114 protein-coding genes and 2 riboswitches (2 of these 116 running past the window's edge) are annotated in these 113,829 nt (G+C 62.9%); of the genes, 51 read left to right on the top strand and 63 right to left on the bottom strand.

Annotation, left to right across the window (positions count from 1 at the left end; translation table 11 throughout):
• Window positions 1-176 carry the end of an ABC transporter substrate-binding protein gene (locus PCS43_RS16055; protein ID WP_209909689.1) on the top strand. It extends 1,423 nt beyond the left edge of the window, so the window shows 176 of its 1,599 coding nt (coding positions 1,424-1,599); its start codon lies off the left edge, out of view; the stop codon is at window positions 174-176.
• 58 nt (window positions 177-234) lie between these two features.
• Here PCS43_RS16055 and metE read toward each other — a convergent pair whose 3' ends face one another.
• The 7 genes from metE to PCS43_RS16020 form a co-directional block, all read right to left on the bottom strand.
• Window positions 235-2,499 (bottom strand): 5-methyltetrahydropteroyltriglutamate--homocysteine S-methyltransferase, encoded by a 2,265-nt coding sequence (gene metE / locus PCS43_RS16050; RefSeq protein WP_039973353.1) that lies wholly within the window; start codon window positions 2,497-2,499, stop codon window positions 235-237.
• A gap of 159 nt (window positions 2,500-2,658) precedes the next feature.
• A riboswitch (cobalamin riboswitch) is annotated at window positions 2,659-2,883 on the bottom strand.
• A gap of 81 nt (window positions 2,884-2,964) precedes the next feature.
• Window positions 2,965-3,402: a helix-turn-helix domain-containing protein gene (locus tag PCS43_RS16045; protein WP_003940179.1), complete on the bottom strand. Its 438-nt coding sequence runs from the start codon at window positions 3,400-3,402 to the stop codon at window positions 2,965-2,967.
• Between the two features lie 219 nt (window positions 3,403-3,621).
• Complete coding sequence (locus PCS43_RS16040; protein WP_003940330.1) at window positions 3,622-4,251, bottom strand: response regulator transcription factor; 630 nt, start codon at window positions 4,249-4,251, stop codon at window positions 3,622-3,624.
• Entirely contained in the window at window positions 4,248-5,372 is a 1,125-nt protein-coding gene (locus PCS43_RS16035; RefSeq protein WP_042451298.1) for a sensor histidine kinase, read from the bottom strand. The genes PCS43_RS16040 and PCS43_RS16035 overlap by 4 nt, the downstream gene beginning before the upstream one ends.
• On the bottom strand, window positions 5,373-6,167 hold the full coding sequence (locus tag PCS43_RS16030; protein WP_019745005.1) for an ABC transporter permease: 795 nt from the start codon (window positions 6,165-6,167) through the stop codon (window positions 5,373-5,375). It lies immediately after the preceding gene.
• Entirely contained in the window at window positions 6,167-7,123 is a 957-nt protein-coding gene (locus tag PCS43_RS16025; RefSeq protein ID WP_161120121.1) for an ABC transporter ATP-binding protein, read from the bottom strand. Before PCS43_RS16025 ends, PCS43_RS16030 begins: the two co-directional genes overlap by 1 nt.
• A gap of 45 nt (window positions 7,124-7,168) precedes the next feature.
• Window positions 7,169-8,116 (bottom strand): EamA family transporter, encoded by a 948-nt coding sequence (locus PCS43_RS16020; protein ID WP_209909687.1) that lies wholly within the window; start codon window positions 8,114-8,116, stop codon window positions 7,169-7,171.
• A gap of 68 nt (window positions 8,117-8,184) precedes the next feature.
• On the opposite strand from PCS43_RS16020, the gene PCS43_RS16015 reads away from it, so the two are divergent.
• On the top strand, window positions 8,185-8,730 hold the full coding sequence (locus PCS43_RS16015; protein ID WP_003939872.1) for a CGNR zinc finger domain-containing protein: 546 nt from the start codon (window positions 8,185-8,187) through the stop codon (window positions 8,728-8,730).
• Window positions 8,731-8,843: 113 nt separating this feature from the next.
• Window positions 8,844-10,142: an NtaA/DmoA family FMN-dependent monooxygenase gene (locus PCS43_RS16010; RefSeq protein WP_058226146.1), complete on the top strand. Its 1,299-nt coding sequence runs from the start codon at window positions 8,844-8,846 to the stop codon at window positions 10,140-10,142.
• Here PCS43_RS16010 and PCS43_RS16005 read toward each other — a convergent pair.
• The gene (locus tag PCS43_RS16005) at window positions 10,139-11,104 is read right to left on the bottom strand and encodes a proline dehydrogenase family protein (RefSeq protein WP_209909683.1); all 966 of its coding nucleotides are present in this window, start codon (window positions 11,102-11,104) and stop codon (window positions 10,139-10,141) included. The genes PCS43_RS16010 and PCS43_RS16005 overlap by 4 nt on opposite strands.
• The gene (gene pruA, locus PCS43_RS16000; RefSeq protein ID WP_209909680.1) at window positions 11,104-12,765 is read right to left on the bottom strand and encodes an L-glutamate gamma-semialdehyde dehydrogenase; all 1,662 of its coding nucleotides are present in this window, start codon (window positions 12,763-12,765) and stop codon (window positions 11,104-11,106) included. Before pruA ends, PCS43_RS16005 begins: the two co-directional genes overlap by 1 nt.
• Window positions 12,766-12,960: 195 nt before the next feature.
• Between pruA and PCS43_RS15995 the strand changes: the two genes are divergently transcribed.
• From PCS43_RS15995 to PCS43_RS15985, 3 genes are read left to right on the top strand one after another with little or no spacing between them, the layout of a single operon-like run.
• Window positions 12,961-14,631 (top strand): PucR family transcriptional regulator, encoded by a 1,671-nt coding sequence (locus tag PCS43_RS15995; protein ID WP_054188898.1) that lies wholly within the window; start codon window positions 12,961-12,963, stop codon window positions 14,629-14,631.
• A complete protein-coding gene (locus PCS43_RS15990; RefSeq protein WP_007733586.1) occupies window positions 14,628-14,945 on the top strand; it encodes a nuclear transport factor 2 family protein in 318 nt (105 codons plus the stop codon). Before PCS43_RS15995 ends, PCS43_RS15990 begins: the two co-directional genes overlap by 4 nt.
• Window positions 14,945-16,045 carry a DNA alkylation repair protein gene (locus PCS43_RS15985; protein WP_073512790.1) on the top strand — a complete coding sequence of 367 codons (1,101 nt, stop codon included), beginning with the start codon at window positions 14,945-14,947 and terminating at the stop codon, window positions 16,043-16,045. Before PCS43_RS15990 ends, PCS43_RS15985 begins: the two co-directional genes overlap by 1 nt.
• An 11-nt stretch (window positions 16,046-16,056) precedes the next feature.
• Here PCS43_RS15985 and PCS43_RS15980 read toward each other — a convergent pair whose 3' ends face one another.
• The 3 genes from PCS43_RS15980 to PCS43_RS15970 all read right to left on the bottom strand — a co-directional run bounded on the left by PCS43_RS15980 (window position 16,057) and on the right by PCS43_RS15970 (window position 18,060).
• Window positions 16,057-16,503, bottom strand: coding sequence for a DUF2752 domain-containing protein (locus PCS43_RS15980; protein WP_209909677.1), 447 nt, complete (start codon window positions 16,501-16,503; stop codon window positions 16,057-16,059).
• Between the two features lie 50 nt (window positions 16,504-16,553).
• A complete protein-coding gene (locus PCS43_RS15975; RefSeq protein ID WP_209909674.1) occupies window positions 16,554-16,844 on the bottom strand; it encodes a CD225/dispanin family protein in 291 nt (96 codons plus the stop codon).
• A gap of 166 nt (window positions 16,845-17,010) precedes the next feature.
• Window positions 17,011-18,060: an ABC transporter substrate-binding protein gene (locus tag PCS43_RS15970; RefSeq protein ID WP_065352758.1), complete on the bottom strand. Its 1,050-nt coding sequence runs from the start codon at window positions 18,058-18,060 to the stop codon at window positions 17,011-17,013.
• A 373-nt stretch (window positions 18,061-18,433) separates the two neighbouring features.
• Here PCS43_RS15970 and PCS43_RS15965 point away from each other — a divergent pair, with 373 nt between their 5' ends.
• Entirely contained in the window at window positions 18,434-19,522 is a 1,089-nt protein-coding gene (locus PCS43_RS15965; protein ID WP_063315883.1) for a 3-deoxy-7-phosphoheptulonate synthase, read from the top strand.
• Between the two features lie 54 nt (window positions 19,523-19,576).
• Here PCS43_RS15965 and PCS43_RS15960 read toward each other — a convergent pair whose 3' ends face one another.
• The 8 genes from PCS43_RS15960 to PCS43_RS15925 form a co-directional block, all read right to left on the bottom strand.
• Complete coding sequence (locus PCS43_RS15960; RefSeq protein WP_030535320.1) at window positions 19,577-20,380, bottom strand: sugar phosphate isomerase/epimerase family protein; 804 nt, start codon at window positions 20,378-20,380, stop codon at window positions 19,577-19,579.
• Window positions 20,377-22,104, bottom strand: coding sequence for an FAD-dependent oxidoreductase (locus tag PCS43_RS15955; RefSeq protein WP_007733576.1), 1,728 nt, complete (start codon window positions 22,102-22,104; stop codon window positions 20,377-20,379). Before PCS43_RS15955 ends, PCS43_RS15960 begins: the two co-directional genes overlap by 4 nt.
• The gene (locus PCS43_RS15950; RefSeq protein ID WP_007733574.1) at window positions 22,101-23,195 is read right to left on the bottom strand and encodes a Gfo/Idh/MocA family protein; all 1,095 of its coding nucleotides are present in this window, start codon (window positions 23,193-23,195) and stop codon (window positions 22,101-22,103) included. Before PCS43_RS15950 ends, PCS43_RS15955 begins: the two co-directional genes overlap by 4 nt.
• On the bottom strand, window positions 23,195-24,019 hold the full coding sequence (locus tag PCS43_RS15945; RefSeq protein ID WP_064443835.1) for an aldo/keto reductase: 825 nt from the start codon (window positions 24,017-24,019) through the stop codon (window positions 23,195-23,197). The genes PCS43_RS15950 and PCS43_RS15945 overlap by 1 nt, the downstream gene beginning before the upstream one ends.
• Complete coding sequence (locus PCS43_RS15940) at window positions 24,016-25,968, bottom strand: oxidoreductase (protein ID WP_209911685.1); 1,953 nt, start codon at window positions 25,966-25,968, stop codon at window positions 24,016-24,018. Before PCS43_RS15940 ends, PCS43_RS15945 begins: the two co-directional genes overlap by 4 nt.
• Before the next feature lie 44 nt (window positions 25,969-26,012).
• Window positions 26,013-26,894: a shikimate dehydrogenase gene (locus PCS43_RS15935; protein WP_007733571.1), complete on the bottom strand. Its 882-nt coding sequence runs from the start codon at window positions 26,892-26,894 to the stop codon at window positions 26,013-26,015.
• 63 nt (window positions 26,895-26,957) lie between these two features.
• The gene (locus PCS43_RS15930; RefSeq protein WP_007733570.1) at window positions 26,958-28,334 is read right to left on the bottom strand and encodes an MFS transporter; all 1,377 of its coding nucleotides are present in this window, start codon (window positions 28,332-28,334) and stop codon (window positions 26,958-26,960) included.
• Window positions 28,335-28,473: 139 nt separating this feature from the next.
• On the bottom strand, window positions 28,474-29,391 hold the full coding sequence (locus tag PCS43_RS15925; protein ID WP_039973351.1) for a LysR family transcriptional regulator: 918 nt from the start codon (window positions 29,389-29,391) through the stop codon (window positions 28,474-28,476).
• A 134-nt stretch (window positions 29,392-29,525) separates the two neighbouring features.
• Here PCS43_RS15925 and PCS43_RS15920 point away from each other — a divergent pair, with 134 nt between their 5' ends.
• On the top strand, window positions 29,526-30,218 hold the full coding sequence (locus tag PCS43_RS15920; RefSeq protein ID WP_064444223.1) for an SDR family NAD(P)-dependent oxidoreductase: 693 nt from the start codon (window positions 29,526-29,528) through the stop codon (window positions 30,216-30,218).
• A gap of 22 nt (window positions 30,219-30,240) precedes the next feature.
• Here the strand turns inward: PCS43_RS15920 and PCS43_RS15915 are convergent, their stop codons facing one another.
• Window positions 30,241-31,014, bottom strand: a complete 774-nt coding sequence (locus PCS43_RS15915; protein ID WP_064443837.1) for a hypothetical protein — start codon at window positions 31,012-31,014, stop codon at window positions 30,241-30,243.
• A 105-nt stretch (window positions 31,015-31,119) separates the two neighbouring features.
• Between PCS43_RS15915 and PCS43_RS15910 the strand changes: the two genes are divergently transcribed.
• Both PCS43_RS15910 and PCS43_RS15905 read left to right on the top strand, forming a co-directional pair.
• Window positions 31,120-31,947, top strand: coding sequence for a crotonase/enoyl-CoA hydratase family protein (locus tag PCS43_RS15910; protein ID WP_003939849.1), 828 nt, complete (start codon window positions 31,120-31,122; stop codon window positions 31,945-31,947).
• Window positions 31,944-33,482, top strand: coding sequence for an AMP-binding protein (locus PCS43_RS15905; RefSeq protein ID WP_058037803.1), 1,539 nt, complete (start codon window positions 31,944-31,946; stop codon window positions 33,480-33,482). Before PCS43_RS15910 ends, PCS43_RS15905 begins: the two co-directional genes overlap by 4 nt.
• Here PCS43_RS15905 and PCS43_RS15900 read toward each other — a convergent pair.
• Complete coding sequence (locus tag PCS43_RS15900; protein WP_007733562.1) at window positions 33,475-34,107, bottom strand: alpha-ketoglutarate-dependent dioxygenase AlkB; 633 nt, start codon at window positions 34,105-34,107, stop codon at window positions 33,475-33,477. The genes PCS43_RS15905 and PCS43_RS15900 overlap by 8 nt on opposite strands.
• 147 nt (window positions 34,108-34,254) lie before the next feature.
• Between PCS43_RS15900 and PCS43_RS15895 the strand changes: the two genes are divergently transcribed.
• Window positions 34,255-34,671: a DUF7144 family membrane protein gene (locus PCS43_RS15895; RefSeq protein WP_007733561.1), complete on the top strand. Its 417-nt coding sequence runs from the start codon at window positions 34,255-34,257 to the stop codon at window positions 34,669-34,671.
• A 94-nt stretch (window positions 34,672-34,765) separates the two neighbouring features.
• Here the strand turns inward: PCS43_RS15895 and PCS43_RS15890 are convergent, their stop codons facing one another.
• Complete coding sequence (locus PCS43_RS15890; RefSeq protein WP_020970523.1) at window positions 34,766-34,993, bottom strand: hypothetical protein; 228 nt, start codon at window positions 34,991-34,993, stop codon at window positions 34,766-34,768.
• 248 nt (window positions 34,994-35,241) lie between these two features.
• On the opposite strand from PCS43_RS15890, the gene PCS43_RS15885 reads away from it, so the two are divergent.
• Window positions 35,242-36,033 (top strand): MerR family transcriptional regulator, encoded by a 792-nt coding sequence (locus PCS43_RS15885; protein ID WP_073512651.1) that lies wholly within the window; start codon window positions 35,242-35,244, stop codon window positions 36,031-36,033.
• Between the two features lie 383 nt (window positions 36,034-36,416).
• Here the strand turns inward: PCS43_RS15885 and PCS43_RS15880 are convergent, their stop codons facing one another.
• Window positions 36,417-37,319 carry a DedA family protein gene (locus PCS43_RS15880; protein ID WP_073512653.1) on the bottom strand — a complete coding sequence of 301 codons (903 nt, stop codon included), beginning with the start codon at window positions 37,317-37,319 and terminating at the stop codon, window positions 36,417-36,419.
• Entirely contained in the window at window positions 37,316-38,023 is a 708-nt protein-coding gene (locus PCS43_RS15875; protein WP_073512689.1) for a class I SAM-dependent methyltransferase, read from the bottom strand. The genes PCS43_RS15880 and PCS43_RS15875 overlap by 4 nt, the downstream gene beginning before the upstream one ends.
• Window positions 38,024-38,155: 132 nt before the next feature.
• Here PCS43_RS15875 and PCS43_RS15870 point away from each other — a divergent pair, with 132 nt between their 5' ends.
• Both PCS43_RS15870 and PCS43_RS15865 read left to right on the top strand, forming a co-directional pair.
• On the top strand, window positions 38,156-39,292 hold the full coding sequence (locus PCS43_RS15870; RefSeq protein ID WP_073512654.1) for a sensor histidine kinase: 1,137 nt from the start codon (window positions 38,156-38,158) through the stop codon (window positions 39,290-39,292).
• Window positions 39,289-39,933: a response regulator gene (locus tag PCS43_RS15865; protein ID WP_073512655.1), complete on the top strand. Its 645-nt coding sequence runs from the start codon at window positions 39,289-39,291 to the stop codon at window positions 39,931-39,933. Before PCS43_RS15870 ends, PCS43_RS15865 begins: the two co-directional genes overlap by 4 nt.
• Before the next feature lie 37 nt (window positions 39,934-39,970).
• On the opposite strand, the gene PCS43_RS15860 is transcribed toward PCS43_RS15865, so the two are convergent.
• From PCS43_RS15860 to PCS43_RS15845, 4 genes are all read right to left on the bottom strand, one after another.
• Window positions 39,971-40,345: a hypothetical protein gene (locus PCS43_RS15860; RefSeq protein ID WP_073512656.1), complete on the bottom strand. Its 375-nt coding sequence runs from the start codon at window positions 40,343-40,345 to the stop codon at window positions 39,971-39,973.
• Window positions 40,346-40,472: 127 nt separating this feature from the next.
• Window positions 40,473-41,606: a HoxN/HupN/NixA family nickel/cobalt transporter gene (locus PCS43_RS15855; RefSeq protein WP_081377534.1), complete on the bottom strand. Its 1,134-nt coding sequence runs from the start codon at window positions 41,604-41,606 to the stop codon at window positions 40,473-40,475.
• A 140-nt stretch (window positions 41,607-41,746) separates the two neighbouring features.
• Window positions 41,747-42,076, bottom strand: a complete 330-nt coding sequence (locus PCS43_RS15850; RefSeq protein WP_003940007.1) for a branched-chain amino acid transporter permease — start codon at window positions 42,074-42,076, stop codon at window positions 41,747-41,749.
• The gene (locus PCS43_RS15845) at window positions 42,069-42,806 is read right to left on the bottom strand and encodes an AzlC family ABC transporter permease (RefSeq protein WP_003940360.1); all 738 of its coding nucleotides are present in this window, start codon (window positions 42,804-42,806) and stop codon (window positions 42,069-42,071) included. The genes PCS43_RS15850 and PCS43_RS15845 overlap by 8 nt, the downstream gene beginning before the upstream one ends.
• 79 nt (window positions 42,807-42,885) lie before the next feature.
• On the opposite strand from PCS43_RS15845, the gene PCS43_RS15840 reads away from it, so the two are divergent.
• Window positions 42,886-43,326: an Lrp/AsnC family transcriptional regulator gene (locus PCS43_RS15840; RefSeq protein ID WP_020970517.1), complete on the top strand. Its 441-nt coding sequence runs from the start codon at window positions 42,886-42,888 to the stop codon at window positions 43,324-43,326.
• A gap of 57 nt (window positions 43,327-43,383) precedes the next feature.
• The gene (locus PCS43_RS15835; RefSeq protein WP_003940409.1) at window positions 43,384-43,809 is read left to right on the top strand and encodes a VOC family protein; all 426 of its coding nucleotides are present in this window, start codon (window positions 43,384-43,386) and stop codon (window positions 43,807-43,809) included.
• On the opposite strand, the gene PCS43_RS15830 is transcribed toward PCS43_RS15835, so the two are convergent.
• Window positions 43,806-44,816 (bottom strand): AraC family transcriptional regulator, encoded by a 1,011-nt coding sequence (locus PCS43_RS15830; protein WP_073512657.1) that lies wholly within the window; start codon window positions 44,814-44,816, stop codon window positions 43,806-43,808. The genes PCS43_RS15835 and PCS43_RS15830 overlap by 4 nt on opposite strands.
• The gene (locus PCS43_RS15825; RefSeq protein WP_003939670.1) at window positions 44,813-46,003 is read right to left on the bottom strand and encodes a pyridoxal phosphate-dependent aminotransferase; all 1,191 of its coding nucleotides are present in this window, start codon (window positions 46,001-46,003) and stop codon (window positions 44,813-44,815) included. Before PCS43_RS15825 ends, PCS43_RS15830 begins: the two co-directional genes overlap by 4 nt.
• Window positions 46,004-46,138: 135 nt before the next feature.
• Between PCS43_RS15825 and PCS43_RS15820 the strand changes: the two genes are divergently transcribed.
• The 5 genes from PCS43_RS15820 (at window position 46,139) to PCS43_RS15800 (ending at window position 49,961) form a co-directional block, all read left to right on the top strand.
• A complete protein-coding gene (locus PCS43_RS15820) occupies window positions 46,139-46,717 on the top strand; it encodes a carboxymuconolactone decarboxylase family protein (protein WP_007733549.1) in 579 nt (192 codons plus the stop codon).
• Between the two features lie 125 nt (window positions 46,718-46,842).
• Window positions 46,843-47,238, top strand: a complete 396-nt coding sequence (locus PCS43_RS15815) for a TOBE domain-containing protein (protein WP_003940157.1) — start codon at window positions 46,843-46,845, stop codon at window positions 47,236-47,238.
• A gap of 25 nt (window positions 47,239-47,263) precedes the next feature.
• A complete protein-coding gene (gene modA, locus PCS43_RS15810; protein WP_209909671.1) occupies window positions 47,264-48,073 on the top strand; it encodes a molybdate ABC transporter substrate-binding protein in 810 nt (269 codons plus the stop codon).
• Window positions 48,070-48,879, top strand: a complete 810-nt coding sequence (locus tag PCS43_RS15805; RefSeq protein ID WP_020970514.1) for an ABC transporter permease — start codon at window positions 48,070-48,072, stop codon at window positions 48,877-48,879. Before modA ends, PCS43_RS15805 begins: the two co-directional genes overlap by 4 nt.
• A complete protein-coding gene (locus PCS43_RS15800; RefSeq protein WP_042921720.1) occupies window positions 48,876-49,961 on the top strand; it encodes a sulfate/molybdate ABC transporter ATP-binding protein in 1,086 nt (361 codons plus the stop codon). The genes PCS43_RS15805 and PCS43_RS15800 overlap by 4 nt, the downstream gene beginning before the upstream one ends.
• Here PCS43_RS15800 and fadD11 read toward each other — a convergent pair.
• The 7 genes from fadD11 to PCS43_RS15765 are packed head-to-tail and all read right to left on the bottom strand — an operon-like array spanning window position 49,937 to window position 58,206.
• Entirely contained in the window at window positions 49,937-51,739 is a 1,803-nt protein-coding gene (gene fadD11 / locus PCS43_RS15795; RefSeq protein ID WP_063315895.1) for a fatty acid--CoA ligase FadD11, read from the bottom strand. The two genes, PCS43_RS15800 and fadD11, sit on opposite strands and share 25 nt — an antisense overlap.
• Window positions 51,736-52,698 (bottom strand): SDR family oxidoreductase, encoded by a 963-nt coding sequence (locus PCS43_RS15790; protein ID WP_209909668.1) that lies wholly within the window; start codon window positions 52,696-52,698, stop codon window positions 51,736-51,738. The genes fadD11 and PCS43_RS15790 overlap by 4 nt, the downstream gene beginning before the upstream one ends.
• A 4-nt stretch (window positions 52,699-52,702) precedes the next feature.
• Window positions 52,703-54,136, bottom strand: coding sequence for an aldehyde dehydrogenase family protein (locus PCS43_RS15785; RefSeq protein WP_209909665.1), 1,434 nt, complete (start codon window positions 54,134-54,136; stop codon window positions 52,703-52,705).
• Window positions 54,133-54,633, bottom strand: coding sequence for an SRPBCC family protein (locus PCS43_RS15780; protein ID WP_007733538.1), 501 nt, complete (start codon window positions 54,631-54,633; stop codon window positions 54,133-54,135). The genes PCS43_RS15785 and PCS43_RS15780 overlap by 4 nt, the downstream gene beginning before the upstream one ends.
• Window positions 54,630-55,721, bottom strand: coding sequence for a PDR/VanB family oxidoreductase (locus PCS43_RS15775; RefSeq protein WP_007733536.1), 1,092 nt, complete (start codon window positions 55,719-55,721; stop codon window positions 54,630-54,632). Before PCS43_RS15775 ends, PCS43_RS15780 begins: the two co-directional genes overlap by 4 nt.
• Window positions 55,718-56,650, bottom strand: a complete 933-nt coding sequence (locus tag PCS43_RS15770) for a metal-dependent hydrolase (RefSeq protein WP_003940129.1) — start codon at window positions 56,648-56,650, stop codon at window positions 55,718-55,720. Before PCS43_RS15770 ends, PCS43_RS15775 begins: the two co-directional genes overlap by 4 nt.
• Window positions 56,650-58,206: a flavin-containing monooxygenase gene (locus PCS43_RS15765; RefSeq protein WP_209909662.1), complete on the bottom strand. Its 1,557-nt coding sequence runs from the start codon at window positions 58,204-58,206 to the stop codon at window positions 56,650-56,652. Before PCS43_RS15765 ends, PCS43_RS15770 begins: the two co-directional genes overlap by 1 nt.
• A 183-nt stretch (window positions 58,207-58,389) precedes the next feature.
• Between PCS43_RS15765 and PCS43_RS15760 the strand changes: the two genes are divergently transcribed.
• Window positions 58,390-59,046, top strand: a complete 657-nt coding sequence (locus tag PCS43_RS15760; RefSeq protein ID WP_007733534.1) for a TetR/AcrR family transcriptional regulator — start codon at window positions 58,390-58,392, stop codon at window positions 59,044-59,046.
• Window positions 59,043-59,669 (top strand): TetR/AcrR family transcriptional regulator, encoded by a 627-nt coding sequence (locus PCS43_RS15755; RefSeq protein WP_030535343.1) that lies wholly within the window; start codon window positions 59,043-59,045, stop codon window positions 59,667-59,669. The genes PCS43_RS15760 and PCS43_RS15755 overlap by 4 nt, the downstream gene beginning before the upstream one ends.
• Before the next feature lie 4 nt (window positions 59,670-59,673).
• Here PCS43_RS15755 and PCS43_RS15750 read toward each other — a convergent pair whose 3' ends face one another.
• Window positions 59,674-60,852, bottom strand: coding sequence for an acyl-CoA dehydrogenase family protein (locus tag PCS43_RS15750; protein ID WP_047271188.1), 1,179 nt, complete (start codon window positions 60,850-60,852; stop codon window positions 59,674-59,676).
• Window positions 60,853-61,039: 187 nt separating this feature from the next.
• On the opposite strand from PCS43_RS15750, the gene PCS43_RS15745 reads away from it, so the two are divergent.
• The gene (locus tag PCS43_RS15745; protein WP_064074069.1) at window positions 61,040-62,761 is read left to right on the top strand and encodes an FUSC family protein; all 1,722 of its coding nucleotides are present in this window, start codon (window positions 61,040-61,042) and stop codon (window positions 62,759-62,761) included.
• On the opposite strand, the gene PCS43_RS15740 is transcribed toward PCS43_RS15745, so the two are convergent.
• Complete coding sequence (locus PCS43_RS15740; protein ID WP_030535346.1) at window positions 62,737-63,699, bottom strand: sigma-70 family RNA polymerase sigma factor; 963 nt, start codon at window positions 63,697-63,699, stop codon at window positions 62,737-62,739. The genes PCS43_RS15745 and PCS43_RS15740 overlap by 25 nt on opposite strands.
• A gap of 276 nt (window positions 63,700-63,975) precedes the next feature.
• Here PCS43_RS15740 and PCS43_RS15735 point away from each other — a divergent pair, with 276 nt between their 5' ends.
• Genes PCS43_RS15735 through PCS43_RS15710 form a run of 6 tightly spaced genes read left to right on the top strand, consistent with a single transcriptional unit; the run spans window position 63,976 to window position 70,345 of the window.
• Window positions 63,976-65,055, top strand: a complete 1,080-nt coding sequence (locus PCS43_RS15735; protein WP_050654732.1) for an ABC transporter substrate-binding protein — start codon at window positions 63,976-63,978, stop codon at window positions 65,053-65,055.
• Window positions 65,052-65,873 carry an ABC transporter ATP-binding protein gene (locus PCS43_RS15730; protein ID WP_003940477.1) on the top strand — a complete coding sequence of 274 codons (822 nt, stop codon included), beginning with the start codon at window positions 65,052-65,054 and terminating at the stop codon, window positions 65,871-65,873. Before PCS43_RS15735 ends, PCS43_RS15730 begins: the two co-directional genes overlap by 4 nt.
• Window positions 65,866-66,738 carry an ABC transporter permease gene (locus tag PCS43_RS15725; protein WP_050654731.1) on the top strand — a complete coding sequence of 291 codons (873 nt, stop codon included), beginning with the start codon at window positions 65,866-65,868 and terminating at the stop codon, window positions 66,736-66,738. The genes PCS43_RS15730 and PCS43_RS15725 overlap by 8 nt, the downstream gene beginning before the upstream one ends.
• A 31-nt stretch (window positions 66,739-66,769) precedes the next feature.
• Window positions 66,770-68,116 (top strand): LLM class flavin-dependent oxidoreductase, encoded by a 1,347-nt coding sequence (locus PCS43_RS15720; protein WP_270923066.1) that lies wholly within the window; start codon window positions 66,770-66,772, stop codon window positions 68,114-68,116.
• Window positions 68,113-69,345 carry an MFS transporter gene (locus PCS43_RS15715; protein ID WP_042451237.1) on the top strand — a complete coding sequence of 411 codons (1,233 nt, stop codon included), beginning with the start codon at window positions 68,113-68,115 and terminating at the stop codon, window positions 69,343-69,345. Before PCS43_RS15720 ends, PCS43_RS15715 begins: the two co-directional genes overlap by 4 nt.
• A 13-nt stretch (window positions 69,346-69,358) precedes the next feature.
• Window positions 69,359-70,345 carry an LLM class F420-dependent oxidoreductase gene (locus tag PCS43_RS15710; protein WP_063315901.1) on the top strand — a complete coding sequence of 329 codons (987 nt, stop codon included), beginning with the start codon at window positions 69,359-69,361 and terminating at the stop codon, window positions 70,343-70,345.
• A 9-nt stretch (window positions 70,346-70,354) separates the two neighbouring features.
• On the opposite strand, the gene PCS43_RS15705 is transcribed toward PCS43_RS15710, so the two are convergent.
• The 5 genes from PCS43_RS15705 to PCS43_RS15685 all read right to left on the bottom strand — a co-directional run bounded on the left by PCS43_RS15705 (window position 70,355) and on the right by PCS43_RS15685 (window position 77,378).
• On the bottom strand, window positions 70,355-71,017 hold the full coding sequence (locus PCS43_RS15705; RefSeq protein ID WP_007733514.1) for a DUF3239 domain-containing protein: 663 nt from the start codon (window positions 71,015-71,017) through the stop codon (window positions 70,355-70,357).
• Window positions 71,018-71,091: 74 nt separating this feature from the next.
• Complete coding sequence (locus tag PCS43_RS15700) at window positions 71,092-73,170, bottom strand: peptidase (protein WP_209909659.1); 2,079 nt, start codon at window positions 73,168-73,170, stop codon at window positions 71,092-71,094.
• A 102-nt stretch (window positions 73,171-73,272) separates the two neighbouring features.
• Window positions 73,273-74,931: a DNA repair helicase XPB gene (locus tag PCS43_RS15695; protein WP_003940219.1), complete on the bottom strand. Its 1,659-nt coding sequence runs from the start codon at window positions 74,929-74,931 to the stop codon at window positions 73,273-73,275.
• A 180-nt stretch (window positions 74,932-75,111) separates the two neighbouring features.
• A complete protein-coding gene (locus tag PCS43_RS15690) occupies window positions 75,112-76,188 on the bottom strand; it encodes an alcohol dehydrogenase catalytic domain-containing protein (protein ID WP_081558298.1) in 1,077 nt (358 codons plus the stop codon).
• The gene (locus PCS43_RS15685; protein ID WP_064074070.1) at window positions 76,185-77,378 is read right to left on the bottom strand and encodes an LLM class flavin-dependent oxidoreductase; all 1,194 of its coding nucleotides are present in this window, start codon (window positions 77,376-77,378) and stop codon (window positions 76,185-76,187) included. The genes PCS43_RS15690 and PCS43_RS15685 overlap by 4 nt, the downstream gene beginning before the upstream one ends.
• Window positions 77,379-77,593: 215 nt before the next feature.
• Here PCS43_RS15685 and PCS43_RS15680 point away from each other — a divergent pair, with 215 nt between their 5' ends.
• The gene (locus tag PCS43_RS15680) at window positions 77,594-77,905 is read left to right on the top strand and encodes a hypothetical protein (protein ID WP_064073975.1); all 312 of its coding nucleotides are present in this window, start codon (window positions 77,594-77,596) and stop codon (window positions 77,903-77,905) included.
• Window positions 77,906-77,959: 54 nt separating this feature from the next.
• Entirely contained in the window at window positions 77,960-78,610 is a 651-nt protein-coding gene (locus PCS43_RS15675) for a TetR/AcrR family transcriptional regulator (protein WP_003940633.1), read from the top strand.
• Window positions 78,611-79,034: 424 nt separating this feature from the next.
• On the opposite strand, the gene PCS43_RS15670 is transcribed toward PCS43_RS15675, so the two are convergent.
• Complete coding sequence (locus tag PCS43_RS15670; protein ID WP_007733507.1) at window positions 79,035-79,160, bottom strand: hypothetical protein; 126 nt, start codon at window positions 79,158-79,160, stop codon at window positions 79,035-79,037.
• Window positions 79,161-79,247: 87 nt separating this feature from the next.
• Window positions 79,248-81,572, bottom strand: a complete 2,325-nt coding sequence (locus PCS43_RS15665; protein WP_209909656.1) for a helicase-associated domain-containing protein — start codon at window positions 81,570-81,572, stop codon at window positions 79,248-79,250.
• 60 nt (window positions 81,573-81,632) lie between these two features.
• Between PCS43_RS15665 and PCS43_RS15660 the strand changes: the two genes are divergently transcribed.
• Entirely contained in the window at window positions 81,633-81,821 is a 189-nt protein-coding gene (locus PCS43_RS15660) for a hypothetical protein (RefSeq protein WP_019744939.1), read from the top strand.
• A gap of 83 nt (window positions 81,822-81,904) precedes the next feature.
• Here PCS43_RS15660 and PCS43_RS15655 read toward each other — a convergent pair whose 3' ends face one another.
• Window positions 81,905-82,468 (bottom strand): transglycosylase family protein, encoded by a 564-nt coding sequence (locus tag PCS43_RS15655; protein ID WP_003939675.1) that lies wholly within the window; start codon window positions 82,466-82,468, stop codon window positions 81,905-81,907.
• Window positions 82,469-82,476: 8 nt separating this feature from the next.
• Window positions 82,477-82,686, bottom strand: a riboswitch (cyclic di-AMP (ydaO/yuaA leader).
• Window positions 82,687-83,081: 395 nt separating this feature from the next.
• On the opposite strand from PCS43_RS15655, the gene PCS43_RS15650 reads away from it, so the two are divergent.
• The gene (locus PCS43_RS15650; RefSeq protein ID WP_209909654.1) at window positions 83,082-84,479 is read left to right on the top strand and encodes a YncE family protein; all 1,398 of its coding nucleotides are present in this window, start codon (window positions 83,082-83,084) and stop codon (window positions 84,477-84,479) included.
• Window positions 84,480-84,573: 94 nt separating this feature from the next.
• On the opposite strand, the gene PCS43_RS15645 is transcribed toward PCS43_RS15650, so the two are convergent.
• The gene (locus PCS43_RS15645) at window positions 84,574-84,963 is read right to left on the bottom strand and encodes a YccF domain-containing protein (RefSeq protein WP_003939919.1); all 390 of its coding nucleotides are present in this window, start codon (window positions 84,961-84,963) and stop codon (window positions 84,574-84,576) included.
• A gap of 33 nt (window positions 84,964-84,996) precedes the next feature.
• Window positions 84,997-85,224, bottom strand: coding sequence for a hypothetical protein (locus PCS43_RS15640; RefSeq protein WP_003940194.1), 228 nt, complete (start codon window positions 85,222-85,224; stop codon window positions 84,997-84,999).
• Window positions 85,225-85,439: 215 nt separating this feature from the next.
• Here PCS43_RS15640 and PCS43_RS15635 point away from each other — a divergent pair, with 215 nt between their 5' ends.
• Window positions 85,440-85,853 carry a cold-shock protein gene (locus tag PCS43_RS15635; RefSeq protein ID WP_007733502.1) on the top strand — a complete coding sequence of 138 codons (414 nt, stop codon included), beginning with the start codon at window positions 85,440-85,442 and terminating at the stop codon, window positions 85,851-85,853.
• Window positions 85,854-85,941: 88 nt separating this feature from the next.
• Here PCS43_RS15635 and PCS43_RS15630 read toward each other — a convergent pair whose 3' ends face one another.
• From PCS43_RS15630 to PCS43_RS15620, 3 genes are all read right to left on the bottom strand, one after another.
• Window positions 85,942-86,409, bottom strand: coding sequence for a DUF2771 domain-containing protein (locus tag PCS43_RS15630; RefSeq protein WP_223304425.1), 468 nt, complete (start codon window positions 86,407-86,409; stop codon window positions 85,942-85,944).
• A 26-nt stretch (window positions 86,410-86,435) separates the two neighbouring features.
• The gene (locus PCS43_RS15625) at window positions 86,436-88,130 is read right to left on the bottom strand and encodes an MFS transporter (RefSeq protein ID WP_223304424.1); all 1,695 of its coding nucleotides are present in this window, start codon (window positions 88,128-88,130) and stop codon (window positions 86,436-86,438) included.
• Between the two features lie 69 nt (window positions 88,131-88,199).
• Window positions 88,200-89,030 (bottom strand): glutaminyl-peptide cyclotransferase, encoded by an 831-nt coding sequence (locus PCS43_RS15620; RefSeq protein WP_073512664.1) that lies wholly within the window; start codon window positions 89,028-89,030, stop codon window positions 88,200-88,202.
• Between the two features lie 38 nt (window positions 89,031-89,068).
• On the opposite strand from PCS43_RS15620, the gene PCS43_RS15615 reads away from it, so the two are divergent.
• From PCS43_RS15615 to PCS43_RS15605, 3 genes are all read left to right on the top strand, one after another.
• Window positions 89,069-89,890: a DUF3027 domain-containing protein gene (locus PCS43_RS15615; protein ID WP_030535360.1), complete on the top strand. Its 822-nt coding sequence runs from the start codon at window positions 89,069-89,071 to the stop codon at window positions 89,888-89,890.
• A 68-nt stretch (window positions 89,891-89,958) separates the two neighbouring features.
• Complete coding sequence (locus PCS43_RS15610) at window positions 89,959-92,631, top strand: sacsin N-terminal ATP-binding-like domain-containing protein (protein ID WP_209911679.1); 2,673 nt, start codon at window positions 89,959-89,961, stop codon at window positions 92,629-92,631.
• Window positions 92,632-92,637: 6 nt separating this feature from the next.
• Entirely contained in the window at window positions 92,638-93,189 is a 552-nt protein-coding gene (locus PCS43_RS15605; RefSeq protein ID WP_030535362.1) for a phosphatase PAP2 family protein, read from the top strand.
• Here PCS43_RS15605 and PCS43_RS15600 read toward each other — a convergent pair.
• Window positions 93,179-94,219 carry an iron-siderophore ABC transporter substrate-binding protein gene (locus PCS43_RS15600; protein WP_058037819.1) on the bottom strand — a complete coding sequence of 347 codons (1,041 nt, stop codon included), beginning with the start codon at window positions 94,217-94,219 and terminating at the stop codon, window positions 93,179-93,181. The two genes, PCS43_RS15605 and PCS43_RS15600, sit on opposite strands and share 11 nt — an antisense overlap.
• Before the next feature lie 90 nt (window positions 94,220-94,309).
• Complete coding sequence (locus PCS43_RS15595; RefSeq protein WP_007733492.1) at window positions 94,310-94,567, bottom strand: DUF2530 domain-containing protein; 258 nt, start codon at window positions 94,565-94,567, stop codon at window positions 94,310-94,312.
• Between the two features lie 102 nt (window positions 94,568-94,669).
• On the opposite strand from PCS43_RS15595, the gene PCS43_RS15590 reads away from it, so the two are divergent.
• The 3 genes from PCS43_RS15590 (at window position 94,670) to PCS43_RS15580 (ending at window position 98,033) form a co-directional block, all read left to right on the top strand.
• Window positions 94,670-96,124, top strand: coding sequence for an NCS2 family permease (locus PCS43_RS15590; RefSeq protein ID WP_003940242.1), 1,455 nt, complete (start codon window positions 94,670-94,672; stop codon window positions 96,122-96,124).
• A 65-nt stretch (window positions 96,125-96,189) separates the two neighbouring features.
• The gene (locus PCS43_RS15585) at window positions 96,190-96,621 is read left to right on the top strand and encodes a MarR family winged helix-turn-helix transcriptional regulator (protein WP_003939901.1); all 432 of its coding nucleotides are present in this window, start codon (window positions 96,190-96,192) and stop codon (window positions 96,619-96,621) included.
• A gap of 104 nt (window positions 96,622-96,725) precedes the next feature.
• Complete coding sequence (locus PCS43_RS15580; RefSeq protein WP_007733487.1) at window positions 96,726-98,033, top strand: MFS transporter; 1,308 nt, start codon at window positions 96,726-96,728, stop codon at window positions 98,031-98,033.
• Here PCS43_RS15580 and PCS43_RS15575 read toward each other — a convergent pair.
• Window positions 98,017-98,565 (bottom strand): hypothetical protein, encoded by a 549-nt coding sequence (locus PCS43_RS15575; RefSeq protein WP_003940103.1) that lies wholly within the window; start codon window positions 98,563-98,565, stop codon window positions 98,017-98,019. The genes PCS43_RS15580 and PCS43_RS15575 overlap by 17 nt on opposite strands.
• A 70-nt stretch (window positions 98,566-98,635) precedes the next feature.
• Between PCS43_RS15575 and PCS43_RS15570 the strand changes: the two genes are divergently transcribed.
• From PCS43_RS15570 to PCS43_RS15560, 3 genes are read left to right on the top strand one after another with little or no spacing between them, the layout of a single operon-like run.
• Window positions 98,636-99,226: a TetR/AcrR family transcriptional regulator gene (locus PCS43_RS15570; protein ID WP_037128521.1), complete on the top strand. Its 591-nt coding sequence runs from the start codon at window positions 98,636-98,638 to the stop codon at window positions 99,224-99,226.
• Window positions 99,227-99,275: 49 nt separating this feature from the next.
• Window positions 99,276-100,082, top strand: a complete 807-nt coding sequence (locus PCS43_RS15565) for a TrmH family RNA methyltransferase (RefSeq protein WP_003939731.1) — start codon at window positions 99,276-99,278, stop codon at window positions 100,080-100,082.
• The gene (locus tag PCS43_RS15560; RefSeq protein WP_003940569.1) at window positions 100,079-100,339 is read left to right on the top strand and encodes a DUF2537 domain-containing protein; all 261 of its coding nucleotides are present in this window, start codon (window positions 100,079-100,081) and stop codon (window positions 100,337-100,339) included. Before PCS43_RS15565 ends, PCS43_RS15560 begins: the two co-directional genes overlap by 4 nt.
• A gap of 20 nt (window positions 100,340-100,359) precedes the next feature.
• Here the strand turns inward: PCS43_RS15560 and PCS43_RS15555 are convergent, their stop codons facing one another.
• From PCS43_RS15555 to PCS43_RS15540, 4 genes are all read right to left on the bottom strand, one after another.
• The gene (locus PCS43_RS15555; RefSeq protein WP_042451221.1) at window positions 100,360-101,145 is read right to left on the bottom strand and encodes a DUF6928 family protein; all 786 of its coding nucleotides are present in this window, start codon (window positions 101,143-101,145) and stop codon (window positions 100,360-100,362) included.
• Between the two features lie 52 nt (window positions 101,146-101,197).
• Window positions 101,198-102,121, bottom strand: a complete 924-nt coding sequence (gene sepH, locus PCS43_RS15550) for a septation protein SepH (protein WP_116057982.1) — start codon at window positions 102,119-102,121, stop codon at window positions 101,198-101,200.
• A 200-nt stretch (window positions 102,122-102,321) separates the two neighbouring features.
• Window positions 102,322-103,443: a phosphoserine transaminase gene (serC, locus tag PCS43_RS15545; RefSeq protein ID WP_007733484.1), complete on the bottom strand. Its 1,122-nt coding sequence runs from the start codon at window positions 103,441-103,443 to the stop codon at window positions 102,322-102,324.
• Window positions 103,444-103,506: 63 nt separating this feature from the next.
• Window positions 103,507-104,634, bottom strand: coding sequence for a citrate synthase 2 (locus tag PCS43_RS15540; RefSeq protein WP_270923065.1), 1,128 nt, complete (start codon window positions 104,632-104,634; stop codon window positions 103,507-103,509).
• A gap of 245 nt (window positions 104,635-104,879) precedes the next feature.
• On the opposite strand from PCS43_RS15540, the gene pdxH reads away from it, so the two are divergent.
• The 5 genes from pdxH to PCS43_RS15515 all read left to right on the top strand — a co-directional run bounded on the left by pdxH (window position 104,880) and on the right by PCS43_RS15515 (window position 109,934).
• Window positions 104,880-105,593 (top strand): pyridoxamine 5'-phosphate oxidase, encoded by a 714-nt coding sequence (gene pdxH / locus PCS43_RS15535; protein ID WP_042921683.1) that lies wholly within the window; start codon window positions 104,880-104,882, stop codon window positions 105,591-105,593.
• On the top strand, window positions 105,590-106,855 hold the full coding sequence (locus PCS43_RS15530) for an MFS transporter (protein ID WP_021332219.1): 1,266 nt from the start codon (window positions 105,590-105,592) through the stop codon (window positions 106,853-106,855). The genes pdxH and PCS43_RS15530 overlap by 4 nt, the downstream gene beginning before the upstream one ends.
• Window positions 106,856-106,896: 41 nt before the next feature.
• On the top strand, window positions 106,897-107,844 hold the full coding sequence (locus PCS43_RS15525) for an aldose 1-epimerase family protein (protein WP_003939677.1): 948 nt from the start codon (window positions 106,897-106,899) through the stop codon (window positions 107,842-107,844).
• A 358-nt stretch (window positions 107,845-108,202) separates the two neighbouring features.
• Window positions 108,203-109,501, top strand: coding sequence for a citrate synthase (locus tag PCS43_RS15520; RefSeq protein WP_003940509.1), 1,299 nt, complete (start codon window positions 108,203-108,205; stop codon window positions 109,499-109,501).
• Between the two features lie 70 nt (window positions 109,502-109,571).
• Complete coding sequence (locus PCS43_RS15515) at window positions 109,572-109,934, top strand: FKBP-type peptidyl-prolyl cis-trans isomerase (protein ID WP_003940440.1); 363 nt, start codon at window positions 109,572-109,574, stop codon at window positions 109,932-109,934.
• 92 nt (window positions 109,935-110,026) lie between these two features.
• On the opposite strand, the gene PCS43_RS15510 is transcribed toward PCS43_RS15515, so the two are convergent.
• A complete protein-coding gene (locus tag PCS43_RS15510; protein ID WP_209909651.1) occupies window positions 110,027-110,788 on the bottom strand; it encodes an ABC transporter permease in 762 nt (253 codons plus the stop codon).
• Entirely contained in the window at window positions 110,785-111,738 is a 954-nt protein-coding gene (locus PCS43_RS15505; RefSeq protein ID WP_007733477.1) for an ATP-binding cassette domain-containing protein, read from the bottom strand. The genes PCS43_RS15510 and PCS43_RS15505 overlap by 4 nt, the downstream gene beginning before the upstream one ends.
• A gap of 93 nt (window positions 111,739-111,831) precedes the next feature.
• On the opposite strand from PCS43_RS15505, the gene PCS43_RS15500 reads away from it, so the two are divergent.
• Window positions 111,832-112,635, top strand: a complete 804-nt coding sequence (locus PCS43_RS15500; RefSeq protein ID WP_007733476.1) for a TetR/AcrR family transcriptional regulator — start codon at window positions 111,832-111,834, stop codon at window positions 112,633-112,635.
• On the opposite strand, the gene PCS43_RS15495 is transcribed toward PCS43_RS15500, so the two are convergent.
• Window positions 112,570-113,553 (bottom strand): sugar-binding transcriptional regulator, encoded by a 984-nt coding sequence (locus PCS43_RS15495; RefSeq protein ID WP_007733475.1) that lies wholly within the window; start codon window positions 113,551-113,553, stop codon window positions 112,570-112,572. The two genes, PCS43_RS15500 and PCS43_RS15495, sit on opposite strands and share 66 nt — an antisense overlap.
• Window positions 113,554-113,792: 239 nt before the next feature.
• Between PCS43_RS15495 and PCS43_RS15490 the strand changes: the two genes are divergently transcribed.
• A protein-coding gene (locus PCS43_RS15490; protein ID WP_003940085.1) for an MIP/aquaporin family protein crosses the window boundary here: on the top strand, window positions 113,793-113,829 show its 5' portion. The gene runs 791 nt beyond the window's last position; the window shows 37 of its 828 coding nt (coding positions 1-37); it begins with the start codon at window positions 113,793-113,795; its stop codon lies off the right edge, out of view.

Here is a 113,829-nt window from a genome sequence, read left to right as displayed (position 1 = left end):
CGGGCGAGGATGAGCGGCGAGCCGTCATCGACGATATTCAGACCGTGGTCAACGAGACGGCGCCGATGGCCGTGGTCAACTCCGGCAAGGTCTTCATTCCGTGGCGCGAGAACGTGCACGGAGTGACCCCGAGTGCGGACGGGATTCTGCTCTTCGGCAATACGTGGTTGAGCTGACCCCCGTGCGCCTTTTTGGTAGTGCCCACTACCAAAAAGGCGCACAGGGGCTTTGCCCCTATAGCTCCGCTCGTACCAACTTCGCGGCTTCGACGAGGTTACGCAGTGACGCCTCGACCTCGACGGAACCGCGGGTCTTCAAACCGCAGTCCGGGTTGACCCACAACCGCTCGACAGGAACAGCTTTGAGTGCCTCACGCAGGGATTCGGCAATCTCGTCGACGCTCGGCACCCGCGGCGAGTGGATGTCGTAGACACCCGGGCCGACGCCGAGGTCGAACCCGACCGAACTGAGATCGTCGAGGACCTCCATGTGTGAGCGCGCCGCCTCGATGGACGTGACGTCCGCGTCGAGGCCGGCGATGGCGCCGATCACCGCTCCGAACTCGGAGTAGCACAGGTGCGTGTGGATCGCGGTGGAATCCGCGACGCCCGAGGTAGCCAACCGGAAGGCGCCGACCGACCAGTCCAGGTAGGCACGCTGATCCTCGGCGCGCAGTGGGAGTAGTTCTCGTAGAGCCGGTTCGTCAACCTGGATGATTCCGATTCCGGCGGCCTGCAGGTCGACGGTCTCGTCTCGAATGGCCAGTGCGACTTGATTTGCCGAGTCGACGAGGGGTTGGTCGTCGCGGACGAACGACCAGGCCAGAATGGTGACGGGTCCGGTGAGCATGCCCTTGACCGGCTTGTCGGTCAGGGACTGCGCGTACGTGATCCAGTCGACGGTCATCTGTTTCGGGCGGGAGACGTCGCCGTACAGAATCGGCGGACGCACGCAGCGGGTGCCGTACGACTGGACCCAACCGTTGGCGGTGGCGAAGAATCCGTCCAACTGCTCCGCGAAGTACTGGACCATGTCGTTGCGTTCCGGCTCACCGTGAACAAGAACGTCCAGGTCCAGCTTTTCCTGGAGCGCAACAACTTCGGAAATTTCGGCGCGCATACGGTTGACGTACTCGGCTTCGTCGATCTCGCCCTTGCGCAGTGCTGCTCGAGCGATGCGGATCTTCGAGGTTTGCGGGTACGAACCGATTGTCGTCGTGGGCAGCGGCGGCAGAGAAAGCAGTTCGTCCTGGGCAGCGCGACGTTCGGCGGCGGGCGCGCGACCGGTCGCCGAGTTCAGCACGGCGGCCAGGCGTCCCCGAACACTCGCATCATTGAGTCTGCGATCGTCCTTGCGGGTCGACGCGGCCGCTCGTGCCAGAGCGAACTCGTCTTCCACCGACTCCCGGCCCTGTGTGAGAGCGGTTGCGAGAGTTACTACTTCCTTGACCTTCTCGGTGCCGAACGCGAGCCACGAGCGCAGGGCCTTGTCGACATCGGCTTCTGCGTCGAGAGTGTACGGAACGTGCAGCAGGGAGCACGATGTGGAGACGGCAAGATTATCCACGCTGCCCAACAGAGCACCCAACGTGCTCAGTGCCGAATCCAGATCCGACCGCCAGATGTTTCGTCCGTCGACCACGCCGGCGACGACCAGTTTGCGGGCGAGTTCGGGGACGGAGCCGATCGAATCCTGACCGGCCACCAGGTCGACGGCAAATCCTTCGACGCCGGTGGACGCAAGCGCGGGCAGCGCCTCACGCAGCGAACCGAAGTACGACGCCAACAGGATCGACGGCCGCTCGGACAGCGCTGAAAGCTGTTCGTACGCAGCGCGTGCCGCTTCGATTTCCTCGTCGGTGCGATCGCCCACGAGGGCCGGTTCGTCGAGCTGAACCCAGCTCGCACCGGCCTTCGCGAGCCGACCGAGTAGATCCGCGTAGAGGGGGAGTAGTTCTTCGAGTCGCGAGAGCAGCGGCTCGTCGGTGCCGACAGCCTTCGAGAGCAGCAGGAAGGTGACCGGTCCGATGACGACCGGGCGGGCTGCAATGCCGTCGGAAAGTGCTTCTGCCAGTTCGGACAAGACCTTGGACGGGTCGAGTGCGAACGTGGTGGACGGCGAGATCTCCGGCACCAGGTAGTGGTAGTTGGTGTCGAACCACTTCGTCATTTCGAGCGGCGCGATGGTGTCCGTCCCACGGGCAGCGGCAAAGTAGCGGTCCAACGGATCGGCGACCGACGCGACGCGGTCGGGCAGCGCGCCGAGAAGAACTGCGGTGTCGAGCATCTGGTCGTAGAAGGAGAAGGTATTGACCGGGACGGAGTCGAGGCCCAGGTCACGGAGGTCGGCCAAGCCCTGCCGACGGAGGTCACGGGCGACAGCCTGCAGGGCGTCGGCGTCGATGCGCCCTGCCCAGTAGCTTTCGGTTGCCCGCTTGAGTTCTCGATGAGGACCGATGCGCGGTGAGCCCAGCACGGTCGAAGTGAATGTTGTTGTCACGGAGTTTCTCCAGATTGCCAATGCACTGATGGCCACTGCCGGCAGACGGGTACACCTCACGAGACCCCGAGTTTCAGCGGGCAGCACTGCCCGCACCGCACACGAGGTCCGATGGAGATCTACACGCCCATTCCACGAGGCGGTGGACCGTCGGGCACGGCGTGCCCGACACAGTCGGCAGGTCTTCGGACTCGCGGGCACTCGATCGAGTTGGATCGAACCTACTGGCCGTCGCTTCCCAGGCGGATGCCCAGTGCACATGAACGGCGGTCGTTCCTGCTTACCGCTGCGGGACAGTCCCGGATTTTCACCGGGTTCCCTCTCACCCCGACAGCTTGCGCTGACGGAGCTTCGACGCCGGGACCGGTCTTCGGGGCTCCTCATGACCGTGCCGGGCGAACCAGCTGCATCGACCAGCATAAGGCCAACCCTCCCTGAGCAGTCAAGGAGAGTCGGCGAAGGGCGCTATGCGCGTGACATGTAGGAATTCGAGTCCGGTGGTACGCGCGGAAGATTTTCGGAGGAACGTAGATTCTCCGCCATTTCGACAAGCAGATCCTGTGAAGACGGTGAGAGGTCGACGACACGGGAGGTGAGGTTCCGCAGGCGCACGTTGTGCAGCTGTTCGAGGAGGGAGAGGTCTGCCTCGCCACCTGAGATCGCGGGCGGAGTGTGATCGGACGGGGCGTAGAAGTAGTCCGGATGGACCTTGAAGAAGTGGGCGAGGGCGGCAACCACTTCGGGTGACGGATTGGTTCGGACGCCGGTGCGCAGTTGCGACAGGTACGGCGTCGAGATGCGGCAGCCGAACTCGGTCATGCCGCGAACGACCATCGCGTTGGTGACGTGAAAGTCGGCAGTCTCGAACAGCGAGTTCAAGCGATCGTTGAACTGGTTCGACATGAGACGTCCCTTCCCCCGCTACGCACAGGCTCCGTCGGTTCAATTAACTGCATCATAGCCAGGTATCGAACGATTAGCTGTTTCGGATTCTCGCGAAGCGGTCGTTTGCAGGGAAAATCCCTAGGGTAGAAGGTCCCTACTTTGAGTGATCTGGACAAATCGCCATCACGAATCGAACGGCGAACTATTTGCCGGGGAAGGCGATTCCAGACGCGCGGATCAGAGCCAGCCGTTCGACTCGGCGATTCTGACGGCTTCCGCGCGCGTCGACGCACCCGTCTTACCCATCGCGGATGACAGATGATTTCGAACTGTCCCTGCGGACAAGAAGAGCGCCCCTGCGATGGCTGCCACGGGTGCGCCGTCGTGAGCGGCGCGCAGTACTTGGGTCTCACGCTCCGTCAGGGGCGACTCGCCGCTGACGAGGCTGTCGGCCGCAAGGGTGGGATCGACGACGCGCAGTCCGGCGTGGACACGCCTGACCGCGTCGGCAAGCTGCCTGGCGGGGGTGTCCTTGACGACGAACCCGCCGGCCCCGGCGTGCAGGGCTTTACGAAGAAATCCGGGACGGCCGAACGTGGTGACGATCAGAACCCGGGTGTCGGGTGCTGCCTCGCGGAGGGCCGCCGTCGCGGCGATTCCGTCCATGCCGGGCATCTCGACGTCCAGAAGCGCGACGTCCGGGCGGTGTTCGAGAACGGCGGACACCACCTCGTCGCCGCGACCGACCTCGGCCACCACGGACAGGTCGGATTCCAGATCGAGCAGCGCGGCCAAAGCTCCTCGCACGAGCGCCTGATCGTCCGCCAAGAGCAGCCGTATGGTTGCTCGATCGCCCTGGCTGTTCACTCTGTCTCCTGTTCGACTACCTGAAGTGCAAACCCCTGCGGCTGGGGATGAGTGATGATCACTCGTGCGCCCGACGCTCCGGCGCGCTCGCGCAATCCGATCAGACCGTTTCCGGAAGACGTCGACTCGGCCCCTCGTCCGTCGTCGACGACCGACGCACTATTTTCGTCGACCGTGATCCGGCAGTGGGTCGCACCGCTGTGTCGAACGACGTTGGTGACGCCCTCACGGATCGTCCATGCAAAGAGTTCCCGAAGACGCGTGGGAACCATGTCGGTGCTGCTCGGCACGTCGTCTTCGATACCAGCCGCACGCAATGCCTCTCGCGCTCGGGCTATCTCGACGGGAAGAGAAATCCCACGAAATCCTTCGACGGCCGAGCGCACGTCCGCCAGCGCGTCTCGAGAGAGCCTTTCGAGGTCGTCGAGTTCGTTGCGCGCACGTTCGATATCGACATCGAGTAGGCGATTGGCCAGTTCGGCTTTGATCGTGATGACGGTCAGCGAGTGCCCGAGGATGTCGTGCAGATCCCGCGCCATCCTCGTTCGCTCCTCCATGATTGCCCGCTGCTCCTGCTCTTCGCGTTCGTGGAGTATGGCGAAGTTGCGGCTGATCAGGGACATGATTCCCCAGGTCGCGAACGCGGCCGCGCAGACTCCGAGTGAGAGTCCGGAGTAGTTCCCCCATCCGGACGAGAGGCTGACTATCTCCACGGAGGCCGCGAACACCAAGGCGAGAATGCCGCCGGCGACGGTCGGCAACAGTGTCACCGCTGTCACCGCGAGGTACGGTGCTGCTGCCAAACCTGTCGGCCCGACGCTCACGATCATCACGGCGGCCAACGCGGTCAAGGCGGCCAAAGCCAGTGCAGCTTCGCGAATCGTCGGCCGAGTCATTGTCATTCGACGCCGCTGCTGCGTTGTGGCGAACGTGTAGAGATAGAGCGCACTGAAGGCGACCGTCGCGAGAATCCCTGTCCAGCCGCGCAGTTCGTCGCGCAGATTCCATCCCTCGATCAGCGGCCCGCCGAGAAATACCATCCAGACCGCCGCGAAGAGAACGCCGAAACGATTCCGCCGCGGGAGCGCGACGGAATCTTCTCGGTCAGTCGTTTGCGACAACTACACACGCTCCGTATCTCGTTGGAACCGCCAGATCGCTCCGCCGGCGAAGATGGCGAACCACACCAGGATATTGACGATCCAGGTCCAGTGAATGCTATTGCCCGTCAACGGTGCGTGGGCGAGGGCGTTGATGCCGAACATCGGGGTGAACTGTGCGATGGTCGCCCATACGGAACCGTCGGTGAGTGGTACGAAGAGTCCGCCGCCGAATGCGAGCAGAGCCAGTCCCGGTCCGAGCAACTGCATGACGTTCTCACTGGGGAGTAGGTACCCCATGAACAGGCCGAAGGCCGCGAAGATCGACGATCCCAGCCAGGCGATCAATGCCGTTGTGAACCAGAGTGATCCGTCCATCTGCGCCGAGGTGAACGCGCCGACGACGTAGACCACGAGAATCGAGACGAGACCGAGCAGCATCGCCATGATCAGTTTGACGGCGATGTAGGCGACCGGGGTCAGGGGAGTCAGCCGAAGTTGTCGGCTCCACCCGGACGCTCGTTCGATCGAGACCATCGCGCCGCCGCTGGTGGTGGCCAGCATCGCGCCGTACAGGGCCATGCTGATCATGATGTACGCGGCGACATTGCCGTGCCCGATCCCGTGGTCGTCGTCGCCTTGACCGAGACCGAAGACGAGGAAGAAGACAACCGGCATGACGAGCGTGAAGATCATCGTGCGCCGGTTGCGAGTCAGGCGACGAAATTCCAGTCGCAGTAGCGTCGTGTTGAATCCGCCGAGAGGTACGACGGTTCGCTCGGCTCCGTAGGTATTCGCTTCGGTTGCAGTGGTCATCACTTCTGTCCTTCGGAGTTGTTCGACGTGAGTGCGATGAATGCGTCTTCGAGGCCACGCGAGACGATTTCGAGATCGCGAGCCTGCGTATTGGTCAACAGGAACCGTGCAACGGCATCGGTGTCGCCCGAGTGCACGAGCAGCGACTCACCGCGCACCTCGACGGCGTCGGAGTTCGGTATGGCTCGCAGGAGTTCGTCGGTGATGCCTGGAACAGTCGCGCGCAGGGTGCGCCCGGACGCCATCGCCTTGACCTCGGCGGTGGTCCCGTCTGCGACCACGGTGCCTTGCCTGACCAGGATGATGCGGTCGGCGTAGACATCGGCCTCTTCGAGGTAGTGCGTCGCAAAAAGCACAGTGCGACCGTGATCTGCGTCGGCGCGGATGGCGGACCAAAAGTCCCGACGCCCTTCGACGTCCATGCCGGTGGTGGGCTCGTCGAGAATGAGCAATTGCGGGTTCGACAGCAACGCCATCGCAAATCGCAACCGCTGTTGTTGTCCGCCTGAGCATTTGCTGACCAGGCGATCGGAGATGTCGAGGATTCCGGCTCTCCCCAGCACTTCGTCGACCGGACGGGATTGGGAGTACAGGCTGGCGGTCAGCTGCACAGTCTCGGCAACCGTCAGCTCTTTCAGTAGTCCGCCGGTCTGCATGACTGCCGAGACGAGTCCGCGGGCAATCGCCGATCGAGGTGACATTCCGAAGACGCTCACCTCGCCTGACGTCGGCCGGGACAGGCCGAGGATCATGTCGATGGTTGTCGTCTTGCCTGCGCCGTTCGGGCCGAGGAACGCGACGATCTCGCCGGGGCGGATGCTCAGGTCGATACCTTTGACGGCGTCGACGGTTCCGAAACTCTTGCGAAGTCCGGTCAACCGGACGGCGTCGTGTGCCGATCCTTCAGTGGGTGTGTGCAGTGCCTGTGGTGAATGCCGTGCCTGTGTTGAGGTCATACATAGAATCTGCTCGCTTCGAGGTCGTGATCCCTCGTCCGTCCGTCATTCTTCTGCCATGACATTTGTCATCGGGTCGGCCGGTATCTGTTTCGGTGCAACCTGACCGAGGCGCGCGAGGACCAACCCCGCGATGATTGCTGCGCCACCTACAGCTTGGAGTGCGGTGACGGATTCCCCGACCAGGATCCACGCGGCGACGACCGCGCACAGCACTTCGGTCAGCGCTACCAGAGACCCGATTGTCGGCCCCAGCAGCGTGATCGCGGCGATGCCGGTGAGATAGGCAATGACAGTGCTGACCAGGACCAGGACCACCACCGGCAGCCACACGTTCGCCGAATGGTCTGCCACGACGGCGTTCGAGGCCGAGAACTGGAGGGGGAGGACGCCTACGAGTCCGAGCGCGCCGATGACCACTGCACTGACCGTGAGCCCCGATGCCGCGAGCACAACAGGATGGAGATCACCGTCCGCACGTTCGGAAATGACGAAATAGACTGCAAGGCATGCCGCGGCGGCCAGTCCCCAGGCGACTCCGACGGCACTGATCTCTGCCGATCCGAAGACGTCGATCACCACGGCGGCGCCGATCAAGGCCACCGCCGCACCGAGAAGCGTCTGCACGCTCGGACGCGCGCCCTTGGTTATCCACACCCACCCGATGACGATGATCGGTGCAAGGTACTCGAGAAGCAATGCGACGCCGACCGAAAGATGTTGCACGGCATTGAAGAAGCACAGTTGAACGCCCGAGATCGCGAACACCCCGTACAGCAGTACCGTTCGCGTGTGGGTGCTCACCTGTCGTAGGCGAGGCCATTGGGTGGCTACGGCGATCACCATCATCACCAGTGCGCCGCCGGCAACGCGCGCGAACACTGCGCCGCCGGGGGACCACCCTGATTCGATGAGAGATTTCGCGAACGGGCCCGATACGCCGAACGTTGCCGCGGACAGCAGAGCGAAGATCAAGCCGTTGCGAGAGTTCACGTCGTCACCCGTCAGGAGTAAAAGCGATTACGATGCTGACATTAGGTTGATACGGCTCAGGAGTCAAAGTGCATTTTGCTGGTGACACGGAATCGGCGCTCGTCTTCGCCGCGTCGTTGGTCAACACGGCCCGCGGCGGGGCCGAACTGCTGCCGGATCAAGAGGAGCTGACACGGTTTCTCGACGCGGATCGCTGGACCGGCAGGCGGGACGGCACACCGGAGGAATTGACGGCGGTTCGTGCGCTGCGTCCACGACTGCGAAAGTTCTGGGAAGCCGCGGGAGTGGACGACGCCGTCGAGGTGGTGAACACACTGCTACTCGAATCGGGCGCGAGGCCGCGGCTCACCAGGCACGATGATCTCGGCTGGCACCTGCACGTCACCGCTGACGATTCGCCACTGGTGGACCGGATGGCCGCAGAAGCGGCGATGGGTGTGCTCGATCTGATCCGAACCGACGAATTCTCGAGGTTGCGATGGTGCGAGGCCCCGGACTGCGAAGCGGTCTTCGTGGATTTGTCGCGCAATCGTTCGAAGCGATACTGCGACACCGGGAACTGTGGGAACAGGGCGCACGTCGCCGCCTATCGTGCCCGTAAATCCGGGGCGTGACCAAGCGGCGTTCGGAGGGATAGAACCAGGCTGAGTGAATACCTTGTCGGGAGCCAGGATCGGTCTAGCGTTGTGAATTCGGAACAGATTTCGCGAAGCCAGGAGGATGGTCGGTGGCCGATCGTAGGCGTCCACTCAAGACGGTGACCGGTGTCAGCGGGGCGGTGAGTATCTACGACGCCGCGATCGATCCGACGACTTCGACGGTCGCGTCCGCGATCGACGTCGCAAAGACGGCCGAGGCGAACAAGATCGACGGACTGTTTGCCGCCGACCTGCTGAGTTTCGGTGCGCAGGGCGCGATCGGTGCGCAGGAGCCGTTGATCTTCCTTGCCGCGCTGAGTGCGGTCACCACCCATGTGGGGCTCATCGCCACCGTCACGACGACGTTTCATCACCCATTCAACCTGGCACGGTTGTTCGGCACCCTGGACCACGTCAGCAATGGTCGAGCCGCATGGAATGCCGTCACTTCCTCACTCGGAGAAGAGAACTACAGCGACCTGGACCTGCCGAGTCCGGAGGAGCGGTACGCCCGAGCGGCCGAATCGCTCGAGGTGGTCAACGCGCTCTTCGACAGCTGGAAGCCCGGCGCCTTGATCCGGGGAGAGGGCTCTGCGGTGCTAGATCCGTCGAGGGTGGTCCCCATCGAGCACCGAGGCAAGTACTTCACCGTGCAGGGGCCGTTGAACATTCCATCCCTGCCGCAGCGTCGTCCGGTCCAATTCCAGGCAGGCCAATCTGCCGGAGGTATCGAACTGGGTGCTCGCTTCGCCGAGGTCGTATTCACTTCTCTCGCAACCTTCGAGGACGCGGTCACCTACACGAAGACGATCCGCGCCAGGGCGGCAGAGTTGGGGCGTGGGGACGAACTGCCACTGATTTTCAGCTCGTTCCACGCAACGTACGGCGCTACCGAAGCCGAAGTCGAACGATTGGTCAGAGAAGCCGAGGAATCGACGGACTTCGACGCCGGACGCACCAGGCTTGCCGACATGTTCGGCGGTGACGTGGATTTCTCGGAATTGCCGCTGGATCGGCCGATCCCGGAGTCGTTGTTGCCGGACCCGTCGTCGGTGAATCGACGACGGGGCCGGGTCGAGATCTTCGGCAAGCTCGCATCACAAGGAAAGACTCTGCGTGAGTTGATCATCGCGTCCAAGGACACCGGCCACTGGGCAGCGGCGGGCACCCCGGAACAGCTCGCGGACGCGATCGAGGAACGATACGACGCGGGCGTACTCGACGTCATAACGCTCGGTGACCTTGCCGATCCGCGTACACGCGATTTCGTCACGAACGGGCTGCTGCCGGAGCTGCGCAAGCGCGGAATCGTGGGATCCGACTACGTCGGCGGTACCTTTCGCGAAAACCTCGAGTTGCCACCGCTGCCACCGGTTTCCGGTGTCTAGTTGTTGGAAGCGAGTGAGCGCATGAAGAACATGAGGTTGGCCGGTCTTTCCGCCAGGCGACGCATGAAGTAGCCGTACCACTGGCTGCCATAGGGAACGTAGACCCGCAGGTGATTGCCTTCGGCTACCAATCTGCGTTGTTCGCCGTCGCGGATGCCGAAGAGCATCTGGAACTCGAAATCCGCGGCTGTCCGCTCGGTCAGTGTGGCGAGTCCGAGGGCGGCGTCGATCATGGTGGGATCGTGGGAGGCCACCATCGGGTATCCGTCACCTTCCATCAAGACCTTCAGGCAACGCACGTACGACGCGTCGACTTCGGCGGCCTTTTGGAACGCGACGCCGGCCGGTTCCTTGTATGCACCCTTGCACAGCCGAATTCGTGAACCTGATCCGGAGAAGTGTCGGCAGTCGGCCTCGGTGCGGTGTAGATACGCCTGCAGGACCGTGCCGAGCGTCGGGAAGTCGCGGCGCAACTCTTCGACGATGGACAGTGTCGAGTCGGTGGTGGTGTGATCCTCCGCATCGACGGTGACCCACGCGCCCACTTCGTCTGCCGCTGTGACGATTCGGTGAGCGTTCGCCAGGGCGATCTTCTCGCCGTCACCGGGAAGTGACTGCCCCAACGCGGAGAGCTTGAGCGAAACCTCCAGGGAGTGTTGCGTCCCGGCAATCTCGGAAAGCGTTGCGTACGAGCGGAGAAGGGAGAGATAGGCATCGACGGTAGCTGTTGCCTGAGCCGGATCGGTGGTGTCCTCGCCGAGGTAGTCGACCGTCACGAACCGGCCACTGGTGAGGATGTCGCGCACCGCTGACATCGCTGCGGGTTCCGCGTCCCCGGCGACGAACCTGTCTACAAGCTTGCGGGTCAAGGTCATCCCGGAGACTGTCTTCTCCAGTCGCGACGAGCGTGCCGCCGCGAGGAGCGCCGGGCGCAGTGGGTTGCTCAGCGAGACGGCACTCATCAACGGTTCTCGCTCTCGGCTGGATCGACGTCCTGGTGGGGGTAACGATGATCGGTGGGAGGAACGAAGGTTTCCTTGACGGTGCGTGTCGACGCCCAACGGAGCAGATTCTGCGGCGAACCGGCCTTGTCGTTGGTACCCGAAGCCCGCGCACCTCCGAAGGGTTGTTGTCCGACTACCGCTCCCGTCGGCTTGTCGTTGACGTAGAAGTTTCCGGCGGCGAACCGCAGGCCATGATGAGCTTGATCGACGGCCGCACGGTCGGTGGCGATCACGGCGCCGGTCAGGGCGTAAGCGGATCCGCTGTCGACGCGCGCGAGGATGTCGGCGTAGGCATTGGGTGCGGAGTCGTCGTAGACGTGAAGCGAAAGGATGGGACCGAAGTACTCGGTGCTGAAGGCTTCGTCGCTCGGGTCGTCACCGAGTAGGACCGTCGGTGAGATGAAGAATCCTTCACGGTCGTCGTAGTCGCCGCCTGCTGCGATGGTGAGGCTGCTGGTCGACTTGGCGCGGACGATCGCGGCGGCGTTTCGGTCGAACGAACGTTGGTCGATGACGGCGCCGCCGAAGTTCGTCAGGTCGGTGACGTCTCCGTACTTCAGCGACGACACAGTGTCGATGAACGTGTCGCCCATCTTGGCCCACACCGACTTCGGGATGAACGCCCGTGATGCGGCCGAACATTTCTGGCCCTGGTAGTCGAAGGCCCCGCGAATCAATGCCGTCGTGAGTACGTCCGGGTCAGCGGAACTGTGTGCGAGTACAAAATCCTTGCCGCCGGTTTCGCCGACGAGACGCGGATACGTCCGGTAGTTCGAGATGTTGGCTCCGACCTCACGCCACAAACGCTGGAACGTTGCGGTGGATCCGGTGAAGTGGATACCCGCCAGTCGGGGGTCGGCAAGCGCGACCTCGGACACCAAGGGGCCGTCGCCGAGAACAAGATTGATCACCCCGGGCGGGAGGCCGGCAGCTTCGAGTAGTTGCATTGTCAGGTACGCCGCGACGGCCTGCGTGGGTGACGGCTTCCAGATCACGGTGTTGCCCATCAGGGCCGGTGCTGTGGGGAGATTTCCGGCGATGGCGGTGAAATTGAAGGGAGTGATCGCGTAGACGAAACCTTCGAGTGGACGATATTCGACGCGATTCCACACTCCCGGAGCGGAAACGGGTTGGTCGGCGAGTATCTGACGTGCGAACGCGACGTTGAAACGCCAGAAGTCGATCAGTTCGCAGGGCGCGTCGATCTCGGCCTGGTATGCGGTCTTCGACTGGCCGAGCATTGTTGCGGCGGCGATGGTTTCGCGCCACGGGCCGGAAAGTAGATCGGCGGCGCGGAGGAAGACCGCAGCGCGGTCGTCGAACGAGAGGTCGCGCCAGGCCGGGGCGGCGAGTGCGGCGGCGTCGATGGCATCACGAACGTCCGAGTGGGTTGCGCCCGCATACGATCCGAGCACCGAACTGTGACGGTGTGGTTGAACAACGCTCTCTCGCTTACCTTCCGCAGTTCGGTGGATGCCGCCGATGACCTGCCTGATGTCGGTCGGCGATTCGGCCAGTTCGGTCAGTTTCGTACGGAGGCGCGATAGTTCCGGGCTTCCCGGCGCGTAATTGTTCACCGGTTCGTTGGCTGGGTGGGGGACATTGGTAACGGCGTCCATGACGATCCTTCGGCAGACTCAGGAGTGGGCAGTTGTCGTGTCGTGAACCAGTCAAGTCGAAAGACGTCGGCGAGTAATCCGCTGAGCGGCCAAACATCGGTGTCCGTGTTTGTCCGATCGGCTGAACCGTTTTCGCAGGAAAATGCACTATTCTCGAAGTTGAGGCGTTGCGACGGTCCGGGGAGTGGGTGGTACGTGTCTATCCGTGGGGTCAGGCTCGACGCGGTCCTTCGGGCGCTGGGCGGAGCTTTTGTCGAGCTCGTCCTCGCGCCGTCGGGTGATGACGTCTTCGTCGACTCCGTGGTGTTCGCAGAGGTCGGGGACCTCACGCGCCCCAGAACCGCGGCCGTCGAATCCTCTGAGTTCTGGCTCGCTGTCGGTATCGGCGCAGCCGAATTGGCGGCCTGGCTGAACCGCCTCGATCAGAAGGGATCAGCGCCTCGGGCCGTCATGTCGAAGGAGGCCTCGGACACGTCGGTGCGTGCGGCGGCACAGCGCGCCGGGATCGCCTTGATAGCGGTCCATCCGGATGCTCGTTGGGATCGATTGTTCACGACCATCCGGGGCGTGCTCGATCATTCGGTGTCCCGACAGGATTCGGACGACATCGTATTCGGTAGTGACACAGACTTGTTCGAGCTGGCGCAGAACGTCGCCGCAATCACGCGGGGGATGGTCAGCATCGAGGACGAGCATTCCCACGTCTTGGCCTATTCGGCATCGGGAGATGCTGCGGACGAGCTACGTCGGCAATCAATCCTCGGCCGCGAAGGACCTCGCGAATACCTCAGAAAGCTACAGGAGTGGGGCGTCTTCGAGAGCCTGCGGCGAAGCGACGACGTAGTGGAGGTGCCCGCTCACGACGACCTTGCGATCAGGCGACGGTTGGTGGTTCCGATTCGGAGAATATCCGACAATGTCAAGGGGGAGAGCGGTTTCAGCTCTGATCTTCTCGGCACGATCTGGGTGCAGGAAGGCCCGGTTCCCATTGCCGGCGATGCCGACAGCGTGCTCCGCGGTGCCGCGGCCGTTGCTGCTCGGCTGATTTCGCGCTTCCGAGACGCGCCGAGTAACGAGGCGATACAGATTCAGCGGTTGCTCGGGGTTCGCGGCGGCGGTGTCGACGTTCCTTCGCTCGCGGCCTCGTTGACCATCCCGATGTCCGGACCGGCGATGGTGGTCGGAGTGGCGAGTATCGGAAACGGTGGGCTGCCGTCTTCGGGCGAACTCGTGTCGTCTTTGCGACTGCACGCCAGCGCCTTTCAGCGTGAATCGCTGGTGAGTGCCGTCGGCACCCGGATCTATGTGCTGTTTCCGCGAACCCAATCCGTGAAATCCACAGTCTCGTGGACCCGCGAAGTTGTCGCGCGTTTGGACAAGGTGTCGCCTTCGGGGCTACGGGCCGCGGTCTCGTCGCCGGTTTCGACGCTTGCGGAGGTGGCCCAGGCTCGGGCCGAAGTGGATCGGGTCTTGGACGGAACGTCGGGGGATGTTCGTGTGACCACCCTCGCGGACTCGCGCACACCGGTGCTGCTGGGCGAAATCATGGACACCATTGCGGCCGACGAGCAACTGCACGATCCGAGAGTCGACGCCCTGGACGTCTACGACAGACGCAACGGGTCGAACATGCGCGAAAGCATCTCCGTTTACCTCGCACATTCGGGCGATGTCCGACGTGCATCCGAGCAGCTTCGGATTCACCCGAACACCCTCAGGTATCGGATCAAGAGGGTCGAGGAGATCACGGATACCGACCTCTCCGAGCCGTCGGCCAGGCTGTTGATGGAGATTCAGTTGGCGGCGTCTGCTCGGGCAGTGAGTTCGCCGAACCTGTCGGACCCCAGCAGTACTCTTCGCGAATGATCGACTCAGCGAAGGTGCCAGGCGCAGCGCGCGCGTATTTCGACGGCGGCGACGTCCGCGGCGTTTTCACCGAAGACGCAGTGGTTCGTGACGACGGCCGGACGTATGTCGGGATCGAAGAAATCGTGGCGTGGAAGTCCGCCGTGTCGACGGCGTTCACCTTCACCCAGAAGATCGAGTCGGTCAACACCCCAGGCTCGGCCGTTGTCGTGTCGGTGAAGGTCGAGGGTGATTTTCCCGGAAGCCCCGTCCAGTTACATCACCATTTCACTCTCGACGGTGATCGGATTTCCGCTCTCACGGTGTGCCCCTGATGCCCACCGCTGACGAACTGCTCGGGAAATCCGTCGTCGCCGATCTGGCAGGCTGTCTAGAGCGAGCCTCCGGTCACACACGCCTCGCCCTCGTTCGGGGTAGTACATCCGAATTCGACGGTATGAGTCTCGGCGAACGTACGCGCGTTGTGCGGGACGCGATGACTGCCGAACTGCCTCAGGATCTTCCGGCCTTCGCCGAGATCATCCGCCGTGCGCTTTCAGAAGAGACCTTCACCGGTTGGATGATCTGGCCGGTGACCGAAGCCGTCGCCGTCACGGCGACACGAAGTGGCTCCGAGTCGGATTTCGACGAGGGAATGGCTCTGCTTGCCGAGTTGACGTCGCGTCTGACGGCCGAATTCGCAATTCGCTCATTTCTCGAAACGAACCTTGACCGTTCGCTGGCGATCGCACTCACCTGGACCGGCCATGAAGACGAACACGTCCGGCGCTTGGCGACCGAAGGCACTCGTACTCGTTTGCCCTGGGGAAGACGAGTGAAAGAATTGACGGCGCGTCCCGAGTCGACAATCGTCATTCTCGACGAGCTGTATCGGGATGATTCGGAATATGTACGACGTTCGGTCGCAAACCATCTCAACGATCTCAGTCGTGCTGACGCTGCGCTCGCAGTATCGACTGCGAAGCGTTGGCTGCAGACACCGGATGCCAACACACTGAAAATCGTCAAACATGCATTGCGGACGTTGATCAAGGCCGGCGATCCAGATGCTCTGTCCCTCTTGGGGTTCTCGCCGCCCACCGACGTCGTGGTCGAGGGGTTCGTCATCGACCGCGAAACAGTTGATGCGGGTGGAGAACTCACCTTCGACTTCGCCGTCACGAACAATGGCAGCGAGTCCGTCACCGTCGTGATCGATTACATCGTCCACCACGTGAAGGCCAACGGGCAGACGACGCCCAAGGTCTTCAAACTGACAACACGAACGCTGGATCCCGGGGTGCCGGCCCGTATCGCGAAGAGGCATTCCTTCAAACCGATCAGCACCCGGAAGTACTACGCCGGCGAACATGCCGTCGAGGTGCAGATCAACGGCGTACGCCAGGTGCGAGGTGTATTCCGTTTGGACGCGTGAGGAGATCCGGCCTAGATGCGGAGACTGGCAAATATCGGGATCGGGGCTATGCGGACCGTCGTCCAGATCAACACGAGTGTCAAGATCACAGCCGGTGACCAGCGCAACTGATGCCAGAGCACGACGGGTCTTCCACGGGTGCGGGCGGTCGTCCACGAGACGTACGTGAACGCCAGTGCAAGCAGCATCACGAGGCCAAACGCATTGAAACGCATCGCTGCACCGAAATCGCCGTGGATGAGGCTGTACACCATCCGAGTGCTACCGCAACCGGGACAATTGACGTTGAACAGCGCTTTGGTCGGACAAACGGGAATGACCCCACCAGGTGTGGTGGGGTCACTCCAGGAGATGAAGGCGCACAGCGCAATTGCCGTGAACGCAACTGCCGCTGGCGCCTTCAGTGCGGCGAGTCGTGATATGTCATCGTTCTCGGTGTCACCACAATTCGGTGTCATTGCAGTTCGGTGTTTGGCCGCTAATCAGTGTCGCCGGTCGGCGTCGGCGGTCACAGGGAACTCGATCCGGCAAGGACGACGACAAAAAGGAAGTACAGAACAGCGACGGCAACACCTGCGCCGACTGACCACAAGGCGAACTTCTTGGCATCGTCAGCTGATTTTTGCGCAGCGTCGAACTGACCTTGCGCCCACAAAGTGTTGACCTGGCTTGATTTGACGATCGAGACGATGCCGAGCGGGAGGCAGCAGAACCCTGTCACGAGAATCGCCCAGACCAGATTGTTGTCCGGCGGAGGGCCGACCGGTTGTTGCTGGCCGTAGTACGGGTTCTGCGTCATTGGTCACCTAGCGTTCGGAGAAACAGGGCGTTCGGAGAAACACCCTCTGACGTGCGAAGAGCACGGGCAGGTGACAAGATAATCCGTTTCCGAGTGAGTCAGTATCGACTGTTCGTATGACAGAGAATCCGGTTGATTTCTGATTCGGAAGGCGATCCCGAAGACGTCAGCGCATGACCTGTACCTGCTCGGCGATGTCAGCGGCCAGGGCCATCGCAGTCAGAGCGAGGCCGTTGTTGAGGTCGTATCGCAGATGCCCGACATGGCCGTCCTGGACAGCGCGGACTCGTTTCCACGTGGGCGACTCGGCTTCCACAGCGTCGGGGTTCTGTAGCAAGACGAAGTCGGCCTGGTCGAAGATCGCAAGCTCCTCGAGGCTGTAGAAAGTCGAATCCTTCCGATCAGGTGCGGCATGGGCAGCGTCGGTCAAGACGTTCAAGCCGAGGTCCTGCGCAACCGAGACGGCGAACGTGTTGTTCTGCAGCCAGATCTGACCGCTGTCTGCGCCGGCGATCGCAATCGACTTGCCTTCGAGGAGACCACCGATCTTGGCCCGCGCTTGTGCAAGTTCGGCGTTGTATCGGGCGATGACGCGTTCGGCGACTTCGCGGCGATCGAGAGCCGTGAGCTGCGCGGTCATGGCCTGCTTCCACGACGAGCCCGTCGTGCCCTCGTCGACGACGAGCACCGGTGCGATGTCAGTGCCGAGCAGGCCCTTGTCCTGGTAGTAATTCCACCAGCCTTTCCCGACGACCAAAAGATCGGGGTCGTGGCTCAGTATCGATTCGGCATTCGGTTCGTTGTTCGTCCCACCGAGGCGAGCCGCGCCGGCGGGTACCTGGCGCATGAGTTGAGACTTCGGATCCCAATTGGTCGCGACGATCGGGTACTCGGCAAGTAGTGCAAAATCGAGGGCGCCTCGAGCTTCGAGCACCACGACGCGCTTGGGGTCCCGCGGGAGGCGGTAGGCCTGGTCCGCGACGACGATGTCGACCCACTCGTCGGAGGCTTCGGTGCCGCTGGATTCGCCCGAACATGCAGAGAGTGCGCCTAGTGTACCGAGCGCCGCCGCACCGGCCAGGAATCCGCGTCGTGTCAAGGAATCGATCAGACGGGTGAACTCGCCGTCCACATCTCTTGTCGACTGCAAGGGGGTATCGGTCGCAAAAGGGGACACCGTCGGGTGGAAGGTTTCGGTCGATTCGATCACAGGCATGAGAAGGCGCAGCTCCATCTGATGTTCCGGGCATTGGCAGGTGCCTGACCAACGTATTCGAATTCCGTAGCCGCAGCCTTGCTCGAAAGCGCCAATCGCTCAGCGGATTTGGCCATTCGTCACGGGCTCGTGCCACGGGACTCTCCCCTCGGATTCGGCTCGTTGTGGAGGGGCGCGCCCATCTGATCCGAACTCGAGGTATCGTGGCCGACATGCAGCGCGTCTATTTCTGGTTTAGCAGGCCGGCCCCGGGTGGGCCTGCCGGCGTAACCACGCGCTGACAACCTCCACCCAAGAGCCGGACTACAGACCGGCTCGCTGGAGTTTCTCTTCATCTCTGGGGTCGGCCTGAGAACAGGAAACCGAAAACCCCATGACTGTCACCATCGACACCACCGCAGCTTCGGACAGCCTCGACGATCAGCGCACTGTGAGTATCAGCCCGCTCGTGTCACCGGCGACTGTTCGTGCTCAGCACGCTCCGGACGAGGTCGCCGCCGCCACTGTGCGCACCGGTCGGGCCGACACCATCAACATCCTCAACGGTGACGACGATCGTTTGATCGTCGTAGTCGGTCCGTGCTCTGTGCACGATCCGGAAGCGGCGATGGACTACGCCCGCCGGTTGGCCGCCAAGGCCGACGAACTGCGGGACGATCTGCACATCGTCATGCGCGTCTACTTCGAAAAGCCGCGCACCACACTCGGGTGGAAGGGCCTGCTCAACGACCCCCACCTCGACGGCACGTTCGACATCAACACCGGGCTCGGTATCGGCCGCAAGTTGCTTCTCGACGTGTCGAGCCTGGGCCTGCCTGTCGGCTGCGAGTTCCTTGATCCGATCATGCCTCAGTACATTGCCGACCTGGTCAGCTACGGTGCGATCGGCGCCCGGACCGCCGCCAGTCAGGTTCACCGTCAGCTGTGCAGCGCGCTGTCCATGCCCGTCGGTATCAAGAACTCCACCGAAGGCGACGTACAGGTAGCCGTCGACGGCACCCGCGCCGCGGCAGCGAGCCACGTGTTCCCCGGAACGGACCTCGACGGCCAGGCTGCCTTGATCCGTACCGCGGGCAACCCTGACTGCCATGTCATTCTTCGTGGCGGTAGCGACGGACCGAACTACGATGCCGAGACCGTCGCGGACACCCTTGCCCGCCTGCGTAAGTCGAACCTGCCCGAGCGCGTGGTCATCGACGCGAGCCACGGTAACAGCAGCAAGGACCATGAGCGTCAGGTCATCGTGCTCGACGACATTGCCCGACGTCTGACCGAGGGCGAGCAGGGAATCGCGGGCGTCATGTTGGAGAGTTTCATCGAGGCCGGCCGTCAGGACCTGACCTTGGGCAAGGCGGACGAGCTCACCTACGGCCAGTCGATCACCGACGCGTGCATCGACTGGTCCACCACCGCAGCGCAGTTGGACCGTCTGGCGCAGGCCGTTGCGGCTCGGAGGGGCTGACGCCCCCGTGCGCCTATTTGGTAGCGCCAACTACCAAAAAGGCGCACAGGGCCGCTAGGCCAACACTTCTCGCGTGGCCTCGACCAGGCGCTCCAGCCAGGCGTCGGTGCCGACGGCCTGACGCAGCGGCTCGTTGGGCAATTCGATGCTGACCGGCAGTCCGGCAGGCAAAGTCGACCAGATGTCGGCCAGGGCGATGCCGCCGGTGCCGGGCACCAGACGCTCCTCGCGGGCCTGACGGATCAGCTCTGCGTCCCCAGTGGGAGCGGGGGTCGAACCGTCGCACATCTGGGCGTAGTGCAACCACTCGCGAGGGATGGACGCAAGATCCTCGAGCGTTGTCGCCGAGCGGTCGGTGTGCAATGCGTCGACCAGGACACTACGAGCCGGACCGTCTGCCGCCGAGACGATCTCGATGGCCGCACGTGCATCGGGCACCGCAGTCCACGGCATGAACTCGAGGGAAGCGACGATGCCGTAGTTCGCGCACAGTTCAGCGAGGCGGGCATAGGAGTCCGTGAGCCGAGCGCGGTCGCGGTCGTCGCCGCCCACCAGAACGGCTTTGGCTCCGAGCTGTGCTCCGGCTTCGAGCAGCGGAGCGTAGTCGGTGGGGTCGAAGTCGGCTGCAAGACGGATGATTTCGAGGTCGAATACCTCGACCGGTGAATCGCCCAGTCGACGCACCAGTTCGTCCAACGACTGCTTGTCCTCGTGCAGAGGGTAGGCCGTCGTACCTGGTGCCGCGGGCATCAGACGGATACCGATGGTGTCGAAGCCGTGCTTTTCAGCTAAGTCGACGTGCTGCATCGGTGCGGTGTCGAGCACTGTGAGGGCTGCCAGTCCGAGTGAGAGTGTCATGCGTGCGCTCCAACTGTCTCGGCTCCGGCCAGTTCCCGGCCGGCCAGGTAACCGAATGTCATGGCCGGTCCGAGGTTGATGCCCCCGGACGGGTAGTGCCCGCCCATCACGCTCGCCTGATCGACGCCGACGGCGAGCAACCCCTCGATGGGGCGGTCGTTGTCGTCGAGCACATGCGACGACGAGTCCGTGACCAGTCCGGCGAAGGTGCCGAAACTCCCTGGCACGACTTTCACCGCGTAGTACGGACCCTTCTGCAAGGGCGCGAGCGACGGGTTCGGCCACGGATTGGAAGCATCTCCGGAACCTCGGTTGAACGGTGTTGTACCGCGACCGAACTCGGGGTCTTCACCGGCCACGGCCCCGATATTGAAAGCTGCGACGGTTTTCTCCAACTGCACGGGGTCGACGCCGATCTTCTCGGCCAAGTCCCGAAGAGTGCGCCCACGCGTGAGGTACCCCGAGCGCAGGTACGGCTGGATCGGGATCGGCAAGGGCTTCGCCATGCCCAGCGGGAGGTATCGCACATACTGTTGATCGGCAATCAACCACGAGCACACCTCTTCGCCCTCGGGAACCTGCTCGACCATCGCGAGTGTGTAGTCGTGATAGCCGAGTGCTTCGTTGACAAACCGCTTGCCGTTCGCGAGAACTCCGATGACACCGGGCTTTCCGCGATCGAGGATGTGCGGGAACACACCTTCCTTGCCGTTGCGGTAGCGAACGATGGAGACGGGGCAGTACGCGACGGGGGAGGCGAGGGTGCGGTCGAGTCGGCCGCCCACGGATTCGCCGAGGGTGATGCCGTCGCCGGTGGTTGTCTTCGGAGTGAGTGACCAGTGCTCGTTTCCGGTGGGGGTACGGGGGAACAGTTCACGTCGGCGGTCGATGTCCTGGGCGAAGCCGCCGGTGGCTAGTACGACGCCGCGCGTGGCAGTTACCGAGTACGCGCCATCCGGACCTTCGAGGCGGACGCCGACAACGCGGCCGTCGTCATCGGTCTGCAACGCGGTCGCGGACGTCTTCACCCGAAACTCGACGCCCAGATCGAGTGCCGAGCGCAGCATCATGCCGACAAGCGCGGTGCCGTTGACGAGTTGCTGGCCACGACGCTTGGTGGCGAGATCGAACATGTGCTTAGTCACCCGAACACCACAGTGCACAAAGGCTTTTGGTGAGCGGGTCGAGTGCAGGAAAGCCTGCAGGTCGGGCCCGGCCATGATGCCCATACCGAGGAACGACGTTTCGTACAGCTGCCGACGCAGTAGCGCCGCGACATCTGGTCCGAGCTTTCGCAGACTCACCGGTTTCGGTCCGACGGAACGGTGACCCGTGCCGGCGCCCGGTGTGTCACCGTGAATATCGGCGATCTTGGCTCCGGGCACGAACTTCAGAGCAGTCGTGCGTTCGAAGAACTCGACCATCTCCGGGGCGCCGTCGAGGAGTGCATCGACCTTGGCGGCGTCGAAGTTGTCGCCGAGTCGGTTTTCCAGATACGTCCGCGGCGCCGAACGATCCTCGACAACCCCGTCGGCGATGGCAAACATGTTGCGTGGGGTCCACATCCACCCGCCCGACCAGGCCGTTGCGCCGCCGCAGGTGTCGGCCTTCTCGACAACGAGTACCGACGCGCCGCCATGTGCTGCGGCAATTGCTGTGGAAAGCCCGCCTGCGCCGGAGCCCACGACAACCACGTCGTAGGTGAGGGGGGTACTGCTACTCATTTCTGCTCCTTGGCAGTTGTTGCGAGGGTCGGTGTCGATGTCAGCTCGACAACCTTGCCCGTTCGTGACGATTCGTAGATTGCGGCGATGATGGCAAGTGACGCGCGCGCGTCTCGACCGGTGACGGCGGGTTCGCGCCCGGTCAGGACCGCGTCGGCGAAGTCCTGAACCTGCAGGGTGTGGAAGTCGGTCAGTGCCGCATTGACCGCTCCCACATCGAGATTGGCGTCGATGTCGGCGGAGTACGGCGACCGGAACTCGACTTCGCCCGGCACGGTCCAGATTTCGTTGACACCCTCGTGCCCTTCAGGAAATTCGAGGACGCTGGCAATGGCGCCGGTGCGCCCGATCACCGTCACGCGGTTACCCAGATTGTGATTGGCACCGGTAGTCGCGGTGACGGTGGCGGTGCCGCCCGAGGCAAAGGAGATCACAGCTGACGCGCTGTCTTCGGTCTCGATGTGCTCACCGTGGGTGTGGGTGCGGATGAAGCCGCTGACCGAGACGGCCTCGCCCATGAACCAGGCCAGCATGTCGATCTGGTGCACGGCCTGTGTCATGAGCACGCCACCGCCGTCGGTGTCCCAGCGTCCGCGCCACGCATCGGCCGAGTAGTAACTAGACGGGCGGTGCAGGATCACCGACGCCTCACCGAGCATGGGTAGTCCGATCCGCCCGTCGTCGATGGCGTCGCGGATCCGACGTGCTGCCGGCCAGAATCGGCGTTGGAAGAGCACCCCGAACGTGATACCGGCGCGGTCGGCGGCCTCGATCATGCGGTCGGCGGCAGCAACATCGACTGCGATGGGCTTCTCGCACAAAACATGTACACCCGCTTCGGCAGCGGCCACGACTACCTCTTCATGTACCGGGTGCGGCGTGCAAACGGTGCAGGCGTCGAGTCCGAGGGCGAGAAGTTGCTCCACTGAACTCACGGCTGCGGGAATGCCGTGCGCTGCCGCGAACTCCTGGGCGCGTCCGAGATCGGGATCGCAGCAGCCGATCACCTCGACACCGGGGACTTGTTGCAGCGCGCGGGCATGGTTGCCGGCGATCTTGCCGCAGCCGACGATTCCGACTTTCAACGTCATCAGAAATGTTCCTCTGCTTCGACGTCCCGCGCTGCAGACTCGCCGCGGTCGAGACTGTTCAGTGCTTCGATGTCCTCGCCGGATAGGGTGACGTCGAGTGCTGCCAGGTTCTCGGCCTGACGCGTCGGGTTCGCTGATCGCGCGACCGGAACCACACCCTGCGCGACGTGCCAAGCGAGGACCACTTGAGCTGGTGTGCAACCGATTCGACCGGCGATCTCGCTCACAACGGCGTTGTCGAGCACGTCACCCCGGCCGAGCGGACTCCACGACTGCGTGAAGATGCCAAGTTCGTCGTTGGCGCGGCGAACCGGGATCCGAGCGAGCGACGGGTCCATCTGAATCTGGTTGACTGCCGGTGCCTCGCCGGTTTCGGCGACGACGCGGCGCAGGTGGAGCTCCAGGAAGTTCGACACACCCACGTACCGAACCAGTCCGGCGTCGCGGCAGGCCAGCATCGACTCGAACGACGCGACATAGCGATCGATTCGCGGGAGTGGCCAGTGGATCAGGAACAGATCCAGCTGGTCGAGTCCCAGTAGTTCCAGACTCTGCTCGAGGGCGCCCCGAATGTCGCCGGAAACCTGGTCGTTGCCACGAAGTTTGGTGGTGACGAACAGTTCTTCTCGCGGCACACCTGATTCCGCCAGCGCCACACCGACGGCGCCCTCGTTGCCGTAGATCGCGGCGGTGTCGACGAGCCGGTATCCGGCCTCGATGCCGGAGAGAACCGAGTTCGTGGCGTCGGCACCGACCAGGGGCCAGGTTCCGAGTCCAATGGGTGGCAATGCAGTTGCCACGGGTGTGGCTGCCTGTGTGGTCATGCGTGAACCTCCTGACGTGCCGCAGCGGCGGCGGTGATCGCGACGGCAACGTCGGCTGCGGTCACGAGTGCGGCATGGATGGACCCGCCGTCACCGCTCGCGTCGCCGACGGTATGTACTCCGAGTCGTGGTGCCAGTGAACGGAGTTCGGCAAGAAGTTCCGAACGCGGCTCGACGCCTTGCGAGATCAGCAGTTCGCCGGGAGCATCGACCTCGCTCAGCACACCGGCCGTCGAAATCGTGACGCGGTCAGCGGCGACTGTGGTGACGATCGAGCTGAGGTAGGTCGTGAGGTTCTCACTTGCGGCCAGGCGCGGCAGCAGCACGATCTTTCCGCGGCGTCCGACGTCGTGCGCGATGGTTTCCTGCGGGCCGATCATCACGACCTGGGTGCCCTTCTGAAGGAGATCGTCGGCGACGGCCGCAGCTTCACGGTCGGCGCCGAAGATGGTGACAGCGGCAGGAGTCGGATCGCTGGAGACGAGGAATTCGCGGACGTCGCGAACGGTACGGGTAGCTGCTCCGGGGAGATCGACCACGGGGCCGACGCCGCCGGCGGCAAGAACTATGGCGTCGAAATCGACACCGGAGAGCAAAGCAGCATCTACCCGGGTCGAGGTGTGGCAGTGGACCCCGAGTTCAGCCAGTTCCGCGGCGTACCAGTCCACGATCCGTCCATATTCGGGATACTCGTGAAGCTTCGATGCCAGAGCGAAGTCGCCACCGAGGCTGGGTCGCTCGTCGTACAGGTCGACGCGGTGACCGGCAAGTGCGAGGTCGCGGGCAGCGGCCATTCCCGACGGCCCGGCACCGATGACGGCGACCCGCACGGTGGCATCAGCCGGCTTTGTAGGCTGATCCAATTCGCGGCCGACCCACGGGTTGACGGAGCAGGGAATGGGGCCGGCGGCCAGGCTGTCGATGCAGTAGTTGCAGGCAATGCAAGGGCGGTACCGGCCACCGTCGATGGCACGATTCGGGAAGTCCGGATCTGCGTGCAGCGTACGAGCCATGCTGACGAAGTTCGCCTGCCCGGATTCGATGATCCGCGCAGCGATCTCCGGCGACGTGATGCGTCCGGCCACTCCCACCGGGATGTCGAAGTCGCGCTGGTACTGCTCGGAGTACGGCGCGAGGAGACCGCGCGACCATTCACCGGGCTGGATGATCCACTGTCCCGCTTCGTAGTTGCCGGCCGAGACGTCGAGGAAATCGAGTCGGTCGGTGTCGATGGCGCCGATGCGAGCGCGAGTCATCTCGGCGTCGAGTCCGCCGTCGATGCCTTCGAAGGCTGAGAATCGGAGTCCCAGAGTGATTCCCGGTGCGTGCTCGTGGACGGAGGCGATGACCTTGTTGACGAACAAGGTGGGGTCGGCCCACTCGTCGTCGCGGTGATTGTAAGCAGGGGAGAGGAACTGGTGGATCAGATACCCGTGGCCACCGTGCAGGGAGATGACGTCGACGCCGGCCTGCTGGCAGCGTGCCGCGGCTTCACCGAAACATTCGATGATGTGCTCGATGTCCTCGCCGTCGAGTTGTTCTGGCATCTCGCCGCCGACAACCAAACACGGAATCGGTGTCGGGGCAACGGGAACAAACCCGCTGACAGAACCTTGCGCCGTACGTCCACCGTGGTTGAGTTCGACTCCGACGAGGGCGCCGTGAGCGTGGATCGCGTCGGCCATCTTCTTGATGCCGGGAATCCGTTCGTCGACGTCGACGCCCATCTGCCGGATGCGTCCCTTGCCGTCGGCACGCACGTAGCTCGCTTCGGTGAAGATCAGTGCAGCACCACCTTCGGCGCGGCGGGCGAGGTACGCGATGTACTCGTCCGTCATGGTGCCGTCGACTTCGCAGTAGTTGCGTTCCATCGGGGCCGACACGAACCGGTTCCGGAGGCGGACGCTGCCCATGTCGAGAGGTTCGGCGAACGGCGCAGTCACGTTCATCAGTGCTCCTGGTACTTCGCGAGAAAGTAGGTGTTCGGTTGTGCTCATGCGCGTGCCGTCTCGGAGAGCAGCTCGCTCAGATGGCTGCGCATGCGATCCGTATCGGCTTCGACACCCGTCAGGAGTGTGAAGGTGTCAGAGGCTTGAGCCACCAGCATCTGGCCGCCGTCGAGGACTCGACATCCGAGAGTAATTGCAGCGTCGAGCAATTCGGTGCGCATCGGCCGATAGACGATGTCCGCAACCCACAAGCCCGCGTGGAGCGCCGCGGGGTCGAACGGAGTTCCGGGATGGCCGACCATCCCGATCGGAGATGCGTTGACGACGCCGTCGCACGTAGTCAGGTTGACGGCGATCTCATCGATCGCCAAAGCCGTTGTGCGCGTGCCAGGGAAGGCCGAGGCGACGCGAGAACACACATCGGCAGCGCGAGCGGGATCAATATCTGCGATGCGAAGATCCGTGGTGCCGGCGGCGGCGAGTGCGTATGCCACAGCGGAACCCGCCCCTCCTGCCCCGGCAAGCACCACTCGGTCCAAGGCGGCGTCGGGCAAACCGCGCTGCAGTGCTGTGAGGAATCCGCTGTGGTCGGTGTTGTGGCCGATCAAACGGCCGTTGTCGACCACAACCGTGTTGACGGCACCGAGCAACCGCGCGTTGTCGGACAGCTCGTCGAGCGCGTCCACGACAACCTGCTTGCACGGGTGGGTGATGTTCAGTCCGGTGAAATCGCCCGCGACGGCGCCACGCACCACCTCACCGGTTTTCTCGACCGAGATGTTCAGGTTCTCGAGATCTACCAGTTCGTAGCTGTAATCGTCGAGTCCCAGTGCTGCTGCTTCGTGTGCGTGCAACGCGGGCGAGAGTGAGGTGGCGATACCCGACCCGACAAGGCCGATACGGTGACGTGTGTATTCGGTGGTCATGACATTCTCCTGCATAAGTGGGGACGGCCCCTCGCGGCAATTCAGCGCGAGGGGCCGGTCCGGTCAAGCGTTGTTGCTGGTGAGCTCTGAGTCCTGCTTGATCGGCAGGCTCGGCTTCGGTTGGCCCAGTTCTGCTGTGGGCGTGCGGTACGTTTCCGGTCCGGTCATTGCCGCGATGGCGGAGACGACGGCGAAGCCCAGGCACATCCAGGCAACCGGTGTCCAGTTGCTCTTGTCTCCGGCTGAAATCGCCTGAGCGATAGCCGGTGTGAAGCCGGCAACAAGGAGTCCGAGCATGAGGCTGACGGCCATTCCGGTGTATCGGACCTTCGCGGGGAACTGCTCCGGGAAGTACGCCGGGTACGTGCCGTTGGGCATGGCGTAGAAGATGCCGATCATGACGATTCCCGAAGCGAAGACCATGGGGACGCTTTGGGTTCCGATCGAATGGAAGAAGACGAAGATCATCAGGCCGGCTCCGATCGCGCCGACGACGAAGATGGGCTTGCGTCCGTAGCGATCCGAGAGGATGCCGAACAGCGGCTGAGTCAGTACGGCAACAAAATTGGCGGTCGCGATTGCCCACAGCATCGTGGAGCGCTCGAAGCCGGATTCGACGGCGTACGCCAGGGCGAAGACGTTGACGATGGTGTTGATCATCGCGAAGGTCGAGCTCATGCTGATACGGATCACGGTGCGCCAGTGCGAGCGGAACATCTCGACGACGGGAATTCCGGCCGTCTCGTCCTGTTCCTTGAGTTCCTCGAATACCTCCGGCTCATCCAGGGCGCGACGTAGCCACAGCGCGACGACGGTCACGATGATGCTGAGCCAGAAGGGAACTCGCCAACCCCACGAGTAGAGGTCTTCGTCGGGCAGGCTCGCCACTGGGATGAATACCAGGCTGGAGACGACGATGCCGAACATGATCCCGCTCATGGTGAACGAGGTGAAGAACGAACGACGGTGATCAGGTGCGTGTTCGAGCGTCAGTGCCGAAGAGCCGGGTGATTCACCGCCCGCAGAGAGCCCTTGAAGAAGGCGAAGCAAGACGAGAATGATCGGCGCGGCGATGCCGATCTGGTCGTAGGTCGGCAGGCAACCGACGATGACCGTCGCAACACCCATGAGGAGCAGGCAGGCGAGAAGCGCGTTCTTGCGTCCGTACCGATCGCCGAGGTGTCCCCAAAGCACCGCGCCGAGCGGGCGGGCGACGTAGGCGACACCTAAGGTGCTGATCGAGAGCAGGGTTGCCGTTGATCCGCCGCCGGGGAAGAAGATCTTGGGGAACACCAGCGCGGCCGCGGAGCCGTAGATGAAGAAGTCGTAGTACTCGAGGGTGCTGCCGAGGAAGCCCGAAACGGCGGCGCGGCGCGCATTCGAATTCGGGTGCTCCGCAGTGGAGTGCGTGGAACCGGTGGAGGTGATCGGTGGTGCCATGTGAAGTCCTTTCGTCCCGATGGGCCGGCCGTGGCGGCACGTTTGGTGATGCACCACGCATCGGTGACGTCCCTCACCTTTCGGCGGCTGAGACGACAGTGCCACGAAGGACTATGGCGCGTCCAACACTAAATGAGTCTCAGATAATGACGTTTTTGGTCTCAATCTCCGGCGTCGGCAGAATTTCCTCGGATGTCTCCAATGCGACGGCGAGCGCATCGGTCATGTGCCGCGGTGACCAGGCAATTCCGTGATTCATGAACGTCGGCTCGCCGGTGAGTGGGACGAACACACTGCCAGGTGGGGTGATAGCAGCCATACCGGACGTCATCAGCGCTACACCGACGCCGGCGGCAACGAGCATCAGGATCATGTACGGATCGGTGATCTCCTGAACCACGCGAGGCCTGAAGTCTGCGTTGATGCAGGCGCGCATCGCGGTTTCCTGGAGGGCCGAGCCGGCCGAGAGCGGGGTGGTCACGAATCCGTCGTCGGCCAATTCGCGGAGGTCGATCGCGTCCCTCTCTGCGAGGGGATGGTCGATCGGAAGCACAGCGCCGAATGCCTCCCGTCGGATCAGCCGGGTAGACAGTGATGCGGATTCCACGGGTAGTCCGACGAAGGCGAGATCGAGGGCGCCGCTCTCGAGTTGGATGACGGCGTCGCGCGTCATGATCCGGCCGAGGAGTGTCAGTTCGACTTCCGGATAACGCTGACGCAACGCGCGTGTCAGTGGCGGAAGTGCTTGATAGTTGAGCACTCCGGTGAACCCGATTGTGACTCGTCCGTAGACGCCTCCCGACGACGCGCGCGTAGCGTGTCGTGCCGTCTCCATGTTCTCGATGACGCGATAGGCGTGGGGGAGAAAGGCATGTCCGCCGGATGTGAGTGCGACGCTGCGAGTGCTTCGTTCGAACAACTTGACGCCGATGTCCTTTTCGAGCTTTCGGATCATCTGGCTGAGCGGCGACTGGGCCATCTGGAGCCGTGATGCGGCCCGCCCGAAGTGAAGTTCTTCCGCAACCGCGACAAACGCGTGCAACCAGCGGGTTTCCATCGGCAAGGCCTCCAGGTATTTGACGTTGACAACAAACGCCATATATTCAGAATTTCTACACAGTGTGACGGCAATTATGCCTGTTTGCAACATAAATTGAGTGCGTAGCGCACAGAAACTCAGGAGTGAATGCGATGCAGGGTTACCCAGAGGGTGTCACAGCGCTCGTTACCGGCGGTGCGAGCGGAATCGGCGCCGCCAGTGCAAAGCTGTTGACGGAGAGGGGAGTTCGGGTGGTAACGGCAGATCTTGCCGAAGGCGCGGACGAACAACTCGACGTGAGTGATCCGACAGCAGTCGATGCGCTTCGAACCAGGCTCCGCAGAGTCGACATCTTGATCAACAGTGCGGGAATCGTAGGACCATCAGCGCCACTCGTCGACGTCGACCTCGCGGCTTGGCAGCGTACGTTCCGCATCAACGTCGAAGGGACATTCCTGATGTGCCGGGCGTTCGTGCCGGGGATGGTTGCGTCGGGGTGGGGGAGGGTCGTCAACCTCGCAAGTATTGCGGCCAAGGACGGAAACCCGAATCAGAGTGCATATTCCGCGTCCAAAGCGGCCGTCGTCGCGCTGACGAAATCACTCGGCAAAGAGGTCGCCACCACCGGTGTGCTGGTCAACGCGATAGCTCCGGCGGCCGTGGAAAGTCCTATGAATGCCGGCACCGATCCGGCCATCCTCGCCCGTTCGCAGTCTTTGACGCCGATGGCGCGAATGGGGAGGGCCGACGAGATTGCCGAACTGATCTCCTGGCTGTCGTCGTCGGCGGTAAGTTACTCGACCGGCGCCGTGTACGACGCCAGCGGCGGCCGTGCAACATACTGAATTACCTTCTGGGAGAAATCGATCAGAACCGGAGCAGTGACTGCCACAGTTCGCGAGATGCGTCCTGGTACTCGAGCATGTGCGAGATCAGTTCGCGCAGTGGCTGTGTCGGTTCGAGTTCTTCCGGAAGGAGCGGATTGCGCACGATGACCGCGATCACCGCGCTGCCCAGAGCAAGTGATTCGCGGGCCGCCTCCTCGCGACTGATTGTCGCCAGGCGTGTTTGCGCCTGTGTGAGTGCTTCACGGGCCTCGGCGATGTCGGCCAACAGTGCTTCCGAGTTCCAGAGTGTGCGGATTGTCGAATCATCCTCGGGGGCAAGGTGAGCGATTTCCATGACGGCCGATTCGGGGGCGGCGCCGAGTCGGCGGAGAGTGCGGCGGGCGCTGTCCGTGCCGCCGAGGAGATTGTTCGGACGGACTGCGAGTGTGGGCTTCCACTCCTCGTAACCCGCCAGTCGCAGCGCTTGATCGTGCCGGCGGGCGGCAGTGCGGTCGCTTCGTTTGAGCCCCGAGTGCTCGACGGCGATCCAGGTACCGTCCCAGGGGCGTATGCGATCGGTACGAGTTCGCCACCCCTCGACCTCGCTGTAGGTGGGGATGCCGTCCGGGTTGAGGACGTACGTTCCACGAGCGGTACGACGCAGTTTGTTCTCGCGGCACAGTCGGCCCGCTGCCACGCGAATGCTTGATGCGCTGACGCCGACGATCTCGCCGGCCCGGGTCAGCACAGCGGTGCTGAACTCGGTGTCCGGGCTCGCTGTTGCGAGGTCCAGCACAACTCGGGTTGCGGACATTCCTCGATCAGTTTGTAACAACTTTTGAACAACTCCTGACAAATTCTGTTACAAGTGGCATGGTGGGTACCGGGAAACCTTATCCGCGAGCAGTGAGGAAATATCGTGACCGACTCCGATCGACCAGGTGGCGATGTCTATGTGGAGCGTGACGGTGGCGTCACTGTCATCGTGATGAATCGCCCTGATCGCAAGAATGCGGTGGACGGGCCGATGGCGGCGCAGTTGCGTGATGCCTTCCTGGAATTCGAGTCGGACGAGAGTCAGAAGGTGGCAATTCTGTGGGGTGCGGGCGGCACATTTTGTGCCGGTGCGGATTTGACCGCAGTCTCCGACCCCGCGCGCGTGCACGAGTTGCATCCGGAAGGCGGCGGCACCGGCCCGATGGGGCCGAGTCGGTTGGTGTTGTCCAAACCATTGATCGCCGCCGTCAGTGGATACGCAGTGGCCGGAGGGCTCGAGCTTTCATTGCTCGCGGACCTGAGGATCTGCGAGGAGGATTCCGTGTTCGGAGTCTTCTGCCGGCGCTGGGGAGTTCCTCTCATCGACGGCGGGACCGTGCGACTGCCGCGAATCGTCGGGCAGGGGCGAGCGCTCGACATGATCTTGACCGGTCGCCCGGTCGACGCTTCGGAGGCGTTGGCCTTCGGACTGGCCAATCGTGTTGTTCCAGTGGGGCAGTCACTCCAGGTAGCCAAGGAGCTTGCGCACCAGTTGTCCGCTTTCCCACAACTCTGCATGCTCGCGGATCGCGCATCGGCCTACCGATCTTTTGATCTACCACTTGCCGAAGCACTGCGCGCCGAGGGTGTCGCAGGAAATCCCATTGTCATCGCCGAAGGTGTGCGCGGCGCTGCTGCGTTCGCCGCGGGCGCCGGCCGGCACGGCCGATTCGAGAACAACCCGAATTCGAACGAGGAAACTGAACCATGATGCCCGTAACCCGAGATCTGATCGCCCGTGGTGCGCGACAGCACGGACCGCGAACAGCCGTCGTCTTCGGCGATCGATCGATGACGTTCACGGAAGTGGACGAACTCAGCAGCCGATTGGCGCATACATTCATCGCGCTCGGTATCGGGCGTGGCGCACGGGTTGCGTTGCTGGTCAACAACTCTCTTGCCAGCGTGCCTGTCGATTTTGCGTGTGTCAAAGCCGGCATCAACAGGGTTCCGCTCAACTCGCGACTCTCGCTCGACGAGCACGCACGAATGCTCGAGGACACCGACACCTCGCACGTCGTTTTCGGTACTGACCTTGCCGGCCGAGCTGCTGAACTGTCCGCCAGGTTCCCGGATCGGACGTTCGTCGGGCTGGAAACAGGTGCGGAGGGGCAGCTTTCGCTGTTGGATCGAGCACAGGGCATGTCTTCGGCCACTCCGGACGTCGAGGTAGATCCCGACGACGTGATCCTGACGCTGTTCACTTCCGGGACCACGGGAACGCTGAAGGCCGCGCAGCACACTCAGCGCAGCTACGCCGGAATCTGCCGCAATGTTCTGCTCAATCTGCTTCCGGCGACTCAGGACGACACGATGTTGCACGCAGCATCACTGATTCACGCCAGCGGTGTCTTCGTGCTTCCATTCTGGCTCCGTGGCGGTAAGACCGTCATCCTCCCCGGTTTCGACCCGTCGACCTTCTTGGACTCGATAACCGAGCATCGGGCTACGGCAATCAATCTGGTGCCGACGATGATTCAGATGCTCCTCGAACGCCCTGATTTTGCGAGCGCAGACATCTCGAGTCTGAAATCCGTGATCTACGGTGCGTCGCCGATGCCGCTGGCCACCATCGAACGTGCAATGCAGGCGTGGGGGCAACACCGTTTTCTCCAGTACTACGGGCAGACCGAGGCACCGCTGTGTATTGCAGTCTTACGGCCCGAAGATCACACGGAAGATCGCCTGCTGTCCTGTGGTCAGCCGGCCATCGACGTCGAGATCAGGCTGCTCGACGGCGAGGGAAACGAAGTGCCCCAGGGAGAACCGGGTGAAATCGTGATCCGCTCGCCATCGGCGATCGCCGGATACTTCAATGCACCGGAACTGAATGCGGACACCTTCACCGAAGACGGCTGGGTTCACACCCGTGACATCGGTCAGTTCGACGCCGAAGGATTCTTGTTCTTGAAGGACCGAGCTTCGGACATGATCATCAGCGGCGGATACAACGTCTACCCCCGTGAAGTCGAGGATGCACTCCTGACGCATCCGTCTGTCCGTGAGGTCGCCGTGGTGGGTACCGCCGACGCCAAGTGGGTGGAGGCGGTCACGGCTGTGGTGGTGCTCGAGGACGGGACCGTCGAAAACGACGTACTGCAAGCATCATTGGTCGCGCACGTCGGCGAGCGACTGGCGTCGTACAAGAAGCCGCGTCGGGTTGTTTTCGCAGAATCCATACCGAAGACGGCCGTCGGCAAGCTCAATCGGAAGGCGCTGCGAGACGAACTCCGCGACGCTATCTAACTCCGCGAGTGCGGAATTGAACGCTGATTCTCGGCCCGAGGGCCCGCGCACTCTTCGGGACACAGTGTTCCCACGTGCGTTGGCAGGATCCGCCCATGACGAGTAGATCTCCGTGTCCGAGATTGAAGCGGATGGATTCGCCGCCCCCACGAGGGCGCAATAGGAGCGGGCGAGCCGCACCGAGAGACAGGATGGCCACCATCGTGTCCTCGGTGCGACTTCGTCCCGTATCGTCCCCGTGCCAGGCAACGCTGTCGGAACCGTCGCGATAGAAACAGAGACCCGACGTGGCGAATGGTTCGCCGAGTTCGTCGAAGTAGTGACTGCTCAGCGCGTCTTTGGCTTCGGTGAGAAGTGCGTCCGGCAGTGGTTGATTCTCTGCGTAGAAACACACCAGACGAGGGACGTCGACAACGCGGTCGTACATCTGACGCCGTTCGGAACGCCACGGCACCGTAGCTTCCAGATTGTCGAACACGGCCTCCGATCCGGTCAGCCAGGCCGGGCGATGGTCGACCCATGCGCCGGCGGTGAGGATACGTCTCTGCACCGTGCCCTCGAGATCGCCCAAAGAGACGCCCAGGTCACCGTTGTCGAACAGAGACGGTTGCATCGTGGCGGTCATAGACTCCACCGTACACCGAAATCGAACATATGTTCCCATGAAATTTGATTGCAGTGCTGGACGGCTGTTCATCCTTGCTGGGTGATGTCCGGCGGCGTGAACCTTTGAATACTGTTCTCACGCTATTTCGCCGAAGAAGGGGATGTCATGACTGCTCCGCACCAATCTCATGCGAACCATCCTGTCCGACAAGGCTTTGCCATCGGGACCACGGTGGCGGCAGCATGCCTGCTCTTCGTCGCGGGAATCGTCGCGTTGCTGCAGGGCATCGCGGCTCTCGCGGACAACGATCTGCTGATCGTCGGAGTCAATTACACCTTCGAATTCGATGTCACGACATGGGGTTGGATCCACATCGTGCTCGGAATCATCGGCATCGCGGTGTCGCTGGGATTGTTCGTCGGCATGGCGTGGGCCCGCGGGATGGCATTCGTCATCGCGGCACTTTCGATCGTGGCGAATTTCCTGTGGATGCCGTACTACCCGCTGTGGTCGATCGTGATCATCGCCCTCGACGTCGCTGTGATCTGGGCCGTCGCGACCTGGCGACCTGACGAGGTGTGATCCTCTGACCGAAGTGAGTGGTTCACCTGCGGTAGGTGAACCACTCACTTCGCTGTGTCCGGGCCTCCACGGTTGGCCTCATCCCTACGCGACGTCAGCGCCGTTTCGGTGACTCGCGATCCTGGTTCTCGCGCGGACGCATGTCCTTCGTCGATCGGTGTGGGAAGCCGTGGATCATCGAGCAAGAGATCCAGCAGATCACTACCGTTGCGATTCCGAGTCCGATCGACGCGAATGGTTCCTGCGTGGCCAGCCAGACGCTCAGTCCGATTGCCGTCCCGACGATCAGAATCAGGATGGTGTCGAGTCGTGTCGTTTGCATCGAAATCATCGCCTGGCACAGATTGTTTTCGGCGGCCCGCTGGTTTTGGCGGCCCGCCACCCGGCGAGTGACAGCCGGGGGCAGACCTTGCGCGGCTGACCCCTCGCTCTGGAAATCGCCGCCGCAAGTGATCAATACCCGCGAAATTCGTCTGCGAAACTCCTCACAGGAAGAACAGGACCTTATGCCTCAAGGCCCGACATGCCGGGCCTTGACTATGACGTAGCGTCATAGTTAATGCTGTTCGTATGCGAATCAGCGACGTGGCCAGTGCGGCAGGCACCACTCCGCGGACCGTTCGGCACTATCACCGACTGGGGTTGCTGGCCGAGCCGAGACGACTGTCCAACGGTTACAGAACTTACGAACTTCCCGATCTGGTCAGGCTGATGCGCATTCGTTGGCTCACCGCCGCCGGCATTCCACTCGGATCCATTGCCGCGATGATCGAACCGACGCCGATCGATGCACGAGAACCGGACGACTTCGCCGAAGATCTTTCCTCCTTGATCGCGGAGATAGACCGGAAACAACGAGTCCTCGCAGACCAGCGAGTGCGCCTCCAGGAAATGCTCTCGGCGCGAGGCGCCGGCCGGGTGGTCTCGCCGCTTCCGGTGGAGTTGCTGTCTGCGTTCGACGAGTTGATCGCGTCGTCCCCGACGGATTCGGTTCGGCGTCTGTTCGAGCGTGAACGCGACATGTGGGAATTGGTGGCGATCTCGGGAGCAGCGCCACACGAACTGTTCTCCACGGCTGCGCGATTGCTGTCCGACGAGGGCGACCGGAAGAGAATTGTCGATCTGTACCGTCGTTTCGCCGCTCTGGCTGGGCGCGAGGTAGCCGAGGTTGCAGACGAGATCGCGTACTTGTCGGACGAACTGGAGGAATCACTGGACGGGGTGCTCGGCGATGTGTACGCAGACGGAGACTCTGCAGGTGTCGGCTTTTCGGTCGCGATCGCGGATCTGGTGCCTGATCCAGCGCAACGTGAAGTGGTCGCGCGCGTCGCAACACGTCTCATGTCAGGCGGTACGGCGTGATCCGATCACTGTGGTTGCTCTCGACGGGCAGGAGAGACGGAGGTTCCAGTGATACAGCGACTTTCGGATACGCGAAGGGAACCATGTCGATACCGGTGGCATTTGTCGCGGCGAGTGTGATCGAGGCCGTGGCGATTCACTTCCTGGTGCCGTGGCAGTGGCTTCGCGTCATGCTGCTCGTTGCAACGGTGTTGTCGCTGATTGCGATTGGCGGTTGGCTTGCCGGACGCGTCGTGCACCCACATCTCGTGTCCGCTCGAACGGTGGTGTTTCGTTGCGGCACGGGCGTTCGTGTCGAGGTGGACCGATCACGGATTTCGCGGGTGAGCATGGTCCGAAGATTCGGTGAGACCGCAAACGCGATTGTCGACGACTGCCTGGTTCTACCGGGGCCCGACGGCACTGCCGTGGACGTCGGGTTCGACCGACCCGTCTCGGTCACGCTCCCGAAACGGCTGTCGAAGGGATCTAGCTCCACTCTGATCGATGGGTTGCGGTTGCATGTCGATCAACCCGGCGAATTCTGTGCAGCGTTGTCGCGGGACTGAACTCACATCACGTCGTCTGCGATCCGAATGATCGATGTCCTCCTGCATGCGGTGGCGCCCAGCCTGCGCCGAGCGCTCGCAGAAGGTGCTTCCGCAAGAGTGCGCACGGGACCAACCAGGTAACACCCGCGCTCTCGATCTGCTGCGAAGGATCACCCATCTTGCTCCGACCACCGCAGCGGCCGTCAGTGCGGCAATTGCGACAAGAAATGGGGCCCCGAACGTCGTGATCTGATGGAGGGATGCGGCGGTCATGTACCCGAGGGTTGTCTCGGCTGTCGCCCACACGAGGGCACCGACCGTGCTGTACGGAGCCATCTTGCGGTACGACAGATCAGACATCCCGACGAGGTGGGGAGTCAGTGTTCGCACGACCGGGATGAATCGACTTGCCAACACAGCAGGGCCGCCGTGTCGAAGGATCAGTGCCTCGGCTCGTCGCAGTAACCGAGTGGGGACGCGGCGAAAGAGCCTCTCGCTGAAGGGACGCCGGTGAAGCGAGCGCCCGGTGCGGTGGGCGAGGAAGTCACCGACCACGACTGCTATGGCGGCGATTGCGATGAGAACCGCCAGATTGACGTGCCCGTACCGGGCCATTGCGCCACCTGTCACCAGAAGTGTGAACGTGGGGACAAGAGCGCCGACAAGAAGAACGGACTCGGCCAGGACCGCAGTGCCGACCAGCGCGTAGGCACCATAAGCGGGTACATGTCCCAGCAGCCCAACCAGATCGATCACGCGTTCACCTGAGGATCAGACGGGGCGGGGTTCGGTAGGACTTCACGAGACAGTTCCCACACCAGGGCGGGCGGAAGGTTCGCCCAGATTGTCTTGCAGTCCACGGTGAATCGTTGTCGGTATTCGGTGAGAAGCTCCTCGACCTGGCGGTGGCGACGCACTGATTCCCGCGAAGCGGTCACCGAACGCAGTCGACGAGTGCCCCGGTAGGCGAAGTACGTCAAACACCCTCCACCTGTGAGAAGTTCGTCGTAGCGCGTGAGAATGTCCCTCACCGTGCTTGGCGCAAAATTGGTGAACGGTAGTCCGGAAACGATCGCGTCGTAGCGAATGTCATTTTTTATCAATTCAATTCGTGATTCGTGGACATGCGTGCGCGGCCCGCCGAATCTATGGGCGTCACGAGTGAGCTCGCGCAATCGAGCTGCGAAGCGCGGATTCGTTTCGACGACATCGAGTCTGTCGGTCGGCGAGAGCCGGTCGAGCAGCGCCGTTGTGATGGGGCCCGTCCCTGCTCCGACCTCGAGGACAGTGCGCGGACCGTCGAATCGGGTAACCGGTGCAGTCATCGCCCGGGCGAGTGAGATGCTGCTCGGAGCGACGGCGCCGACGTCACGGAAACTGTCGAACGCCTCGCGTAGGAACATGGCGGAAGAATTGACTCCGGGGCGGACAGATCGAGTGGAGCGGGGTTTGTCATTCACGGATTCGACGCTACGAATATCGGTGAGCAGGAGAATCGGCCGATCGACGACGGTATACCCCGACGAAAGTCGGGGGTCGTGGGCTCCCATCGTCGGGATCAATCGGGAGCTGTGACAACTACTGTCATTGGCATGACTTGGGCTGAGAACTCGACCGTCCGTGCAACGGGGCGTCTCGTCATCGTCGCGGTGTTCACCGCGACCGCTATCCAGAACTGTGCGTCATCTCTCGACAGCGGATATCGGGCTCCCGGGATCGTCGTCGCGGCAGTTGCCGGAGCCTTGATCGCTTGGCAGAGAGTCCCCTGGTACGTCGCCCCAGTGGTGATTACGGCTGCAACCGGCATTTTCGGCTGGGTTCTTCTGCCGCTGCTGGCGTTGGTCCTGTTCGATCTAACAGTCCAGCGGCGCACGAACATCGCCCTGCTCTTCAGTGCAATCGCGATCGCGGTGACAGCATTCGCGCCTGCTCAGGCCACTCCACAGGCAATCGAGATATCCGCGATGATCATCATTCTCGCGTTGCCGATGCTGGCGGGAATGTGGGTCGGACACCGCCGGAAAAGGATCGCAGTGCTCAACGACGAAGTCGCGCGTCTCAAGCACGAACGGAGTCTGGGGGAGGACCGGGCGCGCGCCAAGGAACGGGCCCGGATCGCAGCGGAGATGCACGACGTTCTCGCGCATCGTCTGAGCATCATCGCTCTGCACTCCGGTGTTCTCGAGGCCAAATCGGCGACCCTCCCCGCTCCGATCGGTGATCGACTTACTCTGTTACGCAACGCATCCACGCAAGCATTGTCCGATCTGCGAGACCTTCTCGGGGCCCTTCACGAATCCCCTGAAGATCTGCCGACTCGACCGGTTCTCGTAGATGTCGACGACCTGACCGAACAAGCACACGCGGCCGGGCAAGATGTCACGCTCGTAGTCGATGGCACCTCAGCTGACGCCCCTGTCGCCCTTCAGCTCGCTGTACAGCGCATCGTCTTGGAGTCGCTGACCAATGCGCGTAAACATGCGGTAGGAGGTTCGGTAACCGTCCGCCTCGCCTACGGACCACCTGTGACTACCGTGTCGGTCGACAACACGCTCGGGTCGGCATCCTCGGATGCAGCCCCCTCCGGCTACGGATTGGTCGGACTCCGTGAGCGAGTGCTCGCGCTGGGAGGTGAATTCGAAGCGGGCCCCATCGACGAAGGCGGGTGGCGAGTCTCAGCTCGAATTCCACACCCCCATCCGGTCGAACAAGATTGGCAGGAAAAATGATCCGCGTAATGATCGTCGACGACGACGCACTTGTTCGACTCGGCCTCACGGACTTACTTGTCGACGACCCCGACATTGAGGTCGCTGCGCAAGCATCCGATGGCATCGAAGCAATCGAGAAGGCTACCGCTCACCGGATCGACGTTGCGTTGGTCGATATCCGTATGCCGAGAATGGACGGCATCGCGGCGATCTCAAGGCTCCGCGCTCTGCCGCATCCGCCGAAAATTATCACTCTGACCACCTTCGATCTCGACGAATACGTCTACGAAGCAGTGGCTGCGGGCGCCGATGGGTTCCTGCTCAAAGACGCTGCTCCCGGCGAAATAGTGCGCGCGGTCCACACCGTGGCTGTGGGATCGGCCATCTTGCACCCCAACGCCGCCAGGCGACTTATCGACCGCTACCACCGCACCGATACGAAGGCGGCAACAAATGCCCGCCAACGCATCGAGTCTTTGACGCCCCGCGAACGGGACGTCCTCGACCTCCTCGCTCGCGGAGATACCAACGCAGAGATTGCGCAGGAACTCGGTATGCGGGAGAGCACGGTCAAAGCTCACGTCAGTCGTATCTTGGCCGCGTTGCAGACCACAAACCGCGTGCAAGCCGCGCTGCTTGTGCGTGACGCCCAGCAATGACGCCGGGCCACGGTGCTCTACGGCCCTGCTCGCGTATTCACCGAAGCGGATCGACAACCAGCCACTGCACCGTGCCACCGACATTCCATAGTGCATCGGGGTTGTCGAGCGAGGCCGCGTACGTTGCCGCAGCTTGGTCGCCGGCGATCTCACCTCTCTCGCCCGACGGCGGGTTGGGCTCGAGGAATTCGGAGGGGTGCGGCCCTGGCCATGCAGGCACGTCGAACGGGGAAATGCTGGTGTCGATGAGGCCAGGTCGATGCACGGTCACCCAGTCGGGAACTTGCTTGGTTTCCGCCGCCACGGCGATCCCTGGTCCTTCGGCAGCTTCGCCGTCGCCGCTACCGCAGCCTGCCACTGCAAGAACAAGTCCCGTGATTGCCACACCCACTACCGCATGACGTATCCGCACCGTTTTCTCCTAGCCGGGGCTGACCCCGTTCGAACTCCACTATTGCATCTCGCCAACTCCGCGGGATGCGTCTTTTCATAAATGTGGGAAACGCACTGAATGTGCGTAGAAGACTCGGATTGCCAAACTATTCAGCGGTCGATCGAGGTGCGGCGGCAACGGATTGTGCCTGCCACCGTTCTTCGATGCGGCCGTACCGCCACACGAGGAGGGCGATCAGCCAGGTGACAACAAAGAGTCCGACGATGATGAAGCCCATCGCGCCGAGATTCAAGTTCCCGATGGCGCCGAGAATCCCGTCGTGGATGTCGAGTTTGTCGGTGAAGATCGAGATGATTTCCTGGGTCCCGATCAGCAGTGCCACTGCCACCGAGAGTCCGGTGATCACCATGTTGTAGTAGATCTTTCGGACCGGCTGAGCAAATGCCCAACCGTAGGCGAAGTTCATGAACGATCCGTCGATCGAGTCGAAAAGCGACATCCCGGCGCAGAAGAGGATCGGCAGAACGAGGATCGAATACCACGGGAGCCCTGTCGCCGCCGCGCCGCCGGCGATCACCAACAGCCCGACTTCGGTGACGGTGTCGAATCCCAATCCGAACAGTAGGCCGACCGGGTACATGTGCCAGGGCTTGCGAACCATCTTCATCACCGGGCCCAGAATCTTGTTCAGGGCGCCACGGCTGTCGAGTTCCTTCTCGAGTTGTTCCTCGTCGAAGGTTCCGGCCTTGTACTTCGTGTACACCCGATGAATCCCGATGAGAGAGACAAGGTTCAAGATTCCGATCAAAATCAGGAACGTGCCGGAAATGGTGGTGCCGAACAAGCCGGTCCACTTCTCCAGATCGGAGTTGTCGTCGGAAAGGCTGGTGGCCAGTTGCCGCACACCCAAAGCCAAGAGGGCGACGAGTACGAAGACGATGGTCGAGTGTCCGAGCGAAAACCAGAAACCGACGGACATCGGTTTCTTGCCGTCCGCCAACAACTTCCGAGTGGTGTTGTCGATGGCGGCGATGTGATCGGCGTCGAAAGCATGGCGCATGCCGAGCGTGTACGCCGTGACACCGAGTCCGATGCCGAAGACACTGCCTTCGATCGTGTAGTGGCCGGGGACAACCAGACCGAGAAGAACTGCCCACCCGACGACGTTGAGTGCAACGACGGTGACGGTCATTCCGATGATGCTTCGACGCTGGCCTCGATCCAGACTGTGCCAAGCACCGGCGATTCGAGTGCCCGTCGTGGTCATTGTCGTGGACATCGAACCTCACCGATCCTTCAGTCGCGGCCGGCGGCCACGCTACTGAAATCGTATAAGTGTTCAACTGTTCAGATAAGCGCCTGGAGGTTACAAATCACCCATCCGGGGGTAAAACTGCTTTGCTCCCGGATGGGAAATGCTCAGGCGAACACGGTATTGACCAGCGCGACGTAGATCGTCGTTCCGACGACGATGCTCAGGACGGCATTCTTTCGCCAGAGGTGCGCGGCGATCGTGGCGCACACTGCAATCAGTTCGGGTAGGCCGTGAGAAGGGGCGGTGATCGACACCCCTTTGAGTGAATACATCACGAGGATCAACATGACGCCTGCCGGCATGTAGATGCCGAGGTAGCCGACCAGGGCGGAGGAGCGCAGCGGCATGAGCGCGGCGAAGGGGATTGCGCGCAGCGCGAAGGTGACCACGGCCATGACTGCGACCGCCGCAAAGATGTACGAGGTGTCAGGCATCGATCTTCGCCTTTCGTGAGTCGTAGACAAAGCGCCCGATCAGGAAGAGCACGAAGGCGCCCATCGCAATTGGCAGCATGTGGTCCGGCGCTGCGAGCCGGGCGACCAGAGCGCAGGTGACCGCGGCGACCGGCACCGCGAATCCGTTTTGTGCGCGAATCGCTTCGATCGAGAGGACGACGAACAACGCCGTCAGGGCGAAGTCGAGGCCGACGATCGAGTCCGGAATCCACTGTCCTGCCGTCGCGCCCAGGATCGCGCCACCGATCCAGTAGCCGTGCAGGTACAGCTGGGAGTAGACGATGACGCGTCCGGTGAGTGCCTTGGGATCGGCAGTTACCGACATCGCATAGGCCTCGTCGGTCAGCGCGAACATGCTGTAGAAGCGGGCGAAGGGGTTGCGAATCTTTTCCAGCGGAAAACTCAAGGCGTAGAACACATGTCGAAAGTTGACTAGTAGTGCGGTCAGAGCGACGTACGGCAGCGGTGTCATGGCCGCGACCATTCCGACCGCGAGAAACTCCAGCGATCCTGCGTAGATCAGCGAGGTGAAAGCGACTGCCCACCAAGGGCTGAGCCCTTGTTGGACCACAAGAACGCCAAGTGCGATCCCGAGTGGGAGCAGGCCGAATCCAACCGGTAGCGACAGCTGGAAGGCGTGCCGCCACGCCGGGGTTCGCGGTGGGAGTTCGACGGCCGGTGCGGCCGTCGACGATGCTGGTTCGATCACGACGCAAATCTATAACAAAGATCGAGGTGATCGATTGCTCAGAATGCCCACATATTGAACAGTGCGCAATAATAGTGCGATGGATGCCATGGATGACGCAATTTTGTTTCACCTACGCCAGGACTCGAGTTTGACCAACACCGAGTTGGCGGATCTGGTGGGTCTGACACCCTCACCTTGCCTGCGTCGGGTGAAGAAGCTCGAAGCCGACGGAATCATCACCGGGTACCGGGCGATCGTCAGTCAGGAAGCGCTCGGTCGAGGATTTCAGGTGATCGTCACCGCCGAGATCGGAGTCAACGACCAGGCCACCATCGAGGACTTCGAATCCCAGGTCGCCGCCTTCGACGAAGTGATCGAATGTCGGAGATTGTTCGGAATTCCCGACTACTTCATTCGCGTCGCGGTGAAAGATCTCGCGACGTACGAGAACTTCATGGTCACCAAGCTCAGCGGGCTTCCGGCTGTCTCGCGGGTGACATCGTTGATCACCATGAAGACCATCAAGAGTGTCGACTGATGCCCGGGCTCGGCTGAACCTTCACTAGGTGTCGGTGGTCGGCGTTAACGTCGGAACATGGGATACGAATTTCAAGTCACAGTAGATTCGGCACATCCGCACGAACAGGCGAAGTGGTGGGCCGCAGCACTCGGGTGGGCAGCGGAGCCCAGCGACGAAGACTTCATCAGGGGCCTCGTCGCCGCTGGTCACGCCAAGGAATCCGACACCACGACATTCGAGGGAGTCCTCGTCTGGCGCGAAGGTGCGGCCATCAGCGATCCGGAGCATCCCGAACGTCCCCGCGTTCTGTTCCAACTGGTTCCGGAATCGAAGACGGTGAAGAACCGGCTCCATTTCGACATACGAGTGGGCGACAAGCGCGAGGATGTCGCAGCGCACCTCGAGACGGTGGGGGCGACGATCCTGCACCGGGGAGCGCAGGGGCCGAGCGTGTGGATCACGATGACCGATCCCGAAGGAAACGAGTTCTGCGTCAGCTAGCGGTACGAACTCGGAGTGTCGCCGGTCCATCGTTTGAAGGCCCGACGGAAGGCGCTGGGCTCGGAGAACCCCAATCGCGCCGAGAGTACTTCGACGGATTCTCCGCGCCGCAAACCAGCGATGGCTACGTCGCGGAGCACTTCCTCTCGCAGTTGATTCAGTGATGTTCCGTCACGCCGCAGCAGTCGACGCAGATGGGGAACGCTGATCGAGAGCATCTCCGCGATCTCCTCGGCCGTGGAGGTTCGCCCCTTCACCCCGAGTTCCAGGACCCGTCGCACCTGCGCCGACGCAGTGCTGTCGTAATCGCGTTCGGACATGAGCTGAATCGGAGATTCTCGGAGGTACTCCTCCAACGTCTCCTCGGTTTGGATGATCGGTGCACGCATGGCCGAGTTGTCGAATTCCAGTGCCGCGCGCTTCGCGCCGAAGGTGACCGGCGCTCCGAAGATGTAGTCGTAGTCCTGCGCCAACCGTGCATCCGGTGCCGAGTACGGAAATTCGACCGCCCGAAGTCGGACGCGCTTTCCGATCAACCATGCGGAAAATCGGTGCAGCAAGATCAGGACGAAATCGGTTGTGACACGTTCTGCGACATCAGGTTCGGCGACGCCTTCGCGAACTCGGACAGCGAAACTCACCCGAGTGCTTTCCTCGCCCTTTTCGATCGACAGTGGGGCCAGAGCCGGTAGCGCACGGATCACGTCGGACATTCGAGCGAAGGCCGATCCGAGATCAGGGCAATGGATCAACGTCAGGCAGATCAATCGGAAAGTGCCACGGGGGACCGGGGCGGATCCGAGGCCGAACAATTCGTCGTCGGTGATCTGCCACGTGGATTGGATGAACGTGGTGACCTGAGTCGGGGTCAGCCGGGCGCGCGGGTCGGACAGTGTCTCGAGGTCGATCCCGGCAGCGCGCAGTGCACCCGACAAATCGACGTCGTTGTCCGGCGAGAACGCGAGATAGCGGTGGACGAATGCGGTCGGGATGGTCCGCGCTGTCATGGGTGCGCTGCTCCTTGGAGCAGGTGGAGACGGCGTGCAGCTTCGGACAGAATGTGGTCCTGCTTGCAGAAGGCGAAGCGCACCAGGTGCTTCCAATCGTCGCGGTTGTCCGCGAACACGTCGACCGGAACGGCCGCGACGCCGATCCGCTCGGGCAGTGCGCGGCAGAAATCTCCCGCATCGGTTTCGCCCAACGGTCTGATGTCGGCAAGGAGGAAGTACGTGCCGCCACCGGAATGCACCGTGAAACCGGCCTCGGTCAGAGCTTTACCGAGCACGTCGCGTTTGCCTTGCAAGCTCTGTCGAAGTTCGACGACCCACGGCTGTTCGTTGGTGAGCGCGTAGGCAACGGCCGGTTGGAACGGTGCACCGGCAACAAATGACATGAACTGCTTGGCGGCACGGACTCCGTCGATGAGTTCGCGCGGGCCGATCGCCCAGCCGGTTTTCCAGCCGGTGACATTGAAAGTCTTTGCGGCACTGGACACCGTGACGGTGCGCTCACGCATGCCCGGGAGCGACGCCATCGGTGTGTGGGTGAGGCCGTCGAAGACCAAGTGCTCGTAGACCTCGTCGCTCAACACGATCAGGTCGCGTTCGCACGCGAGTTCGGCGATCGCTCGAAGTTCGTGATCGGTGAATACGGTGCCGGTGGGGTTGTGAGGACTGTTGACGATCAGCATCTTCGTCTTGGCGGTGATCGCGCCGCGCAATGCATCGAGATCGACCGCAAATCCGTCTCCCGCGGTTACCAACGGAACTGTGCGACGTACAGCGCCTGCCAACGCGACGGATGCAGCGTAGGAGTCGTAGTACGGCTCGATCAGCACTACTTCTTCGCCGGGCTCGACCAGTCCGAGAATCGCAGCACTGATCGCCTCGGTGGCGCCGACGGTGACCAGAACTTCGGAGTCGGGATCACTGTCGAGTCCGTAGCGGATGCGCCGATCCTCCGCGATGGCCTGACGCAAGACGGGCATGCCCGGACCGGGCGGGTATTGATTGACGCCCTCGGCGATGGCTCGGCGCGCTACCTCGAGCATGGCAGCAGGGCCGTCGGTATCCGGAAAGCCCTGACCGAGGTTGACCGCGTCGTGAAGTGTGGCCAACGCTGTCATCTCGGCGAAGATCGTGGATGCGAACGGCTGCAGACGCGAGACGGTGCGGTTGCGGGGCGTCGAAGGCATCTTTGCAGCTTAGTCGGCTGACACCGCATCCTCACATCCGCTCGGACGCGGTGCTTGTCACGTTTGAATCGCCGCCATCGTCCAACTCTGTAGAGAGCATCGAATCCGGTGCCCCAGAACATACGGAGGCTTGCCATGACTCGCATTCCCGCAGTGACACCGTCAGAAGCCAGTCCGTTGATCAAAGTGGCATACAAATTCGCCGCCAGGCAGTACGACGAAGTCCCCGAGCCCTTTGCCGTCCTGGCCAACCATCGGAAATTGTTCGTAGCGGCTGCCCGCCACGAAATGGCTGTGCAGAAGGCGTCGAAGGTGCTGCCGTCGAACATTCGTGAACTGGCCGTCTATCGCGTCGCCTGGACTGTCGGCTGCTCGTGGTGTGTCGACTTCGGGACGATGCTCTCGCGCTTGGACGGTTTGGACATCGACAAGTTGAAAGAGATCGCGAACTACCGGGATTCATCGAAGTACAGCGAAGACGAGCGGGCCGCGATCGCCTACGCCGACGCCATGACCGGTGACCCCCATGGGGAGAACGGGGTGACGGACGAACAGGTCGCGGATCTCGAGCGCAGGTTCGGGCGAGCGGGCGTCGTGGAACTGACCTATCAGATCGGGCTCGAAAACATGCGCGCCCGGATGTATTCGGCGTTGGGGATTACCGAGCAGGGGTTCAGCACCGACTCCTGCCGTGTGCCCTGGGCAGAAGAATGATGCGCTGATTCGTCTACGGCAACTATCGACAATGCTCCGCAGATACGTGATCATGATTGACTAGTTCACGCATCTGCGGAGCATTTCGGCTTGTTAGGTCCGCACTTGCGACCTACGATCACCTGGTGCCCAACATTCGAATCCGCGAAGCTGCCGGCCTGCTCGGTGTCAGTGACGACACCGTCCGGCGGTGGGTCGACGGTGGGCTTCTCACCGCGACGACGGACGACTCCGGCCGCAAGGTCATCGACGGTGCCGAGTTGGCGGGCTTCGCCCGGTCCAACGCCGGACCCGCACCGGCCGATCCGCTCACGGGTGCGAGTTCGGCCCGCAACCGGTTCGCCGGCCTCGTCACCAAGGTCGTCACCGACAAGGTGATGGCTCAGGTCGAAATGCAGTGTGGGCCCTTCACTGTCGTCTCGTTGATGAGTACCGACGCGGTTCGGGAGCTCGGACTCGAGGTCGGGAGTATCGGAGTCGCAATCGTGAAGGCCACCACGGTCATCGTGGAAACGCCGTAGTTTTTGAACATACTGGAGGAAATTCGTGAAGCGTGTAGTCGGACTTGTTGCAGCAGGTGCCTTTTCGCTTGCCCTGGTGACCGGTTGTAGTTCCTCCGACAATTCTTCGTCGGAGACGTCGTCGGCCGCTCCGACCACAACCACTTCGAGTGAGAGTGCCACGGGAAGTATCACCGTCTTCGCGGCGGCGTCACTCAAGAACAGCTTCACCGAACTCGGCAAGGAATTCGAGTCCGAGAACCCCGGTTCATCGGTCACTTTCAGCTTTGCCGGGTCCTCGGACCTCGTCGCTCAGATCACTCAGGGCGCACCGGCTGACGTGTTCGCCTCGGCTGACGCCGCCAACATGACCAAGGCCACCGACGCCGGCGTCGTCGCGGGGTCGCCCTCGGACCTCGCGAGCAACACCTTGACGATTGTTGTGCCGCCGGGCAATCCGAAGGGAATCGCGTCGTTCGCCGATCTGGCAAAGGAGGGGACGCAACTGGTGATCTGCGCTCCGCAGGTCCCTTGTGGCGCGGCTACGAAGAAGGTCGAGACGGCCACAGGCGAGACCCTCTCGCCCGTCAGCGAAGAATCGTCGGTGACCGACGTTCTCAACAAGGTGACGTCCGGGCAGGCCGATGCCGGCATCGTTTACGTCACCGACGCGAAGTCCGCTGGTGACAAGGTTCAGACCGTCGCGTTCCCGGAAGCCACCACGGTGGTCAACCTGTACCAGATTGCGGTGCTGAAGGATTCGAAGAATTCGGGAACGGCAACCAAATTCGTCGATCTCGTGAAGGGGCCCAAGGGCCTGGCAGTTCTGAGTGACGCGGGATTCGCTGCCCCGTGACACACCTAAGACCGGCGGTCCGGGCTCCGCTCGGGTTGCCGGTATGGATTTACCTTCCGGCGCTGATCGGCGGAGCGTTTGTCATCGCGCCCTTGGCGGCGATGCTGGCCACCGTGCAGTGGTCGCAGTTCTGGGAACTCGTGACTTCCGAATCGTCGGTTGCCGCGTTGAAACTGAGTTTGAAGACAGCGGCAATGAGCACGCTGCTGTGCATCCTGTTCGGGGTACCGATGGCCGCGGTGTTGGCGCGCAGTCATTTTCGGGGACTGTCCGTTCTTCGATCCTTGATTCTGCTCCCGCTGGTTCTGCCGCCAGTGGTGGGCGGTATCGCGTTGCTGTACACGTTCGGGCGCAAAGGGTTGATCGGTGAGCAGTTGGAAGTGCTCGGCATCCAGATAGCATTCTCGACAACCGCGGTGGTCCTGGCGCAGACGTTTGTCGCGCTACCGTTCCTCGTCGTCAGCCTCGAAGGTGCGCTACGCACTGCGGGCACACGATACGAGGCCGTAGCCTCGACGCTCGGAGCCCGCCCGACCACCGTGCTTCGCCGGGTGACTTTGCCGCTGGTGCTTCCCGGTCTGGTGTCAGGGGCAGTGCTGGCTTTCGCTCGCGCACTGGGGGAGTTCGGTGCAACGCTGACGTTCGCGGGAAGTCTGCAAGGGGTCACGCGTACCCTGCCGTTGGAAATCTATCTCCAGCGTGAGACCGATCCGGATGCAGCGGTAGCGCTTTCGCTGGTGTTGGTCGTAGTCGCGGTGGTCATCGTGGTTGCGGTGCGTGGACGCGGATCGGCGGGTTCGTTGTGAGTGGCCTCCACGTCGACATCGAGATTCCGGAGCGCGACGTCGTTGCGACGTTCGACGTCGCGGCCGGTGAGGTGACCGCTGTCCTCGGACCGAACGGCGCAGGCAAGTCGACGGTACTGGCGGCGGTTGCCGGACTACATCACCCGCGGCGTGGGTTGATCGAACTGAATTCTCGCGTTCTCACCGATACCGGTAGGGGAGTCGCGTTGGCGCCGCATCGGCGCGGCACTGTTCTACTCGCGCAAGAGGCACTTCTCTTTCCCCACCTCAGTGCGGCCGCGAACGTGGCGTTCGCGCCGCGCAGTGCAGGGCGGTCGCGTCGCGATTCCGCCGATTCCGCGCGCCACTGGCTCGACGCAGTCGACGCCGCCGAATTGGCTGACCGCAAGCCGTCACAGCTCTCCGGCGGTCAAGCGCAACGAGTCGCAGTGGCGAGGGCATTGGCTGCTGAACCCGAACTACTCCTGCTCGACGAACCGATGTCTGCGCTCGACGTCGCCTCCGCCCCGGCATTGCGGTCGTTGCTGCGTAGAGTGCTCCGAACAGGAGATCGCACGGCCGTGCTCGTCACGCACGACGCTCTGGATGCGCTGGCCCTTGCCGACACCGTTGTCGTGCTGGACGGCGGCCGGGTCGTCGAACGTGGTGACGTACGAACAGTTCTGACTCGCCCGCGTAGTGCATTTGCAGCACGCATCGCAGGGATCAACTTGCGCAGCGGCACGATGGCCGGAGACGGAATGCTCAGAAGTCCGGTCGGGGTGGATATCGCGGGCCAGACGGAGACCGACCTACCGGCCGGCAGTGCCGCCGTGGCAGTCTTCGAGCCGCGAGCAGTGTCGGTCTACCTGGATCCGCCTCACGGGAGCCCACGAAACGCGTTTGCGGTCACGATCGCGGAGATCGAAAACCGAGGCGATGTCGTCCGAGTCCGAGCCGAGGACGAAGCCGGCCAGCCGGGCTTGTCTGCCGACATCACGGCGAGCGCAGCGGCCGAGCTCGATCTGGTTCCGGGATCGGCCGCTACGTTTGTGGTCAAGGCCACCGAGACGCTGATCTATGCGCAGGGCGCAGGCTCGTAGACGTCCTCTACGACCGAATCCGCATAGAGGGCTGCAATTTCGGACGCGTACTTCTCGGCTATCGGCTTGCGCCTGAGCTTCATCGTCGGTGTCAGCTCGTCGCCGCCTGGCTCCCAGAACGTGGTGAGTACGTGAAACCGCTTGATCTGCTCGGCCCTCGACAGACGCGAGTTTCCCTCGGCGACAGCAGTTGCAACGATGTCGACGATCCGAGCGTCCTTGGCGAGTACCGCGGCCTCGGCCGCAAGTCCCAGTGAGCGTGCCGCTCCGACCGCGGCGTCGGCGCTGAGAGTGATCAACGCTGTGTTGAACTTTCGGCCGTCTCCGACTGCCACGACCTCACCGATCAACGACGACGACGTCTTCACTGCGGTCTCGATGGCAGCGGGGGACATGTTCTTTCCCGACGCATTGATGATCAGCTCCTTCTTGCGATCGATCACCGTGAGGTATCCGTCTGCGTCGGCCGTGACGATGTCTCCGGTCGAAAGCCAACCGTCTGCACTGATCGCTTCGGCCGTTTTTGCCGGTTCGCCGCGGTACCCCTTCATGACCAACGGTCCTCGAACCAGTAGCTCACCGTCCGCCTCGATGCGCATTTCCATGCCTGGAAGCAACTTTCCGACCGTTCCCAGCTTGGTCGGCTCGGCCGGTGCGGTGCTCGCAATGCATGTCAGCTCGGACATTCCCCAGATCTCCGAGATCGGAACTCCCAGGGCTGCAAAGAATGCCAAGGTGTCCGGCGGAATCGGTGCGGCGCCAGAGATGGCCCACTTCAGTTCGGCAAAACCGAGTTTCGCACGCAGAGCGGAGAGGACCATTGCATCGGCTCGGGCGTAGTCCGCTTCCAGTTCGGCGGGGACTGTTTCACCGGCTCGCAAGTGTGCGAGCCGAGTGCGACCGACGTCGAGTGCCCACTGCAATGCCGCTCGCCGCGCGTCGTCCGGTTCGTTGGCGACGGCCGATTCGACTGCAACCTTCAGCTTTTCCCACACACGGGGGACGCTGCCCCAGATCGTGGGGCGACAGTCCGGAAGCGCAGCCGCTACCTGGCTCGGATCCGGCACGACAGTGATCTGGGTGCCGAACACCATTTGCATGTACAGGCAGGTGAGCCGATCGGCGATGTGCGCCGACGGCATGTACGAGGTGATGCGGTCACCGAACTCGACGGGGAGTACAGCACTGACGGCGGTGGTTTCGAACAACAGACAGGCATGAGTCGTCTCGACGCCCTTGGGGTTGCCGGTCGTGCCTGAGGTGTAGATCAACGTGGCGACGTCGTTCGGTTTCACCGCACGCCAGGTGCTCTCGAAATCGAAATCGGCGGCAGCAGAGGACTTCATCTGCTCCAGCGTCAGGGTGCCGGACTGCTGGGCAGACGGTTGCGCGTCGACGACCACGATCGTGTCGAGTGTGGCACCGGATCGGCGAACGGTATCCACGTACTGGGCCTCGCAGACGAGCACTCGCGCACCGGAATTGGCGAGGATGTACTGGATGGCTTCGGGTGCCGACGTGTTGTAGATGGAGAAGGACGTCGCGCCGAGGTGTTGGGCGCCGACGTCGATCGGGTAGAACTCGATGCGGTTACTCATCATCAATGCAACCGTATCGCCATGTCCCACGCCGATTCCGGCCAATCCCGCGGCAACATCGCGAACCTGTTCGCCGTACGCGCGCCACGTCAGTGTTCGCGCATCGCCGATGTCTCGCAAAGCCACCGCGTCGGGCGCTACCGCCGACACTCGCTGGAAGGCTGCACACAACGTAGTCATGATGTTCTCCTGGATGCCTTTGGCAGGGCTGATGCATTCGTCGGGGCCGCAGCGGTGGTTCTGTCTTCGAGTTCGCGGATCAGGTCGTGTGCCTGTTTGTCTTTTGCCAGGTAACCGTCGGCAAGGACATTGATGAATCCGCGTCCCCACGCCCAGGGTTCCCAGGCAGCGGGGGCAAGGGTCCGGGCGGCGCGGCGCGCGATCGCGTCGGCGATCACGGTGGCGGCACGGTCCGGGGAGATTCGATGACGGAGGGGACCAGGTAGTCGAGCGTCGAGTTTGCGCCCGATCTCGTCGTCGTCGAGTGTTGCGCGTGCAAGTTGTGTATCCACCATCCCGAAGTACGCGATGCCGGCAGTAGCGCCGTAGCCGGCAACCTCGAGACGCAGCGCCCGGCCGAGCGCTTCGACCCCAGCCTTGCTGATCATGTACGAAGCGCCGCCCAAACCGGGGGCGAACGACGCCGCCGATGACACGACGACGATGTGCCCACTGTTGCGGATCACCTCGTCGATGGTCGGATGCACGGTGTTGAAGACGCCGGTGAGATTGACGTCGAGCACACGATCGAAGGCGTCGGGATCGATCTGGCGCAATGTTGCCGGGGGAGGGGTGATTCCGGCGTTGGCCACCACGACGTCGATTCTGCCCAGCTGCTCGACGATCGTGCGCGCGGCCGCTTTCATACCGTCCCGATCTCGGACATCGGCCGTCACCGTCACGACTCGCTGTGACTCGAATGAGCGCTCGGCCGTTGCCAATGAACTCTCGTTGACGTCGACCAGTGCCACGGTGGCCCCACGCCGGTGGAGAGTGCGCGCCAGCGCTGCACCGATACCGTCGCCTCCACCGGTGATCAGTACGACCTTCCCGGCGACGTCGTAGTCGAGTCGGCGTCCGGGCAGTGGAATGCCCAGATCGCGGACTGTTTCCGCAATTGCGGACAAGCGTCCCGTCATTGCTTCAGTGCCTTCCGTGTAGCGCGCGGATGAGAACCTTGACCAGCCAGTCGATTCGGGCGGTCCTTCGAAACGTCGTCAGTGGTAGGGGCGAACGGAATCGTTGCCGAGTCGTCGAACGAGCGTAGGTGAACTCCTTCAGACCATCTGGGCCGTGAACGCGTCCGAAACCAGATACTCCGACCCCACCCAGTGGCAGGTTGGGAACCGCGGCATACATCACATAAGAGTTCACCGACGCTCCTCCGGATCGGAGCCGATCGGCAACAGCCGCTCCGTCCTTGCCGAACACGCTTGCTCCCAACGCGTATGGCGACGCATTGACCAACTCCACCGCCTCGTCCATCGAGGCGACCTTGGTGATCGTCATCGTCGGGCCGAAAGTTTCCTCCGTGACGGCGAGGCTGTCTTCGGGGACGTCGACCATGATGGTCGGTTGCACGTACTGGCCGGAGATCGAGCCGAGCCCTCCGAGAACGACACGTCCACCCCGCGACATCGCGTCGTCGATGTGGCGCCGGATTACAGCCACTTGCGAGGGCATGGTGATCGGACCGATCTTGTCTTCGGCACCCGGACCCGCATGAACTCGGGCAGCCAAAGTGATTGTCTTGTCGATAAACTCGCCGTAGACATGTTCGTGCACGTATACACGCTCGACGCCCAGACAGGTTTGACCGGAGTTGGACAATGCTCCCCACACCGCAGCATCCGCGGCGGCACCGACATTTCCGTCGGCATCAAGGATGAGCGCGTCCTTACCACCACATTCCATCAACACCGGTGTGAGGGTCTCGGCGCACGCTGCCATGACTTTCTTGCCCGTCGCGGTCGATCCGGTGAACCCGATCTTGTCGACACCGGCCAGGCACAGTGCCGCGCCGACCGAACCATCGCCCGTGACGACCTGCAGCACAGGATGTTCAGGGACGACCTCGGCGAAGGCGCGGCCCAACCATTGCCCGACTGCCGGTGCGAACTCACTCGGCTTGTAGACCACGGCGTTGCCTGCAGCCAGCGAGAACGAGAGCGAACCGAGTGGGGTGAAGACCGGATAGTTCCACGGACCGATCACACCGATCACCCCGAGAGGTCGATACTCCACCGAGGCGGCCTGATTGACCGTCAACAAACTGGAGCGGACGCTGCGCCTGCCCAATACCTTTCGGGCATTCTTCGACGCCCACGCGAGATGTTCTAGTGCCATGGCGATTTCGAGCATCGCGTCAGGGTGCGGCTTGCCCATGTCCCGGTGCACGACGTCGGCGAGTTCGGATGCGCGACGAGCGATGATTCCTCGCCACCGATCCAGTCGACGAGCACGTTGCTCGAATGTCAGTTCTGCCCACCACTCGGAAGCAGTACGGGCGTCGCGCACTGCCTGTGTCACCGTGTCGTCGGACGCCTGTGTGGTCGTGTCGATCTCGGTCGCCGTCATCGTGGAGTTCCTTGAAGTGTGTGGTGGACGGCGCCGTCGGCCCAGCCGCGGGTGACGCGTTGGAGGATCGGTCGGGACAGAGTCAGAATGGGGGCGAACCACGGCTGCGCTTGCACAGCGAACGTCCAGGTGAGGCGGCTGCCAGTCGAAGTCGGTTCCAACACCAGATCTTCAGCGAAGCGTTTGAACCCCGGAAGTGACGCCGACTCCACGTAGAACGACATCCGGCGCCCCTCGTCCCAGCGGAAGAATCGCTCGTTCAGTGCAGCAAAAGCGCCGGCTCGCACGGTTCGCGTAGTCCCGACGCCGAATGGTCTGTCCGAGGTCCAGTCGGCTCCGGTGATCCCGTGCGCCCACGACGTGAGCGCTCCGTCCGAGGTCAACGTCTGCCACAAGCTTTCACATGTCGCTTCGGATTCGATCCGGTGAGTGATCACCAGCGGAGCGGAGCGGATGAAGGCTGCGTCGGCCGCAGAAAGAGAGAATTTTCCCTTCACAGGTCCACCACCAAAGACCCACCGGTGGAACGTGATCGACAGGTCAACATCGAACCAGTACGTTCGGATTCGGTGAGGAGGGTGTCTCGATGCTCGACGGTCCCGGAGAGCACCCGGACCTTGCATGTACCGCAGAAGCCCTGTTGGCATGAATACGCTACTCCGGGAAGTACGCGTCGTATTGCAGCCAAGGCGCTTTCGGACTCGCCCACATCGACGGTGAGACCGGTGCGCGCCAGATGCACCGTGAACTCCTTGCCGTCGACTACCGGGAGTGGGGAGAACCTCTCGCTGTGCACCGATCCGGTCGGGTTGGCGGCGAAAGTTGCCGCACGCACCGTGTTCATCAGCGGAACCGGTCCGCACGTGTACACCGCGGCACCGGGATCCGCAGCAGCGACGAGTGTTCCGATATCCGTCGGACCCAGCTCGTCGTCGGGTCGGATGGTTACCCGGCCGCTGGAATACTCCTCGATCTCGTTCAGGAATGGCATAGCTGCCCGAGTTCGTCCGAGATAGTCCAATCGCCACGGGACTCCGCGGCGGTGACAGCGTTGCACCATGGGAAGTATCGGAGTGATCCCGATTCCGCCCGCAACAAAGAGGTACGACGGAGCAGTGACAAAAGGAAATGCATTCCGCGGCCCTCGTACGTCGACAACCATTCCGGGTTTCAGCGACTCGTGTATCTCGCGGGAGCCGCCCCCGCCTTCGTCGATCCGCCGGACGGCGATCCGATACGAGGTCAAGTCGTCGGGGTCTCCGCACAACGAATACTGTCGTTGCCTTCCCGAGGGGAGAATGACGTCTAGGTGAGCGCCGGGAATCCACGACGGCAGGGTGATTCCTTCCCTCGGGGTCAAGGTGACACTCAGGACGTCTGCGCACTCGAACCGGACGGACTTCACGTCCAGCGTCATGTCGAATCCGCTGTAGCGGACCGGGTTGGGACGCGAAAGTATCTGCGCTGCAGGACTTGACGCAAAGATTCGACGGTATGCGCTCGTCGCCTGTGCGGCAATCCTCAACGACCGGGTCGGTGTGAAGTCTTGTGCGTCGTGAGGACGGTCGGCAGTCGTCTTGTTCATCCTTCACTCTTTTCGGAAGAACGATTGGCGGCAGGTGAGCGAGCGAGGTAGCGCATGGCTACGTCCATGTCCCCGATCTGGGACGGATGGAAGCTCGGCCGCAGATACGGAGGAATCTCGGTGATCAGGAATTTCATGTTCGGGACCAGGCCGCGGCGAGTGGCGCTGATCAGTTGCAGAGGCCACAGGCGGCCCTTCGCCTTCGACGGGTCCTGCCGGAAGAGGTAGTTCATCGAGGCGATGAACAACACGAACAACGTGAAGCTGGCGAGCAGCGCCGTGCGAACGCGGCGGGCGTAGCTACCGTCCACGTACATGTAGGCGTCGAAGGCCACGTTGCGGTGCTCGACTTCCTCGGCGCCGTGCCACTTGACCATGTCGAGCATCGTCGGGTGCATGCCGGCATCTTCGAGGGCGGGATCGGTGAGCAGCCATTCCCCGACCACCGCCGTGTAGTGCTCCATCGCGGCAAACAAGCCGAGACGTTCACAGAGCCAGGCGTGCTTGGCTTTTCCGGTCAATCCTTTGTCGCCCAATATCTTGTCCACGAGCCAGTCCATCCGGCGTGACATCGGTTTCATGTCCATGCCGAGGTCCGCAAGATGCTCGCGTGCACCTTTGTGCGACGACGCGTGTGTTGCTTCCTGGCCGACGAATCCCACCACCTCTTCGTGCAGGCGGGGGTCCTCGATGAGCGGGAGCGCTTCGGCGAGCGTTGCGGACATGGCCCGCTCTCCCTCGGGCAACACGAGATGCATGAAGTTGATGACGTGGGTGACCATCGGTTCGTTCGGCACGTAATGCAGTGGTACGCCGTCCCAGTCGAATTCGACGTCACGGGCGGCGATCGCATGTGCTTCGTCGGTGTAGCGGCGCGCGCCGGACGGTGCGACGACGGGTGTGCCTCGGAAGGCGTTGATGCCGAGCATTATCGGCTCCTCACGGTTTCTCGGGCAGTGGTGAGTGATTCGGACGAGACGGGTTGTACTTGCGCGTAGTGAGCGAGGTCGGCTCGTTTGGTCCTGGTGCGGAAGGATCGGTTGAATCCGGGATAGAAGGTGTAATTGCGGCCGCCGTCGACGAGGTAGTAACTACTGCACCCGCCGGCGTTCCATACGCTGGTGGCGAGTCGGCGGTCGGTCGCGCGCACGAACTCTCTCTGCACGTCTGCCCGGACGTCGATACTGCCGATGCCGCGCTCGTCCATTTGAAGAATGCAGCTCACGATGTACTCGACCTGCGCTTCGATCGTGACGACCTGCGAGGTGTAGACCACGGAATTGGGGCCGAGGATCATGAAGAAGTTCGGAAACCCGCTGATGGTGGTGCCGAGGAAGGCCTCGGCACTGCCGTTCCACGTCTGCGCGAGGCTGCGGCCGTCCTTGCCCCGGATGATGTCGAACGACGGGTTGTCTCCCATACGAAAGCCGGTTCCCATGACTATGGTGTCGACTTCCCGGAAGGCGCCGTCCGCGGTGAGGACTCCGCGCTCCTGCACCTCGACGATTCCGTCCGTCACCACCTCCACATTAGGTGACGCCAGCGCGGGATAGTAGGTGTTCGAGAACGTCGGACGCTTGCATCCGAATGCGTAGTGGGGGAGCAGCTTTGCGCGAAGCTCCGGGTCCCGCACCTGCCGGCGAAGGTGTGCTCGGCCGAGTGCGGCCAGCCCTTTGAGCAGTGACGGCTTGTACACGAATCCGGGTACCAGGGCTTCTTGGAGCAGGTCGAGTCCCTTGCGTGCCAGTCGTTGGGTGAGCGGCACCCGCTCGAAGAGAGCGCTCGGCCAGCCGGTCATCGGCTGATCCGGGTGCGGCAGGATCCACGTCGGTGTCCGCTGGAACACGGTCAACGTGTCCGCGAGCGGTTGCAGTCTGGGGATGATCTGCACCGCAGAGGCGCCGGTGCCGACCACGGCTATCCGCTCACCGCGAAGGTCGTGGTCGTGGTTCCAGTCCGCGGTGTGGAACATCTGACCACGAAACGATTCGAGCCCGGGAAGGTCGGGTGTGGCGGGGGCACTGAACGGGCCGGTGGCCGCGACCAGGAACTGTGCCTCCCACATGGTTTCCGCAGTGTGTACCCGCCAGATCTGGGCTTGCTCGTCCCACGAAGCTTCTGTCACGTCCTGGTTGCAGTGGAAATGACCGGCCAGTCCGAAGCGATGGACGCAATCCCGGAGATAGTCGTAGATCTCGGGCTGTAGCGGATACAGCCGCGTCCAGTTCGGATTTGGCGCAAACGAGAACGAGTACAGAATCGACGGGATGTCGCACTGTGCACCGGGGTAGGTATTGACCTGCCAGGTTCCCCCGGGCTCCGCGGCACGTTCCAGAACGACGAAGTCGTCGATCCCGGACTGCTTCAAGCGGACAGCCGTTCCGATGCCGCCGAAACCGGCTCCGATGACGACGACTCGTGTTCGGCGAGTTCGAGTTTCCTCGTCACCGGCCGATGGCCCCGAGGTTGGGTCGATGTCGACCATGTGTGACGCCTCCTGATTGGTGCGTGAACAACTGAACGAAGAGTAAGTCTGACATCAAGTGATGTCAACAGCGGTTGATGTCAGAATTCAACTGATTGACATCGGGCGATGTCAGTTCGCTTGCGGAGGTCGCCGCGATAACCTGAGGTCGAGAGCGCTGCCGGTCAGTGAGAACATGGGGACATGACGGATACCGAGGCTCGGCGCACCGGCCCGCGCAGGTGGCGTGGGCAGGAACCGGAAGATCGCCGCGCCGCGCGCCGGACACAGCTGATCGAAGCCGGGTTGCAGATCATGGGTACCGAGGGAGCGGCCGCCGCGACCATGCGTGCGACCTGCCGCGAGGCCGCGCTGACCGAACGGTACTTCTACGAGAGCTTCGCCAACCGTGACGAACTGCTGGTCGCCGTGCTCGACGAGGTCGTTCTCGGTGCGCGTGACACTATTCTGGACGCTCTCGAGGCGGCGCCTTCCGAACCGTCGGCCCTGATCCGCCACGTGGTGAAGGCCTTCACCAACTACGTATTCAAAGATCCTCGACGTGGACGCATCATGTTCGTCGAATCCCAGGCGGAACCTGCGCTGTGGGATCGAGGGCGAGAATTGATGGCGGAGTTCACGAATCCGATTTCCGCGTCGCTCGAGCTGATGTACGGCGGCGAGGCAACCGACTCCGCGAACTCCGAACTCAATTCGGTGGGGCTGTTCGGTGCCCTCGCGTTCATCTATCAGGCGCACACCCCGTCCTCCAAGATCTCTCGAAAGCGTTTGGTGGAGCACATTTCGCTCATGGTCGAGGCGCAGGCGACGGTCAACAGCACGCCCGCGAGAAAAGAATGACGTCCGCGTCGGCCACAGGCGGAAGGCGTCTCGGTCCCGAAGACCGGCGTGAGCAGATCATTGTCAGCGCGGCAAAGGTTTTCGAGGAGAAGTCTTTTGCCGACGTCTCGATGACCGAGTTGGCCAAGGCGGCTGGGGTCGGACGTCCGCTGCTCAATCATTACTTCGGCTCCAAGCGGGAGTTGTATCTCGACGTCGTGCGGCGGTTCGTCTTCATTCCCGAAGTGGCGGTGGACCGCATTCCGCGATCGGCGAGCCAGGAGAAGCGGATCGGCGCCGTGATCGATCGGTGGCTCGACGTCGCCTGGCGTCATCGCGACATGTGGATCTCGACAGTCATGTCCGACGACCTCCGCCGTGATCCCGAGATGGATCGGATCCTGCAGGATGCTGACGACGTTGCTGCGCGACGCATGATGGATGCGCTCGAGATTCGACCGAGTGAAGGCAGCGAGGCTGCTGTTCATTCGATGATCGTGGCGTACGGAGGCTTGGCGAAGGCTGCCAGTAAGCAGTGGTTGGTGACGGGAGCGCTCGACCGCGAACAGGTGCACCTTCTGCTGGTACGCAGTTTGCTCGCCATCGTGCGTGACGTTCTGCCGGCGTGCGAGGCGGATTCCTGATTGCTCAGAGTGATCTCGCCACGAGGTCCTTCATGACTTCGTTCGATCCGGCGTAGATTCGCTGAATACGAGCGTCGGCATACATCTGAGCGATGGGATATTCGAGTATGTAGCCGTACCCGCCGTGTAGTTGCACGCAGCGGTCGATCACGGCGCACTGCTGATCGGTGAGCCAGTACTTGGCCATCGCGGCGGTAGTCGCATCGAGCTGCCCGGCAAGGTATTTGACGATGCAGTCGTCGATGAACGTTCGTGAGATACGAGCGATGGACGCGCACTCGGCAAGTTCGAAGCGCGTGTTCTGCAGATCGAAGAGCTTTTGCCCGAACATGTTTCGGGATTTGGTGTACTCGACGGTGAGGGCGACTGCACGCTCCATTGCCGCAGTGGCTGCAACTCCGCAGATCAATCGTTCGGGCAGTAGCTGCTGCATCAGCTGGGCAAACCCTGTGCCTTCGCGGTCCCCGAGCAGGTTTGTTGCAGGCACCCGCAAGCGGTCGAAGAACAGCTCGGTGGTGTCCTGGCCCTTCTGTCCGACCTTCTCGAGTATTCGCCCGCGCTCGAAACCCGGTGTGTTGTCATCGACCTCGGCCACGATGAGCGACACTCCACGCGCTCCGAGGCTGGGATCGGTCTTGGCGGCAATGATCACCAGATCACAATTGCGACCGTTGGAGATGAAGGTCTTTGCGCCGCTGATCAGATAGTCGTCACCGTCGCGGACGGCTCGGGTGGTGATGTTCTGCAAGTCGGATCCGGTGCCGGGCTCGGTCATGGCGATTGCGCCCACCCACTCGCCACTCACCAGCTTCGGTAGCCAGCGCAGTTTGTGCTCGTGATCGGCGTAGGCATTGAGGTAGTGCGGCACGATTCCCGAGTGCACGCCGAGTTGGAGTGAATGATCACCCGCCATGACCTGCTCGTGGAACAGCACGGCGTCGTGCGCGAAAGTTCCTCCTCCGCCGCCGTACTCGGTGGGGATCGACATGCCGGCGAGCCCGAGCGCCCCGAGTTCTCGATATGCGGATTTGTCGGGAAAACCTTGGGACGCGAAGCGTTTCTGATGCGGTGTGACGTGTTTGGCGAAGAAGTTCCTTGCCAGGTCGGCCACGGCCTCCAATTCGTCGTCCATCCACGGGGACCGTCGTTCTGCGGTCCGGGTTGCGGTAGATCCTTGCGTCATCGTGATTCTCCCGATCGATGAAGTGCGACCCGCGAGCGGATCCGACTCCACCTATCATCCACACTGTTGACATAGTGTCAATAAAGGGGTGGTCGAATCGACCTCCGGACCCGCCTCGAATTCCACGTCGGCCGCCCGCAAGAATGGGAGGACACAGACACGAACAGGCCGGCGCGAAGGATGGGCAGTGGACCCCGAAGAAACATCAGCGGGTCACGAGTCCAACCTCCCGGCTCCGCGGCCGGCGCGCAGCGTCCTGTTCGGATTGCCGCCGGTGGGAAACAGGTACCCCGGAGCGGTTCGCGTCGCCCTAGCCCTGGCGATTCCGGCGGCCATCGCCACACTGCTCGGATTCGGGTCTGCTTCGCTCCTGGTCGGCCTCGGTGCATTTGCATCGATCTACGGTGAGGGTCGTCCGTACCGGAGCAGGTGGAAGGCAGTCGGTATCGCTGCGACGGCGCTGACGATCCTGTCCTTCGTCGGGGCATCGGTGGGTGAGCCCGTCCACCGAGCCATCGCTGAGGGAGCGCCGACGGTGCTGCTGGTCTTTGTCGTGCTGATCATGGCCGTCGTGGTGTCGACCTGCGCCTTCACCGTCGACGCGCTTCGATTGGGTCCACCGGGCGCGTTCTTTCTGTTGCTCACCACCGAGATCAGTTCCGTGATCGCCACTCCCGGTCAGCCGCCGGTCGAGGTCGCGATGTGGACGGCAATCGGTGGGATCAGCGCGGTGGTCGTCTCGATGACGGGAATCCTGTGGGCACCGAGAGCTGTCGAACGCAGCGCTGTACAGGCAGCCGTCTCGGCCGTTGCGGAGTACACGGACGCTCAGGCGAGGTACGCCCCACCCGAACTCACGCGAGACAAACGCCACGCTGCAGCACTTCGGCTGCACGACGCGTGGCAGTGCCTTTACCGCGGCGCAATCGTCGGGAAAGACCACCCGTTGACCCGTGAACTCGAACGAGCGCAGATCTCGATGGCCAGAGCGATCTCCGACGACCACGATCCGGAGCTCATGGCGGACCCCGCGTTCGACGTCGACGAGGTCGGGGCCCACCCGCCTCTGCCCGACCCGACGATCCGATATCGGTTCCTCCGCGCCTGCAATCCGTCCAGCCGAGCGTCGGTGACGGCACTTCGGCTGTCCATTGCCTGTATGGCGGCGGGAACCCTCACCGTCCTGCTCGGCATCGATCGCCCGGACTGGGCGGTGATCGCCGCGGCGATGGTCCTTCATCAAGGACCGGATCGAATACTGGGCACCTATCGCGGAATCCACCGCATCGGCGGAACCGTCCTCGGGTTGATTCTGTTGGGTGCCATCTACTCCTGGAGTCCGACCGGTCTGTGGTTGGTGGCGGTACTTGCAGTCCTGATGGCGGGGATCGAGCTGTTCCTGGTGCGGAATTACGGGATAGCCGTCATCTTCATCACCGCCCTCGCGATTCTCCTCGGCGCGGCCGGTGGTGCGCACGGGACCGTCCGACATCTGATCCTCAGCCGCATGCTCGAGACGGCAATCGGCGTCGTCGTGGCGTTGGTGGTCCTGTGGACGGTGGGGCGCGGTGCGCATCGACGCACTCTGATCTGGGTCGACGAACGGGCGGGTAGCGTCCTGTTCAAGCTGCTGACCGAAATTCGCGCGAGGCACTATGCACCACAGGCGAATTGGTCGGAGCTTTCGGAGCTTCGTCGGGACCTGGACTTCGAACTGCGAGGTAGCGCGATGGCCGGGATCGACGCCGCCCACAACGAACCCGAGTGGGCGTCGCAGCAGTGGAGGACGCACACCGAATTGCATCATCTGGGATCGGATGTACTGCACCGACTGTGGTTCGGCACGCAGGTGTCCAGATCACACCTCGAGGAATGGGAGTCTCGCTACTTGCGTTCGGGTTCGGTGTGATCGAGCATCGGCACAGCGCTGAACTTGGCTGGATTCGCAATGTCGTAGGCTGCGCACACAACTCCGTCGCGGACAGTGAAGCCGGCAACGCGAGCGGCGAACTGCGGGTACTGGTCGTCCCCCGGTGAGCCGGCGAATACACCGCCGAGCTGTCCGTTGACGAGAACCGGTGACATCGAGAACACCGCTGCCGGTCCGTACTTGCGGGCCAATCCCAGATAGAACCGCGCGACACGATCGCTGCCGCGCACAATGTTGACAGCCGTGCGGGTAGTTCCGCCTGCGTCACCGATCAGGACGGCATCGGGATCGAGTGCACCTATCACGGCGTTCAGATCTCCACTCGCGATAGCCGTCACCAATCGCTCGACGGCAGCAGCATGCTCCTCGCTACTGACCGGGACCGGCGCCGACGCTGCGGCTTTACGGGCCCGCGAGGCCAACTGACGGGCAGTGGCTACTTCGATGTCGAGGATGCGCGCAACCTCGGCGAAGGGCACGTCGAAGCCGTCATGCAGGACGAAGGCAACGCGTTGAGCGGGAGTAAGGGTGTCCAGGACGACGAGGGCAGCAAAACGATTCTGTTCCTGCGTCACGACGTACTCCAGCGGATCGGGTGTCGCTGAGGGTGTGCCCGAGGTGGCGTCGACGGGCGTGACGATCGGCTCCGGAAGCCACTGTCCGACATAGCTTTCTCTTCTGACCGCGGCCGATTTGAGATGATCGAGGCAGATCCGACCGACAACAGTGGTGAGCCATCCGCGCAGCTCGCGGATCTCGAGGTCGCTTCCTTGTCTCGATTGTGCGACTTGCAAGCGTATCCATGCCTCCTGCACCGCATCCTGAGCGTCGCTGAAACTTCCGGTGAGACGGTAGGCCACCGACGTCAGGTGGCCACGGTGTTGCTCGAAGTCCTGCGCAGTCGTCGGCGAAAGCATGCCCTCATGATACGGACCTCACACATTAAATCCGGCATGAATGTAACCGTTGACCCAGGTAGTGGGTGCCGACGTATGGTTTCGGCACTGCTCACGGCTCGATCCTGTCTGCACATTCATTGGAGTCTCACGTGTTTCGGTCTTTCCCGCTCATGTCGCTCAACTGTTGTCGTTGAACTGACATTCCCACACCTGCCTGTGCCGAGCGCCGCACACGGCGCTCCGGACAGGTGTAGCCGAGAACTGAACCAATCATCTTCTACAGGAAGCAACTTCATGATTCGCCCTCGTTTCGCGCGCTCGGTAGCCGCGGTCGTCGCTCTTGTCACTCTGTCCAGTTTTGCCGTTGCCTGCTCGGGCTCCTCCGACGAAGTGGTCAAGACCGCCGACGGCAAGACCGTCCTGCGGTACGAGGGCAGCACCGGACAGGTCATCTACCCCGAACTGGCCGCTGACCTCGGCTACTTCAACGACGTGGAGCTCAACTGGATCGGCGATACGACCAGCGGCCCTCAGAGCATTCAGAACGCAGCGACCGGTCAAACCGAGTTCGGCGGAGCGTTCAACGGGGCGGTGGTGAAGTTGGCTTCCGCGGGTTCACCGATCACCTCGGTCATCGGGTACTACGGCTCGGACAAGGAGAGCTTCAACGGGTACTACGTACTCGACGACAGTCCGATCAAATCGGCGAAGGACCTGATCGGCAAGAAGGTCGGGATGAACACCCTCGGTGCGCACCACGAGTTCGTCGTCCGTGAATGGCTTGCGCGGCAGGGACTTACGCCGGACGAGATCAAGCAGGTTGAATTGATCGTCGTTCCGCCGGTCAACACGGAACAAGCGTTGCGGCAGGGACAGATCGACGTCGCCACCCTCGGCTCGGTCTTCCGTGACTCCGCGCTAGAACGTGGTGGCCTTCGTGAGCTGTTCACGGACGAATCGTTGTTCGGCTCGTTCACCTACGGCACGTTGGTGTTCCGTGACGACTACATCGCGCAGAACAAGGAGGCGGTCGCCGATTTCGTGCAGGGAACAGCGAGGGCCATCCGCTGGACGCAGACACACCCACGAGAAGAAGTGGTCGCGAAGCTGACGTCGATCATCAACAGCCGCGGACGCAACGAGGACACCAAGCTCATCAGCTACTGGAAGAGCCCGGGGGTCGCCGGTCCAGGCGGAACGATCACCGATGCCGAGATCAGCACGTGGATCGACTGGCTCACCCGTAACGGCGAACTCGAAGAAGGAAAGTTGAAGCCGTCGGACATCTACACGAACGAATTCAACCCGTACGCCAACGGAACGTATTCACCCGACAGCGGCGCTGACGGACAGGCACTGGAGGCAGCAAAATGAGCACAGAACCGAAACTACGGCTCGAGCACGTCACCAAACAGTTCGACATTCGTGGGACCGACGAAGTTTTCACCGCGGTCGAGGACATCAACATCGACGTGGCGCCGGGGGAGTTCCTGGTCCTCGTCGGGCCGAGTGGTTGCGGCAAGTCGACTCTGCTGGACCTCCTCGGAGGACTCAGTTCGCCCACTTCCGGTCGAATCCTTCTGGACGGCAAGCAGATCACGGGCCCAGGCTTGGATCGGGGAATCGTCTTCCAGCAATACGCGCTGCTTCCATGGCGAACTGCACGTCACAACATCGAGTTCGGACTCGAAGCGAAGGGCGTGAAGAAGAGCGAGCGACGCGAGCTCGCCGAGCATTACCTCGAACTGGTCGGTCTGCAAGGTTTCGCGGATCGCTATCCGCACGAGTTGTCCGGTGGAATGAAGCAGCGAGTCGCGATCGCCCGCAGCCTGGCATTCGACCCCGAAGTGTTGCTGATGGACGAACCATTTGCAGCGCTGGACGCACAGACGCGAGAGTCGCTGCAGGACGAGCTTCTGCGCATCTGGAAGGCCACCGGCAAGACGATCCTGTTCATCACCCACGGAATCGACGAGGCCATCTACCTCGGGCAACGTGTTGCAGTACTGACTTCGCGCCCGGGGCGCGTCAAGACGATCGTCGACATCGACATCGACCGGTCCGGCGACGACGTGCGATCAGGTGAGGAGTTCCGTGTGTTCCGGCACCGGATCTGGACGCTGCTGCACGGTGAAGTCGAGCGCGCTCGGGCCGGCGAACTCGATCCTGCCAAGGAGGTTGCACATGTCTAGCGCATTGGCGACGCCGGAGGTGGTCGCCACCCCGAAACCGTTGGCCGACAAAACACCTGACGTTGCGCAGCGGAGCCAGGCCGGCGGCAAGGCGGCGCGCTACATTGGTTCCACCGCCTGGCGGATTGCCAAGCCGTCGATTGCGATCGCGATCTTCCTCGGGATCTGGGAAGCGGCACCTCGGCTCGGGCTGGTGGACAAGGTCTTCCTCCCGCCCTTCACCGAAGTTGTGTCCGCATTCTTCACCCTCGCCGAGAACGGACAATTGCAAGAGCATGTTTCCGCCAGTCTGACGCGTGCGCTGACCGGCTTCTTCGTGGCCATCGCGATCGCGATTCCGTTGGGAATTGCGATCGCCTGGTACCGCCCGGTCTCCGACTTCCTCAACCCGATTCTCGAATTGTTCCGCAACACAGCAGCCTTGGCGCTGCTTCCCGTCTTCGTGCTGATTCTCGGAATCGGTGAGGAATCGAAGATCGCCCTTGTGATCTACGCCTGCACCTTCCCGATCCTGCTCAACACCATTTCGGGTGTGCGCACGGTCGATCCGCTGCTGATCAAGTCCGCTGCCTCGCTGGGGTTCTCCTCGATTCGGCTGTTTCAGAAGGTGGTTCTGCCCGCCGCTGTTCCCACGATCTTCACGGGTATCCGCATGGCAGCCGCGTCGTCGATTCTCGTGCTGATCGCCGCCGAAATGGTCGGGGCCAAAGCCGGTCTCGGGTATCTGATCACCGCTTCACAACTCAACTTCCAGATCCCGAACATGTACGCGGGCATCGTCGCGATCTCGTTGTTGGGTCTGACAATCAACGCGATTCTGGTCCTGATCGAACGTCGGCTCTCGCGCTGGCGCGTCACCACCTGACCACACATTCACGGAAAGATTCTGCGAACTCATGTCCGAACGACAATTTCATCTGAACGCCTTCCTGATGGGCGTCGGCCATCATGAGGCGGCGTGGCGCCACCCACGCACAAACGCGGCCAACCTCCTGGACGTCAAGCACTTCCAGGAATTGGGGAGAATCGCCGAGCGTGGAAAGCTGGACTCGGTGTTCTTCGCCGACGGTCTAGCAGTCGGCCCGCGGGTCAAGTACAACACCCAGGCGATCTTCGAACCCGTCACCTTGCTGTCGGCGATCGCTGCGGCCACCGACAAGGTGGGACTGATTGCAACCGCGTCGACCAGTTACAGCGATCCGTACACTCTCGCAAGGAAGTTCGCTTCCCTCGATCACATCAGTGGTGGACGAGGCGGGTGGAACATCGTGACGTCGGCCGGCGCCGACGAGGCCGCGAACTTCGGCCTCGATGCGGTACCGACGCACAGCGGTCGTTACGAGCGCGCCGAGGAGTTTCTCGACGTGACGCTCGGACTCTGGGACAGCTGGGAAGAGGGGGCAGTTGTCCTGGACGAAGAGACCGGAATCTTCGCCGATCCTGATCGTGTCCATCGCATCGACCATGACGGTCAACGATTCACGGTGGCTGGCCCGCTCAATTCGCCGAGGTCTCCACAGGGACGTCCGTTGCTCGTGCAAGCCGGTTCCTCCGAGAGCGGTAAGGACTTCGCGGCGAAGTATGCCGAGGCCGTGTTCACCGCTCAACGAACACTCGAGCAGGGGCAGGATTTCTACACCGACCTCAAAGCGCGGCTGATCAAGTACGGGCGTAGTCCCGACGAGATCAAGGTGCTGCCAGGCATCGTTCCCTTCATCGCGGATACGGAAGAAGAAGCCAAGGCACTGGAGCAGTCGTTCACGGATCTCATCTCACCTGAGTACTCGCTGCGCCAACTCTCGAACATGGTGGGCGTCGACCTCACCGAGCATTCGCTGGATGCCCCGTTGCCCCCGTTGCCGGACATCGATCGCATCCAAGGAAACAAGAGTCGATACCAGCTCGTCAAAGACCTTGCGGAGAGCGAAAACCTCACCGTCCGTGAACTGATCGGCAAACTCGGCGGTGGCCGTGGGCATCGGACATTTGCCGGGACACTGGAGCAGGTCGCGGACGAGTTGACCGAATGGTTCGACAAGGGCGCCGCGGACGGCTTCAACATCATGCCGCCCTATCTGCCCGGAGGGCTCGAGGTGTTCGTCGACCGGGTCGTGCCGATTCTGCAGGCGCGTGGGCTCTTCCGGACCGAATACACGGAATCCACCCTGCGGGGTCACTACGGCCTCGATCGTCCGGCGAATCGGTTCTCGCGGGCCGCTGACGCGGCAGAAGTGAGCGCGTGACGGAAACACTGCCCAAGGAACAGCCGGCGATTGCCGGTCTCAAGCCACTGGTCACAACGGTTTTCGTACCGGCGGCCATCTTCGGGATCGGTCAGGGTGCGGCTGCCCCCATCATGGCCGTCACCGCGCGCGACCTGGGTGCCTCGGTTGCCGTCGCCGGCCTGATCGTTGCACTCGGTGGTTTGGGCGCCGTACTCGGTGACCTCCCCGCCGGCAGGATCGTGTCGCGTTTCGGTGAGCGCAGGTCGATCATCGGCGGAAGTTCCTTGGGTGCAACAGGAGTGGTGATCTGTCTCCTTGCACAGACTCCGTGGATGCTCGGTATCGGCGCACTGTTGACCGGATTGGCGAATGCGGTGTGGGGCCTTGCGCGGCAGAGCTACCTCGCCGAGACCGTGCCACTCGGTCTACGGGCCCGAGCAATGTCGTCGTTCGCTGCGATGTGGCGGTTGGGTTTCTTCCTGGGACCGCTCATCGGGGCCGGCGTGATTCTCCTGGTGGGAGCGCGCGGAGGATTCCTTGTCCAGTTGGTGGGCGTCGTGCTCGCCGGGGCGCTGATGGCCCGCGTTCCCGACCCGCCACGAAAGGTGCAGGCAGGCAACAGCGATCACGGACACGTCACGCTCCCGGAGATCCTTCGCCGTCATCGTGCCGCTCTGTCGACGCTCGGGACAGGCTCCCTTCTGATGGGCGCCGCCCGCGCTTCGCGTGAGGCCGTTCTTCCATTGTGGGCATTGCACCTCGGATTGGATGCAGCCCAGGTGAGTGTGATCTTCGGTATCGGTGCGGCCGTGGACCTGCTGTGCTCGTACCCGGCCGGACACATCATGGACCGATACGGCCGCAGGCTGGTCGCGGTGCCTTCGCTGACGGTGATCGGTGTGTCGTACCTACTGTTGCCGTTCTCGACGGGTGCAGTGGGATTGACCGTGGTCGCTGTCGTGATGGGGATCGGCAACGGGCTGGGCAACGGCGTGATCATGACCCTCGGTGCCGATATCGCCCCGCCCGAAGAACGCGCCGAGTTCCTCGCTGCATGGCGATTGACTCACGACACCGGCATGTTCGGTGGGCCGCTCGCGATCGGTCTACTTGCCGCGGTGCTCCCACTCGGGTGGGCATTCGCCGCTCTGGGCGCGACGTCGTTCGCCGGCGCGGCGATGATGTTCCGCTTCATTCCGGTCTACTCTCCGCGGGTGTCACCCCGGTCGCGCGTCGGGAAACTGTAGGTAGGCTCGCTACATGCGATTCGGACTGTTCGTACCTCAAGGCTGGCGTCTGGACCTGGTCGGCATCGACCCCGCGAAGCAGTGGGAGGTGATGCGAGACTTCACGCTGCGCGCGGAGGCAGGGCCGTGGGAGTCGGTGTGGGTCTACGACCACTTCCACACCGTTCCCCAGCCGACGGAAGAAGCGACTCACGAGGCGTGGACGTTGATGGCCGCACTCGGTGCGTCGACCTCGCGTATCCGACTGGGCCAGATGTGTACCGCCATGAGTTACCGAAACCCGGCGTACCTCGCCAAGGTCGCCGCGACCACCGATCTCATCACGGGTGGACGCGTCGAGATGGGCATCGGCGGCGGTTGGTACGAGCAGGAGTGGCGTGCGTACGGCTACGGTTTCCCCTCTGCCGGTGAGCGTCTGGGCCGCCTCGACGAAGGAATCCAGATCATGCAGCAGGCGTGGTCGACCGGCAGCTCGACGCTCGACGGCAAGTACTACCAGGTCGACGGAGCGCTGTGCCGTCCACTTCCGTTGCAAGAGGGCGGAATTCCCATCTGGGTTGCCGGTGGCGGCGAGAAGGTCACACTCAAGATCGCGGCCAAGTACGCGCAGTACACGAACTTCGACGGCACCCCGGCCGGCTTCGCGCACAAGTCCGAAATCCTGAAGAAGCACTGCGACACCGTCGGTAGCGATTTCGACGCCATCGTCCGTTCGGCCAACTACAACGTGGCCATCGGCGCGACGGAATCCGAGGTGGCTCAGCGGTTGGAGACACTGAAGGCCCGACTGACGCCGTTGGTCGGCGAAGCTGCCGCCGATGCGTCGCTCGATGCGTTCCGCGGAATGCCTGCCGTGGGTACGCCCGAGCAGATCATCGAGAACCTGTCGGCGCTCGCGGCGCAGGGACTCGAGTACGGAATCTTCTACTTCCCCGAGGCCGCGTACGACACGTCGGGAATCGAGATGTTCGAGAAGGAAGTGCTGCCCGCGCTCGCGTAACCGTTGGGGCTAGCGCAGCGAGTCAGGAAGATCGGCCGGGTTGATCAGAACCCGGCGATCGGGGTGGGTGCGAACTTCTTCGGAATCGGGAATCCGGCTCTGCAGGAAGTTCCACTCGCTCGCACTGACAGCAGCGATCGCGCGTGCCAGCACTGCCGAGTCCTTGGTCCCCCACTCGATCGGCATGGGACTGACCATCTGCCACGTGTCAGCCTTGCTGCGGGTGGAACGATCCGAACGCAGTGCGACCGACGGAATGCGGTCGCCGACTCGCCACTTCGGATTGAGTCGAACGTTGCGGCTGACGAGCGCGTACTGCGGTGCTCCGGCCGCAGGCTTCGCGATGTCGATCAATGCCGTCAAGGTCGCCGCTCGAGGGTGAACCTCGGTGACGATCGCGGGAACCAGTGGGTTGTCCGCATACAGAGATTCGACGCTTCCCACCTTGCGAGGTGCCCACACGGCAACCCACAGGGAACTGGCCGCACCGATGGCGAGGACTGCGCCGATGATGATGGACCACACCTCGCCCATGCTGATCAACCAGGCCCCGACCGCGGCGAGGACGATCGCGAAGATCACCGCAGAAATCTGCAGGCGGCGTACATCGGCCAGTGTGTCGTTGACCGACTTGGCATGAGCCTTGTCGACGGTGAACTGGAAGTCAGCCACGAAAAATTCCTTCGGGTGGTGCCGGACGATCTAGGACCGGCCCCCGATCGCCCGGGGACCGTCCACCAGCGTAGCTAGTTTCGCGCGCGCTCCCACATCTGCAGGTAAGCCTCGGCGCCGCGGCTCATGTCCTCGATGATGGTGTCGCCGTCGGCTCCCGCAGCGATGCGCATGTCCGCGATCCAGTCGGGAATCATCCCGTACTGCGCCACGCCGTCGGTGTTCACGTCGAAAACCCGGGTGCCGGCGCGCTGCTGGTCCATGACCGTGCCGTCGAAGGCGGTGTACGGATATTGCAGCGGATTTTCTGCGGCGTCGCCGCGCGGTGCGGCCTGCGGCCCGAAGCCGTTGGTGTCGGCGCCGTAGCCGAAACCGAAGTAGTAGTTCTCGCTTCGCATCGCCCGTGCGTCCCGCCACTGGTCGATGAACCCACGCTCTTCGGGCTTTTCGTCCGATGCGTCGAGTTGTCCGGCGTACAGGGCGACAAATCCGCCGAGTGCGTAGATCCGCTTGTACAGGCTCGGGTCGCTCCAGCTGTGACTGGAAACGACGCCGGAGTAGTTCGCAGCTTCGAGAATATCGAGAGCCGCTTCGGCGGTCTTGACGCTCATGTGATCGATGTCCACGATCATCCCTCGGTCCATCAAACCTCGGATCGTGTACGCGCCGAGGTCGGTCAGGCCGTGCGAATTGCATTGCGGACCAGAGAGGTACACCGGAAGCGTCACTCCGGGTGGGAGTACCGCGAGAAGATTCTGTGCGCCGTCGACCTTGGTGGGCAGCACATTGTCCTCGGCAACGCCGGTGCATGGTTCCGACTGCCAGAACTCCCCGGTGCCCAGGTAGTTGCCGATGTTGACGGCCACTCCGGTGACGCCGCCGTCGAAACGGGCACCGCCGAGGGCGTTGTCGAACTTGTGCGTGACGATCATCTGCCGGACACCGAGGTCGTACAACTCGTCCAGGCCGCGGTCGATGTCGTCCTCGGTGCACTGCGAAATACCGTTGCGCACAGAGCAACCGAAGGGTTCGGACACCTCCACCCCGAGGGTGACGGCCAGCTTTCCGTCGGCGGCCACCTGCCTGGCCTGTTCAGGGGAGCTCACGATGCGGAACCAACCCCGGCCGGGACCGCCGTACTGGGCGTCGATGTAGTCCTGGAGTTCGCGTGTCTGCTGCGCCTGGATCCGGACGGTCTCCATCTCGTCACAGGGATTTCGTTTACTCGGATACAGCTCGCACAGGACACGGTTGGCGACAAAGAGGTTGGTGAAGATTCGCAGACCGCCACGCCAGGCCCGCTCGACCCACTTGTAGTACGTCTGCTCGTGTGTCAGTGAATCGTGCGCCGGCCAGTCGGTGAAACTCGGCCAGCCGGTGGTGTCGTGAGTTTCGAAGGGATTGCCGTACGACAGAACGTTTTCGAGGAGCGCCGGTATCCCGTCGGGTTGATGGTCCGGGCAGTCGACGAGCGCTGCGGTGACGCCCTGAGGATCGAAAGGTCGGCCGCAGTGCAGGTTTCCGCCCATGAACTCGGAAGCATTCATGTGCACGTGTGTGTCGATGAATCCGGTGACTTCACCGTTCGGTCCGATTTCTCCCGGAACGCCGTTTGCGCCCACCTCCGCTTCGGGGAAGTCGGCGCAGCCGTCGCGCGGGATCAGCGTGAACGCAGATTCGGGAACGTCACCGGGATCGGACATCGTGAGCATCAAATCTCGCGAGATCAGTTGTCGGCCGTTCGAGGTCGCTGTCAGAACGAAGGACTCGCCAGTGGACATCACGGTCCAGTCGGTGGACGGAGTTGCTTCGGAAGTGGCGAGCACCGAGTCTGCGCCGTCGTGCGAGAGCATCGACCCGTCCGGGCCGTACAGCATGAATCGACCCAACTGGGCCGCATGTAGTCTGAACGGTTCGGCGTCTGCGGCTTTCGTTACGTCGGTGAGGTACGCCGACCCGTCACGACGGACGAAATCACCAGACTCGGTGCGCAGCGCGAAGCAACCGTTCGCAAGTGCGTACACCGAGTTCTGCGCAGTAGGAGCAGGACTCGGAGCGGCCGCACTGACGCCGGTCGTGGCGACGACGACGGCGGCAGTCAGCAGCGAAATGGTCCCGGCGAGCCGACCCCGTAGACGTGGAACTGAGCGCATGGTGCAGGTGACCCCCGGCCGATGGACACGACTGTGACAGGAGACACTCTACAGATAACTGGACGTATGTCCATTTATTTCTGCAACGTGTTGCAGAAATGCTCAGCCGATTGCAGGTCCGAGCAGGTCATCGGCGTCGGTGATCCGGTAGGCGTAGCCCTGTTCGGCGAGGAATCGCTGACGATGTGCCGCATACTCCGCATCGAGAGTGTCGCGCGAGACCACCGAATAGAAGTGAGCCTGACCGCCGTCGTGCTTGGGTCGCAACAGTCGTCCGAGGCGCTGAGCCTCTTCCTGTCTCGACCCGAAGGTTCCCGAAACCTGCACGGCGACAGACGCCTCCGGAAGGTCGATCGAGAAGTTCGCGACCTTGCTCACCACCAGCGTCTGGATCTCACCGTTACGGAACTGATCGAACAGGATCTCACGTTCCTTGTTCTTGGTGGATCCCTTGATCACCGGCGCGTTCAGGGCTTCGCCGAGTTCGTCGAGCTGATCGAGATACGCACCGATCACCAAGGTTGGTGAATCCGGGTGCTTGGCCAGAATCGACTTCACGACAGCAATTTTGGTGTGCGCCGTCGAGCACAGTTTGTAGCGCTCCTCCGGTTCGGCGACGGCATAGGACATGCGCTCGGCGTCCGTCATCGTCACTCGCACCTCGACGCAGTCGGCCGGCGCGATCCAGCCCTGCGCTTCGATGTCCTTCCACGGAGCGTCGTAGCGCTTGGGGCCGATGAGCGAGAAGACGTCGCCTTCGCGGCCGTCCTCGCGAACCAGCGTTGCGGTCAGGCCGAGACGGCGGCGCGACTGCAGATCTGCCGTCATCCGGAAGACGGGCGCGGGCAACAGGTGGACCTCGTCGTAGATCACCAGTCCCCAGTCGCGGGAGTCGAAAAGTTCGAGGTGCTTGTACTCGCCCTTCGTGCGACGTGTGATCACCTGGTAGGTCGCGATCGTGACCGGCCGAATCTCCTTGCGCTCGCCGGAGTATTCGCCGATTTCTTCCTCGGTCAACGATGTACGCGCGATCAACTCACGCTTCCACTGACGACCGGCAACGGTATTGGTGACGAGGATGAGGGTGGTGGCCTTGGCCTTTGCCATCGCCGCGGCGCCCACCATCGTCTTGCCGGCGCCACACGGCAGCACGACGACGCCCGAGCCGCCGGCCCAGAACGAATCCGCTGCCATCTGCTGGTAGTCGCGCAGTTCCCAGTGGCCCTCTTCGAAAGCGAGATCGATCGGGTGCGCTTCGCCGTCCACATAGCCGGCGAGGTCCTCGGCCGGCCAGCCCACCTTGAGCAGCATCTGCTTGAGGCGGCCGCGTTCGCTCGGGTGGACGATCACGGTGTCGTCGTCGACCTTCTCACCGAGCATCGGCGAGATCTTCTTGTGTCGCATCACCTCGGTGAGGACTGCGCGGTCGAGGCTGACCAGGATGAGGCCGTGCACCGGGCTCTTGACCAGCTGTAAGCGTCCGTACCTGGCCATCGTGTCGACGATGTCGACCAGCAGCGGTTGTGGAACCGCGAATCGTGAGTACGACACGAGCGCGTCGACAACCTGCTCGGCGTCGTGTCCGGCGGCGCGGGCATTCCACAAGGCCAGGGGAGTGATGCGATAGGTGTGGACGTGTTCGGGGGCCCGTTCAAGTTCCGCGAAGGGGGCGATTGCCTGCCTGGCATCGCCGGCGCGCTCGTGGTCGACCTCCAACAGCAGCGTCTTGTCGGATTGGACGATCAACGGTCCGTCGGTCACGGAATCCTCCTAGTGAAGCAAACGCGGCAGCCACAGAGCGTTGCGCCGCGTTGTCGGCTGACGCCAACCCTGCCATTGTCCTGGTATCGGGGCGCAGACGCCAACAGGCGACGCTCGCACAGCCCGAAGTAGAGGTGCCCGAGTGCGAGCACCCCTACGTCAACAGGGCAGGATCGACCGCTATTCCGGGAGGCCCGCGGGTAGCACGAGGATCTTCACGTGTTCGTCGGGTGCGCGCAGAGCTGCGAAAGCGTCCGAGACTCCATCCAGGCCGACCCTGCCGGTGATGATCGCTTCGGCGTCGATCTCGCCGTCGGCGAGCCTCTGCAGGGTGATGTCGTAGGCATTCTCGTAAGGACCGTGACCGAAATTGATCGAGATCCTCCGGAACTGCCCGACGACGGGAATGATCGTCTCGTCGCCGAACGGCGCAGCCAGAACCTGAATCCGCGAGTTGAACGGCAGAGTGTGCATCAGTTCTCCGATGACTCCCGCCCGACCGCTGCATTCGTAGGCGATCAGAACTCCGTTCGCGGCCTGGCCGACAAGCTGGTTGCCTTCGGCGATCATTCGATTCCACAGTTCGATCGGATCCTGCTCGGCCGGATCGACGACGATGTCCGCGCCCATCTTCGCGGCGAGCTCGCGTCGTTTGGGGGAGGGCTCCGACGCGATGACGATCTGCGCTCCGCGCGCTTTCGCGGCGACGATGGCGCCCAGTCCGATCGTTCCGCAACCGATGACGAGCGCCGAATCGGCCGAGGTGAGGCCGGACTGTTGGAGATGCATCTCGCCGACGTGGAGAGGTTCGGCAAGTGTGGCGTGCTCGAGTGACAGGTGGTCGGGAACTTTGCGGACCCAGAACGCGTCGACGACTATGTGATCGCCGAACGCGCCGTGGTACTCGTTCGAGTAGCCGATGATCGTCGGGATCCCGGTAGCGGTGTCGGTGGCCAAGCCGATGCCGGCCACCCGATCGCCGATCGCGAAATCGTCTACTGCAGAACCGGTCTCGGAGACGAGACCCGCGTATTCGTGCCCCAGCACCACTGGCGCGTCCGGATCGAAGGTGGCGAGCGGGTAGCCCCCGTCGTGCGCGACCTCGACGAATCGGCACGGGTCCTTCGACATGCTCAGGTCGCTGCCGCAGATCCCGCAGGCGACGACGTCGATGCGGATCTGATGGGGTGCCAACGGCGGCGGGTCGGCGATCTCGGTGACCGCGAATTCTCCCTGCTGGAAACGGACGGCCCTCATGCGCGCACGGCTCCCGTCTCGGCCGGCCGGCCGTAGTAGTCGGTATGGGCTTTGGTGATCGCTCCGACCAGCCCGCCGATCAGGTATTCGCGGTTGTCCTCGGCGAACTGCATGCTCGCCTGACGCCCGACATTTCGCTTCCGGAAGTGCGGGACCACCTCGGAGGCGAACAATTCGTAGCTGCGTTTGGTGTCCTCCCAGCTCGCCATGTCGACGTGAAGGATCAAGAACGTGCCGAACCCTCCCGTCTTCTCGATCAGACGCTCGATCTGTGCGATCGCATCTTCGGGGGTACCGATGATCGCCTGACCGAACTCGCCGAGCGTGTCGTTGCGCCACTGATCGATGACTCCGGCCGGTGTATCTGCCCAGGCCGGGTTCTGGCCGGTCTGTCGATTCACGTAGGAAGCCATCGATCCGATCCGTCGGCTCACGGCGCGCTCGGCCTCCGCTCGGGTCTCGGCGATGAACATCGGATTGACCACACGCCACGTCGCTCGGTCGGCGCGGTGGCCGTGTTCGGCCGAGACCTTCTCGTACACATCCCAGTTGCGATCCAGTGCGTCGAAGCCGCTGGGTGAACTCGCGGCCAATGAGAGCAGGGAGAGGCCGTTCTTGCCTGCGAGCACCGAACCGTTGGGGGAAATCGTGGACGCTGTCACTGTCTCGATGCCGTCCGCGCGGTAGGTGGGCAGCTGTGCGCGTGCGTCACGCAACGTGAACCAGTCGGTTTCCATGTTGACGACCTCGCCGCGAAGCAACGCGAGAATGGCCTCGAGCGCTTCGCCCTGGCGACGACGCTGGTCCGACGGGTTGATGCCCATCATGTGCGCATCGAGGGGGATCTTGCCCGGGCCGGTGCCGAAGATGAGTCGTCCGCGCGTCTGCAGATCGAGCTGAGTGATGCGGTCGGCCGTGATCAACGGGTGGTGATAGGGCAGAGACGTCACGCCTGTGCCGAACTGGATGCGCTCGGTTCGCTCTGCGGCGGCCGCGATGAACATGTCCGGGGCAGGCACGATCTCGGCGCCGGTCGAATGATGCTCACCCATCCATGCTTCTTCGAATCCGAGGTGGTCCAGGTGTGTCATGAGGTCGATATCGCGTCTGAGTTGCAGGGCGGGATCGGCGTCGAGCGGATGGTACGGGGCGAGGAAGGCTCCGAAGCGGATGGACGATGCGGACCACACGATGACAACTCCTGTCGACAGGGGAGTGATTTGGATCACTCGCTCTGATCGAGATGTCTAACATGGATCAACTGATCCAATAAGTTGAGCCTCCCGCACAGTGGGAGATTTGTAATCACCTGTAGTTCAACGTTATCTGGTGCAATGACGTCGGATATCGTTGTTGCGAGTCGATCGACTGAACCAAGTACTTTCCGAAGGAGTATTGAAGAGGTATGCAACTGGACGTCACAATCACCCCCGACTCCTCGACCGTCGAACTGAACAGTGTCGACGACTTCACCAGTCTCTCGGTCGTCGTTGGCGGCGACGATCGATCCGAGACTCTGAGTCGGGTACTGGAACCGTGGGGGGAACTCGAGGGGGATCACGTCTGGCTCGACATCGGCCACTTGGAGCAAGCCGTCGCTGCCCGGATCGGAAACACCGAGTGGAGACAGAAGTTCTCCGCGATGGTGGTCTACGCACGCGCCCACGGCTGGGTGGATCGCGACAACAGGGTGCGAGCACACCGTGAATCACTCTGACTCCGCGTTCGCCACGGTTGAGACGTTTGTCGAGCCCGTGCGAAGCTCGTTCGTATGACCGACTCCCGGCAGAACCGTCAAGGCGACGCGACGCGTCTGCGTTTGCTCAAAACTGCTGAAAGGCTTTTCGCGACAGAGGGATTGGATGCAGTTTCGCTGCGCTCGGTCAACGCCGCGGCCGGTCTCGGGCCGTCATCGGTCCACTACCATTTCGGAACCAAGGACGATCTGGTCGCAGCGGTGCTGTTGGACATGGGAACGTCGGTGCGAGATCAGATCAGCGCGAACGTCGACGCCCTCTCCGCCGACAAGACGCCGCCGACGGTGGAGGCGCTGGTACGGGCCGTCACTGCGCCCTACAAGGCATTGCTCCTTCGCCATCGCACGCGGGGAATGCGATGGATCAGAATCGTCACGCAGATCTCGCAGCCGCAGATGTCACGACCGGGCCATCCAGCCCTCGAGGCGACCGAGCTGCACCTGCGTGAACATCTTCTCGACCAGGTCCGTCGTACTTTTCCTGCTACCGATCCCGAACGGCTCGAGACTCGCTGGGCGATTGCCTTGATGGGCTTCCTCCAGGCGTTGAGCCGGGCGGACGATTGGAGCGGAAGTGGCAAGCCGCTCGCGCCGGAGCGGCTTGCCGACTTCTACGAGGACCAGGTCGTCTTTCTGGTGGGTGGTGTGCGGCAGTTATTGGGGTGAGCGCCTAATCGATGCGTCTCCTATTTCTGCGCGACCACTGACTTCCGCATTTCCATTACATGAGTAATAGCTTCGGAAATTCCGGACCGGTAACCGATATTCTTTTCGGAATCACCCGGAGTGGAATCAAGCTCCGATTCGAGTCTCGTTTGAATGCGGTCCAGGGTATGGATTGTTCTTTTCACGATGGTTGATTCTCTTTCTGCGGTAAATCCGATAGAAGTATTCCGGATTGCCGAGCGTGTTCGTCGAGGACGCAGAGTGAAGCGAGGGTCATGCCCGCTGCGTACCCGCGCGAGCGTGCGTCAGTTCCTCGATTACGTGACTTGAACAGGTTGAACGTTTCGTGCAGGTGCACGAGGGTGTCGGTGGAGGCAGGCATTGGTCAGCTTCGCAATCAGCTCGTCTTCTCTGGACTTTGCTGTCAGCTCCGCTTCCGCTTACGGATGAACTCGGAAGACTCCGCAGTTTTCGCCCGCTTCTCCGCGCGGCGTTCCTTGATCGACTGGGCGGGTTTCTTCATGTTCTTACCCGGCGCCTTGTCAGCCATTGTCGCTCCTCATTTTTCGAAGTGGCAATCACAAACTGACCTCGACCATACTTCATTTACAGAAAAAAGCCAGTTGCTTCTTTTTTGCTACTTTTTTCCGGAGTCGACGGGGCTGACGGAAGTAATTCGGTGCAACGTGAAACGGCGAACCGCGCCGCTCGCGGGGTCGAAGGCGTCCAGCTGTCCGCCGCCCACGCTGACGGGGTCGACGATGCGATGCGTCGCGACCCCCTGGGCGTCGACGTAGCCGATGTTGACGCTCGAATTGTCTCGGGCCGCCGTGGCCAGCAAGGCGATGGTGGCGGCGTTGTTCTCCCGTGAACCGTCCGTTCGCACTCCGCCGCGGCCGGGGGCGGAAGCACGGTCTCCGGCCCGCATCGTGCGGACCAACGACGCCAGCTGATCCGCCGACGGGCTCGCCGGCATCCTCGACGCCGGTCGGCTGCGACGGTTGGGTACACGTGCCCCACGTGGGCGGAGATCGACCAACGTGCCCGAAGAGTCCTCACCTGCCGGCGCGAATCCGGCGGCTCGCAGCTCGGTCAGGACTTCGCGGAGAGGGGCCTGCGAAATCGCGACGGTGGGAGCCAAGGCGCGCAGTGCCAACGGCTCGGCCACTGCGGATGCGAGGACCTCCGCCAGCAGTGACGCGTCCTCACATCGAATGAACGACGCCGCCACTCCGGCACGCAGTCGTCCGTGTCGACGGGCGACATCGTCGATCAAATACGAAAGTGATTGGGGGACAGGAGTCTTCGATTTCGAAGCGAACATCGCATGCAGTTCGGTGGCCGTCAGACCGGCGTCGAGCGCACGACGCACGCTGTCCTCGCTGATGCGGTACATGGACGCCGATCCGGCCGACTCGATGTCTGCGACCAGGCTCACCTGCTCGAGCAGGTCCGGTACCAGCGGGCCGGGCGCAACCAGAGTCAGATCCGCCTGGACCAGGATGTAGTCGATGGGCTCGGGTAGCGCGGACTGCATTTCGGCTTCGGCGTCCCCGCCGTGCAGCAAGGCTCGTCCAGGTGACGACAACGCGCCGCGGGCCACCAGCCCGAGAGCAGCGGCCTCGTCCAGAGTCCGCTCGATCGCGAACGTCCGTAGGCGCCCGCTCCATCGCGGGCGTCGCCACGCCAGCAGCCGACTTACCTCGACGGCCGATGCAGTCTGGCCGCTGTCGAGTTCGGAGAGCAGCCCCAGAATGGCCTGACGATCTCGCGGAGCCGCCGGAGCGCGGCCCTCCTCGGACAACGCCGCGATCGGCTTGTCGGTGGAATCCCTCAGCCCGATCATCCACGGAACTCGAGGTACGTCGACCCAGGCGGACGCCAGCACCTCCCACCGTCGCGCTGTGGATGCGTTCAGCCAGCCGTCGACCGCGAGCGTGGGCGTCCAGTATTCGTCCGCGTTGTCCGAGACCGGCGCCGGATCTGGTGTTCCACTGGCGATGAGTCCGGCTGCCGAGAGCAACTCGACAAGTAGGCTCACGCGCGCTTCGTCGAGATCGGCCGTCTTGGCCACGCGTCGTAGTTCTCGAACACCGAGCCCACCGGCTCGCAGTGCGGGGGCCGGCGCTGCGCCCAGAACAGCGATCACGTTCTCGCATTGGCGTACCAACTCGAGCGCCTCGCCGGCTGCTGCGGCGTTCACGTCCGCCGGCTTGAGTTTGTCGCCCCCGATGACGGGTGCGGTCAGCGTCGTCGGATCGAAAACCGGCTCGCCGCGGATGACCTGACGAACCGTCGCCGGAAGCTCGACGGTCTGCTCGTCGAGCCACCGCAGCAGGCCGGCCGCCAGCAGTCGTTGAACCGGGCGCTCAGGCGGCGTTCCGGGGGCAGCGTCGCGGGTGCGACCGATCGGGCTGGAGTTGGCGAGTGTCTCGAGGAGCTCCCGCTCGCGGGTGTCCAGAGCGTTGAGCGCAGCCGAGATCTCGGTCTCGGTCATCGCCTCGGCAGGTTCGAGGGCGCGCCCCACACGCCACGGAATCATCCCGATGACTGCTGGGACGACGCTGATGGGATCGACACCCCAGATGAGGGCGGACGCGCGCATCTTCGACAGAGACCTGTCGACGGCCTTCTTGGTGACCTTGCCCTTGCCGGTCAGGGCGCGTTCGGCGATCGCACTGTTGAGCTCCGCCCGCGTCATCGGAGTTTCCTCGGCGCCGGCCAGTGCCAACAATTCGAGAAGACCGAAATCGAGGGTGTCGAGTTCGTCTGCGGCTCGGCTGACCGACGCGCGTTGCTGTGCCCGACCGCTGAGAACCACCATCGTGCTCGGCGGCGGTACGGCCAGATCGGGGCGCAGACGCAACAACTCCGTCAACTCGGCGTCACTGCGCGCCGAGAGCCAATCGGTCAGACTTTCGGCTGCGGAACTGCCCGCCGGGGTGCCACGTGTTTCGGTCATCAGGTATCAGATTAGAGACCTGGTCTGTACGGCGTAACGGCGTCCTGTCAAAATGACTTCGTGGCCAACAATTCGAAGCAACACTATGTAGATCCAGGATGGCCGGAAACTGCAGACGGAGATCACGCAGTGACCGAATTGTCATCGACCCGCGCAGGTGGACTTTCACCCTTCGGCGAGGACACCACCTTTCCGGTTCCGGTGGAGTCACTTCCTTACGTACACCCGCACACCGTCATCAACCGATAACAACTCGACACGAAGAAGGCCCGCACCGAATCGGTGCGGGCCTTCTTGATGTTCGAGCGTCCGAGCGGACAGTCTTGCCGGTGTTACTTGAGGAACGACTTCGCGGTGTCGGCGACTGCGAGGATCTGCGGGTCGACCGGGATGCCGTTGGCCTCGGCGAATGCGATTGCCTGATCGATGGCGTCGGCGACCGGGTGTGCAACGGTCTGTGCGACCTGCTGCGCCGGAGCCGGAGCTGCCTGAGGAGCCGTCGTGGCCGGAGCGGAACGCTCGGTGGCGCCGCTGCTCAGCCCGAGGCTGGAGGAGCAGGACGGCCATGCGCCCCAACCCTGGTTTGCGAGAACACGCTCGGCAACAACGATCTGCTGCTCGCGAGTGGCCTGGTTTGCGGTGGCTGCGTACTGTCCGCCGCCGTGTGCGTTCCACGTGCTGGGGGAGAACTGCAGTCCGCCCTGGTAACCGTTGCCTGTGTTGATGGCCCAGTTTCCGCCGGCCTCACACTGGGCGAGACGATCCCAGTCGGAGTCGGGGGCAGCGTTTGCGGTTCCGGTGGCTGCAATTCCTGCTACGCCCATGATGGCGCCGGTGACGGCGACCTTGGCGACAGTGCGGCCGGTGGTGGTGGGCTTGCGATGGCGTCCGCTCATGATGGTCGAAATCCTCTCCACACGCGCCTGCGAGGTCAGCTGTCGGGTTCGGGCTGAGAGGTCGCCCGGCCTCGCCTTTCCTGGCTGGAAAGGGTCTGGCTTCACCCCAAGATTCGGTCTTGCGATCGAACCGGTGTCCACTGGAGAACTTTTCTGTTCTCACAGAGGACTTTGGGTCCCCCGTCCTCGTCCCTGGAATGCTCTGTCGGAAGTCCGGTACCCGCGGGACAAGGCTTGGCGCGGCGGGCCGGAGGTGGCCGAGTTTCCCGGCCGAAAACGACGGTAACGGCTCGAGTCGCTCGTGTCACCATTTGATAACGCGGCGTGGCGAAAGACGTACAACGCGTCACACAAAGCGCAGGAGACTCTTCCCAGGTAGGTGGGGGTGCCCGAGTGAATGTCCGGTTGTGTCCGTTCCGTTATCCATCCGTAATGTGAGCAAGGTCACACGTTATGCGGAAATAGAATTTCGGGCGATTGAGAGGTGCGTCGATCCGGACCCAAGGTTGTGGCCCGTGTCTCAACATCGACTTTGGAACTTAGGTTAGGTTTGCCTGACTTGCCTCGCTTGGGCAGGTTTCGCAGAGTCTTCCAAAGAAGTAGGGCACCCCTCATGAAACTGCAATACCGTCGGCGTGCGGTCACCGCGTCACTCGCCGTTGCCGCTGCTGCTGTCGGCCTGGCCGTCACTGCTCCCGCTGCACACGCCTCACCCGAGGATCCGACACACGGTGTTGTCGGAAGCTATTCCGCAACCCAGCCCGGCGACATCGTCGTCGACGCGGCAACCCACCGCGGATACATCACGCAGTACGGCGGACCGACCAGCTCGTTGTCCGTCGTCGACACGAACACCGGCAAGTCCGTCGGCGCCATCGACGGCGTCGTCGGTTACCCGTCGGCACTTGCCGTCGACTCGGGCCTCGGACGCGCATACGTGTCCTCCTCCTACGGCGGCGCGATCTCGATTGTCGACACGAAGACCGGGAAGGTCGAAAAGACGGTCACGCTGAGCGAGAAGAACCCCGACGGCTCGCGTCCGCAGATCAACGATGTCGTCGTCGATCCCACAACACACCGCGCGTACTTCTCGGACTACAAGTCCGGCAACATCCGAGTCGTCGACCCCAACGCCGCCGACGCCGTGTCGAGCATTCTGGTCCACAAGTCGGCAACGCCGACCAAGCTCGCCTTCGACAGTGTCCGCGGCTTCCTCTACATCGCGGACACCAACTTCTTCGACGAGAATTACGGCCGCACGCTGTGGCAGGCGGACGTACGCAAGGGCGGAGCACTCAAGTCGATCGTGCGTGCCGACAACCTCTACCCGGTCGACGTCGATGTCGACACGAACACCGGCAACATCTACATGACCGACACCCGGGCAACCAACCTGTGGGCGATCACCCCGGCCGGCGCGATTCTGTCGAAGACCACGCTGTCTCCGACCGCGATTCCCAACGGCGTGGTCGTCGACGCTGCGGCAGGCATTGCATATGTCGCGGACGTCATGAACGGACACCTGTGGTCGGTCGATCTGACGACCCGCGCCACCACCGCTCTGACCGATACCAAGGTTCCGGCACTGGAGAAGGTCAAAAACCTCGCGCTCGACACCTCGACCGGCGCCATCGCGTCGACGACCAACGGGGGCAAGGTGACAGTCGTTGCTGCGTACCCGCTACCCGCGACCGTCGAATTGCCTGCCGCTCAGGTAGGTAAGGCGTATTCGCAGAAGCTCACTGCCGCCGATGCGCGCGCAACCTTTGCACTCACCAGTGGCACTCTGCCCGGCGGACTGTCCCTCGCACAGGACGGCACCATCTCGGGTACCCCCACCGCTGTCGGCAGCGTCACCGTCGAGATCACTGCGAAGAGCGTGCTTTCGCGTGCTTCGAGCGTGACCATCGTGGTCTCCGAGGGGCCGGTCGGCCCCGTCGATCCGGGCAACCCGGGAACGGGAACCGGTTCGCTCGGTAACCTCCCCGGACTCGGTAGCCTCGGCCGCTGATACGACCTGATACCAGAGAACCCGACCACAGCAACTGCTGTGGTCGGGTTCTTCGGTCCGCGGGCCCGCTATGCGTAATCGACGCGGTCCACGACTATGCGTAATTCACCCGGTCCACGTCGACGATCTCCTTGCCGAGCGGCATCAGCGAGATCGGAATCATCTTCAGGTTCGCGACCGCGAGCGGAATTCCGATGATCGTGATCGCCATCGCGACGGCGGTGACGATGTGTCCGATCGCCAACCAGATACCGGCGATGATCACCCAGATGACATTGCCGATCATCGAACCGACACCAGCGGTCGGCTTGTCGACGACGGTCTTACCGAACGGCCACAGTGCGTAGATGCCGATGCGGAATGCCGCGATTCCGAAGGGAATCGTGATGATGAGGATGCAGCAGATGATGCCTGCGGCGAAGTAACCCAACGCCAGCCAGAAGCCGCCGAAGACCAGCCAGATCACGTTCAGGAGGATTCTCATGGTCAGTGACCTTTCGGTTGGAGGCGGGAGTGATCAGCGCACGCGTCGACCGGATCTGAGCGTGTAGACGATGGCCAGGAGGAAGCCGATCGGGCACGCGAGTGCTACCAGGTACAACGCCAGGCCGGGTGGGGTGTCGCTGAAGATATGGACTGCGAAGATGGCCACGATCGCCAGGAATCCGACGATGAACAGTGCCATCGCCGTACGGAACAGACCGTTTCCGGTGCCGGAAGTGCGCGGGTTCGGTTGAGGGTCCACACCTACGAGGATAGTGCCTGTAAACCTGGGTGCCGACCCGGGTTCGTCACAGGTAGACTGTTAACAGACTGCGCGCCCCGCTGAAGCAAGTGTGGGGCGCGTTCTTTTGCATTCTTCCACCGGAAGCGATGCGAGCAAGGCCATGAGGCTCTTCCGAGAGCCTCCCGAGCACATTGGGGCAGACGCCCCAGTCGAGTGATGAGCAGGTGAACGCGGTGCCGACCGGCAAGGTGAAGTGGTACGACGTCGAAAAGGGTTTCGGCTTTCTGTCGCAGGAAGAGGGCGAGGACGTCTACGTCCGTGCTTCCGCTCTCCCCGAGGGCGTCGAAGGCTTGAAGGCCGGCCAGCGCGTCGAGTTCGGAATGGCTGCGGGCCGCCGCGGTCCGCAGGCACTGAGCCTGAAGGTACTCGAGCCGGCGCCGTCGTTGCGCGGCGCGACGGCGACGCGTCGTGAGCCCGTCGAGCGTAAGCACACCCCTGATCAGTTGCACGGCATGGTCGAGGACATGATCACGTTGCTCGAGGCGAAGGTCCAGCCGGATCTGCGCAACGGCAAGTACCCGGACCGTAAGACCGCTCAGCGGATCTCCGAGGTCGTCCGGGCCGTCGCTCGCGAGCTCGACACCTGATCGCTCGATACGAGCTGCCGTACACGGCTTCGAAACAAAATGCCCTGCACACCAATCGGTGTGCAGGGCATTTTCGACGTTCCGGGGATCAAGCGGTCTTGATCGACCAGATCAGCAGTCCCTGTTCGCTTCCCTCACCGACGGCGAGGTGGATTTCGACGCCGACCAGTTGCTTGACGGGATCGCTCGAAGACTCGACCGTCACTGCCAGGGCCTCGCCGGGCTCGAAGACTCGGGGCTCACCGGTCTGGTTGCCGTCGGCATCCTCGTAGACGGCGAGCAGTGCCCACTGCGCATCCGAGACGTCCGTCGACAACGACAGCTGCAGCGGGTAGCCCGCTGGAACGTCGAGTGCGTAGATGTCGCCCACCTGGGCGCACTGGGACAGGTCGATGGTGCAGAAACCGGCAGGGTTCGTTTCGATCGTCTTGCCGTGTGCGTATGCAGTGATGACCGGCAGCTTGTCGGGGTCGTCGTTGATGTTCTTGATGATCACGAAAAGAACGGAGACGTAAGCAACCAGTGCCACCACCATCAGGACACTGATCGCTGCCACGATCTTCTTTGTTCTCGAGCGCATCATCACTGCGGAGTACTTCCTTGTCCTCGGTTGGATTTACCGGTGTAAATCACTTCGGTCACTTCTTGTTCGGCCAGATCGGGTCGCTTCCCGCCGAGGCCGGGCAGGAGGCTGCTTCCTCGGTAGCTCAGGAAGGTCTGCAGAAGCCCGATCGTCAGGAACACCGATACAACAGTGAACCCGATCCAGTATTCGGTCGGAAGCAGAACCCCCAATGCGCCGCCGAGTACCCAGCTCAGCTGCAGAACCGTCTCGGATCTACCGAATCCGGACGCGATCGATTCCTCGGGCAGGTCGTGCTGGAGTGACGCGTCGAGTGAGACCTTGGCGAGCGCGCTGGCGGCCGATGCGATGAGCGTGGCAAGCGCGGCCGTCATGAGGTTGTCCGTCAGAGCTGCGATCACCGCGATGATCCACACCGACGCAGTACACCGGAGCACGATCAAGGCAGGCCGGCCGAGCTTGAGGCGCGCACCCGTGGCATTTCCGGCGAAGTTACCCAGACCGGCTGCTGCGCCGACCAGGCCGAGCATCATGGCCTGCTGGAGCGGCTCGTGATCGGTGCGTGATTTGGCGACGAACGCGATGTAGAGCGTCAGGAAGCCGGTGAGCACGCGAATGGTGCCGTTGCCCCAGAGTCCGATGATCACGGCGCGTCCGAGAGGCTGACGGACCTTGGCAGGTTTGGCGTCCGGCTGCGGTGGGGCGCTGCCGGCGTGATGCGCTTCGTCCGGGTGGTAGGTGATGGTCGCGGGAACCTCACCCTCGGTGACCTCGACCCACGACGGGATTCGCATGCTCAGATATGCGCCGAATACGGTGACGGCGACCGCGAACCACAAGGCGCCGGTGGAACCGAAAGCCAGCGCGAGCGCACCTGCGACAGCGCCGGCCCCGATCGTTCCACCGATCAGCCCGAAGACCGTCAGACGCGAATTCACGCGCACCAGGTCTATTTCCGGTGGTAGGACGCGTGGTGTCACTGCGCTCTTGAGCACCGAGAACGATTTACTGAGCACCATCATGCCGAGCGCGGCCGGATAGAGGATCCAACTGTCGAAGTTGAAGACCAGGATCACCGCGAGGAGCGTCCGGATTCCGAACGACGACGCGAGTGCGATGCGGCGTCCGCGCTGCAACCGGTCGAGCATGGGGCCGATGAGCGGTGCGATGACCGCGAACGGTGCGATCGTGATCAGGAGATAGAGCGCGACCTTGGTCTTGTCCTCGCCCGTCGCGGCCGAGAAGAACAGCGTGTTGGCCAGAGCGACGGAGATCGCCGCGTCGGTCGCGTTGTTCGTCATCACCGCGTAGGTGAGAGCGGTCAGACCGGACTTGTCCGCGCCGTCGGCCTTCGCCGCGCGCTGGAAGGTCGCGATGCCCTTGTTCGTCAGTTCGCGGCTGCGCATCGCTGCGACGCGAGTGACGGTGAGCTTGCGAGGCATCGGTGGAGCCTTGGGAGCGTCCGCCCCCGGCGTCTTCGAACCGGCCGCGGATTCGGAGTCTCCCCGCGATTCGGGAATCGGATGCAGCGGTGGCAAAGGCGTGCGACGGGCAGCGGGACGGGCCGAAGGTGGGTAATTGTCCGGGCGGGCCGCGGGTGGGTAATTGTCGTAACCGGGGTGCACCTGTTGCCCCTCCGGCTCGTCGTGGATTCGCCGAGTTTCGGGGTCGTAGGGTTCGCGCGGTCCGGTCACCACTCAATTCTGTCCTAGTGTCGGCGCGGCTACCACGCACACCCCTGCGAGTCCTGTGTCATGTCGGACTCAGTTAACAAAACGGACTTCGAACATCTGCGGCCAATACTTGCCGGTGAGCAGGAATCGGTCGGTACCGGGAATCTGCGCGATGCCGTTGAGAACGTCGACGGTGCTGGTCGATCCGTCCGCGACGAGTTCTTCGCGTAGCGGCGAAGCGTCGTACACGTTCGTGACGCTGCCGTCCGACGGGTCGATTCGGACGACGGTGTCCGTGGTCCAGACATTGGCGTAGACGGAGCCGTCTTCGGCGCATTCCAATTCGTTCAGCTTGCCGACGGACTCCGAAGATCTGGTGACGTCGACGGTCGAGATCGGCGCAAAGGTTTCGGGATCGCGAAAGGTCAACGTGGCCGAACCGTCGCTCGAGACAATCCGATCCCCGAGCGAACAGATTCCCCATCCCTCGGTGTCGAGTGGGAACCGCCCCCGTTCGGTCAAGGTGTCCTTGTCACGGGCGATGGCAACGCCGTCTTTCCAGGTGAGTTGCCACAGTGTGTCTCCGGCGACCGTGATGCCCTCACCGAACAACGGCGGGTCGAGATCGGCACGCGCAACTTCCGGTCCCGAAGCGGGGGACTGCTCGTCGGAGATCTCGCTCGAGCGCACCCAGGACTGCCCGACGCGTCCGGTGCTTTCGTACAACCGGTTTCCGTCGATCTCGAGGCCCTGCGTGAACGCGTCGGGATCGTGCGCGGACACTCGAACGATCTCGACGGAGCCGGTTTCGGACGTGAGGTTGTCGGGAGCGCCGGGGGAATCGGAGCACCCCGCCAAGGCCGAGGCGATCACGGCGACCACTGCAAAAGTGCGCACGGAATTGGCGTGTGACCTACTCATCTGCCCAGCATGGCAGCCCAGTGCGTTGCGGACTTGCGGTGGTGCGGCAAACTGGAGGAGTGAGTGTTGCTACTTCTCCAGAGCGTGCAGTGCCGCGCCCAGTACTGGCCGATGCGGTCGAGCTTGCCCGAAAGGCAGTCGTCGACCTGCATGAAGGCGGTGTGGGGGCATACCTCGGCGTGACGTCGGAGGACGAATTTGCCGCCACCCATCGATTTGCAGCAGACATTCCGGGATACCGCGGTTGGCAGTGGGCGGTTGTCGTCGCTGCCGGACCGGAGGACACCCACGCCACGATCAGTGAGTTGGCGCTGTTGCCGGGTCCCGACGCGTTGGTTGCGCCGGAATGGCTGCCATGGGATCAGCGGATTCGTCCCGGCGATCTGTCCGTCGGTGACCTACTCGCCCCGCCGGCCGAGGATCCTCGCCTCGTTCCCGGCTACGTCGCCACCGGTGACCCGGAAGTCGACGAGGTAGCTCTCGAAATCGGGCTCGGCCGCAAACAGGTCATGAGCCGCGAGGGCCGACTCGATGCCGCGCAGCGTTGGTTCGACGGTGACTTCGGCCCGGAGTCGGAGATGGCGAAGGCCGCGCCGTCGACGTGTGGACTGTGTGGATTCTTCCTTCCACTCGCCGGTTCGCTGCACGCAGCGTTCGGTGTGTGCGGAAACGAACTCTCCGCAGACGGCCGTGTGGTCAGCGTGTCCTACGGTTGTGGCGCGCACTCGGACACCAGCCTGCCGCTCGGTGCGGGCTCGCCGCAGTTCGACGCATTCGACGACGGGGCCGTCGAGCTGATTGCGGTGCCCGCTCGCCCGTCGAGCGCTGTTGCAGTTGAGGATTCGGTATCCACCGAGTAGAAGATCCGTTCGGTACGGACGCACTCCGCGAGGTGACGCTGCGCGCGTGGTCGGAATCTCCGACGCGATTGCGTGAAGACGCGGCTGCGGAATCCGACCTCGCAAAGGCCGGGTACCGCGACCGTCTGCTCACCGAACTGGCGCAGAACGCTGCCGATGCAGCTGCACGCGAGGGCGTCCAGGGCTCTTTGTGGGTGGATGTGGACGGTCGGACGCTGACGGTGGCGAACACGGGCCGTCCACTGGACGAATCCGGTGTACATGTGCTGACCGCGCTGCGCGCGTCGAACAAGGTCGACGCCGACGAAGGTGTGACGGGACGGTTCGGCGTCGGATTCTCGGCGGTTCTCTCGGTCAGTGACGAGGTGGAACTGCGCTCGTCGACGGGATCGATTCGATTCTCTGCCTCGCACACTCTGCGCGAGATCGAGTCTCGCGAACTCCCGGTGCCGGAAACCGGTGTCCCCGTACTTCGTTTGGTGTGGCCGTCTGGCGAATTGCCGAGCGATGGTGCTGATTCGGAAGTGGTGCTGACGCTTCGGCCGGACGTCGATGCCGCGGCGCTGCTTTCGCAGATGACACGTGAGGCAGTCGACCTGCTGCTCGAACTCCCGGCTCTCGGATCAATTCGTCTGGGTGAGAAGACTTTTCGGCGATCGGAACGGGTGCTGGATTCCGGCCTCGTCGAGATCGCGATCGGTGATCGCACGTGGTGGCAGTACACCGCGCCGAACGCGCGATGGTTGGTGCCGGTCCGCGACGGGGTCGTCGAGCCGGTCGCAGACGACGTCCTGCGGGCGCCGACGCGATCCGACGAGGAACTGTCGATCCCCGCGATCATCATTGCCGACATTGCAATGCAACCCGATCGGCGACGCCTCATGCCCGCTGCACCGATCGCTCCGCTTGCCGAGGGGTACGCGAAGTTCCTTGCTGCACTACCTCCTCGGCAGCGAACGGCACTCGTTCCGATCCCTGCCTTTGCCCGCAGTGAAACGGATTCGCTTCTGCGCGAAGCGCTTCTGAAGGAGCTGCAGGAAAACGAGTGGCTTCCGGTGGTCGGTGAGCCCGACCGCGCGCCGCAGCGAGCGTCCGTGGTGCCCGGGCTCAGTGATGACCTTGCCGAGTTGCTCACCGACATCATCGGTGGCCTGGTTGTCCCCGAGCTCTCCGGCCCCAAGCACGAGCGAGCGCTCGCGGCGGTGTCGACACACCGCATCGGGCTCGCGCGCATCGCCGAACTGCTCAGCGGTTCGGAACGTGAACCCAAGTGGTGGAATCGCCTCTATTCGGCTCTCGAGCCTCTGGTGATCGACACTCTTGCGGTGGAAGAGCTTGGAACACTGCCGGTTCCGCTCTCCGATGGACGGACGGTGACCGGGCCGCGGACCGTCGTCGTCGGCGTCGAACTGGGCGAAGACGCGCCGTCGGTGGAGTGGACGAGGTTGGTTCATCCCGTCGCGGTTCACCCGTTGCTGTCTCGATTGGGAGCGCAGACCGCGAGTGCCACCGACCTGCTGTCCGATCCGGCGCTGCGCGCATTGATCGAAGATGCTGCGGACCAAGATGATTCGGTAGCGACGGAGTTGGCGCAAGTGGTGCTCGGATTGGCGGCCCACGTGGCGCCAGGGGCGCTGCCGTCGTGGATCGGTGAAGTGCTGCTTCCTGATTCGGAAGGCGAATTGCGGTCCGCCGACCAACTTCTGCTTCCGGGAGCTCCCCTTGCAAGCGTCCTGGTCGAGGATTCTCCCTTCGGCATCGTCGACGCTGATTTTGTTCAGCGGGTGGGGGAGCAGGCGCTACGGGTAGTCGGTGTCGGGTGGGGTTTCACGGTGGTCCGTGAGGAATTGCCGTCCGGCCCCGATCACGATCTCGACGCCGAAGACGCATGGTGGGACACCCTCGACGAGGACCCCGAATACATCGAAGCCGTGCGCGATCTCGATCTCGTGGACGAAGACCGCTGGCCGCAGGCGTTGTCGCTGCTGGTCGAGTCGCCGGCGACGCGGGCGCTGCTCACCGACCGTCGTGGATACACGGCGTGGTGGTTGCGTTCGAATGCCGAACTCGGCGGTGAGGTGCTGGGCTTGCTGCGCGCTCCGGGCGATCGCACCTTCGAGGGATTGCTCGATGCTGCCGAACACCCCGACGCCGGATTCTTCTCCGGATTGCTGGCATCGGATACCGTCGACGATCCGGAACTGGCTCAGCTGCTGCTCGATCGGCTTGCCGACCCACTACGGATGCCGGCCTCCGCCGTCGTCGCGCGGACGCACCGACTACTGGGGGAGGCAGCGCAGCGACGGGTTCTCGACCTGGAGGAACTGCACCTGCCGCCGTTCGTGCGAGGCCTTTCCGGTGATCTGGTCGATCCCGGCGACGCCCTTGTTCTCGACCGACCGTGGCTGGGAGCGGCACTGCCTGCACAACGAGTGGTGCTCGGCAGCTTCGAGACGGCCGACGCACTGGCAGATCTGCTCGACGTCGCGACGGCGTCTGCATCCGTTCACGGACGAGTGAGCAGCACCGGCGTCGTGACGACTTGGGCGAACGAACCGCAGGCAGTTCTCGGCTTCGCAGCCCTCGGCCGTGAGGTACCCAGCGGCGAGGTAGTGATCCATCACGAACTGACGGTGGAACTGACGGGGGCGGTCGAGACGACGGTGATCGTGCCGTGGTGGGTGGACTCGGACGGCGTTCATCACGTGATGCGTACGTGGACTCTGCCGCAAGGAATGTGAGGGCAGATGTCTTTTGATCAGTGGGTACTCGACAGCGCAGTGAGTCAGCGGACGGCGTGGCTCGTAGACGTCGTCGACGTCATCACCGACAGCGGCGGAACCCTCGCGTCGTGGCTGATCGCGACGCTGCTCACGATCGTGCTTCTGGTTCGGGGACTGCGTACCGAAGCTCTGCTGATCGCCGGATCGATGTTGACCGGTCTGCTCGTGATGAGCGGATTGAAGCGCATCTTCACGCGAACCCGCCCACCCGTTCCGGAGCGATTGATCGAAATCGATTCGTATTCGTTCCCGTCGGGCCACGCGATGATGAGCGCGATACTCGCGACTTCGGTTGCCGCCGTGATCCTTCGTCTTGCCTTGCCGAGGCTCGCGAAGATGGCAATGCTCGCGAGCCTCGGCCTGTACACGATCGCCGTCGGATTCTCCCGCGTCTACCTGGCTGCCCATTGGATGACCGATGTACTGGCAGGTTGGGCGTTCGGGATGATGTGGGCCGGCGTGTGGATCTGGGGAACCGCGCAGATCAGAAAGCGCCGGGCGCTGGTTACTTCGTGAGCTCGGCGAGTAGTTGGCTCGTGGCCCACGGCAAGCTCAGTGCCGAGCTTGCGGTCAAGGCCGCACCGACCTGCGGAGCCTGATCGTCGTTGACGTAGACGACGCGATTGTCCTTGACCACGTCGAGTTGCTGGAAGCCAGGGTTGTTTCGGACCGCCTGTGCGGCATCGGGATTGCCGATGACAACGAGACGGTCCACGTCGAGAAGATCCAGTCGTTCGGTGGAGATCGGCGCGTAGAACTCACCGTTCATCAAGGCCTCGACCGCGGGAGCAGGTTTGAATCCGAGACTGCCGAGAACCCGTCCGCGGGCGTCCTCGGAGGAGAAGGCGTAGAACTCCGGGGTCGCGTCGACGCTGATGATCACCGCGGTCTGGTCTGCAAATTCCGGGTGAGCGCTTCTGGCGTCGGCGAACTGCTTGTCGATATCGGCGACCAACTTCTCGCCGTCGGCTTCGCGACCCACTGCCTTCGCTGCGGTCTTCGTCGTGATCTGCCACGGAGTTGCGTAGTCGCCGTAGGCCGGATCCTTCGCGACGGTCGGGGCGATCGCGGAAAGTGTGCTGTACAGGTCTTTGTCGATGCTCGAGTAGAGCGCGAGGATCAGGTCGGGCTCGAGCGCAGCGATCTTTTCGACGCTGATCGTGGTTTCGGGATTGCTGCCGACGACGGTCGGTTCGGTTCCGCCCCAAGGACCGGTGACCCATGGCCACGTGCGGTTGACGTCCGGTTCGCCCGGGTACTGGTTGACCATTCCGACGGGCTTGATGCCCAGAGCCAACAGAGCCTGCTCGTCGTTGTAACCGACGGTGACGATCCGTTGTGGTTCGGAATCGATCGTGGTGCTGCCGAAAGCGTGATCGATCGTGACGGGGAAGGCGCCACCACCGGAACTCGACGGACTACTTGCTGCGTCGTCGTTCGAACTGCAGGAGACGAGTGCTGTGCCGACCAGGGCGACCACAGCAACGGATGTCAGTCTCGTCCAACGTCCTCGGCTTTTCCAACGATTTCGGTGGGAGATCTTCACGGCTACGTGGTTCCTTTCAGCATTGACAAGCTAAGACCGACACTGGAGTATAGGGTAGGCTTACCATACTGAAAGGGTGAATCGACCTGCTCAGTCGACCAGACCGGCGCCCTGCTGTGCGCCCTTGTCACCGCGCACAGCTGCGCGTCGTTGAATGGAGAACAGAGCGAAGCCGAGGAAGCCGACTCCGATACCCGCGTAACAGATCGGGAGTGCATCCGACCAACGATCGCCGCTCACCGCGACCACGATCGTGGCGATCACCCACAACGCGGTGCCGATGATCAGTGCCGGCGCGGGTGCGGACAATTTGCCGATCAGGCCTGTTGTGTTGCGAGTCTCCGTCACAAAATTAACGCTACCCGTACCCCGGTGGCCTACTCTCCCTAGTGCGACCGGCTTCATGTGCGCCGGCACACGGCGACCTACAGCGATGGGGAAAGAACAAACATGGCGGCACCCGGCAAGATCCTCGACACCTATTTCAAGATCAGCGAACGAGGGTCGACGATCTCGACCGAGATTCGCGGCGGTGTCGTCACCTTCGTGGCGATGGCCTACATCGTGGTCCTCAACCCCCTGATCCTCGGAAGTTTCTCGGCTGACGACGCTGCAGCGAAGACCGACGTTCTCGGCAACATCCTTCCGGTCAACCAGGTGGCGGCGGTCACCGCTCTGGTTGCGGGCCTGATGAGCATCGTCTTCGGTGTCGTTGCCAACTATCCGTTTGCCATCGCCGCGGGTCTCGGCATCAACAGCCTGCTCGCCGTCACAATCGCACCTCAGGTCACCTGGCCCGAGGCGATGGGCCTGGTGGTCATCGACGGTGTGATCATCGTTCTGTTGGCACTCACCGGTTTCCGAACTGCGGTGTTCAATGCGATTCCCTCGGCATTGAAATCCGCGATCGCGGCCGGTATCGGCATGTTCATCGCCTTCATCGGACTGGTCGACGCCGGATTCGTCCGCCGTATCCCCGATGCCGCCGGTACGACGGTTCCCGTCGGACTCGGAATCAACGGCTCGATCGCTTCGTGGCCGACCGTGGTGTTCATCTTCGGTGTGCTGCTCATGGGTGTTCTGGTCGTGCGCAAGGTTCGTGGTGGACTGCTGATCGGCATCGTCGTCACGACGATCCTCGCCGCGATCATCGAGGCAGTTGCCGACGTCGGACCCTCGCTCGGAACCAACCCCAAGGGCTGGAACCTCAGCATCCCCGCGATTCCGGAGATGCTCGGTGGTATGCCTGATCTGAGCCTGGTCGGCGACGTCAGCATCTTCGGCGCATTCACCCGCATCGGTGTTCTGGCCGCCAGCCTGCTTGTCTTCACTCTCGTGCTCGCGAATTTCTTCGACGCCATGGGCACGATGACGGGTCTCGGTAAGGAAGCCGGCCTGACCGACAAGGACGGAAACCTCCCCAACGTCGGTCGCGCGCTTGTCGTCGAAGGCGCGGGCGCGATCGTCGGCGGTGGCGCTTCGGCGTCGTCGAACACCGTGTTCGTGGAATCCGCGTCGGGTATTGCCGAAGGCGCCCGCACGGGCCTGGCAAACGTCGTGACCGGACTGCTCTTCCTCGTAGCGATGTTCCTGACGCCGCTCTACTCCGTCGTGCCGATCGAGGCAGCTGCGCCTGCCCTCGTCGTCGTCGGTGCGCTGATGATCGGGCAGGTCCGAGACATCGATTTCACCAAGTTCTCGGTTGCTCTCCCGGCGTTCCTGACCATGATCGTCATGCCGTTCACCTACTCGATCGCCAACGGCATCGGCGTCGGCTTCATTTCATGGGTGGTCCTGCACGCTGCCAGCGGTGGTATCAAGAAGATCCACCCGTTGCTCTGGATCGTGGCGGCACTTTTTGTGGCCTACTTCACTGTCGGACCCATTACCGACGCCCTTACGTGAAATCAGGGTTGACCGGTATTCGATTACGTGAGCTACCGGCCAGCTCTTGACGTATTGTCTGACGCGTGACCACCGAAACTCGTGCGCTGGCCAGCGATCTTTCCCTGGCTGTAGTGCGTCTCACCAGGCATCTGCGCGGCCGCAGAGTCGACGCTCAGGTATCGCTGACGCAACTGTCCGCCTTGGCGAGCCTGGATCAGTACGGCCCGATGACTCCTGGCGTACTCGCAGCACGTGAGAAAGTGCAGCCGCCGTCGATGACGCGCGTTGTTGCTTCTCTCGCCGAGCTCGGTCTGGTCGAGCGCTCGCCGCATCCCACGGACGGTCGTCAGATCATCGTGAATCTGTCCGACGCCGGGCAGGCGTTGCTCGCGGACGAAACCCATGCGCGTGAGGCGTGGATGAACGAGCAGCTGGCCGGGCTGGGTGGCGAAGAACTCGCGACGCTGCGCGGTGCCGTCGAGATCATCACCGAGATGGTCAACAAGACGGAGTAGCTCCGTGAGTTAGAGGTCGCGTAGCTCCGCTACCTAGAGGTCGTTGCCCAAACGAATTACTCGAGGGGCAAGATAGTGGGGTGCCCCGAGACCCCGATTCCGGCATGTTTGCCGCGCTCCACAACCGCAACTACCGCCTTTGGGCTTCCGGACAGATCGTTTCTCTGGTCGGCACGTGGATGCAACGCATCGCCCAGGACTGGCTGGTACTGACGCTCTCGGACGGCAATGCGCTGGCGGTGGGCATCGTCATGGCCTTGCAGTTCGGCCCGACGCTGTTCTTGTCGGTGTGGGGTGGGGTGCTTGCCGATCGGTACGACAAGCGTCGGATCCTGATCTTCACGCAGTGGGCGAGTGCGGTATGCGCGCTGGTGTTGGGTCTGCTGGACGTCGGTGGGCTCGTCGCGTTGTGGCATGTCTTCCTGATTGCCTTTGCCCTCGGCTGTGTCTCGGCGCTCGACGCACCCGTGCGTCAATCGTTCACCATCGAAATGGTGGGCAAGGAACACCTGTCCAACGCCATCGCGCTCAACTCCATGACGTTCAACACGGCCCGCATCGTCGGTCCGGCCATCTCGGGTGTGCTGATCAACCTGATCGGAACAGGGTGGGTGTTCCTGCTCAACGTCGCGACATTCGGTGGGGTGCTCATCGCGCTCTACCTGATGAACAAGAAGGAGTTGATCCCGTCGGAACCGGCCCCGCGCACCAAGGGGCAGGTGCGCGACGGGTTCCGATATGTATGGGGCCGCAAGGACCTTCGCGTGATAATGGTGTCGGTCTTCATGGTCTCGACCTTCGGCCTGAACTTCGCGATCAGCCTGGCGGTGATGGCGCGCAACACGTTCGGCCTCGAGGCCGACGGTTACGGATTGCTGTCCACGACGCTCGCCGTGGGCACCCTTGCCGGCGCTGCGTACGCCGCAAGACGGAAGGAAGCGCCGCGGTTGCGGACGTTCCTCGGTGCCGCCGTGGCTTTCGGTGTGTTCGAGGTCGCGGTGGGATTGATGCCCACCTACGCGTTGGTGGCGCTGATGTTGATCCCCACGGGCGCACTGACGTTGACGTTCACGACGTCCGCGATGAACATCCTGCAGATGTCGGTGCCTTCCGAGATGCGCGGGCGGGTGATGGGTATCTACATGCTCAGTTTCCTCGGTGGCACACCGCTAGGAAGCCCGTTGCTGGGTTGGCTCGCCGACTCCGTGGACCCACGTGCGCCCTTGATCGTGGGCGGAGTGATCTCGCTCGTCTCGGGCACTGTGGCCGGGGTGTACCTGCTACGCAGCGAAGGGCTGAAACTTCGTCTTGCGCGACCCGAAGATGGTGGCAGGCTGCCGGTTTTCGTCCTGCGTCCGGTGATCGTATGCGACGCGACCGAACAGGCAGTCGAGGCTAGCCGCGCGCCGTGACCTTCTCACGCTTGGGAAACACCGTGTAGCTCAGGGCGATTGCTCCCCAGATTGCGAGTACCACTGTCAGCTTGCTGATCCATCCGTCGAGGGCTCCAGTACGGGTGGGGTCGTCGACGAGGAAGATGGCCGCGCCGAGAAGTCCGCACGCGACGGCCCAGGCGATCGCGGCTTTGCCGAACTCGCGCCATTCGCGCAGTGCTCGCGCACTCCCGTACTTGGGTGGTGCGACGGGAGCCGGGCCGCCGGCGAATCGGTAGGCGAACCTGGCGTCGGCCCAGGAGATGAGGCTGTGTCCGAACGCGACGGAGAATCCGATGTAGGCCGCGGCAAGCCCATGGGTGAAGTTCGCCTCGCCACCGCCACGAAGATCGAGGGCTGTGGCGACGAGCAGTACGACATCCACCAGGGGCGCGCAGATGAGCAGTGCGGCGCCCAGCGTTTTGCGGCGCAGTAGATAGCGGGCCGCGAGACCTGCGGCGATGAACACCCAGAACATGATTTCGCACGCGATGATCAAGTGGACGATCATGACATCAGCTCATTTCTAGTACGACTGTGTTAGTGATTGAAAACTAGCACAGCTGTGTTAGTTTTGTGAAGTGGTGAAACGTAGCAGTCCGGATGAGCGGCGTGAAGAGATCGCCGAGGCCGTGTGGCGTGTGATCCGTCGAGACGGTGTGGCGAGCGCCAGCGTCCGGGCGGTCGCGGACGAGGCGAAGATGTCGACGGGGTCGCTACGGCACTTCTTCGCGACGCAGTCCGAACTCTTGCTGTTCGCGATGACGCTCGTGACCGTCCGGGTGGAGGAAAGGATTGCCGGCATCGACTTCGATCCCGACATCCGCCGCGCGATCCGTCAGTTCACCGATCAGTTCGTTCCCCTCGACCAAGATCGGCGTGAAGAAATGCAGGTTTGGGAGGCCTTTGCTGCTGCCGCCCAGACCGATTCGGCGTTGACGGCGGTGCGTGACGAGACAGACCGGACCTTGTTCGAGCACTTTCGTTCGTTCGTGGAAGCGGCGCATCGAGCGGGTTTTCTACGGCCGGGTGCCTCGGTCGACATCGAGGCGATGAGATTGCATGCGCTCGCCGACGGGCTCGCGTCGCACGGCGTCGACAATCCCGAGCGAACCAATCCAGAGGTGATCAGCCAGGTGCTCGACGCGCATTTTGTCACGCTGTTGCGCTAGGTCGGGAGTAGTGGTGGGGGGCTCGCGGTGCGTACGGCACGATAGACCCGTGGTTCACGTCATCGACATCTCAGATCCCGCCGATCCCCGGCTGGATGACTTTCGCGATCTCAACTCTTCGGATCGGCGCCCCGACCTGCCGGAGGGCAAGGGGCTGGTCATCGCCGAGGGAGTGTTCGTCACTCAGCGACTGCTGACTTCGCGGTTCGAGCCGATCAGTCTTCTAGGCGTCGAACGACGGCTCCTGGAGCTCGCTGACGATCTCGACGGTGTGGACGTGCCGTTCTACCGTACGAGCGCCGAAGTGATGGCCGAGGTCGTCGGATTTCACCTCAACCGCGGCGTCCTCGCTGCAGCAGCACGCCCGGCACCGCTCGCGGTCTCGGACGTGTTGAAGGACGCGAAGACCGTCGTGGTCCTCGAAGGCGTCAACGATCACGAGAATCTCGGCTCGATGTTCCGCAACGCGGCGGGGCTCGGTGTCGATGCAGTTCTGTTCGGGAAGGGTTGTGCCGACCCGCTGTACCGGCGGTCGGTCCGTGTGTCGATGGGGCACGTGCTGCGAGTGCCCTTCGCGCATGTGGCAAAGTGGCCACACGACTTGGATGAGCTGCGTGGCAACGGTTTTCAGCTCATTTCCTTGACTCCGAATCCGGAAGCGGTCACTTTGGCCGAAGCGATGACCGGGGAGAAGGTAGCGCTACTGCTGGGCGCCGAGGGGCCAGGTTTGACCGAACATGCGATGCGGGCCACCGATATTCGTGCCAAGATACCCATGGCGCCCGGCACCGACTCGCTCAACGTCGCGACCGCAGCGGCGATGGCCTTCTACGAACGTGTCAGGACCGGCCGGTGACTCAGGACCGCACGCCCTGGTTCACCGGAATCGCGGTGTCGGTGTTCGCAGCCATGCTCTCGACCAGTGCCGTCGCGGCGTTCTGTGTCGCGCTGGGCAACGTGAACGTGCTCCTGGCGGTTGTCGTCAATGTCATTGCGGTAGGCGGACTTGCGCCGACCGTCTGGCGCTGGCGAGCCGTCCCCGTCTGGCGATGGGTGGTCTACGGCGCGGTAGTCGGCGTACCGCTCGGGTGGATCGCAGCGATAGCCGCGTGAACCTGTGAGGCTGCTCGGCGCTACTTGAAGCCGAAGTACCGAGCGAGGCGGCCGCGCGGCTTGGCCACCGGTGCGTCGTGGATCGGCGGCATGTTTTCGGGCATGGGTACCTCTGTCGGCGCCTGCTCGGGCATCGGCGCGGGGGCTGGGGGTGCAGGTTTGGGTGCCTCGCCGGGTCGGTGAATCTTGAAGCCCCACAGGAGAATCTGCGTTGTGTCGAGTTCGTGTTCTCGCGGCGCGCCGGTGTATCGAAATCCCAGCCACTCGAGGTTGGCGGACTCCGCGAACTGTTGCGGGTGGAACGGAAGTGACTGCGGATCAGGCAGGATCCCGGGCGGGTAACGCAGGGGATGGTTGCCGGCCCAGAATTCCAGTTCCCAGGTCTGTGGGATCCCCAGATTTTCGACGATGTCGATCGGGATGGCACTGAACGAGCGTCGTAGCTCGCCGTCCTCCCACAGTGCAAACGAACCCTGCGCGGTTTCGGGGACGGAGCTGATCAACAGCGTGGAGCCACCCTCTGCCGAAAGGTGCCAGGAATCAGGCAGTTTCGAGGGGACGAAGGTGCTGAGTTCGGAGCTGCAGACGACACTCACTCGGCCGTACGCGCCGACGAAGACGTAGCCGGGGCTCACCGTCGCGGCCATCGACAGCGGCTGAGGCCCGAGCGACTCGAACTCCTTGTCCGGGTACAGCGACATGGCGATTTTCAGGGCCTCGGTCTGATCCGGCTGTGGGTACCTGCTCAATTCGGTGCGAGCGTCTGCGCCGCCCAGAAACCAGATCGTCGATACCCGTGCAGCCACCGGCAGCCCTCTCTCCTCAGCCTCGCTCGAAAGAAGAATACTTTCCTTCGGGTCAGCGACCGCTGCTGCGGACCCCGAGGAGTACGTCGTCCCACGAGGGAAGAGCAGGCCGTCCGCGCTTGTCCTTGGTCTGCGTCTGCTGCGGAGCGGTTTTCGGGGTCACATCCGTTGCGGGTTCGGGAACCTCTTCGGTGACGACGGTTTCCGGCTCGACAGCAATCGGTTCGGGCGCCACGATCCGTTCCGCCACCACCGTCCGCTCGGGGACTGCTGTCCGCTCGGAAACTGCTGCGGGCTCGGGCTCGATCTCCGCCACCGGTTCGACGTCGAATCGGGACAGTTCGAGCTGCTGCGGCTCGTTCGAGACCACCGGTACCAGGCCGCGGAGCGGGCGACCGAAGTCGGGATCGATCAAGTCGAATGCCGCGTCGTCGAGTGCGACGATCGTTCCGCCGTGCGCGTCTGGCTGGTAGCGCCAGTGCGCGGCGTTGGTGGTGCGGCCGGCCTGCCACTGCAACTGCGCGACCCACTGATTGTCCTCGTCGCGCCAGGCATCCCAGGTGGCCTCGTCGATACTGTGGCCGCGGGCGCGGAATGCGTGGGTCACGATTTCGGAGAGGGTGGGAACTGTCGGACCGTTGTCGCGCACCGGGTGTCCGCCCTGCGCCATTTCCGCGGCGCGGGAGCGCTCGAGCAGAACGGGGTACGCAAAGCGCTCGACCTTGCTGATGGGGATCTTCGCTTCTTCGGCGACCTGCTCTACGGAAGCACCGGAACGAATGCGCGCCTGAATTTCGCGGGGACGGAGTTGGCTTTCCATTTCGATCTCAATCTGGCCGAGTCGAGCCACGTCTCCGCGGGAAGCTGCACGAAGTTTGTCATCGGCGGGAAGCCGGAATTTCTGGCCGGTTTCAGCATCTGCGCACACCACATGCGATCCATCGGGTTCAAGTCCGATCACTCGAAGCTCTCGCACATTGACCTCCTTATCGCGCCGGCTCGCGACTTTGCGCCGCGCTCAACTGTAATTCATTCGTGACCATGGACTCGGCAGGACACGCAGGGCGAGATGACCTCGGATCCGCCCACCGGTGTGGTAGCTCACAAGGCCTGGCGCAAACGACGCTCGGCCCCCGACGTCATGCCGGGGGCCGAGCGGTGAAGCAAATGTGAAAATCAGCCGAGCTGAGAAACGACCCAGTCGATGCTCTTGGTGAGAGCGGTGACGTCATCGGGGTCGATGGCCGGGAACATGCCGACGCGCAGCTGGTTGCGGCCGAGCTTGCGGTACGGCTCGGTATCGACGATTCCGTTGGCGCGCAGGATCTTTGCCACCTCGGCAGCGTCGACGTCGTCGTTGAAGTCGATGGTGCCGACAACCTGCGAGCGGTGTGCCGGATCAGCGACGAACGGCGTTGCGAACTCACTGGCCTCGGCCCAGTTGTACAGGCGCGAGGACGAATCCGCGGTGCGAGCGGTAGTCCAGTCGAGGCCGCCGTTGCTGTTCATCCACTCGATCTGGTTGGCGAAGAGCAAGAGGGTGGCCAGGGCCGGGGTGTTGTAGGTCTGATCCTTGGAGCTGTTGTCCACGGCGATGGGCAGCGAGAGGAAGTCAGGCGTCCAGCGTCCCGAATCCTTGATCTCCGCGACGCGCTCGAGGGCGGCCGGGCTCATCAGCGCGATCCACAGTCCGCCGTCTGCAGCGAAGCACTTCTGCGGAGCGAAGTAGTAGACGTCGGAATCGGCGACATTGACCGGAAGTCCGCCGGCGCCCGAGGTGGCGTCGATGGCGATCAGTGCGTTCTCCGAACCCGCGGGACGCGAGACGGGGATCGACACACCGGTGGAGGTCTCGTTGTGCGCCCAGCCGATGAGATCGACGGACGGGTCGGAGACCGGCACCGGTGCGCTGCCCGGATCGGCGGAAACGACGATCGGGTCACCGATGAACGGGTTGGCCTTGGCGACCGAAGCGAACTTGGAGCTGAATTCGCCGTTGGTCAGGTGCAGCGACTTCTCGCGGATGAGGCCGAATGCGGCCGCATCCCAGAACGCAGTGGTTCCGCCGTTGCCGAGGACGACCTCGTAGCCCTCGGGCAGTGAGAACAGATCGGCGAGGCCGGAACGAATGCTGGCCACAACGTTCTTGACCGGCTTCTGGCGATGGCTGGTGCCGAACACCGAAGCGCCCACCTCGACCAGGGACTGCAGCTGCTCGGGGCGAACCTTGGAAGGACCGCAGCCGAAGCGTCCGTCGGCGGGCTTGAGGTCGGCGGGGATGATCGGTGTGGAGGTCATCGCTTCTTTCTGTTCCTTCACTTGTGTTCTGTACTACCGTGATTGGCGAATTCGAGCGGGGTACTACGCGTGGCTGATCTGGTCCCAGCCCTCGACCGACTCCGGAGTACGGGGCGCCGGGCCGGTGTAGATGGCGGCCGGGCGTACCAGCTTACCGAGACGCTTCTGCTCGAGGATGTGTGCACACCAGCCGGCGGTGCGGCCACAGGTGAACATGGCGGGCATCATGTGCGCGGGAACCTCGGCGAAGTCGAGGATGACGGCGGCCCAGAACTCGACGTTGGTCTCGATCGCGCGATCGGGACGACGCTCACGCAGTTCTGCCAGTGCAGCCTGCTCGAGAGCTGCGGCAGCCTCGTAGCGGGGAGCGTTGAGGCGCTTGGCCGTGGCGCGGAGCACGCGTGCACGGGGATCTTCGGCGCGGTAGACGCGGTGTCCGAAGCCCATGAGCTTTTCCTTGCGGTCGAGGATTCCCTTGACCAGCGCGCGGGCGTCGCCGGTCTTCTCGGTCTCTTCGATCATCGGAAGAACGCGGGCCGGTGCGCCGCCGTGCAGCGGGCCGGACATCGCGCCGATGGCGCCGGAAAGCGAAGCCGCGACGTCGGCGCCCGTGGAGGCGATGACGCGGGCCGTGAAGGTGGAGGCGTTCATGCCGTGCTCGGCTGCCGAGACCCAGTACGCGTCGATTGCCTCGACGTGTGCCGGATCGGGCTCACCCTTCCAGCGAACCATGAAGCGTTCGGTGACGGTCTTGGCCTCGTCGATGCGGCTCTGCGGGACTGCCGGCTGGTAGATGCCGCGAGCGGACTGCGCGACGTACGACAGCGCCATGACGGATGCGCGGACGAGCTGGTCGCGGGCGGTCTCGTCATCGATGTCGAGGAGCGGCTGGTAGCCCCAGATGGGAGCCAGCATCGCCAGTCCGGCCTGAACGTCGACACGGACGTCGCCGGTGTGAATGGGGAGGGGGAACGGCTCGGCCGGCGGGAGGCCGGGGCCGAAGCGGCCGTCGACGAGAAGGGCCCATACGTTGCCGAAGGTGACCCTCTGGCCGACCAGGTCTTCGATGTCGACTCCGCGGTAGCGCAGTGCGCCGCCGTCCTTGTCGGGTTCTGCGATATCGCTGGTGAAGGCGACGACGCCTTCGAGTCCGCTCACAAAATCGTCCGGTATTGCTGCGCTCGCTGCCATTCTCGTGGACTCTCCTCGTTCGAGTGCGCCAGGTCTACAGTCGCACTGCCTCAGCTTCAGTGACTGCGCCTCGGTGCTCGCAGGGATGAGCACGCACCGTGTTTTGTACTGCGCAATCGTCTCGTCCCGATTCGGTTGCTGTCGCTGGTGCGGCTCGCGGTCCGGGTCGGGTCTAGCCACGGCAAACTTTAGCGCGTGCCGCGTAGCCGTTGGCCAGTGAGTACCCGGGAGTAGCGTTCTCGGCTGTGTCGAATGAACGTCAGGACCCGCAGGCGGTGGACAACGAACTCGCGGCCATGCGTGTGGGCTATCCGCAAGCAGGCAGCGAATCGGAGTCCGTCGAGGACCGCATGAGTGCGGAATTGGATACTTCGGTTGTCGAAACCGGTTGGCTGCCCCTCATGCGCCAATGGCTCGTGGACGCCGTCGAAGCTGACGCGCCGGAGCCCAACGCCATGACTCTGTCGACGGTGGACGACGTTGGCCGTCCGGCGTCGCGCACCGTGCTCTGCAAAGGGCTCAGCGAGGACGGCGTCCTCTTCTTCACCAACTACGGATCCGACAAGGCTCGTCACCTCGACGCCCACCCGTACGCGTCGGCGAACTTCACGTGGCTGACCCTTGCCAGGCAGGTGATCGTCCGCGGCACCACCGAGCGGGTGAGTGCTCAACTGACGCAGGAGTATTGGCGAACCAGGCCTCGCGGTTCACAGCTCGGCGCGTGGGCGTCGTCGCAGTCTCGTCCGATCGACTCGCGTGCCGATCTCGACGAGCAACTGCGTGAGGTCGCTGCTCGATTCGGCGTGGACGGTGAGATTCCGGTGCCACCGAACTGGGGCGGGATTCTGATTCGGCCCGAGTCTGTCGAGTTCTGGCAAGGACGCGCGAACCGCATGCACAATCGAGTTCGCACGAGCCTGGTCGACGGACAGTGGTCCGCCGTCCGTCTCCAGCCGTGAGCCGGCTACTCGCGGACACGACTCCGCTCGAGAATCGCGACTATCGACGGCTGTGGACGGCCGGCATCGTCACCGTCATCGGCGCTCAGCTCAGCGTGGTCGCCGTACCGCAACAGGTGTACGAGATCACCCGAAGCTCGGCCTACGTCGGTCTGACGGGAATCTTCGGTCTGGTCCCGCTGGTCGTTTTCGGTCTGTGGGGCGGCGCACTGGCCGACGTCATGGATCGACGACGGCTGTTGATGATCACCTCGATCGGACTCGGCGTCACGTCGGTACTGTTCTGGATCCAGGCTGCCCTGAACGTGAACAACGTGTGGTTGGTGCTCGGATTGTTCTCGGTTCAACAGGCGTTCTTCGCGGTGAACCAGCCGACGCGAGCGGCGATCATCCCTCGGTTGATTCCGGGCAGGCAGTTACCTGCCGCGAACTCGCTGAACATGACTGTCGTGCAGTTCGGTGCGATAGCCGGCCCGCTACTGGCGGGTGTCCTCATACCGTCGGCCGGTCTGCAACTGCTGTACCTGCTCGACTCGATCTTTCTTCTCGCCACACTGTGGGCGGTATGGAAGCTCCCGGCGATTCCGCCGACCGGAACGTCTCGGCGAGCCGGATTGAGCGAGGTCCTCGGCGGTTTCACGTATCTCGCGACGCAGAAGGTTCTGCTCGCGTCGTTCGTGGTGGACATCATCGCGATGGTGTTCGGGATGTCGCGAGCACTGTTCCCGGAGATCGCTCACGAATCCTTCGGTGACCCCGCCAGCGGCGGTTTTGCGCTGGGACTGCTGTTCGCGGCGATGTCGGTGGGAGCCGTTCTGGGCGGAGTCTTCTCGGGTTGGTTGCCACGGGTTCAGTACCAGGGGCGAGCCGTTCTGGTCTGCATCGCGCTGTGGGGGCTGTCCATGGTCGGCTTCGGCGTTGCCGTGTACTTCGCGAGTCCCGGTTCCAGTGTGATTCTGCTCTGGGTGGCGGTCGCATTCCTGGCATTCGGCGGAGCCGTCGACATGGTCTCGGCGGCTTTCCGCAGCACGATGCTCCAGCAAGTGGCAACCGACGACATGCGCGGACGACTGCAGGGCGTATTCATCGTGGTCGTGGCAGGTGGTCCGCGTATCGGTGACGTGCTGCACGGCGGTGCAGCCTTCCTGTTCGGGACCGGTGTCGCGGCAGCGGGCGGCGGCTTCCTGGTGATTGTCGGTGTTGTCCTTTCTGCCCTCGCATTTCCGGCATTCGTTCGCTACAAGGTGGGACGCGCCGTCTGACGTCCTGGTTAACCGGTCGCTCGTGGTGGAAACTGGTACGTATGACTGCGCCGCACAGCACGGGTAGGGGAGGGTTCGAGATCCGTGGTGGAGGCTATCGAGCCGAGATCGCCGCGGCCGGTGCCGGGTTGCGGCTACTCGATCACGAAGGACCGAACGGTCAGCGCGCGCTGACCGAGACCTGGGCACTCGGATCGAAGCCACCGCTGTCGGCCGGATTGGTTCTCGCGCCGTGGCCCAACCGAATTCGCGACGGGCACTTCATGTTCGACGGGATCGAGCATCAACTCGAGATCACCGAACCTGCGCTGGGGAACGCGAGCCACGGGTTCGTCCGGCGTCGCAATTGGAGCCTCGTGGACCACACGTACGAGCGCGTCGAACTGTCGGTCGACGTGGGACTTCACAAGGGTTGGCCCTATCCGTTGCAGCTGACGGTCGCCTACGAGGTCGGTGCCGACGGACTGACCGTCACGCACACGGCCACGAACAAGGGTGCGACCTCGTCGCCGTTCGGGCTCGGAATGCACACCTTCATTCGCGCCGGCGACTTTCCGCTCGACGAATGTGCTCTGCATCTGGCAGCAGGCACACGGTTGCCGATCGATCCGGCGAGGATGCTGCCGAACGCGTATTCGCAGGCAGTCGCCGGTACGGACTACGACTTCCGGACACCGAGACTGCTTGCCGGGGTGCAGTTGGACACTCCGTACAGCGCATTGGACGTCGTCGACGGCAGTGGTCGCACGCAACACGAGCTGCTGGCTCCGGATGGAACGGGCACTGCCCTGTGGACCAACCGCGAGTTCCCGTGGATTCAGGCCTTCATCGCAGATCCCGCCAACGACAAGGGGTATCCCGATCGCGGCCGCGCATTGGCTTTGGAGCCGATGACCTGCCCGCCTGACGCCTTCAACTCGGGCATCGATCTCCTGGTGCTTCATCCGGGTCAGACCTGGACGGGTAGCTGGGGCATCAAGGCGCTGTGATCCAGCTCTCATACCGTGGGATCGTGTAACACCAGGTAGGCATCAGCCGATAACAATCGGTTTTCGGTACCCCGTGTCAGTGGTCCGGAAGGTCCGACGTTGCTCCCGTTCTCGAATTGCAGCCGAGATTTGCAGATCAGTGTGGGTAAATGCGCGATTCCGTAGACTGGAGTACCGGTCACGCGAATGGGAAAGCCCAGACTGGAACATGTTTCAGTTTCGGTGGGTATGTCGGGTTCGTGAGTACCCGAAAAATAGCCGTGGAGCGACCCTCCTTCGGCACGATCTCTCCCGTGCGACTAGTTTCTAGTTGATCGCATGTAGTTACTCGTTGGTTCGAGCTTGAGAGGGATCCTTCGTGCCCGCTGACAATGACACAAAGCCCACGCTTACTTACCCCGGTGGTGAGTACACGATGTCCATTGCCAGGGCAACAGAGGGCAATGACGGCATCGAGCTGGGAAAGCTGCTGGCCACAACGGGGTACACCACCCTTGACCCCGGTTTTGTGAACACTGCATCCACCAGTTCTGCAATCACGTACATCGACGGTGAGAAGGGAATCCTGCGTTACCGCGGATATCCCATCGAGCAGTTGGCAGGTAAGTCGACGTTCATCGAGGTCAGCTACCTGCTGATCTACGGCGAACTGCCGACCGACGCCCAGCTCGAGTCCTTCACGGACCGCATCCGTCGACACACCCTGCTTCACGAGGACCTCAAGCGGTTCTTCGACGGATTCCCGCGCAACGCTCACCCGATGCCGGTTCTCTCGTCCGCAGTGAACGCATTGTCGGCGTACTACCAGGATTCGCTCGATCCCGAGGATCCGGAGCAGGTGGAACTGTCCACCATCCGTCTTCTCGCGAAGCTGCCGACCATCGCTGCGTACGCGTACAAGAAGTCCGTCGGACAGCCGTTCCTGTACCCGGACAACTCGTTGAACCTGGTCGAGAACTTCATGCGTATGACGTTCGGCTTCCCCGCCGAGCCGTACCAGGGTGATCCCGAGGTCGCCAAGGCACTCGACATGCTGCTGATCCTGCACGCCGACCACGAGCAGAACTGCTCCACGTCGACCGTGCGCATGGTCGGCTCGTCGGACGCCAACCTGTTCACCTCCGTCTCGGCCGGCATCAACGCACTGTGGGGTCCGCTGCACGGCGGCGCCAACCAGGCAGTGCTCGAGATGCTCGACGAGATCAAGGCCAGCGGCAGCACCGCAGCCGAGTTCGTCCGCAAGGTCAAGAACAAGGAAGACGGCGTGAAGCTCATGGGCTTCGGGCACCGCGTCTACCGCAACTACGATCCGCGCGCTGCGCTGGTCCGCGAAACCGCGCACACCATCCTCGCCAAGCTCGGCGGCGACGACGAACTGCTCAACATCGCAATGCAACTCGAAGAGGCCGCCCTCACGGACGACTACTTCATCGAGCGCAAGCTCTACCCGAACGTCGACTTCTACACCGGCCTCATCTACCGCGCGATGGGCTTCCCGCCGCGCATGTTCACGGTGCTGTTCGCCATGGGCCGTCTGCCCGGCTGGATTGCGCACTGGCGTGAAATGCACGAGGATCCGGCTACGAAGATCGGCCGCCCGCGCCAGATCTACACCGGCTACACCGAGCGTGACTACAGAGACATCACGTCCCGCTGACGCGTGACCTAGCGATATCACCACCCGCTAGTCTTCTGTACCCAACATTTCGCCTCAACGAGGAGGACCCATGAGTAGCAAGCCCGTAATCGAGTTCCAGGAAGGCCCCGCGCCGACCGATCTGGTCATCAAGGATCTGGTTGTCGGAGAAGGCGCCGAAGCCGTTCCCGGTGGCACCGTCGACGTTCACTACGTCGGTGTCGAGTTCGAGTCCGGCGAAGAGTTCGACTCTTCCTGGAGCCGTGGCGAGTCCATTCAGTTCCCGCTTCGTGGCCTGATCAAGGGCTGGCAGGACGGCATCCCGGGCATGAAGGTCGGCGGACGCCGTCAGCTCACCATTCCGCCGGAGCTGGCATACGGCCCCGCCGGTGCAGGGCACCAGCTTTCCGGCAAGACCTTGGTCTTCGTGATCGATCTGCTGGACGCCAAGTAATCCACTGTGCGCCTTTATTAACCCCCCGCGGTTAATAAAGGCGCACAGCACAAGCAGCCCCGCACCGTCAGGTGTGGGGCTTTCTTGTGTGGTCAGCTCGCGGTCTTTCGTCGGTAGAGCCAGTTGGACCACACGAATCCCACGGCGGCGATGCCCAGGCACCACGCGAGGGCGATGGCCGCGCTGTTCCCGATCGGCGTGCCCATCAGGAGTCCGCGCACAGTCTTGATGATCGGAGTCACCGGTTGGTGCCGGGCAAACCCCTGCAGCCAGGACGGCATGGTCTCAGCCGGTACGAAAGCAGTGCTGACGTAGGGCAGGAACATGATGGCGAAGGTGAATCCGCTTGCAGCCTCCGGGTTCTTGGCCAAGAGTCCCAAAGCTGTCGAGAGGTACGACATGGCAAAGACGAAGGCGACGATCACAGCGGCGACGCCGAGCCAGCGCAACGGATCGCTGGTCGGGCGAAATCCCATGATCAGCGCAACCACGACCACGATCGCCGTAGTCAGGACGTTGCGGACGACGCTGGCCAGTACATGACCGGTCAGGACCGACGGCGGAGATATCGCCAAGGTCCGGAAACGGTCGATGATCCCGTCCTTCATGTCGCTCGAGACGCTGACCGCGGTGGTCGAGGCGCCGAAACCGGCGCACAGAAGGATGATTCCGGGCACTACGTAGTCGATGTACTCGCTACCGGTGTTGATGGCGCCGCCGAAGACGTAGACGAACAGCAGCATGAGCATGACCGGAAGGGCTATCGCGGTGATCATCGAATCCGGACTGCGCAGAACGTGTTTGAGATTCCGGCGGAGCATCACCGCGGAATCGATTGCAATGGTGGAGGTCATCGAACGCTCGCAATCTCGGGTTGGCCTGATCCGGTGAGCGCGAAGAACACGTCGTCCAGATCCGGAGTGTGAACGGAGAACTTCTCGACGGTGATCGACGGATCGTCGATCGAGTCGAGGATCGCTTTGATCGACGGAACTGCCCCGTCGGAAGGGATGTGCAGGGTCAAGGTCTCGGCATTCGAATGCGCCTGCGGCAGTGACGCCGCGGCGAGTTCGAGTTGGGCCAGGTTCTCGAATTGCAGTGCGACGTGGCCGCCGGGAACAAGGCGTTTGAGTTCGTCCGGTGTTCCCTCGGCGACGATGCGGCCGCCGCTCAGCACGCCGACCGTATCGGCCAATTCGTCTGCCTCGTCGAGGTATTGGGTGGTGAGGAAGATGGTGACGCCTGACGCTGTGAGTCCTCGAACGATCGACCACATGTCGTGGCGGCTTCGCGGGTCCAGGCCGGTGGTGGGTTCGTCGAGAAAGACGACGTCCGGTCGGGCGACGAGGCTCATTGCGATGTCGAGTCGTCTGAGCATGCCGCCCGAGTAGTTGCCGGCGCGTTTGTCGCCGAAGTCCGTCAAAACGAACTGGTCGAGCAATTCCTCGGCACGGCGACGGGAGTTCTTCCGGCCCAGGTGATTCAGTTCGCCCAGTAGGGTGAGGTTCTCGAATCCGGTCAGCAAGGTGTCGACGGCTGCGTACTGCCCGGTCACGCTGATGCGCCGCCGAACGTTCTGTGGATCTCCGGGCAGTGAATGCCCCGCGACCATGACCTCGCCTCCGTCGAAGGGGATGAGGGTGGTGAGAATTCTTACGGCCGTGGTCTTTCCGGCGCCGTTTGCGCCGAGGAGGGCGTACACCGATCCGGCCGAGACCGCCAGGTCGAGTCCAGCCAGTACCTGTTGATCGCCGTAGCGCTTACGGAGTCCGCGGACCGAGATTGCGGGGATCGTTCCTGACATCGAGACCTCCAAGTAAGAACTGTGTATGTCATAAACTCGTGTTTATAGCGTACACAGTTCTAGGATGATGGCAAGAGTGAAGAGTGGGAGCTTATGGATCGCGGAGCGCTACCGAGAGCAGTTGAACTGGCCTGGGGACTGGACCAGCCGGGAACGCGGGGTCCGAAGAAGGGGCTCAGTCTCGAGCAAATTCTCGACACCGCGATCGAATTGGCCGACGCAGAAGGCGTCACCGCTCTGTCGATGGGCCGCGTGGCCAAAGCGCTCGGGTTCACGACCATGTCGCTCTACCGCTACGTGGCAAGCAAAGACGAACTGATCGAACTGATTTCGGATCGGGTGATCGGGCCGCCGCCGGTAATTCCCGACGGCGTGACCTGGCGCGTCAAGCTCGAGGCGTGGGCGAATCAGGAGTACGCCACGATGCTGAGTCGACCGTGGTGGCTCAAGCTGCCCATCACGGCTCCACCGACCGGGCCCAACAACATGGCGTGGCTCGACGCGGGTCTGAGCGCCCTCGACGGGGTCGCCCTGAGCGCCGCGTCGAAGTTCCAGGTGGTGACCAACGTGTCGTTGTTCGTCATCGGCCGCGCTCGATTCTCGGCTGACCTGGCGTCTCGTTCAGCGCAGTCGGCAGACGACGACGTCGCATACGGCGCTCTCATTGCTCGTGTCATCAATCGGGAGGGATTCCCCTACCTGAGTGCCGCAATCGAGGAAGGCGGCTTCGAGGACGGCAGCCCGGAGGGTGAGGCCGCCGGCGACGATGCCTTCGATTTCAGTTTCTCGCTTGGCTTACTTCTCGACGGAATCGAGAAGCTGGTGCAGCGGTCAGGACACCAGCGCGGTGGCGCTGACGTCGTCGATGATCAGATCGGTGATCAGCCCGCCCCGTAGTGCTCCCTCCAGGGCCGGCAGTTTTGCTGTTCCGGCGACGATGCACACGCGCCTGGCGACCTTCTCGAAAAGGTCCAGTCGCGGGCCGCTCGCGCGCTCGTTGAGTTCGATTCCGCGGTAGCTCCCGTCCGACCGGAAGAAGACGGTTGCGATGTCGCCGACCACTCCGTCGCGTCGAAGTGCTTCTGCTTCATCGGGTTCGAGGTATCCGGCGGTGTAGACGTGACTCGGTACGTTGCCGCCTGGTACGCCGATGCTGAAGACTGCCAGGTCCATTCGCTTCTGCATGTCCAAGACGCGTTTGATGCTTCGTTCGCGCCACAGTTGCTCCCGAGTTTCCGGGTAGTCGAAGAAGGCAGGCACCGGAAATCCTTGTGGCAGAGCACCGTAGGCGTCGGCGATGGTTCTGATGATGTCGCTGGCGTAAGAGATTCCGGTGGTGCGAGTATTCGCGGCGCCGTTGAGTTGCACGACGTACGAGTTGTACGTGCGTTTGGGGGCAAGGTGCTTGCTGACTTCACTGAGTGTGGTTCCCCAGGCGATCCCCATCACCATGTCGCTGTCGAAGAACGACGCCAGCAGGCGTCCGGCAAAGGTTGCGACCTTTTCGAGTCGCTCGAGATCTCCCACCAGTTCCGGCACGGTCACCACGTGGGCGCGCACTCCGTACCGTTCCGAGAACTCGCGTTCGATGCGAGGAGCCTGGCCGTGCGGGGTGCTGATCTTGATCTCGACGAGACCCGAGGTGCGCGCGTAGGTGATCAATCGGGAGACGGTGGATCGGGACACCCCCATGTCGCGGCCGATGGCAGCCATGGTCTGGTCCTGGAAGTAGTAGAGGCGTGCGGCCTGAACTGCGTCGGCGATGCGCGGGTCCGCCGGATCGGAGGTAGCGGAGTCCGAAGTGGGAGTTTCCATGGGTTCGTCCTGTCTGCACGTACGTGCAAGAGCATTGAACCGAATCTTATCCGAGTAGGCCCAGGCTGAGGCGCTCGATCACGCAAAGTCCCAGAAGTGTGTCTGTTACCCGCGTTACGGTGCGCAAATGGGGCATTTGCACATATGTGCACGAGCTATGCGTGAATGTGCAAACGGCCTTACGCTACGGGTGCAGCAATCCAAACTATGACATGCATCACAACGAAGTGAGGGTGGGGATGGAGAAAGCCAAGCGATTAGGGCTTCCAGGCGAGT

It is taken from the genome of Rhodococcus sp. C-2, assembly GCF_027854095.1.
Classification (GTDB): Bacteria; Actinomycetota; Actinomycetes; order Mycobacteriales; family Mycobacteriaceae; genus Rhodococcus_F; species Rhodococcus_F qingshengii.
This window is presented reverse-complemented; position numbering and strand designations above follow the sequence as displayed.

Bases quoted from the DNA above. Each gene is read 5' to 3' on its own strand.
- PCS43_RS15690 (WP_081558298.1), bottom strand. From the start codon at position 76,188: ATGAGGGCCGTCCGTTTCCAGCAGGGAGAATTCGCGGTCACCGAGATC.
- PCS43_RS15510 (WP_209909651.1), bottom strand. From the start codon at position 110,788: ATGACCTCCACCATTGCAATCGATTCCGCGGTGATGCTCCGCCGGAAT.
- PCS43_RS15775 (WP_007733536.1), bottom strand. From the start codon at position 55,721: ATGAACAAGACGACTGCCGACCGTCCTCACGACGCACAAGACTTCACA.
- PCS43_RS16030 (WP_019745005.1), bottom strand. From the start codon at position 6,167: ATGACCACTGCAACCGAAGCGAATACCTACGGAGCCGAGCGAACCGTC.
- PCS43_RS15750 (WP_047271188.1), bottom strand. From the start codon at position 60,852: ATGACGCAAGGATCTACCGCAACCCGGACCGCAGAACGACGGTCCCCG.
- PCS43_RS15725 (WP_050654731.1), top strand. From the start codon at position 65,866: ATGTCTAGCGCATTGGCGACGCCGGAGGTGGTCGCCACCCCGAAACCG.
- pruA (WP_209909680.1), bottom strand. From the start codon at position 12,765: ATGGACGCCGTTACCAATGTCCCCCACCCAGCCAACGAACCGGTGAAC.
- PCS43_RS15975 (WP_209909674.1), bottom strand. From the start codon at position 16,844: ATGACGCAGAACCCGTACTACGGCCAGCAACAACCGGTCGGCCCTCCG.
- PCS43_RS15770 (WP_003940129.1), bottom strand. From the start codon at position 56,650: ATGCTCGGCATCAACGCCTTCCGAGGCACACCCGTCGTCGCACCGTCC.
- PCS43_RS15505 (WP_007733477.1), bottom strand. From the start codon at position 111,738: ATGTCAGGAACGATCCCCGCAATCTCGGTCCGCGGACTCCGTAAGCGC.
- PCS43_RS15855 (WP_081377534.1), bottom strand. From the start codon at position 41,606: ATGTCCACGACAATGACCACGACGGGCACTCGAATCGCCGGTGCTTGG.
- PCS43_RS15830 (WP_073512657.1), bottom strand. From the start codon at position 44,816: ATGACAGCGCGGACCATCCCGACCGCATTCGTCCACCGCTATCTCGCG.
- PCS43_RS15765 (WP_209909662.1), bottom strand. From the start codon at position 58,206: ATGGTCGACATCGACCCAACCTCGGGGCCATCGGCCGGTGACGAGGAA.
- PCS43_RS15840 (WP_020970517.1), top strand. From the start codon at position 42,886: ATGGATGCCATGGATGACGCAATTTTGTTTCACCTACGCCAGGACTCG.
- PCS43_RS15755 (WP_030535343.1), top strand. From the start codon at position 59,043: ATGACGTCCGCGTCGGCCACAGGCGGAAGGCGTCTCGGTCCCGAAGAC.
- PCS43_RS15925 (WP_039973351.1), bottom strand. From the start codon at position 29,391: ATGGAAACCCGCTGGTTGCACGCGTTTGTCGCGGTTGCGGAAGAACTT.
- PCS43_RS15885 (WP_073512651.1), top strand. From the start codon at position 35,242: ATGCGAATCAGCGACGTGGCCAGTGCGGCAGGCACCACTCCGCGGACC.
- PCS43_RS15730 (WP_003940477.1), top strand. From the start codon at position 65,052: ATGAGCACAGAACCGAAACTACGGCTCGAGCACGTCACCAAACAGTTC.
- PCS43_RS15905 (WP_058037803.1), top strand. From the start codon at position 31,944: ATGATGCCCGTAACCCGAGATCTGATCGCCCGTGGTGCGCGACAGCAC.
- PCS43_RS15955 (WP_007733576.1), bottom strand. From the start codon at position 22,104: ATGAGTAGCAGTACCCCCCTCACCTACGACGTGGTTGTCGTGGGCTCC.
- PCS43_RS15940 (WP_209911685.1), bottom strand. From the start codon at position 25,968: ATGAACGTGACTGCGCCGTTCGCCGAACCTCTCGACATGGGCAGCGTC.
- PCS43_RS15680 (WP_064073975.1), top strand. From the start codon at position 77,594: ATGCAACTGGACGTCACAATCACCCCCGACTCCTCGACCGTCGAACTG.
- PCS43_RS15605 (WP_030535362.1), top strand. From the start codon at position 92,638: ATGTCTTTTGATCAGTGGGTACTCGACAGCGCAGTGAGTCAGCGGACG.
- PCS43_RS15930 (WP_007733570.1), bottom strand. From the start codon at position 28,334: ATGGCACCACCGATCACCTCCACCGGTTCCACGCACTCCACTGCGGAG.
- PCS43_RS15960 (WP_030535320.1), bottom strand. From the start codon at position 20,380: ATGACACTCTCACTCGGACTGGCAGCCCTCACAGTGCTCGACACCGCA.
- fadD11 (WP_063315895.1), bottom strand. From the start codon at position 51,739: ATGACTACGTTGTGTGCAGCCTTCCAGCGAGTGTCGGCGGTAGCGCCC.
- PCS43_RS15650 (WP_209909654.1), top strand. From the start codon at position 83,082: ATGAAACTGCAATACCGTCGGCGTGCGGTCACCGCGTCACTCGCCGTT.
- PCS43_RS15895 (WP_007733561.1), top strand. From the start codon at position 34,255: ATGACTGCTCCGCACCAATCTCATGCGAACCATCCTGTCCGACAAGGC.
- PCS43_RS15655 (WP_003939675.1), bottom strand. From the start codon at position 82,468: ATGAGCGGACGCCATCGCAAGCCCACCACCACCGGCCGCACTGTCGCC.
- PCS43_RS15670 (WP_007733507.1), bottom strand. From the start codon at position 79,160: ATGGCTGACAAGGCGCCGGGTAAGAACATGAAGAAACCCGCCCAGTCG.
- PCS43_RS15580 (WP_007733487.1), top strand. From the start codon at position 96,726: ATGTTTGCCGCGCTCCACAACCGCAACTACCGCCTTTGGGCTTCCGGA.
- PCS43_RS15950 (WP_007733574.1), bottom strand. From the start codon at position 23,195: ATGACGTTGAAAGTCGGAATCGTCGGCTGCGGCAAGATCGCCGGCAAC.
- PCS43_RS15735 (WP_050654732.1), top strand. From the start codon at position 63,976: ATGATTCGCCCTCGTTTCGCGCGCTCGGTAGCCGCGGTCGTCGCTCTT.
- PCS43_RS15915 (WP_064443837.1), bottom strand. From the start codon at position 31,014: ATGTCCGCAACCCGAGTTGTGCTGGACCTCGCAACAGCGAGCCCGGAC.
- PCS43_RS16045 (WP_003940179.1), bottom strand. From the start codon at position 3,402: ATGTCGAACCAGTTCAACGATCGCTTGAACTCGCTGTTCGAGACTGCC.
- PCS43_RS15495 (WP_007733475.1), bottom strand. From the start codon at position 113,553: ATGGAAACTCCCACTTCGGACTCCGCTACCTCCGATCCGGCGGACCCG.
- PCS43_RS15890 (WP_020970523.1), bottom strand. From the start codon at position 34,993: ATGCAAACGACACGACTCGACACCATCCTGATTCTGATCGTCGGGACG.
- PCS43_RS15720 (WP_270923066.1), top strand. From the start codon at position 66,770: ATGTCCGAACGACAATTTCATCTGAACGCCTTCCTGATGGGCGTCGGC.
- PCS43_RS15790 (WP_209909668.1), bottom strand. From the start codon at position 52,698: ATGACGGGACGCTTGTCCGCAATTGCGGAAACAGTCCGCGATCTGGGC.
- PCS43_RS15870 (WP_073512654.1), top strand. From the start codon at position 38,156: ATGACTTGGGCTGAGAACTCGACCGTCCGTGCAACGGGGCGTCTCGTC.
- PCS43_RS15825 (WP_003939670.1), bottom strand. From the start codon at position 46,003: ATGCCTTCGACGCCCCGCAACCGCACCGTCTCGCGTCTGCAGCCGTTC.
- PCS43_RS15760 (WP_007733534.1), top strand. From the start codon at position 58,390: ATGACGGATACCGAGGCTCGGCGCACCGGCCCGCGCAGGTGGCGTGGG.
- PCS43_RS15575 (WP_003940103.1), bottom strand. From the start codon at position 98,565: ATGATCGTCCACTTGATCATCGCGTGCGAAATCATGTTCTGGGTGTTC.
- PCS43_RS15515 (WP_003940440.1), top strand. From the start codon at position 109,572: ATGAGTAGCAAGCCCGTAATCGAGTTCCAGGAAGGCCCCGCGCCGACC.
- PCS43_RS15970 (WP_065352758.1), bottom strand. From the start codon at position 18,060: ATGCCTGTGATCGAATCGACCGAAACCTTCCACCCGACGGTGTCCCCT.
- PCS43_RS15935 (WP_007733571.1), bottom strand. From the start codon at position 26,894: ATGACCACCGAATACACACGTCACCGTATCGGCCTTGTCGGGTCGGGT.
- PCS43_RS15835 (WP_003940409.1), top strand. From the start codon at position 43,384: ATGGGATACGAATTTCAAGTCACAGTAGATTCGGCACATCCGCACGAA.
- PCS43_RS15665 (WP_209909656.1), bottom strand. From the start codon at position 81,572: ATGACCGAAACACGTGGCACCCCGGCGGGCAGTTCCGCAGCCGAAAGT.
- PCS43_RS16025 (WP_161120121.1), bottom strand. From the start codon at position 7,123: ATGACCTCAACACAGGCACGGCATTCACCACAGGCACTGCACACACCC.
- PCS43_RS15620 (WP_073512664.1), bottom strand. From the start codon at position 89,030: ATGAGTAGGTCACACGCCAATTCCGTGCGCACTTTTGCAGTGGTCGCC.
- PCS43_RS15525 (WP_003939677.1), top strand. From the start codon at position 106,897: ATGACTGCGCCGCACAGCACGGGTAGGGGAGGGTTCGAGATCCGTGGT.
- PCS43_RS15850 (WP_003940007.1), bottom strand. From the start codon at position 42,076: ATGCCTGACACCTCGTACATCTTTGCGGCGGTCGCAGTCATGGCCGTG.
- PCS43_RS15785 (WP_209909665.1), bottom strand. From the start codon at position 54,136: ATGACGGCGACCGAGATCGACACGACCACACAGGCGTCCGACGACACG.
- serC (WP_007733484.1), bottom strand. From the start codon at position 103,443: ATGACCTCCACACCGATCATCCCCGCCGACCTCAAGCCCGCCGACGGA.
- PCS43_RS15700 (WP_209909659.1), bottom strand. From the start codon at position 73,170: ATGCGCTCAGTTCCACGTCTACGGGGTCGGCTCGCCGGGACCATTTCG.
- PCS43_RS15740 (WP_030535346.1), bottom strand. From the start codon at position 63,699: ATGCTTTCGCCGACGACTGCGCAGGACTTCGAGCAACACCGTGGCCAC.
- PCS43_RS15540 (WP_270923065.1), bottom strand. From the start codon at position 104,634: ATGGCAGCGAGCGCAGCAATACCGGACGATTTTGTGAGCGGACTCGAA.
- PCS43_RS15980 (WP_209909677.1), bottom strand. From the start codon at position 16,503: ATGACACCGAATTGTGGTGACACCGAGAACGATGACATATCACGACTC.
- PCS43_RS15710 (WP_063315901.1), top strand. From the start codon at position 69,359: ATGCGATTCGGACTGTTCGTACCTCAAGGCTGGCGTCTGGACCTGGTC.
- PCS43_RS15865 (WP_073512655.1), top strand. From the start codon at position 39,289: ATGATCCGCGTAATGATCGTCGACGACGACGCACTTGTTCGACTCGGC.
- PCS43_RS15500 (WP_007733476.1), top strand. From the start codon at position 111,832: ATGGATCGCGGAGCGCTACCGAGAGCAGTTGAACTGGCCTGGGGACTG.
- PCS43_RS15985 (WP_073512790.1), top strand. From the start codon at position 14,945: ATGCCCACCGCTGACGAACTGCTCGGGAAATCCGTCGTCGCCGATCTG.
- PCS43_RS15590 (WP_003940242.1), top strand. From the start codon at position 94,670: ATGGCGGCACCCGGCAAGATCCTCGACACCTATTTCAAGATCAGCGAA.
- PCS43_RS16005 (WP_209909683.1), bottom strand. From the start codon at position 11,104: ATGAGTGCCGTCTCGCTGAGCAACCCACTGCGCCCGGCGCTCCTCGCG.
- PCS43_RS15945 (WP_064443835.1), bottom strand. From the start codon at position 24,019: ATGACCACACAGGCAGCCACACCCGTGGCAACTGCATTGCCACCCATT.
- PCS43_RS15990 (WP_007733586.1), top strand. From the start codon at position 14,628: ATGATCGACTCAGCGAAGGTGCCAGGCGCAGCGCGCGCGTATTTCGAC.
- PCS43_RS15645 (WP_003939919.1), bottom strand. From the start codon at position 84,963: ATGAGAATCCTCCTGAACGTGATCTGGCTGGTCTTCGGCGGCTTCTGG.
- PCS43_RS15965 (WP_063315883.1), top strand. From the start codon at position 18,434: ATGACTGTCACCATCGACACCACCGCAGCTTCGGACAGCCTCGACGAT.
- PCS43_RS15920 (WP_064444223.1), top strand. From the start codon at position 29,526: ATGCAGGGTTACCCAGAGGGTGTCACAGCGCTCGTTACCGGCGGTGCG.
- PCS43_RS15675 (WP_003940633.1), top strand. From the start codon at position 77,960: ATGACCGACTCCCGGCAGAACCGTCAAGGCGACGCGACGCGTCTGCGT.
- PCS43_RS15900 (WP_007733562.1), bottom strand. From the start codon at position 34,107: ATGACCGCCACGATGCAACCGTCTCTGTTCGACAACGGTGACCTGGGC.
- PCS43_RS15820 (WP_007733549.1), top strand. From the start codon at position 46,139: ATGACTCGCATTCCCGCAGTGACACCGTCAGAAGCCAGTCCGTTGATC.